Origin of the sequence: Streptomyces sp. NRRL S-337 (genome assembly GCF_000720175.1) — a bacterium.
Lineage (GTDB): Bacteria > Actinomycetota > Actinomycetes > Streptomycetales > Streptomycetaceae > Streptomyces > Streptomyces siderophoricus.
Genome location: NZ_JOIX01000016.1, coordinates 1 through 114424, shown reverse-complemented (window position 1 = coordinate 114424; position 114424 = coordinate 1). Strand labels below are relative to the sequence as shown.

General features: G+C 71.9%; 102 protein-coding genes and 1 tRNA gene. 64 read left to right on the top strand and 39 right to left on the bottom strand.

All coding sequences use genetic code 11. The features are described 5' to 3' along the window. The first annotated feature begins 167 nt into the window (after positions 1-167). From IG62_RS0114610 to IG62_RS0114590, 5 genes are all read left to right on the top strand, one after another. Positions 168-1160 carry a hypothetical protein gene (locus IG62_RS0114610; RefSeq protein ID WP_051798071.1) on the top strand — a complete coding sequence of 331 codons (993 nt, stop codon included), beginning with the start codon at positions 168-170 and terminating at the stop codon, positions 1158-1160. A 63-nt stretch (positions 1161-1223) separates the two neighbouring features. Continuing rightward, a complete protein-coding gene (locus IG62_RS0114605) occupies positions 1224-1976 on the top strand; it encodes a molybdopterin-dependent oxidoreductase (protein ID WP_030801940.1) in 753 nt (250 codons plus the stop codon). Further along, positions 1960-2619: a cytochrome b/b6 domain-containing protein gene (locus IG62_RS0114600; protein ID WP_030801939.1), complete on the top strand. Its 660-nt coding sequence runs from the start codon at positions 1960-1962 to the stop codon at positions 2617-2619. The genes IG62_RS0114605 and IG62_RS0114600 overlap by 17 nt, the downstream gene beginning before the upstream one ends. Positions 2620-2687: 68 nt before the next feature. Continuing rightward, positions 2688-3341, top strand: coding sequence for a winged helix-turn-helix domain-containing protein (locus IG62_RS0114595; RefSeq protein WP_030801937.1), 654 nt, complete (start codon positions 2688-2690; stop codon positions 3339-3341). Then, positions 3338-4645 carry an MFS transporter gene (locus IG62_RS0114590; protein ID WP_030801936.1) on the top strand — a complete coding sequence of 436 codons (1308 nt, stop codon included), beginning with the start codon at positions 3338-3340 and terminating at the stop codon, positions 4643-4645. Before IG62_RS0114595 ends, IG62_RS0114590 begins: the two co-directional genes overlap by 4 nt. Before the next feature lie 28 nt (positions 4646-4673). On the opposite strand, the gene IG62_RS0114585 is transcribed toward IG62_RS0114590, so the two are convergent. The 3 genes from IG62_RS0114585 to IG62_RS0114575 form a co-directional block, all read right to left on the bottom strand. Then, on the bottom strand, positions 4674-5798 hold the full coding sequence (locus IG62_RS0114585) for a sensor histidine kinase (RefSeq protein WP_030801935.1): 1125 nt from the start codon (positions 5796-5798) through the stop codon (positions 4674-4676). Next, positions 5795-6589, bottom strand: a complete 795-nt coding sequence (locus tag IG62_RS0114580; protein ID WP_051798069.1) for a response regulator transcription factor — start codon at positions 6587-6589, stop codon at positions 5795-5797. The genes IG62_RS0114585 and IG62_RS0114580 overlap by 4 nt, the downstream gene beginning before the upstream one ends. 138 nt (positions 6590-6727) lie before the next feature. Further along, positions 6728-7135: a hypothetical protein gene (locus tag IG62_RS0114575; protein ID WP_030801933.1), complete on the bottom strand. Its 408-nt coding sequence runs from the start codon at positions 7133-7135 to the stop codon at positions 6728-6730. Positions 7136-7257: 122 nt separating this feature from the next. Here IG62_RS0114575 and IG62_RS0114570 point away from each other — a divergent pair, with 122 nt between their 5' ends. The 3 genes from IG62_RS0114570 to IG62_RS0114560 all read left to right on the top strand — a co-directional run bounded on the left by IG62_RS0114570 (position 7258) and on the right by IG62_RS0114560 (position 12706). Continuing rightward, positions 7258-8700: a cytochrome P450 gene (locus IG62_RS0114570; RefSeq protein WP_051798067.1), complete on the top strand. Its 1443-nt coding sequence runs from the start codon at positions 7258-7260 to the stop codon at positions 8698-8700. A gap of 305 nt (positions 8701-9005) precedes the next feature. Continuing rightward, entirely contained in the window at positions 9006-10637 is a 1632-nt protein-coding gene (locus IG62_RS0114565) for an ABC-F family ATP-binding cassette domain-containing protein (protein WP_030801931.1), read from the top strand. A gap of 113 nt (positions 10638-10750) precedes the next feature. Further along, complete coding sequence (locus IG62_RS0114560; RefSeq protein WP_030801930.1) at positions 10751-12706, top strand: HEAT repeat domain-containing protein; 1956 nt, start codon at positions 10751-10753, stop codon at positions 12704-12706. On the opposite strand, the gene IG62_RS0114555 is transcribed toward IG62_RS0114560, so the two are convergent. The 7 genes from IG62_RS0114555 to IG62_RS44640 form a co-directional block, all read right to left on the bottom strand. Then, on the bottom strand, positions 12703-13158 hold the full coding sequence (locus IG62_RS0114555; protein WP_051798077.1) for an NUDIX domain-containing protein: 456 nt from the start codon (positions 13156-13158) through the stop codon (positions 12703-12705). The two genes, IG62_RS0114560 and IG62_RS0114555, sit on opposite strands and share 4 nt — an antisense overlap. Before the next feature lie 38 nt (positions 13159-13196). Beyond that, a complete protein-coding gene (locus IG62_RS0114550) occupies positions 13197-13871 on the bottom strand; it encodes an HAD family hydrolase (RefSeq protein ID WP_030801928.1) in 675 nt (224 codons plus the stop codon). Positions 13872-13957: 86 nt separating this feature from the next. Further along, complete coding sequence (locus IG62_RS0114545) at positions 13958-14926, bottom strand: pseudouridine synthase (RefSeq protein WP_030801927.1); 969 nt, start codon at positions 14924-14926, stop codon at positions 13958-13960. A gap of 413 nt (positions 14927-15339) precedes the next feature. Then, positions 15340-15948 (bottom strand): SUKH-3 domain-containing protein, encoded by a 609-nt coding sequence (locus IG62_RS0114540; RefSeq protein ID WP_078872006.1) that lies wholly within the window; start codon positions 15946-15948, stop codon positions 15340-15342. Continuing rightward, positions 15945-16358, bottom strand: coding sequence for a YwqJ-related putative deaminase (locus IG62_RS0114535; RefSeq protein WP_324604628.1), 414 nt, complete (start codon positions 16356-16358; stop codon positions 15945-15947). The genes IG62_RS0114540 and IG62_RS0114535 overlap by 4 nt, the downstream gene beginning before the upstream one ends. Continuing rightward, the gene (locus IG62_RS0114530; protein WP_030801923.1) at positions 16351-16797 is read right to left on the bottom strand and encodes an SUKH-3 domain-containing protein; all 447 of its coding nucleotides are present in this window, start codon (positions 16795-16797) and stop codon (positions 16351-16353) included. The genes IG62_RS0114535 and IG62_RS0114530 overlap by 8 nt, the downstream gene beginning before the upstream one ends. Positions 16798-16824: 27 nt before the next feature. Further along, a complete protein-coding gene (locus IG62_RS44640; protein WP_107052975.1) occupies positions 16825-18645 on the bottom strand; it encodes a YwqJ-related putative deaminase in 1821 nt (606 codons plus the stop codon). 357 nt (positions 18646-19002) lie between these two features. Between IG62_RS44640 and IG62_RS0114515 the strand changes: the two genes are divergently transcribed. Next, positions 19003-19239 carry a hypothetical protein gene (locus IG62_RS0114515; protein ID WP_030801916.1) on the top strand — a complete coding sequence of 79 codons (237 nt, stop codon included), beginning with the start codon at positions 19003-19005 and terminating at the stop codon, positions 19237-19239. A gap of 593 nt (positions 19240-19832) precedes the next feature. On the opposite strand, the gene IG62_RS0114510 is transcribed toward IG62_RS0114515, so the two are convergent. Continuing rightward, positions 19833-19917 (bottom strand) — tRNA-Leu (locus tag IG62_RS0114510). A gap of 231 nt (positions 19918-20148) precedes the next feature. Here IG62_RS0114510 and IG62_RS0114505 point away from each other — a divergent pair. The 3 genes from IG62_RS0114505 to IG62_RS49845 all read left to right on the top strand — a co-directional run bounded on the left by IG62_RS0114505 (position 20149) and on the right by IG62_RS49845 (position 22975). Continuing rightward, complete coding sequence (locus tag IG62_RS0114505) at positions 20149-21474, top strand: M20/M25/M40 family metallo-hydrolase (protein ID WP_030801914.1); 1326 nt, start codon at positions 20149-20151, stop codon at positions 21472-21474. A 173-nt stretch (positions 21475-21647) separates the two neighbouring features. Further along, positions 21648-21881 carry a chaplin ChpH gene (chpH, locus tag IG62_RS0114500; RefSeq protein ID WP_030801911.1) on the top strand — a complete coding sequence of 78 codons (234 nt, stop codon included), beginning with the start codon at positions 21648-21650 and terminating at the stop codon, positions 21879-21881. Positions 21882-22066: 185 nt separating this feature from the next. After that, positions 22067-22975 (top strand): chaplin, encoded by a 909-nt coding sequence (locus IG62_RS49845; RefSeq protein ID WP_030801909.1) that lies wholly within the window; start codon positions 22067-22069, stop codon positions 22973-22975. Positions 22976-23108: 133 nt separating this feature from the next. Here the strand turns inward: IG62_RS49845 and IG62_RS0114490 are convergent, their stop codons facing one another. Next, positions 23109-23297 (bottom strand): DUF5703 family protein, encoded by a 189-nt coding sequence (locus IG62_RS0114490; RefSeq protein WP_030416245.1) that lies wholly within the window; start codon positions 23295-23297, stop codon positions 23109-23111. A gap of 47 nt (positions 23298-23344) precedes the next feature. Here IG62_RS0114490 and IG62_RS0114485 point away from each other — a divergent pair, with 47 nt between their 5' ends. Further along, positions 23345-24019 (top strand): hypothetical protein, encoded by a 675-nt coding sequence (locus IG62_RS0114485; protein WP_030801907.1) that lies wholly within the window; start codon positions 23345-23347, stop codon positions 24017-24019. Positions 24020-24067: 48 nt separating this feature from the next. On the opposite strand, the gene IG62_RS0114480 is transcribed toward IG62_RS0114485, so the two are convergent. Together IG62_RS0114480 and IG62_RS0114475 are read right to left on the bottom strand one after the other, a co-directional pair. Beyond that, the gene (locus IG62_RS0114480; RefSeq protein WP_037838332.1) at positions 24068-26443 is read right to left on the bottom strand and encodes a helix-hairpin-helix domain-containing protein; all 2376 of its coding nucleotides are present in this window, start codon (positions 26441-26443) and stop codon (positions 24068-24070) included. After that, positions 26440-27423: an aldo/keto reductase gene (locus IG62_RS0114475; protein ID WP_030801903.1), complete on the bottom strand. Its 984-nt coding sequence runs from the start codon at positions 27421-27423 to the stop codon at positions 26440-26442. Before IG62_RS0114475 ends, IG62_RS0114480 begins: the two co-directional genes overlap by 4 nt. A gap of 127 nt (positions 27424-27550) precedes the next feature. Here IG62_RS0114475 and IG62_RS0114470 point away from each other — a divergent pair, with 127 nt between their 5' ends. After that, positions 27551-28606: an LLM class F420-dependent oxidoreductase gene (locus tag IG62_RS0114470; protein WP_030801900.1), complete on the top strand. Its 1056-nt coding sequence runs from the start codon at positions 27551-27553 to the stop codon at positions 28604-28606. 315 nt (positions 28607-28921) lie between these two features. Continuing rightward, positions 28922-29710, top strand: coding sequence for a hypothetical protein (locus tag IG62_RS0114465; RefSeq protein WP_030801898.1), 789 nt, complete (start codon positions 28922-28924; stop codon positions 29708-29710). Between the two features lie 37 nt (positions 29711-29747). On the opposite strand, the gene corA is transcribed toward IG62_RS0114465, so the two are convergent. Then, on the bottom strand, positions 29748-30743 hold the full coding sequence (gene corA, locus IG62_RS0114460; protein ID WP_030801896.1) for a magnesium/cobalt transporter CorA: 996 nt from the start codon (positions 30741-30743) through the stop codon (positions 29748-29750). 59 nt (positions 30744-30802) lie between these two features. Between corA and IG62_RS0114455 the strand changes: the two genes are divergently transcribed. The 5 genes from IG62_RS0114455 to IG62_RS0114435 all read left to right on the top strand — a co-directional run bounded on the left by IG62_RS0114455 (position 30803) and on the right by IG62_RS0114435 (position 37676). Further along, positions 30803-31501, top strand: coding sequence for a histidine phosphatase family protein (locus IG62_RS0114455; protein WP_030801894.1), 699 nt, complete (start codon positions 30803-30805; stop codon positions 31499-31501). Between the two features lie 105 nt (positions 31502-31606). Then, positions 31607-32197, top strand: coding sequence for a DUF3090 domain-containing protein (locus IG62_RS0114450; protein WP_078872005.1), 591 nt, complete (start codon positions 31607-31609; stop codon positions 32195-32197). A gap of 5 nt (positions 32198-32202) precedes the next feature. Further along, positions 32203-33087 carry an SCO1664 family protein gene (locus tag IG62_RS0114445; protein ID WP_030801890.1) on the top strand — a complete coding sequence of 295 codons (885 nt, stop codon included), beginning with the start codon at positions 32203-32205 and terminating at the stop codon, positions 33085-33087. Between the two features lie 131 nt (positions 33088-33218). Further along, a complete protein-coding gene (gene mshC / locus IG62_RS0114440) occupies positions 33219-34448 on the top strand; it encodes a cysteine--1-D-myo-inosityl 2-amino-2-deoxy-alpha-D-glucopyranoside ligase (protein ID WP_030801888.1) in 1230 nt (409 codons plus the stop codon). A 171-nt stretch (positions 34449-34619) separates the two neighbouring features. Continuing rightward, positions 34620-37676: an NPCBM/NEW2 domain-containing protein gene (locus tag IG62_RS0114435; RefSeq protein ID WP_030801885.1), complete on the top strand. Its 3057-nt coding sequence runs from the start codon at positions 34620-34622 to the stop codon at positions 37674-37676. A gap of 98 nt (positions 37677-37774) precedes the next feature. Here IG62_RS0114435 and IG62_RS0114430 read toward each other — a convergent pair whose 3' ends face one another. Then, the gene (locus IG62_RS0114430; protein ID WP_051798063.1) at positions 37775-38833 is read right to left on the bottom strand and encodes a PAC2 family protein; all 1059 of its coding nucleotides are present in this window, start codon (positions 38831-38833) and stop codon (positions 37775-37777) included. Positions 38834-39139: 306 nt separating this feature from the next. On the opposite strand from IG62_RS0114430, the gene IG62_RS0114425 reads away from it, so the two are divergent. The 8 genes from IG62_RS0114425 (at position 39140) to IG62_RS0114390 (ending at position 47873) form a co-directional block, all read left to right on the top strand. Continuing rightward, on the top strand, positions 39140-40465 hold the full coding sequence (locus tag IG62_RS0114425; RefSeq protein ID WP_199812471.1) for an enolase C-terminal domain-like protein: 1326 nt from the start codon (positions 39140-39142) through the stop codon (positions 40463-40465). Beyond that, positions 40462-41229 carry an SDR family NAD(P)-dependent oxidoreductase gene (locus IG62_RS0114420; protein ID WP_030801881.1) on the top strand — a complete coding sequence of 256 codons (768 nt, stop codon included), beginning with the start codon at positions 40462-40464 and terminating at the stop codon, positions 41227-41229. The genes IG62_RS0114425 and IG62_RS0114420 overlap by 4 nt, the downstream gene beginning before the upstream one ends. 55 nt (positions 41230-41284) lie before the next feature. Further along, positions 41285-42346, top strand: a complete 1062-nt coding sequence (locus IG62_RS0114415; RefSeq protein ID WP_030801879.1) for a sugar ABC transporter substrate-binding protein — start codon at positions 41285-41287, stop codon at positions 42344-42346. Then, entirely contained in the window at positions 42343-43935 is a 1593-nt protein-coding gene (locus tag IG62_RS0114410; protein WP_030801877.1) for a sugar ABC transporter ATP-binding protein, read from the top strand. Before IG62_RS0114415 ends, IG62_RS0114410 begins: the two co-directional genes overlap by 4 nt. Then, positions 43932-44969, top strand: a complete 1038-nt coding sequence (locus IG62_RS0114405) for an ABC transporter permease (protein WP_030801875.1) — start codon at positions 43932-43934, stop codon at positions 44967-44969. Before IG62_RS0114410 ends, IG62_RS0114405 begins: the two co-directional genes overlap by 4 nt. A 12-nt stretch (positions 44970-44981) precedes the next feature. Further along, positions 44982-46010, top strand: coding sequence for an aldo/keto reductase (locus IG62_RS0114400; RefSeq protein WP_051798061.1), 1029 nt, complete (start codon positions 44982-44984; stop codon positions 46008-46010). Beyond that, a complete protein-coding gene (locus IG62_RS0114395) occupies positions 46010-46843 on the top strand; it encodes an amidohydrolase family protein (protein ID WP_030801871.1) in 834 nt (277 codons plus the stop codon). The genes IG62_RS0114400 and IG62_RS0114395 overlap by 1 nt, the downstream gene beginning before the upstream one ends. 244 nt (positions 46844-47087) lie before the next feature. Further along, entirely contained in the window at positions 47088-47873 is a 786-nt protein-coding gene (locus IG62_RS0114390; RefSeq protein WP_051798075.1) for an SDR family oxidoreductase, read from the top strand. A gap of 35 nt (positions 47874-47908) precedes the next feature. On the opposite strand, the gene IG62_RS0114385 is transcribed toward IG62_RS0114390, so the two are convergent. The 5 genes from IG62_RS0114385 to IG62_RS0114365 all read right to left on the bottom strand — a co-directional run bounded on the left by IG62_RS0114385 (position 47909) and on the right by IG62_RS0114365 (position 53707). Then, positions 47909-48580 (bottom strand): FadR/GntR family transcriptional regulator, encoded by a 672-nt coding sequence (locus IG62_RS0114385; RefSeq protein WP_030801866.1) that lies wholly within the window; start codon positions 48578-48580, stop codon positions 47909-47911. Between the two features lie 143 nt (positions 48581-48723). Then, positions 48724-50328 carry a glycerol-3-phosphate dehydrogenase/oxidase gene (locus IG62_RS0114380; RefSeq protein ID WP_030801863.1) on the bottom strand — a complete coding sequence of 535 codons (1605 nt, stop codon included), beginning with the start codon at positions 50326-50328 and terminating at the stop codon, positions 48724-48726. Between the two features lie 13 nt (positions 50329-50341). Next, the gene (gene glpK, locus IG62_RS0114375) at positions 50342-51883 is read right to left on the bottom strand and encodes a glycerol kinase GlpK (protein ID WP_030801860.1); all 1542 of its coding nucleotides are present in this window, start codon (positions 51881-51883) and stop codon (positions 50342-50344) included. Positions 51884-51929: 46 nt separating this feature from the next. Then, the gene (locus IG62_RS0114370; protein ID WP_030801859.1) at positions 51930-52718 is read right to left on the bottom strand and encodes an MIP/aquaporin family protein; all 789 of its coding nucleotides are present in this window, start codon (positions 52716-52718) and stop codon (positions 51930-51932) included. A 224-nt stretch (positions 52719-52942) separates the two neighbouring features. Continuing rightward, positions 52943-53707 (bottom strand): IclR family transcriptional regulator, encoded by a 765-nt coding sequence (locus IG62_RS0114365; protein ID WP_030414718.1) that lies wholly within the window; start codon positions 53705-53707, stop codon positions 52943-52945. A gap of 262 nt (positions 53708-53969) precedes the next feature. Between IG62_RS0114365 and metH the strand changes: the two genes are divergently transcribed. From metH to IG62_RS0114345, 4 genes are all read left to right on the top strand, one after another. Continuing rightward, positions 53970-57479, top strand: a complete 3510-nt coding sequence (metH, locus tag IG62_RS0114360) for a methionine synthase (protein WP_030801856.1) — start codon at positions 53970-53972, stop codon at positions 57477-57479. Positions 57480-57702: 223 nt separating this feature from the next. Continuing rightward, complete coding sequence (locus tag IG62_RS0114355; RefSeq protein WP_030801854.1) at positions 57703-58416, top strand: HAD family hydrolase; 714 nt, start codon at positions 57703-57705, stop codon at positions 58414-58416. A 374-nt stretch (positions 58417-58790) separates the two neighbouring features. After that, on the top strand, positions 58791-60398 hold the full coding sequence (locus tag IG62_RS0114350; RefSeq protein WP_030801852.1) for an ABC transporter substrate-binding protein: 1608 nt from the start codon (positions 58791-58793) through the stop codon (positions 60396-60398). Between the two features lie 89 nt (positions 60399-60487). Next, the gene (locus IG62_RS0114345) at positions 60488-62086 is read left to right on the top strand and encodes an ABC transporter substrate-binding protein (RefSeq protein WP_030801849.1); all 1599 of its coding nucleotides are present in this window, start codon (positions 60488-60490) and stop codon (positions 62084-62086) included. Between the two features lie 119 nt (positions 62087-62205). Here IG62_RS0114345 and IG62_RS0114340 read toward each other — a convergent pair whose 3' ends face one another. Further along, entirely contained in the window at positions 62206-62877 is a 672-nt protein-coding gene (locus tag IG62_RS0114340) for a response regulator (RefSeq protein ID WP_030801847.1), read from the bottom strand. A gap of 13 nt (positions 62878-62890) precedes the next feature. Beyond that, positions 62891-63982 (bottom strand): RecB family exonuclease, encoded by a 1092-nt coding sequence (locus tag IG62_RS0114335; protein WP_107052974.1) that lies wholly within the window; start codon positions 63980-63982, stop codon positions 62891-62893. A 175-nt stretch (positions 63983-64157) separates the two neighbouring features. Between IG62_RS0114335 and IG62_RS0114330 the strand changes: the two genes are divergently transcribed. The 3 genes from IG62_RS0114330 to IG62_RS0114320 all read left to right on the top strand — a co-directional run bounded on the left by IG62_RS0114330 (position 64158) and on the right by IG62_RS0114320 (position 67568). Further along, positions 64158-65441, top strand: a complete 1284-nt coding sequence (locus IG62_RS0114330) for a site-2 protease family protein (protein ID WP_030801842.1) — start codon at positions 64158-64160, stop codon at positions 65439-65441. A gap of 107 nt (positions 65442-65548) precedes the next feature. Next, positions 65549-66496, top strand: coding sequence for a tRNA (adenine-N1)-methyltransferase (locus tag IG62_RS0114325; RefSeq protein ID WP_030801840.1), 948 nt, complete (start codon positions 65549-65551; stop codon positions 66494-66496). A 499-nt stretch (positions 66497-66995) separates the two neighbouring features. Further along, positions 66996-67568 carry a hypothetical protein gene (locus tag IG62_RS0114320; protein ID WP_107052973.1) on the top strand — a complete coding sequence of 191 codons (573 nt, stop codon included), beginning with the start codon at positions 66996-66998 and terminating at the stop codon, positions 67566-67568. Between the two features lie 60 nt (positions 67569-67628). Here the strand turns inward: IG62_RS0114320 and IG62_RS0114315 are convergent, their stop codons facing one another. After that, positions 67629-67922: a ferredoxin gene (locus IG62_RS0114315; RefSeq protein ID WP_030801836.1), complete on the bottom strand. Its 294-nt coding sequence runs from the start codon at positions 67920-67922 to the stop codon at positions 67629-67631. Positions 67923-68171: 249 nt separating this feature from the next. On the opposite strand from IG62_RS0114315, the gene arc reads away from it, so the two are divergent. The 6 genes from arc to prcA all read left to right on the top strand — a co-directional run bounded on the left by arc (position 68172) and on the right by prcA (position 74194). Next, positions 68172-69938: a proteasome ATPase gene (gene arc / locus IG62_RS0114310; RefSeq protein WP_030801834.1), complete on the top strand. Its 1767-nt coding sequence runs from the start codon at positions 68172-68174 to the stop codon at positions 69936-69938. A 274-nt stretch (positions 69939-70212) separates the two neighbouring features. Further along, a complete protein-coding gene (dop, locus tag IG62_RS0114305; RefSeq protein ID WP_199812470.1) occupies positions 70213-71724 on the top strand; it encodes a depupylase/deamidase Dop in 1512 nt (503 codons plus the stop codon). A 189-nt stretch (positions 71725-71913) separates the two neighbouring features. Next, positions 71914-72132 carry a ubiquitin-like protein Pup gene (locus IG62_RS0114300; RefSeq protein WP_030414306.1) on the top strand — a complete coding sequence of 73 codons (219 nt, stop codon included), beginning with the start codon at positions 71914-71916 and terminating at the stop codon, positions 72130-72132. 140 nt (positions 72133-72272) lie between these two features. After that, a complete protein-coding gene (locus IG62_RS44630; protein WP_078872003.1) occupies positions 72273-72449 on the top strand; it encodes an endonuclease domain-containing protein in 177 nt (58 codons plus the stop codon). Beyond that, positions 72401-73246 (top strand): proteasome subunit beta, encoded by an 846-nt coding sequence (gene prcB / locus IG62_RS0114290; RefSeq protein ID WP_030801827.1) that lies wholly within the window; start codon positions 72401-72403, stop codon positions 73244-73246. The genes IG62_RS44630 and prcB overlap by 49 nt, the downstream gene beginning before the upstream one ends. A gap of 63 nt (positions 73247-73309) precedes the next feature. After that, positions 73310-74194: a proteasome subunit alpha gene (prcA, locus tag IG62_RS0114285; RefSeq protein WP_051798059.1), complete on the top strand. Its 885-nt coding sequence runs from the start codon at positions 73310-73312 to the stop codon at positions 74192-74194. Positions 74195-74237: 43 nt separating this feature from the next. On the opposite strand, the gene IG62_RS0114280 is transcribed toward prcA, so the two are convergent. Continuing rightward, positions 74238-75368 (bottom strand): LacI family DNA-binding transcriptional regulator, encoded by a 1131-nt coding sequence (locus IG62_RS0114280; protein ID WP_030801822.1) that lies wholly within the window; start codon positions 75366-75368, stop codon positions 74238-74240. Between the two features lie 126 nt (positions 75369-75494). Here IG62_RS0114280 and IG62_RS0114275 point away from each other — a divergent pair, with 126 nt between their 5' ends. The 11 genes from IG62_RS0114275 (at position 75495) to IG62_RS0114225 (ending at position 86953) form a co-directional block, all read left to right on the top strand. Further along, positions 75495-76754 carry an MFS transporter gene (locus IG62_RS0114275; protein WP_030801820.1) on the top strand — a complete coding sequence of 420 codons (1260 nt, stop codon included), beginning with the start codon at positions 75495-75497 and terminating at the stop codon, positions 76752-76754. Positions 76755-76763: 9 nt separating this feature from the next. Then, positions 76764-78125, top strand: coding sequence for a Pup--protein ligase (gene pafA / locus IG62_RS0114270; protein ID WP_030414300.1), 1362 nt, complete (start codon positions 76764-76766; stop codon positions 78123-78125). Positions 78126-78260: 135 nt separating this feature from the next. Then, positions 78261-79286, top strand: coding sequence for an FKBP-type peptidyl-prolyl cis-trans isomerase (locus IG62_RS0114265; protein ID WP_030801817.1), 1026 nt, complete (start codon positions 78261-78263; stop codon positions 79284-79286). Positions 79287-79355: 69 nt separating this feature from the next. Next, positions 79356-79730, top strand: coding sequence for an FKBP-type peptidyl-prolyl cis-trans isomerase (locus IG62_RS0114260; RefSeq protein ID WP_030801815.1), 375 nt, complete (start codon positions 79356-79358; stop codon positions 79728-79730). 154 nt (positions 79731-79884) lie between these two features. After that, positions 79885-80877, top strand: coding sequence for a helix-turn-helix transcriptional regulator (locus tag IG62_RS0114255; protein WP_030801813.1), 993 nt, complete (start codon positions 79885-79887; stop codon positions 80875-80877). A 20-nt stretch (positions 80878-80897) separates the two neighbouring features. Then, entirely contained in the window at positions 80898-81848 is a 951-nt protein-coding gene (locus tag IG62_RS0114250; RefSeq protein ID WP_030801811.1) for a helix-turn-helix transcriptional regulator, read from the top strand. A gap of 70 nt (positions 81849-81918) precedes the next feature. After that, positions 81919-82188 carry a hypothetical protein gene (locus IG62_RS0114245; protein ID WP_030801809.1) on the top strand — a complete coding sequence of 90 codons (270 nt, stop codon included), beginning with the start codon at positions 81919-81921 and terminating at the stop codon, positions 82186-82188. Between the two features lie 16 nt (positions 82189-82204). Then, on the top strand, positions 82205-82420 hold the full coding sequence (locus IG62_RS0114240; protein WP_030801807.1) for a hypothetical protein: 216 nt from the start codon (positions 82205-82207) through the stop codon (positions 82418-82420). A 244-nt stretch (positions 82421-82664) separates the two neighbouring features. Next, positions 82665-82964, top strand: a complete 300-nt coding sequence (gene tatA / locus IG62_RS0114235) for a Sec-independent protein translocase subunit TatA (protein WP_030801806.1) — start codon at positions 82665-82667, stop codon at positions 82962-82964. Between the two features lie 62 nt (positions 82965-83026). Continuing rightward, complete coding sequence (tatC, locus tag IG62_RS0114230; protein ID WP_030801805.1) at positions 83027-83986, top strand: twin-arginine translocase subunit TatC; 960 nt, start codon at positions 83027-83029, stop codon at positions 83984-83986. A 150-nt stretch (positions 83987-84136) separates the two neighbouring features. Next, positions 84137-86953 carry a DEAD/DEAH box helicase gene (locus IG62_RS0114225; protein WP_030801802.1) on the top strand — a complete coding sequence of 939 codons (2817 nt, stop codon included), beginning with the start codon at positions 84137-84139 and terminating at the stop codon, positions 86951-86953. 94 nt (positions 86954-87047) lie between these two features. Here the strand turns inward: IG62_RS0114225 and IG62_RS0114220 are convergent, their stop codons facing one another. The 5 genes from IG62_RS0114220 to IG62_RS0114205 all read right to left on the bottom strand — a co-directional run bounded on the left by IG62_RS0114220 (position 87048) and on the right by IG62_RS0114205 (position 90350). Continuing rightward, positions 87048-88166 (bottom strand): LLM class flavin-dependent oxidoreductase, encoded by a 1119-nt coding sequence (locus IG62_RS0114220; RefSeq protein WP_030801800.1) that lies wholly within the window; start codon positions 88164-88166, stop codon positions 87048-87050. 240 nt (positions 88167-88406) lie between these two features. Continuing rightward, positions 88407-88574, bottom strand: a complete 168-nt coding sequence (locus IG62_RS48630; RefSeq protein ID WP_234326497.1) for a hypothetical protein — start codon at positions 88572-88574, stop codon at positions 88407-88409. Continuing rightward, complete coding sequence (locus IG62_RS48625; protein WP_234326500.1) at positions 88556-88867, bottom strand: GNAT family N-acetyltransferase; 312 nt, start codon at positions 88865-88867, stop codon at positions 88556-88558. Before IG62_RS48625 ends, IG62_RS48630 begins: the two co-directional genes overlap by 19 nt. Positions 88868-88962: 95 nt before the next feature. Then, positions 88963-89424 carry an ABA4-like family protein gene (locus tag IG62_RS0114210; protein ID WP_037838326.1) on the bottom strand — a complete coding sequence of 154 codons (462 nt, stop codon included), beginning with the start codon at positions 89422-89424 and terminating at the stop codon, positions 88963-88965. Then, positions 89421-90350: a hypothetical protein gene (locus IG62_RS0114205; RefSeq protein ID WP_107052976.1), complete on the bottom strand. Its 930-nt coding sequence runs from the start codon at positions 90348-90350 to the stop codon at positions 89421-89423. Before IG62_RS0114205 ends, IG62_RS0114210 begins: the two co-directional genes overlap by 4 nt. Before the next feature lie 248 nt (positions 90351-90598). Here IG62_RS0114205 and IG62_RS0114200 point away from each other — a divergent pair, with 248 nt between their 5' ends. Further along, complete coding sequence (locus IG62_RS0114200; protein WP_030801792.1) at positions 90599-91234, top strand: MerR family transcriptional regulator; 636 nt, start codon at positions 90599-90601, stop codon at positions 91232-91234. Positions 91235-91329: 95 nt separating this feature from the next. Here the strand turns inward: IG62_RS0114200 and IG62_RS0114195 are convergent, their stop codons facing one another. Further along, positions 91330-92187 (bottom strand): siderophore-interacting protein, encoded by an 858-nt coding sequence (locus tag IG62_RS0114195; protein WP_030801790.1) that lies wholly within the window; start codon positions 92185-92187, stop codon positions 91330-91332. 80 nt (positions 92188-92267) lie between these two features. Beyond that, positions 92268-93182, bottom strand: coding sequence for a 5'-3' exonuclease (locus IG62_RS0114190; protein ID WP_030801788.1), 915 nt, complete (start codon positions 93180-93182; stop codon positions 92268-92270). A 227-nt stretch (positions 93183-93409) separates the two neighbouring features. Between IG62_RS0114190 and IG62_RS0114185 the strand changes: the two genes are divergently transcribed. From IG62_RS0114185 to IG62_RS0114170, 4 genes are all read left to right on the top strand, one after another. After that, the gene (locus tag IG62_RS0114185) at positions 93410-94648 is read left to right on the top strand and encodes a quaternary amine ABC transporter ATP-binding protein (RefSeq protein ID WP_030801785.1); all 1239 of its coding nucleotides are present in this window, start codon (positions 93410-93412) and stop codon (positions 94646-94648) included. Then, positions 94641-97238, top strand: coding sequence for an ABC transporter permease/substrate binding protein (locus IG62_RS0114180; RefSeq protein ID WP_030801783.1), 2598 nt, complete (start codon positions 94641-94643; stop codon positions 97236-97238). The genes IG62_RS0114185 and IG62_RS0114180 overlap by 8 nt, the downstream gene beginning before the upstream one ends. 136 nt (positions 97239-97374) lie before the next feature. Next, the gene (locus IG62_RS0114175; protein WP_030801780.1) at positions 97375-97803 is read left to right on the top strand and encodes a hypothetical protein; all 429 of its coding nucleotides are present in this window, start codon (positions 97375-97377) and stop codon (positions 97801-97803) included. A 46-nt stretch (positions 97804-97849) separates the two neighbouring features. After that, the gene (locus IG62_RS0114170; RefSeq protein ID WP_030801777.1) at positions 97850-98572 is read left to right on the top strand and encodes a helical backbone metal receptor; all 723 of its coding nucleotides are present in this window, start codon (positions 97850-97852) and stop codon (positions 98570-98572) included. A gap of 18 nt (positions 98573-98590) precedes the next feature. Here the strand turns inward: IG62_RS0114170 and IG62_RS0114165 are convergent, their stop codons facing one another. Continuing rightward, positions 98591-99733: a TDT family transporter gene (locus tag IG62_RS0114165; RefSeq protein WP_030801775.1), complete on the bottom strand. Its 1143-nt coding sequence runs from the start codon at positions 99731-99733 to the stop codon at positions 98591-98593. 92 nt (positions 99734-99825) lie between these two features. Here IG62_RS0114165 and IG62_RS0114160 point away from each other — a divergent pair, with 92 nt between their 5' ends. Beyond that, positions 99826-100785 (top strand): LysR family transcriptional regulator, encoded by a 960-nt coding sequence (locus tag IG62_RS0114160; RefSeq protein ID WP_051798055.1) that lies wholly within the window; start codon positions 99826-99828, stop codon positions 100783-100785. Here the strand turns inward: IG62_RS0114160 and IG62_RS0114155 are convergent. Together IG62_RS0114155 and IG62_RS0114150 are read right to left on the bottom strand one after the other, a co-directional pair. Beyond that, positions 100752-102062 carry a uracil-xanthine permease family protein gene (locus tag IG62_RS0114155; protein WP_037838325.1) on the bottom strand — a complete coding sequence of 437 codons (1311 nt, stop codon included), beginning with the start codon at positions 102060-102062 and terminating at the stop codon, positions 100752-100754. The genes IG62_RS0114160 and IG62_RS0114155 overlap by 34 nt on opposite strands. Before the next feature lie 3 nt (positions 102063-102065). Next, positions 102066-103187, bottom strand: coding sequence for an aryl-sulfate sulfotransferase (locus IG62_RS0114150; RefSeq protein WP_030801767.1), 1122 nt, complete (start codon positions 103185-103187; stop codon positions 102066-102068). Between the two features lie 102 nt (positions 103188-103289). Here IG62_RS0114150 and IG62_RS0114145 point away from each other — a divergent pair, with 102 nt between their 5' ends. Both IG62_RS0114145 and IG62_RS0114140 read left to right on the top strand, forming a co-directional pair. Then, complete coding sequence (locus IG62_RS0114145) at positions 103290-103943, top strand: helix-turn-helix domain-containing protein (protein WP_030801765.1); 654 nt, start codon at positions 103290-103292, stop codon at positions 103941-103943. A gap of 36 nt (positions 103944-103979) precedes the next feature. After that, a complete protein-coding gene (locus tag IG62_RS0114140) occupies positions 103980-104333 on the top strand; it encodes an SH3 domain-containing protein (protein ID WP_030801763.1) in 354 nt (117 codons plus the stop codon). 9 nt (positions 104334-104342) lie between these two features. Here the strand turns inward: IG62_RS0114140 and IG62_RS0114135 are convergent, their stop codons facing one another. The 3 genes from IG62_RS0114135 to IG62_RS0114125 all read right to left on the bottom strand — a co-directional run bounded on the left by IG62_RS0114135 (position 104343) and on the right by IG62_RS0114125 (position 107526). Next, positions 104343-105041: a gamma-glutamyl-gamma-aminobutyrate hydrolase family protein gene (locus tag IG62_RS0114135; protein WP_030801761.1), complete on the bottom strand. Its 699-nt coding sequence runs from the start codon at positions 105039-105041 to the stop codon at positions 104343-104345. A 43-nt stretch (positions 105042-105084) separates the two neighbouring features. Continuing rightward, entirely contained in the window at positions 105085-106524 is a 1440-nt protein-coding gene (locus tag IG62_RS0114130; protein ID WP_037838334.1) for an amino acid permease, read from the bottom strand. Positions 106525-106806: 282 nt separating this feature from the next. After that, positions 106807-107526, bottom strand: a complete 720-nt coding sequence (locus IG62_RS0114125) for a FadR/GntR family transcriptional regulator (protein WP_030414275.1) — start codon at positions 107524-107526, stop codon at positions 106807-106809. Between the two features lie 73 nt (positions 107527-107599). On the opposite strand from IG62_RS0114125, the gene IG62_RS0114120 reads away from it, so the two are divergent. The 4 genes from IG62_RS0114120 (at position 107600) to IG62_RS0114105 (ending at position 112545) form a co-directional block, all read left to right on the top strand. Further along, positions 107600-108967 carry a glutamine synthetase family protein gene (locus tag IG62_RS0114120; RefSeq protein ID WP_030801756.1) on the top strand — a complete coding sequence of 456 codons (1368 nt, stop codon included), beginning with the start codon at positions 107600-107602 and terminating at the stop codon, positions 108965-108967. 11 nt (positions 108968-108978) lie between these two features. Further along, positions 108979-110367: an aldehyde dehydrogenase family protein gene (locus IG62_RS0114115; RefSeq protein ID WP_030801753.1), complete on the top strand. Its 1389-nt coding sequence runs from the start codon at positions 108979-108981 to the stop codon at positions 110365-110367. Further along, positions 110364-111164 (top strand): 3-oxoacyl-ACP reductase, encoded by an 801-nt coding sequence (locus tag IG62_RS0114110; protein ID WP_030801751.1) that lies wholly within the window; start codon positions 110364-110366, stop codon positions 111162-111164. The genes IG62_RS0114115 and IG62_RS0114110 overlap by 4 nt, the downstream gene beginning before the upstream one ends. Positions 111165-111276: 112 nt before the next feature. Then, positions 111277-112545 (top strand): haloacid dehalogenase-like hydrolase, encoded by a 1269-nt coding sequence (locus tag IG62_RS0114105; RefSeq protein WP_030801749.1) that lies wholly within the window; start codon positions 111277-111279, stop codon positions 112543-112545. Positions 112546-112581: 36 nt separating this feature from the next. Here IG62_RS0114105 and IG62_RS0114100 read toward each other — a convergent pair whose 3' ends face one another. Next, positions 112582-113802 carry an amino acid deaminase/aldolase gene (locus IG62_RS0114100; RefSeq protein WP_030801747.1) on the bottom strand — a complete coding sequence of 407 codons (1221 nt, stop codon included), beginning with the start codon at positions 113800-113802 and terminating at the stop codon, positions 112582-112584. Between the last annotated feature and the right edge of the window lie 622 nt (positions 113803-114424).

Genomic DNA, 114424 nt, shown 5'->3' with positions numbered 1-114424 from the left:
TTCCGCCTTGACGGGGGGCTCTGCGGACCGCTTTGCTGTGCGTGATGACTGGTGCGGACCAGACCGTCACCCTCTGCACAGGCGCGCGCAGACCCGGCCCCGCCCACCAAGGACGACAGGTGCGGCGCACGACCGGCGCGGCGCGCCATGGAGCCCGCTGACCCGTGATGTCGATTTCCCCCTCGCCGCCCCTCGCACCCCCGGCCCCCGGACCCACCGGCCGGGCGGCCGGCCCGGCCACCGGCCCCGCGCTGGACGACGCCGAACTGGCCGTCGCCGCCGACGCCCTGGCGCTCGGCCAGTGGGCCCGGGTGCGCACCCTGCTCGCCGAGACCGGTACCGACTGGGACCGCCGGGGCCACCGATTAACGGTGCTGGCCGGCTGCCCGGGCAGTGCCGCCTGGGCCGGTGACTGGCAGCTCGCCGAACCGGACAGCGGGGACGCGGCCACCCTCCTCGCCGTCGCCACCGTCCGGCGGGCGCTGCGCGGCGAGACCAGCAGTGGTGCCGCCGCCGCGGCCTGTGCGGCCGCCGCCCGGCTGCTGCCCGACGACCCCACGCCTTGGCTCGGCGCGCTGATCCTGGCCCGCCGCACCGGCACCGAGGACGCCCGCGCCCACGCCTTCAGCCAGATACGGGCCCGGCACCCCGACCACCACCACGCCCACCACCTGATGGCCGCCTGCCTCGCCGAACAGCAGCCGCACGCCGCCGACGACCCGCGGCACCCGGCCCATGCCTTCGCCGCCCGCGCCGCCGCCCGCGCCCCCGCGGACTCCCCGCTCGCCCTGCTCCCCGTCGTCGCCCACGCCGAGCGCTACCGCGTACGGGCCGCGGCCGGCCTGGAGCCGCCCGACCCGGCGGACTCCGGTCACTGGAAGACCCGGCACGCGCACCGGCTCCGGCAGGCCGCCTTCGACTGGTGGCTGGAATGGGAGGGCGAGGACCACCCCCGCGGCGAGGTCGACCTCAACTTCCTGGCCCACGCCACCTTCCACGAGGGCCGGATGGCCGAGGCCGCCACCCTCTTCGCGCGCATCGGCCGCCACCGGACCCGCGCCCCCTGGTCGTACGCGGGCCGCGACCCCGACCGCGCCTTCCGGACCGCCCGGGCCACCGCCCTGCGCCGGGCCCGGGGGTTCGGACGCACCGGCCCATGACGAAAGTCTGACGCCGGGGCCCGGACACTGGCCCCGGCGCCCGCGCGGTGTTCGAATCGAGGGGTGACCAAGGACGAGAATCCGGCCCGCCCGGCCGGCCACGACGACGACCGGCGCGGCACGCCCGTCGGCCGCCGCGTGGTGCTCGGGATGCTCGCGGCCGGCGCGGCCGGCGTCGCCGCGGCCCCCTACCTCCAGCGCGCCTACGACGAGACCCTCGGCGCCGCCGCGCAGAACGACCCCACCGGCCTGTCCGGTCTGCTGCCCGCCGGCGGCGGCTTCCGCTACTACTCGGTGACCGGTTCCGTCCCGGACAAGGACGAGCACAGCTACCGCCTCACCGTCGACGGCCTGGTGCGCCACCGCGCCAGCTACCGCCTCGCCGATCTGCGCGCCCTGCCGCAGACCCGGCTGGTCCGCGACGTCCAGTGCGTGACCGGCTGGCGGGTGCCCCACACCGCGTTCGAGGGTGTGCGCCTGGCCACCCTCCTTGATGCCGCCGGTGTCCGCCCCGAGGCCAAGGCCGTCCGCTTCACCTGCTTCGACGGCGCCTACAGCGAATCCCTCACCCTCGAACAGGCCCGCCGCCACGACGTGCTGATCGCCCTGCGGATGCAGGACCGGCCGCTCGGCCACGACCACGGCGGCCCGGTGCGGCTCTACGTCGCGCCCATGTACTTCTACAAGTCGGCGAAGTGGCTCTCCGGGATCACCGTCACCGACCACGTCCAGCCCGGATACTGGGAGCAGCTCGGATATGACGTCGATGCCTGGGTCGGCCGGTCGAACGGACGGGACGATGTCCCCACGACCTGAGACCGCCGCCGGTCCGGCCCAAGGCCGTCCCCGCGTCAAGCGCTTCGCCCGCGCCGAACACCGGGTGCACCGGGCCACCGCCGCCCTCATGGCCGTCTGCGTGGCCACCGCGGCCTGCCTCTACCTCCCCTTCCTCGCCCAACTCGTCGGCCGCCGCGCCCTGATGGTCACCCTCCACGAGTGGTCCGGCATCCTGCTGCCGGTCCCGCTGCTGCTCGGTCTGGCCTCCCGTGCGCTGCGCGCCGACCTCACCCGCCTCAACCGCTTCGGCCCGCACGACCGGCGCTGGCTGCGGTCCGTGCTCCGCCGCCGGGGAGGCCGTCCGGCCGGGAAGTTCAACGCCGGCCAGAAGCTGTACGCGGCCTGGCTCGCCGGCGCGGTTCTGGTGATGACCGGCACCGGCCTGCTGATGTGGTTCACGCACCTGGCGCCGCTGGTCTGGCGTACCGGCGCCACGTTCGTCCACGACTGGCTCGCCCTCAGCCTCCTCATCGTGATCGGCGGCCACATCTGGATGGCGTACCGGGACCCCGAGTCGAGGGCGGGGCTGCGCACCGGGTCGGTCGACGCGGCATGGGCCCGGCGTGAACACCCGTTGTGGACGCCGGAGGACGGCAAGGGAGGCAGAGGGGAGGAGGAGTAATTTCTCTGCAGAGATTTCTCTGCAGAGAACCCTGTGCAGAGGACCCTCTGCAAAGCTATGCTCGTCTCATGCCTGACGACCCCTCAACGCCGCCTGCGCAGCCGGCCGGCGCCCTTCCCGAGCGCCGGATGGACGCCCGCAGCCTGCGCGGCCTGGCGCATCCGCTGCGGATGCGGATCCTGGACCTGCTGACCCTCGACGGCCCGGACACCGCGACGGGGGTGGCCCGACAGCTCGGTGAGAACACCGGCACCGTCAGCTGGCACCTGCGCCACCTCGCCGACCACGGTTTCATCGAGGAGGACACCGGCCGGGGCACCAAGCGCGAACGCTGGTGGCGGGCGGCCCGGGTCTCACACCGCCTCGACACCACCGACTTCCGCGACGATCCGGCCACCCGCGGCGCCTTGTCGGTCTACCTCCACGAGTTCGTCCAGCGGGACTTCCACCAGGTCACGACCTACCTCACCGAGGACTGGGAGCCCGAGTGGCACAACGCCGGCACCCTCTCCCGCTGGCAGGACCTACGGATGACCGCCGAGCAACTGCGGGCGCTCAACGCCGAGTTGGCCGAGGTCGTCGCAAGGCACCGGGCGGCGGCGCTGGACGCCAACCGGAACCCGTCCGCGGTGGACGGCGACCCGGTCCGGCCGGTCCTCGTCCAACTGCAGTCCTTCCCCCGGAAGGAGAGCGGGGACGCGGACGGGGGCGGCGACCGGTGAGCGGACTGCTCCGCCGGCACCGCGACTTCCGGCTGCTGTGGTGCGGCGAGACGGCCGGGAAGTTCGGGGCCGCGGTCACCAACGTGGCCATGCCGCTCGTCGCGGTGTCCACCCTGCACGCCTCCACCTTCGCGGTCGGACTGCTCGCCGCCGCCGGCTGGCTGCCCTGGCTGCTGATCGGCCTCCCGGTCGGCGTATGGGTGGACCGGGTGCGCCGCCGCCCCCTGATGCTCGCCTCCGCCGCGCTGTCCCTGGCGCTCTTCGCCGCCGTCCCCGTCCTCGCCCGGTACGGCAGGCTCGGCCTGGGAGCGCTGCTCGCGGTGGCCCTGCTGACCGGCGGCGCCGCGGTGGTCTTCCAGACCGCGTACAGCGCCTACCTCCCCACCCTCCTCGACCCCGCCGACCAGGCCGAGGGCAACGCCAAGCTGCACGGCAGCGCCTCCGCCGCGCAGATCGTCGGACAGGGCACCGCCGGCCTCCTCGCCCAACTGGCGGGCGCGGTCAACGGCCTGCTGGCCAACGCCGGCACGTTCCTCGTCTCACTGCTGTGCCTGCTCGGCATCCGGCACCGCGAACCCCGCCCGGCCAAACGGAACGACGGCCGCGCGGCGCGCTCCCTGCCCGCCGAGATCGCCGAGGGCGTGCGGCTGGTCGCCGGCGATGTGTGGTTCCGTACGCTGACGCTCTTCGGCGCCCTCTCCAACCTGGCGCTGATGGCCTATCAGTCCCTGGTCGCCGTCTTCCTGGTACGCGAGGTCGGCCTGCCGTCCGGAGCCGTCGGCGGACTGCTCGCGCTGGCCAGTACGGGCGGGATAGCGGGCGCGTTCCTGGTGCGCCGCACCGCCGCCCGGCTGGGCACCGCCCGCGCCATGCTGCTGTACGAACTCGGCCTGCCCAGCGCCGCGTTGCTCATCCCGCTGACCACCCAGGGGGCCGGCACGCTGCTCTACGTCGCGGGCAGCTTCGGGGTCAGCGCGGGCGTGGTGGGCGGCAACATCCTCAAGGTGGGCTTCCAGCAGCGGTACTGCCCGCCCTCCCTGCTCGGCCGGCTGGTGGCCAGCAGCGCCTTCCTGAACTACGGGACGCTGCCGCTGGGTGCCCTGCTCGGCGGTGCGCTCGGCTCCGCCCTCGGGGTCCGCACCGCCCTGTGGATCACGACCGCCGGTGTGCCGCTCGCGGCCCTGACCCTGCTCCTCTCGCCGGTCCGTACCGTCCGGGACTTCCCGGAGCGCCGGACGGACGACGCGCACCACGCCACCGGTCCCGGACCGGAGAAACGGGACGGGGCGGCGGCCCGCAACTGAGCCGGTGGGGCGGTGCCCGGCCGGACTCCTACGCGCCCGCCCCCGGCAGGGCCACCTCGAAGCGGCAGCCCGCGCCGGCGTTCCGTACCGTCGCCCGGCCGCCGTGGGCCTCCACGATGCCGCGGACGATCGCCAGGCCGAGCCCCGCCCCGGCCTGGCCGTCCGCGCGCGGGGTGCGGGCGCTGCCACCGCGCCAGCCGGTGTCGAAGACCCGGGCCAGGTCCTCCGGCGGGATGCCGCCGCAGCCGTCCTCGACGGCCAGGACCACCCGGTCCGCCTCCTGCCGGGCGCTGACCGCGACGGTCCCCTCGGCCGGGGTCGCCCGGATCGCGTTGACCAGCAGATTGCCCAGGACCCGGGTGATCTGCTGGGCGTCCACCCGCACCGGCAGCGGCGCCACCCCACCGTCCACCAGCCGCACCCCGCCCGCCCGCGCCAGCGGCCGGGCCCCGGTCAGCGCGTCGTCCACCAGGTCGTACACCGACACCCGCGACAGGGTCAGGGCCAGCGCCCCGGCCTGGATGCGGGACAGTTCGAAGAGGTCGTCGACCATGGCGGACAGCCGTTCCACCTCGATCCGGATCCGGGAGTGGTAGCGCGCGGGGTCCTCGGCGACCCCGTCCTCCAGCGCCTCGGCCATCGCCCGCAGCCCGGCGAGCGGGGTCCGCAGATCGTGCGAGATGCCCGCGATCAGCTCGCGGCGGGAGCCGTCCAGCGCCCGCTCGCGCTCCCGGGCCTTGGCCAGCCGGGCGCTGGTCTCCTCCAACGCCCGGGACAGTGCGGCGAGTTCGGCCGTCGGCGGCTCGTCCGGCGCGACGAATCCGCCCTCGCTGCCGACCGTACGCGCCGACCGTGCCAGCTCCCGGCTGCCCGCCGCGATCCGCCGGCCGAAGAGCAGCGCGGCCGCCAGCGACACCACTCCGGACACCGCCACCACGGCCATCACCACGCCCAGGTCGTGCCCCGACAGGAACATCGCCTGGGCGACCGCCACCGTGCCCGCAGCCATCGCGGCCACCGCCAGCGCCGCCACCGCGAACAACGACAGCGCCACCGAACGGCGCCGCAGCGCCCGTACCGCGGGTGCGGCGAGCAGCCCCACCAGCGCCGCGCCGAGCGCCGCCAGCGCCACGATGACCAGGAAGTCCGTCATGGCAGACACCCCTCGTCCACCTCTTCCGGCCCGGGGGAGCCCGGCGCGGGATCGAAGCGGTATCCCGCGCCCCACACCGTCGTCACCAGCCGGGGCGCCGCCGGATCCGACTCGACCTTCTCGCGCAGCCGCCGTACATGGACGGTCACCGTCGACAGATCGCCGAACTCCCAGCCCCACACCCGGTGCAGCAGCTCCTCCCGGGAGAAGACCCGGCCCGGGTGGCGCATCAGGAAGACCAGCAGGTCGAACTCGCGGGCAGTGAGGGCGAGTTCGCGTCCTGCGCGGTCGGCCCGGCGGCCCTCGGGGTCGGCGGTCAGGTCCCCGGCCCGCAGGACGGGCGCGGGCGCCGCGGCCGGCGGCGGGGACTCCGCGCGGCGCAGCACCGAGCCGATCCGCAGTACCAGCTCGCGCGGGCTGAACGGCTTGGTCACGTAGTCGTCCGCGCCCAGCTCCAGCCCGAGGATGCGGTCCGCCTCCTCGCCGCGCGCCGTCAGCATCACCACCGGGACCGCGGGCCCGTCGTCCGCGCGGCGCAGCCGGCGGCACACCTCCAGGCCGTCGAGGCCGGGCAGCATCAGGTCCAGGACGACCAGATGCGGCCGGAAGGCCGCGGCCCGGTCCAGTGCGGCGAACCCGTCGGCGGCGTGCTCGGTGGCGTATCCGGCGCGGGAGAGATAGCCGGTGACGACCTCGGCGACGGTCGGATCGTCCTCGACGACCAGGACGCGCCGGGGCGGCCCGGACGCGGGGGCGGGCGGGGGAGCGGCGGGCGGCGGTTCGCAGTGCACGGTCAGCGGGCCCTTCCCGGGAGAGACCTCATGGCCCCAGCCAACACCACCGGGCGGCGCGGCGCGCGGCCCGGCCCGCGGCCGTAAGAATCCGGTAACCGGCGGCAGGAGCCGGACGCCGGGCCGGAGCGCGTGCGCTCAGTCCGCCAGTCCCTCGCGTACCCGCCGCGACACCGTGATCGTGTACAGGTCCAGGATGCCCGGGGGTTCGGCCAGACCGGGGCCGCCGGCCCGGATCCAGGCGGCGATGTCCGCCAGCGCGTCGTCGTCGTTGACCAGCCCCAGCCACACCGGCCGGCCACCCGCCGCCCGGCCGGCCGGCGAGGGCTGCACCACCACGACGTTCGCCTGGTCGCAGACGTCCAGGCAGTCCGAGGCGCGCACCGGCGCCGCCCCGTCCAGGGCCGCCCGCAGCCGGGGTATCTGACCGGCGTGGTCCACGCCCGGGATCTTGGCCGCATCGCCGCAGCAGCAGCCGCGGCAGACGGTGACCCGGCAGGACGCCGCGGCCGCGGGGGCCGGGCGCCCGGCACGCTTGTTGATCATCCGGCCCATGCTACGCGGCCCCGCACGGCGCCGCCCCGGCCCCCTGCGCCTTCCCGCCACATTCCGGCCGGGCGGCCCCGGCCGGGGGTAGGAACACCCCTTGCCGGGATAGACATCCGACCATGCCCATAACCGACTCCCAGCCCGACTCCCCCTCCGGTTCCCGGCCCGCCCCGGCCCCCGTCGACGCCATCCCCGGCCCGGCCGGCCTCCCCCTCCTCGGCTCGATGCTCGACCTGCGGCGCGACTCCCTCAGCACGTTCGCACGGGCCCGGCGCGAACACGGCGACGTGGTCCGCCTGGAGGCCGGCCCGCCCGGCCTGCGCAGCGTGTTCCACGCCGTCTTCGCGCCTGAGGGCGTCCAGCAGATCCTCGCCTCCCAGGCCGCCAACTTCCGCAAGGACCACCCGCTGTACGAGGAGGTCCGGCAGGCGTTCGGCAACGGCCTGCTCACCAGCCAGGACGCCGACTACCTCCGGCAACGGCGGCTGGTGCAGCCGCTGTTCACCAAGCGCCGGGTGGACGGCTACGCCTCGGCCGTGACGGGCGAGGCCGCCACCGTCGTCGACCGCTGGCGGACCGCCGAGGGCGCCACCGTCGACCTGGTCCCCGAGATGAACCGGCTCGCGCTGCGCACCGTCGCCCGGATCCTCTTCGGCCTGGACGCCGAGGAGGCGGTGGCCGCGATCCACCGCTGCGCCCCGGTCATCAACGCGTACGTCGTGCAGCGCGCCTACGTGCCGGTGAAGATCCCGCGGCAGTGGCCGACCCCGGGCAACCTGCGGGCGCGGGCCGCCATGGACGAACTCGACGCGCTGTGCGACCGGATCATCGCCGGCCGCCGCGCGGCGACCGGGACGGCGGACGGCCCGGACGCAGCCGGGGGCGAGGACCTGCTCTCGCTGCTGGCCGCGGCCGGCAACGCCGAGGACGGTTCGCTGGACGCCACCGAGATCCGCGAGCAGGTGCTGATCTTCCTGCTGGCCGGTCACGAGACCACCGCGATCTCCCTGGCCTTCACCCTGCACCTCCTCGCCCGCCACCCCGAGGAACAGGCCCGGGTCCGGGCGGAGATCGACCGTGTGCTGGCGGACCGGGTGCCCACCGCCGCCGACCTGGAGCGGCTGCCGTACCTGACCCAGGCGCTCAAGGAATCGATGCGGCTGTACCCGGCGGCACCGGTCGTCAGCCGGCGGGCCGTGGCGGCCACCGAGATCTGCGGCTTCCGCGTCCCGGCCGGTGCGGACGTGGTGGTCGCGCCGTGGGTGACCCATCGCGACCCGGCGCTGTGGCCGGACCCGGAACGCTTCGACCCCGGCCGGTTCGCACCCGAACGGGACGAGGGAAGGCACCGGTACGCCTGGTTCCCGTTCGGCGGCGGTCCGCGCGCCTGTATCGGGCAGCACTTCTCCATGCTGGAGTCGGTGCTCGCGCTGGCGATGCTGCTGCGCGCGTACGAACTCGACGCCGTGGACGAGGAGGTGCCGGTCGCCGCCGGCATCACCCTGCAGCCGACCGGTCCCGCCCGGGTCCGGCTGCGCCCGCGCGAGGGGGCGGGGGAGTAGGGCGGGGTTCCGGGGACGCCGGCGCGCATCCACCGCTGTAAACGCAACGAAAAATGCGTTTGCTTTTTCGCGGCGTCCCCCGTACCGTCTTTCCCGGCCCCATTGCCGCCGATTGGAGAAGGCCGTTGCTCGTCTGAGGTCCTGAGACACCGCGCGCACGCGTACGCCCTGACGTACCGCGTGGCGCCGTCCGTGACCTCGGCGTGCCGACCGGCGTACCCCGGCGCACCCGGCCCTTCCGGCGTCCCCCCGCGGTGTCTCCCGCGCAGCTCCCCGCACACCTTCCGCGCACCCAGGAGACCCGTATGTCCCAGACCCCCGCATCCCGCGCCGCCTCCGCCGCGTCCCTCGCCTGCTCCGGCCTCGGCTTCAGCTGGCCCGACGGCAGCCGTGTCTTCGAGGACTTCCAGCTCACCGTCGGCCCCGGCCGCACCGGCCTGATCGGCCTCAACGGCTCAGGAAAATCAACCCTGTTGAAGCTCCTCGCGGGCGAGCTGACCCCGACCGCGGGCAGCGTCCGGACCGCCGGTGAGATCGGCTACCTCCCGCAGCACGCCCCGCTCGACACCGCGCTCCGCGTCGACCAGGCACTCGGCATCGCCGCGACCCGCGCCGCCCTGCACGCCATCGAGAACGGCGACCCGAGCGAGGAGCACTTCACCGTCATCGGCGACGACTGGGACGTCGAGGAGCGGGCCCGCGCCACCCTCGACCAGCTCGGGCTGACCGGTATCGACCTCGACCGCACCATCGGCGAGATCTCCGGTGGGGAATCCGTCCTGCTCCGGCTGGCCGCCCTGCTGCTCGGCCGGCCGGACGTCCTGCTGCTCGACGAGCCCACCAACAACCTCGACCGGGCGGCCCGCGAGCGCCTGTACACCGCGGTGGACGGCTGGTCCGGCGTGCTCGTCGTGGTCAGCCACGACCGGGAACTCCTCGGCCGGGTCGACCGGATCGCCGACCTCCGCGGCGGCGAGATCCACTGGTACGGCGGCAACTTCGCCGACTACGAACGCGCCCTGGCCGCCGAACAGGAGGCGGCCGAACGGATGGTGCGGGTCGCCGAGGCCGACGTCCAGCGCCAGAAACGCGAACTGTCCGACGCCCACGTCAAGTTGGCCCGCCGGGTCCGCTACGGCAACAAGATGAGCGCCAACAAGCGCGAACCCAAGATCGTCATGAATGGACGCAAGCAGGACGCCCAGGTCTCCGCCGGCAAACACCGCATCCTGCACACCGAACGCCTCAAGGAAGCCAGGGAACGCCTCGACGAGGCCGTCGAAGCGGTCCGGGACGACGACGAGATCCGCATCGACCTGCCGCACACCGCCGTCCCGCCGGGCCGCGGCGTGCTCACCCTGCGCGACCTGCACGCCCGCTACGGCGCCCGCGCCCACCTGGAGGTGCACGGCCCCGAACGCATCGCCCTCACCGGCCGCAACGGCTCCGGCAAGACCACCCTCCTGCGCACCCTCGCCGGCGAGATCCCACCGGAGTCCGGCACCGCGGAGGTCCACGTCCCGCACCGCTTCCTGCCCCAGCGACTGGAGGTCCTCGACAACGACCTGACCATCGTCGAGAACGTCGCCCGCTTCGCCCCGGACGCCACCAACAACCGCATCCGGGCCCGGCTCGCGCGCTTCCTCTTCAAGGGCGCCCGGGCCGACCAGCAGGCCGGCACGCTCTCCGGCGGCGAACGCTTCCGCGCCTCGCTCGCCGCGCTGATGCTGGCCGAGCCCGCCCCGCAGCTGCTGCTGCTAGACGAGCCGACCAACAACCTCGACATGGCCTCGGTCCGCCGGCTGGTCACCGCCCTGGAGTCCTACGAGGGCGCGCTCGTGGTCGTCAGCCACGACCTGACGTTCCTCCGGGAACTGGGCATCACCCGCTGGCTCGCCCTGGAGGACGGCGAACTCACCGATGCCGCACCGCTGTAGGGCCGCGGCGGAAGGCTCCGGAAGGCCCCTCCCGTAATTGCGTTGCCGCCGCCCCTCCCGTGGTCCATGATCCTCCTCATGACCTACAGGAAGGGCGGCCACCGCCCCACCCGATGACCACGCGGACGCCGGGCCAGGACCCGGCCTCCACCCCGTCGGCCGATGTCACCGCGTCGACGGCCGCCGGCCCCGACCGTCCGTCGGACCTCACCTCAGCGGTCCTCGACGGATCCGTCCTCACCCCGGGCACCCCGGCCAGAACCGCCGTCTTCGAAGCGGTCGGCACCGACCCCGACGGCCCGGCCACCCGCGAACTGCTCTCGCTCACCCGTCATATGAGCCCCGCCGTACGCCGTACCGCGCTCACCCTGCTCGGCGAGCTGACGTACGGCCGTACGCCCTGGCCGGCGCCGGCCCCGGCGGCCGCGGCCGGGCTCCACGACCCGGACCCGGAGGTCCGCAGGGCCGCCGCCACGCTCCTCGTCCGCACCGGTGCCGCCGACCGGGCCCGTACCGCCCTCGGCGAACTCACCGACCCCGTCACCCGGATCGCCCTGGCCGACGCGCTGCTCGGCACGCCGGGCGCCTCCTGCCCGCCCGGCCCGCTCCGCACCGACCCGCTCCCCGAGATCCGGTTGCTCGGCTGCCTGGAGGAGCTGGCGACCGCACCGCGCGAACGCTGGCCGGAACTGGACGCCCAGATCCTGACGGAGGTCACCGGGCTCACCGCCCACGACGCCGACCGCGGCTACTCCGTCGGCGCCCGCTGGGGCCGCGCCCTCCACCGCCAGGAACGTGAACAGGACTGCTACGCCACCGTCACCCGACTGCTGGCCGGCGGTGCGGGTGCCTACGGGCGACGGGTCGGTGTGCAGCTGGCCCACCGGGCGTTCCAGGAGTGGCGGGCCGCCCCCGGCACCCTCGCCCCGCACCTCGCCCGGTTGCTGCCGACCTCCCAGCCCGGCCTTGGCACCCTCGTCGTGCACGCCCTGTGCGCCTCCCGCACCGCCACCCGCCGGTCCGCCGACGCCCTGGCCGCCCTGCTGCCGGACCCCACCACGGTCCCGGCCGCGGACCCCACCGGCCCGGGTGTCGACCCCTCCGCCGCCCTCGCCTGGCACCTCACCTACGCCCTCGCGACGATCGACGATCCGCGCGCCGCCCCGCACGTCCACGCCCTGCTGACCGCCGGCGCCCGCCCACCCGGCATGCTCGCCGCCCTCCGCGGCCTGCTCCGCGCCGAAGCCGTGGACACCGGTCAACTTGCCGCGTACGCAGGCCGGTTGCTGCGATCCGAAGACCGCGACGCGCTGTCCCTCGCCCTCGGCATCCTCGACGCCCTCGATCCGGCGGCCGCCGCTTTGTGCGTCCCCGACCTCCTCATGGCGCTGCGCACGGCGTGCGAGGCGGCCGAGGCCCGCGGCGCCACCCTGGCGACCTGGCCGGAGCTCTCACTCGTCGGCACGCTCGGCCGGATCGGCCCGCCCGCGGCCGCCGCGGTGCCGCTGCTCACCACGCTCACCCGCGACTCCCGCCGGCGCCCCGGCCACGGCGCACTGGCCCTGGCCCGGATCACCGGCGACCGGGCGCCCCTGGCGACCTATCTGCGCACCCACCCCCTGGAGGGCCGTCGCCGCACCGCCGATCACTCCGCCCTCTTCCGGTGGCTGCTCGACCACGGCGGCCTCGACCGCGAGCAGTCCGCGCAGCTGCGCGCCGCCGTCCTCGGCCGCCCCGGCGCCATGCAGGTACGCGGCTCCCTGGTGTTGTGGCGGAACGAAGGCCCACCGGTGGCCGCCGAACTCCTCGCCGTACTTCCGGGCTACCTCGACGACGACCTCTTCGGTCCGGTCGCGATGACCACCCTGGCCGCCATGGGGCCGCACGCCCGCCCCGCGCTCCCGCACCTGCGCGCGCTGATCGACCGACGCACCCGGCTCCCGCTGTACGCCGGTTCAGCGGACGCCGATCTGCGCGCCGACGAACAGCTCCTGGAAGCCGCCGAGCGCACGGTGGCGGCGCTCACCGGAGGAGACGAGCTGCAGCCCGCCCCCGCGGACGGTCCCTAGCCACCCGCCTCCGCGGACGAGGCGGACCGCACGAACAACGCCAGGCTCTCCCCGCACTGCGAATGCAGCGGCGCGGGGAGGGCGTCCGGCGGGCACCACCTGAGCGCGTCGAACTTGTGCGGCTCGCCGATCGTCACCGCCTCCGGCGCCACCCGCACCGCGAAGACCACCGCGACCCAGTGCGAGTCCACCGGATCGCCGCGCAGCACATTGCGCACCCCGAGCTGCTCGATGCGAAGCGGCCGGGTGCCGTACTCCTCGTACACCTCCCGCGCCACCGCGGTCTCGAAGCTCTCGCCGAACTCCAGCGCCCCCGCACCGCAGTCCCAAGTCCCCGGCTCGTCCCGGGCCCCGGCGCTCCGCCGCGCCAGCAGCACCCGCCCCGCACCGTCGTGGCACACGAACACGCACGACACCCCCGGCCGCCGCACCGCACCGTCACCTTCTCCCACGTCGCCCCTCCGCACTTCCGTATCGGTGTCCGCCGCCCTCAGAAGTGCCGCAGCAGCTCCTGGAACGCCGACAGCCGCAGCACCTTCTTGTCGTCCGGGTCGAGCTCGTCGTGCTCCAGCACCCAGGTGTGCCGGTGCGGGATGAACACCGCGTTCAGCCCGGCCGAACGCGCCGGCAGGATGTCCGATTTGGGGGAGTTGCCGATCATCCAGGTCTCGTCCGGCACCAGGTCGTACGCGCGCTTGAGCCGCTCGTACGTGGCGACGTCCTTCTCCGCCACGATGTGCACCCCGCGGAAGTGCCCGGTCAGCCCCGAGGCCGCCACCTTCCGTTCCTGCTCCTCGGTGTCGCCCTTGGTCAGCAACAGCAACTCGTGCCGCCGCGCCAGCTCCGCCAGCGTCTCGGCCACCCCGGGCATCAGCTCCACCCGGTCCCCGGCGAAGGCGGCCGCCCACCCGGCGATCCGCGCCGTCTCCTCGGCCGTCGCGGCCCGCCCGCGCAGCCGCGCCACACACTCACCCAGGCTGTGCAGGAAGACCTTGCTGCCGTACCCCAGCGTCGGTGCGTTCGCGGCCTCGATCCCGTCGAGCACCGTCCGCACCGCCACCCGGTCGAGCCCCGGCCGCACCATCCACTCCAGGAACTCGTCGATGACCCGCTCGAAGATCACGTTGTTCTCCCACAACGTGTCGTCCGCGTCAAAGATCAGCATCCGGCCAGCCCTTCGTCCCAGTTCACCAACCCCCGCACCCTACGGACGCCGGGCCCCCGCCCGCACCGCAAATTCGCCGGCGGACGTCAGCCGGCCGCTGCCCCCGGCCACGCCGCCAGCCGCAGCCCGCTCTCGAACCGCCGCTCCCGCCCGTCCACCGGGTCCCGGAACGCCAGCACCTTCGCCAGCAGCTGCAACGGCGCCCCGAAGCCCTCGGCGCCCGCCCCACCGGCTTCCTGGGCCCCCTCCGCGTCACCCCCGCCCGGATACAGCGGATCATGGAGGATCGGCAGCCCCAGCCCGTGCATGTGCACCCGCAGCTGATGCGTCCGCCCGGTCGCCGGCAGCAGCCGGTAGCGCCCGAGCCCGCCCCGCCGCTCGACCAGCTCGATCCGGCTCTCCGCGTTCACCGCCCCGGGCACCTCCCGCGCCGTGTGCACCCCGCGCTCCTTGACGATCCGGCTGCGCACCGCCACCGGCAGCGCCACGTCCGCGTCGTACGGGGCCACCGCCTCGTACTCCTTGTGCACCCGGCGCCCACCGAACAGCCCCTGGTACGCCCCCCGGTCCTCGGGCCGTACGACGAACAGCACCAGCCCCGCCGTCAGCCGGTCGAGCCGGTGCGCGGGCTGCAGCGCCGGCAGCCCGAGCTCGCGCCGCAGCCGGGCCAGCGCGGTCTCGGTGATGTGCTGCCCGCGCGGCGTGGTGGCCAGGAAATGCGGTTTGTCGGCGATCACGATCCGTTCGTCCCGGTGCACGATCCGCACCTCGAACGGCACCCGCACCTCCGGCGCGAAGTCCCGGTGGAACCACACGTACCGCCCCGCGACGTACGGCTCCTCCCCGCTCAGCGCCCCCTCCAGGCCCACGAACCGGCCCGTGCGCAGCATCTCCGCCACCCGCCCGGCCCCGATCGCCCCGCCGAACCGCGCCACGAGGTGCTCCCCGACCGTGCCCCACACCCCGCCCGGATCGGCCGGCAGCCGCACCCGCACCGGATCGATCCCGTCACGCTGCGGCAACGGGGCGGGCGGCACGGGGGAGCGGCGTCTCACGGGATCTCCGGGCGGGCGAGAAAGGGCGAAGCGAAGAAGTCGGAAAACGGATGTCGGAAAACACCGACGCCGGCTCGGGCGATGCCGAGCGGGCGTGGAGAGTCATGACAGAGTCCGCGGGAGAGTTGCACCTTACACACATGCCGGTGATGCGGGGAGAGCCGCGGCTGCCATAGGCGTGGGTTCGAGGCGGGAGCGAAAGCCAGCAACCCCTCGATCGTCCCACAGGGGCGCCCTCCGTATTTTGCTTACGCTGACCATGGGGGAGCGCCGAGAGGCTCTTGACGTCCGCCCCGGTTGTTTTCCGTCCCCTGCACGTTCCGGCAGCTTCCCCGCACTCCTCTCCAGCGCCGGACAGGGCCAGTGCGCGCAGGCTCTTCACACATCGCCGGGGCGTCGGGCCTCCACCCCTGCTAACCGAATGCCCTCTCCATCTCCACCCCGGCGGGGGTTCCCCTCTCCGTATCGGAGTGGACCGGGAGCGCAGGCGGACCTGGCGGCGGTACGTGCGGCCGCTCCGACTCTTCCCACGTCCCGTCCGCCCGTACCCGCAGAGGTCGACGCCCTTCGATCAGCACGCCCAGTCCAGCGAGCACGGACTCACCGAGGAACCACCATCCCCCGTGATTAACGAGAAACAGCCTTCCGCGCTCATCAACGGCCAACACCGACTCGGCTCCGTGCACGCCGAACGGGAAGAGCCTGCTCCCTACCCGCTCCGCGAACGCCCGCATGGTCGAGAGCAAGTAGCGTCCCTCACGCGGGTCGATGGCCAGCCCGTGCACGGCCACGTCGACACCGGGCCCGTCGAGCAGCACTTCGAGCCCGTAGAACTCCCGCAATGCTTCCTCGGCGGCCGGAAACACTTCCCAGGTGCCCTCACCCCGTCCGCTGATGGTGCTGACCGTCTCCATGACGGCGAGCTGGTACGACGCACCGGCATCACGCCCCGGTCGCCAACCAGCTCGGGTCAACACGTCATGCGCGCTGCTACCTTCGCGCCCGGGTTCCGGCGCGGTCATGCGTCGTCACGTCCGATGAAGGTGATCCCGAGCCGGTCCAGAAGTGCCCGGCAGGCAGGGCAGGGGTCGGTGGGCTGACCGTGATCAGGATCTCCGTGTTCACGGATCATTTTCGACATCATCGCGGCTCCCCGGAAATGCGGCACCGCCTCTTGCAGCGTGACCGGCGGATGTCCCGGCCGTTCGGCATCGAGGGCCCAGAGCTGATCGGACACGAGGGCCGATTCGGCGCAGTACCCGAGAAACGGTTCGCGCAGCCTCTCCGGCAGCTCCTCGAAGTAACTGCGCACGGCCGGATGCAGATTGGGAGTTCCGTCACCACTCAGATTCGTGTGACTGACGATCTTCCCCTGCACGAGGAGAGAAGATGCCGTCCCAGGAATCAGTGTCCCTTCCCAACGCTCAGACACTCTGCAAGTCACCCCTCACCCAGTTGCTGAAGAAGTTGAATTCATCAGAGCCGAGACGATATGCCCCGGTATGATGGATGCAATAGAACTCTCCATCCTCGGCCACGACAAAGATCCCTCCGTCGGGAAGGTCGTACCCGATCCGGAACAGGCGCTTGCTCAACTCTTCTGACAGCTCGGCGATTTCCCTGAAGTCACCCTCATAGCCGCCGGTCGGGTTGGTGATCAACTTACTCTCGGGGTCGCTCGGGTGTGTCAACTTGAGCAGCCCATAGGTAGTAATGAATCTCACGGCTGCGTCGAAGGGGATAGCCGAGAAGCCCTCTTTTTCGGACTCGGCAACCACCTCGGAAATAAATTCGCGAGCCTTCTCCTCGATGCCTCTGTCCGGGCTCCAGCCATTCCTGGTGAGCCATTGCAGGATCTCATCCCGCGACATTGATGCAGGCACGGTAACCCCTATCGATCAACCATGGACGGATATGCCAAGCGCTGGCAGCATATGCTCGCAAGACCTGCATGGCGGTTTGAAGTCTCCATGTTTGAGTGTCGTGACCTTCTTCCCCGTTTCCGGATCTCTCTCCTTCAGGTCACCTATCTGACGAGTGTGCATGACGCCGCCCTCAAGGGCTCGTCTGGCATCATCCGGGGTCCTGATCGTAGTCCCTGTCGGATCCATCTGGTGCAGGCGGTCCGAGACCAGCGCTACTTCAGCACAGTTTCCGTGGCCGACTCCGGGCCTCTTCCCATCGGCCTCTTGCCTTGCTTTGATGTCGTCCAGGAGCTGTTGTAGTGCCGGATGTGCCTTGGGGTGCTCCTGTGGAGTCGGTGGTGCAGCGCCTGAATCAATTTCCTGTTGCGTCTGGGAAACCTTGCGCCTCACCGAACTTGTGTGTGCGGTAATGGTTCCGTCGTGCAGAAAACTTCCGGCACAACCATCCTTACGGTAGTCCTTCCCTGGCGTAGAGCTGTTCGGGTCGGCCGCCCGGGCATCATCCGCAAGCTTTCCGGACTCCTGCTCCAAGGAGTCCAGTTGAGTCTTGCGATCCATACTGGAAACATCCACAGGATCCCGCCGGTGATGACGCATCTCATCGGCACTGTGGCCATGCCACCAAGGGTTCCTGCCTGAGCCGGCCCCCAGGGGCGGCTTCCCTTTGCCGGAGTTCCCTCCGCCTTCTCCGCTCCCTCCGGAATGCGGCGACTTGGGGTCCTTCCCGCTTTTACCGAGACCAGAGAAGTGCGACGCGAGCTTCTGATCGTTGTCGTGATGGTTTTTGGCCATCTGTTTGACGCCGCGGGTCATGTTGTCATCAAGGTGCTTGGCAGTTTTTTTGACGCCCTCCTCGATGCCCTCGATTACCTTGTCGAGCATGACATTGGCAGCGTTGGCGATGGCATCCTTGCCCCGCGTGCGGCCATGGTGGCTCTTGGCCCTGCCGATCTTGCCGCCGGCCTTGTTGCGGAACGTCCCGCCCGCGCTCTGCAGGCCAGTCACGGCTCGGTCATGCTCGTCCGGATCGAAGCTGAATCCGCTACCACTACCGCTACCGCCACCGGTCCGGCCACCGCTACCGCCACTCGCGCTGAGCAGCTCCATGGGGTTGTCCGCAGCAGACTTGGCGGAGTCCTTGGCGTCTCGTACACCCTGGTGGAAGCCGTCTTTCCCGGCCTGTGCCGTGTGTTTGAGATCAACGCCGTCCTGGACACCGAGAGCGTTCGCGCCCAGCTGGACGACCAGATCGCCGACCATCGCGCCGAGTGCCTCCTCCACGGGCGTCAGCGCGATACTGATGACCTGTTCGGCGACCTGCTGGCATACCTCCTTGAACAGCCGCTTCACGATCATTCGGGTCGCCTGCGTAGCGGCCAGAGCACCCACCTCGGACAGCCCCAGGGTGAACGGCGCCGCCGCCTGCGCGGCGATCACCTCGGCCGCCAGGATGCCCAACTGAACGATTGCGCCCAGCTTGGCTCCCTCGATGAGAACAGCGACGCCGTCCATGGCCGTGGCCGCCAGCCGGCCACACTCGGCGAGGTTCCGTAGGTGGGTGCCGTTGACCTTGCCCCAGTGAGCGTTCAGCGCCTCGACGGCCAGCGAGCCGCCGGCCGAGGAAACCAAACTCTGGATCGCCTGGTGCGCTTCTCCTGAGCCCTCGTCGATGTCGTCGGCGAACTCCCGCATGGCGTCGGCCATCTCGCGGTAATCGTCCTCATTCACGTTCGGCCACGACACACCGATGATGTCGAGTATCTCGTCCGCCCACCCCGGCAGTACTACACCCACGCGAAGAAGCTCCCCCTGCTGATCTTGCTCGTACCGGCCTGTCAGACGTTCTCAACCCACGAACAGTTCCTCATGGCGCGGAGGAGTCACCAACGTTGGCTTGATCCCTCCGGCATCGGAGACCGTCTTCACGGCCTCTACGAAGGACTTTCCATGCTGTTGAGGGGAAGGTCAGGGAGCAGCCTCAAGGCGCCTCCAGGCCTCACGTACGGGGTGCGCCCGGAGCCATCTACGGCCACCTCCACACATTCGTCCCGACTTCCGCTGGGACGAGCTGTTCCGTCAAATCAGCCCCGGCGCCAACGCGGTTGGGTTGGCGAACAGTGCCGCGCAGCAAGAAGCCCGAGCCGGCGGGATGTGCTTGTCTTCTACGGCTGGTTCTCCATCGAGAACCGCCAGGACCCGTTCGCCGTAGAGGTGGATGATCCGTTGGGGGATGTGGTGGTGGCTGCACTGGTGATGGCGGCCGAGCAGCAGGCGGGTCGGTCGGCGACGTTGCTGGGCGAGCTGGCGGAGTCGGTGCCGGAGCTGGTGGCCATGGCAGCGCATCGACGCGGGGCGCGAGCGCGCGGGCCGGGGTGCGAGTCACGGTGATCGTCACGCTGGGGAGGGCGGTGGGCACGACGGTCCAGACGGATTCGATCCTTTTCCCCGAGGCCCGCACCGCCCATGCCTATCTGCTCCGCACCGTACCCCGGGGTACCACCCGTCCTCACGTCTCCCGTCGGACGTCTTCCCGCCTCCCTGCTGAAGGACTCCGTCCGAGACGCCGAGCGGGGGTAAGGCAGGTCACACAGTCCCTGAGGTGACAGCTGCTGCGGCCGCTCGACGCGGGATCACTGAATGCAACCGGTGCATCACCCAGCGCCGGGCCGCGCTCGACGCCGGAGCCGCCCCCAACTCTTCGCCAGGTGGATCAATCAGGGCCAAGCCGAGAGAGTCTCTGCGAGTCTCTGCTGAGCAAGATCTCCTCGCCGCGGCGACAGCCGGCCCGAGCCCTCACGCAGCGCGGATCACGTGCATGATCACCGAACTCGGTGCGATGACTGATCGGCTCCTCGCTGCCGCGCTGTCGAGTCCAGGGCCCCTGTGCCAGGGCTTCGGGCTTGCTGTGCCTTGGCGCACTCATGCTGAAGAGGGTTGTGACGACAGAGTCACAACCCTCTTCAGCATGTACCTATGCAGAGTGTCCGAGGGGGGACTTGAACCCCCACGCCCGATAAAGGGCACTAGCACCTCAAGCTAGCGCGTCTGCCATTCCGCCACCCGGACCAGGTGTCTGCCGGTGCGGCCTGGGCCGTTCCGACGTGGAAAACAATAGCAAACGTTCGGGGGTGGTCGATCACCCGTGCAGTCCGCCGGGTGCGGGCCTGTGACCAGCGGATGTCGGGAGTATTGCGGCCTTGGGCGGAGCGCGGCCGGGGTGGAGGATGGCGGTGGACCCCCGCCGCGGACCGGGCGCCTCGGGGCGCGCGACGCGGCCGTGAACCAAGAGGAGGCAGCGTGATCGAGTCACAGCCGGCCCGTACGGTGACCGGCGAGGACGAGGTCGTCGACCTGTGCCGGGATCTGATCAGGATCGACACCAGCAACTACGGCGACCACTCGGGCCCCGGTGAGCGGGCCGCCGCCGAGTACGTCGCGGAGAAGCTCGCCGAGGTCGGCCTGGAGCCGCGGATCTTCGAGTCGCACAAGGGGCGCGCGTCGACCGTCGCCCGCATCGAGGGCGAGGACCGCTCCCGGCCCGCGCTGCTCATCCACGGCCACACCGACGTCGTGCCGGCCAACGCCGCCGACTGGACCCACCACCCGTTCTCCGGGGAGATCGCGGACGGGTGCGTCTGGGGGCGCGGCGCGGTCGACATGAAGGACATGGACGCGATGACGCTGGCCGTCGTCCGGGACCGGCTGCGCACCGGCCGCAAGCCGCCGCGGGACATCGTGCTGGCGTTCCTCGCGGACGAGGAGGCGGGCGGCACCTACGGCGCGCGGTACCTCGTCGACCACCACCCGGAGCTCTTCGAGGGGGTGACCGAGGCGATCAGTGAGGTCGGCGGCTTCTCCTTCACGGTCAACGAGCAGCTGCGGCTGTACCTGATCGAGACGGCCCAGAAGGGCATGCACTGGATGAAGCTGACCGTGGACGGCTCGGCCGGCCACGGCTCGATGATCCACAAGGACAACGCGATCACCGAACTCTCCGAGGCGGTCGGACGGTTGGGGCGGTACGAGTTCCCGGTGCGGGTGACCAAGACGCTGCGGGTCTTCCTGGACGAGCTCGGCGACGCGCTGGGCACCGAGCTCGACCCGGAGGACATGGACGGCACGCTGGCGAAGCTCGGCGGCATCGCCAAGCTGATCGGCGCCTCGCTCCGGAACACCGCCAACCCCACGCAGCTGGGCGCCGGGTACAAGGTCAACGTGATCCCCGGGCAGGCCACCGCGCACGTCGACGGGCGCTTCCTGCCGGGCTACGAGGAGGAGTTCCTGGCCGACCTGGACCGGATCCTCGGCCCGCGGGTCAAGCGCGAGGACGTGCACGCGGACAAGGCGCTGGAGACCACGTTCGACGGGGCGCTGGTCGCGGCGATGCAGTCGGCGCTGCAGGCCGAGGACCCGATCGCGCGCGCGGTGCCGTACATGCTGTCCGCCGGTACGGACGCCAAGTCGTTCGACGACCTGGGAATCCGGGGATTCGGCTTTGCGCCGCTGAAGCTGCCGCCGGAGCTGGACTTCGCCGGAATGTTCCACGGCGTGGACGAGCGGGTTCCGGTGGACGGACTGAAGTTCGGGGTGCGGGTGCTCGACCGGTTCATCGAACAGAGCTGAAACCCGCGGGCGGAGGGGCCGCCGAAGCCGAAATCGGCGCGCATTTCCTGCCGTTCGCGCCGGTGTCGCCGGAAAGAGTGAACGCTTTGATGTGTTCGTAGCTTCAACGTCCTTTTCCTCGTTGCAGGGTGTGCGGTCCGCGGCTGGGACCGCATTGCCTACTAGGAGGACACATGCTGAAGAAGATCGTCGCTGCTGCGGCGGCCACCGGTGGTCTGGTGCTCGCCGGTGCGGGCCTGGCCGCCGCCGACGCGGGTGCCCAGGGCGCTGCCGTGAACTCTCCGGGCGTCGTGTCCGGCAACGTCGTCCAGGTGCCGGTGCACGTTCCAGTGAACGCCTGCGGCAACACGATCTCCGTGGTCGGTCTGCTGAACCCGACCTTCGGCAACTACTGCGTCAACAAGTGACTTTCTGACGCCGTTTGACGTTGTACCTGCACCCGTAAGGGTCAGATCCGGTTCGGCTCCGTGATGCGTGGCACGCATTCGGGGCCTCTGGGTATTTCGGTGGGCGGGCGGATGATCCTCCGGTCTCCCCGGGGGATCGCCGCGCGCACGCATTCCTGTAAGGCACTAGGCAGGGGAATAAATATATGAGACAGGTCGCACGGAAGGGCCTGATCACCATGGCGGCGGCCGGCGGTGTACTCGCCGCGGTCGCCGGCTACGCACACGCGGATGCGGGGGCCGTCGGCGGCGCGGCGAACTCGCCCGGCGTGGGATCCGGCAACAACGTCCAAGTACCGCTGCACATCCCGGTGAACGCCTGTGGCAACACCGTCAATGTCGTCGGGCTGCTGAACCCCGCGTTCGGCAACCACTGCGCCAACGACGGCGGCCACCACACCGGACACCCGGGCGGCCCGCACCAAGGGGGCCACCACCAGGGTGGCCACCACCAGGGCGGGGGCGGCCACCACGGTGGCGCCAGCGCCGCGGGCGGCACCGCGAACTCACCCGGTGTGGGTTCCGGCAACAACGTCCAGGCGCCGGTCGACGTCCCGGTCAACGCCTGCGGCAACAGCGTTTCGGTGGTCGGTCTGCTGAACCCGGTCTTCGGCAACGACTGCGCCAACGACGCGCCGGTACCGGGCCGTCCGCACCAGCCGGGCCAGCCCCACCAGCCCGGCAACCCGCAGCACCCGGGACATCCGCACCACCCCGGGAAGCCGCACCACCCGGGCCAGCCCCATCACCCCGGGAAGCCGCACCACCCCGGCACCGGCGACCACACGGGGCACCACCCGCACCACCCCGGGAAGCCGCACCACCCGGAGCAGCAGCACCCGGGCAAGCCGCACCACCCGGCCACCCCGCAGGGCGGCGGGCACACCCCGGCAGTGCAGCCGCAGACCGCGCCGCACAGCCAGGTCGTGCCGGCTCCCCGGCAGCAGCTCGCGGAGACCGGCGCCGGCGCGGCCGGTTTCGCGATTCCGGCCGCCGCCGGGATGCTGCTCGGGGGCGCGGTGCTGTACCGCAAGGCGCGTGCCGCCGGCCGGTGAACGGCGGCGCTCACGCGGCGATCATGCGACGGTCGGCGCTGTGTGACGAGCGGTAGCTGAGCGCGCATGAGCGCACCGAGGAGCGGGCCCTGCCGAGGCGGGGCCCGCTCTGCTGTTCACGCGCCGGTGATGATCACCACGTGGCGCGGAGCTGTCGGATGATCCGGCGGCGCAGCCGCACCTTGCGGCTGCCGTCCGGATTCAGCCGCAGACGGTCCAACTCCCAGTGTCCGTACTCGGCATGGTCGGTCAGCAAGCGTGTGGTGGCCTTCCGGGAAACGCCCCGTGGCACGTACACATCGCAGAATTCGTATTCCGGCATCGCATCTATTGTGCGGGACCGGCCCCGGTACGGATAGCGTCTGCACTATGTCTGATGCTGCGCAGCCTTCCGCTGACGAGGTACGTGCCGCCGCCGAGGCGGTCAAAGCCGCGCTGGACCGTCACCTCGACGCGGTCGAACGCCGCTCGGGGGAGGACGATCCGGCTGTCTACGCCGCGTTCGACGAGCTCGCCGCCGCGGCCGAGGTGTACGACGAGCTGCTCTACGACACCTACGACGAGGTCACCCCCTTCGAGATCCCCGGTAGCGAGGCGCTGCCCGCGTACGCGGGCCCGGAGGATCCCAGTGCGCTCAGCGTGCTGATCCGGCGCGACTACACCGTCGCCGAACCGCAGCGGCTGCTGCACCAGGCGCAGCGCATCGCGGACCTCGATCCGGATGCCGCCGATGAGGCGGCGGGCCCCTCCGCCGACGCCGCCGCGGTCGTCGGCAGCAGCGTCCATGCGGCGCTGGGGGTGCTCTTCGGGGAGTTCGAACCCGATGAGATCGCCTCCCGCCACAAGGAGTTCGGCCTGGAGGAGGGCGACTCCACGCTGTGGGTGGCGGCCGCCGACGAACCCGCCGAACCGGGCGAGTGGCTCTCCGCGCCGTTCGACCAGGCGGATCCGCAGCGGGTGGTGTGCCGCTTCGACGTCAGCGCCGTCTTCGACGAGGAGCTGGGCGACGACGACGAGCTGGAGCCGCTCGACCGCGAGAGGTGAGGGCGGAGGCGGCCGCTCCGCTCCGGGCGGCCGCCTCCGCACCCCGTCTCACGCCGGGGCGTCCTCCGCGGACGGCACGGTCTGCTGTCCGAGCAGCGTCCGCAGCCGGGTGGTCCGCTCCTTGACGGGCACCTCGGCGACCGCCCGGGCCAGCGCCTGATCGGCGCCCTGCACCACCGACAGATGCCGCTCACCGCGGCTGAAGGCCGTATAGGCCCAGGCGCGGGTCAGTCCGCCGGCGGCGTCCCCCGGCACCACGACCACCGCGGCCGGCCAGCGCATCCCGGCCGCCTGATGGGCGGTGAGCGCCCAGCCGTGCCGGACCGCGCCGCCGACCCGCTCGCGCGGCACCACGACCGCGGTCCCCGCGCAGTCCAGATGCAGCCCCGCGGCGTCGGCGCCGGTGACCGTGCCGGGCAGCGTACGGCCGGGGGCCGGGGCGTAGGCCACGCGGTCGCCGGGGTCGAAACCGCCGAACTGGCCGGGGCCGGGGTTGAGCCGCTCCTTGAGCGCGGCGTTCAGCGCCCGGGTGCCCGCCGCGCCGCCGTGTCCGACCGTGATGACCTGGGTGTCCTCGGGCGGGACGCCCAGCGCACGGGGCACGGAGTCGGCGACCAGCTGGACGGCGCGGTGCACGGCCTCGCCGGCGTCCCGCACCGGGACGATCACGACCTCCTTGCCGGGCGCCTCGACCTGGCTCAGCTCACCGATGCCGATGCCGGACACCAGCTCGCCGATCGGGCCGAAGTCCGGGGTGCGGGAGGCGACCTGGGGGCAGAAACGGGCCGCGAGGACGTCGGCGAAGAGACGGCCGGGTCCGGCGGACCACAGGACGCCGGGATCACCGCTGAGCACCAGCCGGGTCCCGTCGGTCAGCGACTCGACGAGCAGGGCCGCGGTCTCCAGATCCAGCTGCGGGGCGTCCAGCACCACCAGCAGATCGAGCGCGAGGGCGCCGTCCGCGTCCCGTCCGGGGCCCTCCTGCCCGGACAGCAGCCCGGCGACCGTCACCGCCGCCGCGCCCAGGTCCGCGGAACCGGCCTCCGGGCCCGCCCCGGGCGCGAGCGCGGCGAGGTCAGCGGCCAGCCGGCGGCGGCCGTTCTCGCTGTGGGCGGCGCCGAAGGCCCGCAGGCCCAGTGCACGGGCCGCCGCGATCAGCGCGGCCGGCTCGGCGCGGGCCGCCTCCGCGCCCGTATGCGCCACCAGGCCGCTGTGCGCGGCCGCACGGATCAGCTCCGCGGCCGACGGCGACGGCGCGGCGGCGGCCGCGGCCTCCCAGGCGGCGGGGGAGGGACGGACCGGCGCCGGGGCGTCATCGGCCTCCGAGGACGCACCGTCGGCGTCCGCCCGCCCGTCGGCGTCCGCGGAGTCGGAGTCGGGGCCGGCGTCCCCGTCCGCGTCGGCCGTAGCGGATTCGGCGTCCGGCGTCCCGGTGCCGGCGTCCGGAGCGCCGGCGTCCGGGACCGGCTCGAAGGTGTTGAGCAGTCGGGCCAGGCCGTCGGCGACGCTCTCCTCGGCCATGGCCCAGCGGTCCAGGCCCAGCAGGATCCGGACCGGCCGCTCGTCCTCGTCCTCGTCCGCCGCGGGCCGGGCCCGGCCCGGCTCCTCGATCGCGTCCTGGAAGACCAGGACGGCACCCTCGGCGATGGCGGTCTGCAGGGCCTCGTCGGGGTCGGGCACCTGGCGCTGCGCGAGCGCGCTGCGCAGCGCGCCGGCCTCCAGCGCGGAATGCCCCGCGACCGCAGCCTGCTCCAGGAGCCAGCCGACCAGCGCCTGGCCGCGGCGCTCGTCGCCCGGCCCGGCGGCGGCACCGAGCAGCGCCCGCGCGAAGCCGTCGGCCTGCTCGGGCCGCACGCCCGGCACCCCGAGCAACTGCCAGGGATCCTCGCGCAGGACCTCCGCGGCCCGCTCCCCGAGCACCTCGGCGGTCGGTTCCGCGAGGGTCTCCGGGGCACCGCCCGCCCGCAGCACCTGTCGTACGCCCTCGAGGCCGGGGGCGGGGGCCGGGAGAGGTGCGGTGGTGGCGGGGGCGGCGGCGGCCGGGGCTGCTACGGGTGGTGCGGAGGGGCCGGCCGGTGCGGCGGGATGCGCGGTCGCCGGCTCCGGGGGCGGGCCCGCGGGTCCGCCCCGGGGTGCGGGGCCGGCGGGCGCCGGGGCCGCCTTGGCGGGTGCGGCCGGCCTGGCGGGGCGCGGGGCCTCGGTGAAGAACGACGCGGCCGAGCGCTCGCCGCTCTCCACGGCCCGGACGGCCGCCGCCAGCGCCGCCGCGGTGGTCGTGCCGGCCGGGGGCGCCGCGGCCGGTGCCTCGCTCACCGTCGCGCCCGGGTCCGCCGCCTGCGCCCCCTTGGGCGTACGGGCCTCCGCGGTCCCGGGTGCGGCCTCCTGCCCGGGCGGGGTGTCGCCGGCGGGGCGGTCGGTGCTCACAGCGTGCTCCAGTCGTGATCGGGGTAGTGGTGCACCGGAGCCGACACATCGTCCAGCGCCCGGCGGATCTCGTCAGGAAGAGTAAGGGCCTCCACTGACAACGCCGCTCTGAGCTGCTGCGCCGTGCGGGCACCCAGGACCGGCGCGGTCACCCCCGGACGGTCCCGGACCCACGAGAGGGCCACCTGGAGCGGGGTGACGGCCAGTCCGTCGGCGGCGGTCGTGACGGCCTCGACGACCCGGCCCGCCGTCTCGTCGAGATACGGCGCGACGAACGCCGCCAGATGTTCCGAGGCGCCGCGTGAGTCGGCGGGCGTCGCATGGCGGTACTTCCCGGTCAGCACGCCCCGGCCCAGCGGCGAGGACGGCAGGACGCCCATGCCGAGGTCGAGCGCCGCGGGCAGCACCTCGCGCTCGATGCCGCGCTGGAGGAGGGAGTACTCCATCTGGGCGCTCGCCAGGCGGTTGCGCACCCCGGGCGCCGCGAGCTGCCAGGTGGCGGCCTTGGCCAGCTGCCAGCCGGAGAAGTTCGACAGGCCCACGTAGCGCGCCCGGCCGCTGGTGACCGCGAGGTCCAGGGCGTGGAGGGTCTCCTCCAGCGGCGTGTGCGCATCGAAGGCGTGGAGCTGCCACAGGTCGACGTACTCGGTGCCCAGCCGTCCCAGGGAGGCGTCGAGGGCGGCGAGGAGATGGCGCCGGGAGCAGTCCACCCGGCGGTCGGCTTCCAGCACGCTGCCGGCCTTCGTCGCGATCACCAGGTCCTCGCGCGGAACCAGCCCCTCCATCAGCCGGCCGAGGAGGTACTCGGCACCGCCGTCGGCATAGATGTCGGCGGTGTCGACGAGCGTGCCGCCGGCCTCCCAGAACGTCTTGAGCTGGTCGGCGGCTTCCTGCTCACCCGTGTCGCGGGCCCAGTTCAGGGTGCCGAGCCCGAGCCGGGACACGCGCAGGCCCGTTCGGCCGAGGTGCCTTTGCTCCATGGGCCCTGAGAGTACGCGCCGGGCGTCGGGAACAGGGGACCTGTGGACAACCCATCGGTGACGTCCGGCGGGGGTGCGCGCTACAGTCCCCGGAACAGCGACGTTACCGATGGGTAAGGGGAGCGGCATGAGGCTTGGCATCAACCTCGGCTACTGGGGCGCCGGGATGGACTCCGACAATCTCGCGGTGGCGCAGGAGGCCGACCGCCTCGGCTACGACGTCTGCTGGGCCGCCGAGGCGTACGGGTCCGACGCCGCCACCGTGCTCTCCTGGGTCGCCGCCCAGACCGAGCGCATCGACATCGGCTCCGCCATCTTCCAGATCCCGGCGCGGACGCCCGCCATGACCGCGATGACGGCCGCCACCCTGGACTCGCTCTCCGGCGGCCGGTTCCGGCTCGGTCTGGGCGTCTCCGGCCCGCAGGTCTCCGAGGGCTGGTACGGCGTCAAGTTCGACAAGCCGCTGGCCCGCACCCGCGAGTACGTCGAGATCGTCCGCAAGGCGATGACCCGCGAGCGGTTGTCCTACGAGGGCGAGCACTGGACGCTGCCGCTGCCCGGCGGCCCGGGCAAGCCGCTGAAGCTCACCGTCCACCCCCAGCGCCCGCACATCCCGCTCTACATCGCCGCGATCGGCCCCAAGAACCTCACGCAGACCGGTGAGATCGCCGACGGTGCGCTGCTGATCTTCCCCGCCGCCGAGAACCTGGAGGAGACCGCGGTCGCCCCCCTCCGGGCCGGCCGGGAGAAGGCCGGCAAGACCCTGGACGGCTTCGACATCTGCCCGACGCTGCCGTTGGCCGTCGGCGCCGACAAGGACGTCAGCGCGCTGGCCGACATGTTCCGCCCGTACACCGCGCTCTACGTCGGCGGCATGGGCAGCCGCAAGCAGAACTTCTACAACCAGGCGGCCCGGCGGATGGGCTACGAGAAGGAAGCCGTCGAGATCCAGGACAAGTACCTGGCCGGCGACAAGGAGGGCGCCGCCGCGGCGGTCCCCGAGGAGCTCATCGACCGGACCACGCTGCTCGGCTCCGTCGAGCGGATCGCCGACCGGATGCGGGCCTACGCGGAGGCCGGGGTGACCACGCTGACGCTGTCCCCGGCGGGCTTCGGACTGGAGGACCGGCTGGCCTCGCTGCGGGCCGGTACCGAGGCCCTGGAGCGCGCCGGGCTGGCATGAGCGCCGCCGGGCGAACGGACCGGCGGCGCTCAGCGAGAGGCGCCCGGTGAAACGCCCGGTAGCGACCGGCGATGGGCCCGGCGCCGGGGCGCCTGGACCTCGGGCCTTTCCGGGAGCCTGCGGCCGTGGTGGGGGCTCGGGGGATCTTCCCCGCCACGGCCGTCGCGCTGCACAACGCCGGCATGGGGGGCCGGGTTACGCCCCGCCACCCGGCCGCGCCTCGTCCGAACGGGCGAACGGGTGCCCCGCCCGGTTGCCGCGCCCCGAACGCCTGCTTTGACTGTTTGCGGGTGTGTCCGTTCGGAGGTGACGCAGATGCTCTCGGCCCGGAGCCTGTTCCAGGAGATCGTCGACAACGACGAGGCATACCGTCTGTTCTGCTCCATAGCGGCGAGCGGTGAGGCGCAGGGCGGCTGGGAGAACGGCCGGATCGCCGCACTGCTGCCCGCGTCGCTGCGCGATCTGGCGCCCAAGGTCGCCCGGCACGGCGCCGACGAGGACAAGCACGGCCGGATCTTCCAGGCCCTGTTGCGCAAGCGCGGGCTGACCCCCACCGACGTCCCCCGGGCGACCGACTACACCATGCTCCTGGAGCGGCGGGGCATCGGTCTGGCGCACGACAAACTGCGCCGGGACGAGCCGCTCGGCGAGCTCGACGTCATCATCTACCTCGCCCACAGCCGCGTCACCGAACAGCGCGCCGCCGACCAGATGGCCCTGCTCACCAAGCACTTCGGCGACCACCCTGAGGTCGGCAGGGCGATTCGGATGATCTCGAACGACGAGACCAATCACCTCGCCTACTGCCACGAGGAACTGCTCCGCCTCGCCCGGGCCGGCCACGGGCGGACCATCCAGCGCGCCCTCCACGAATGCGCGCACGCCGAGATCGCCGTCTACCGGGACGTCAGCCTGGCCGTGATGGAGCACATGGGCCGCCTCCTGAAGTGGCCCGGGACCAAGTCCGCGGCGCTCACCGCCGGTATCGCGGCGGTGTACGGCTACGAGCGGCTGGGCGGCTGGCGGCGGATGGTCAGCCTCCGGATGCCCGAGCGGCGGAACGCGCTGGGCGGCCCGGCCACCTCCGCCCCGGAGTTCGCGTAAGGGCGCCGCCACCGGGAGCGTTTCCGCTCCGGCCCGCTCAGAGCCAGCCGCGGCGCTTGAACAGCCGGTAGAGCGACACCTCGATGAGGACCATCACCACGAGGACCCCCGGGTAGCCCCACTGCCATCTCAGTTCCGGCATGTTCTCGAAGTTCATGCCGTAGACCCCGGCGATCAGGGTGGGGACGGCCGCCAGCGCCGCCCAGGCCGAGATCTTGCGCATGTCGTCGTTCTGCCGGACGCCCATCTGTGCCAGATGGGCGGACAGAATGTCCGAAAGTAGGCGGTCCAGGTTGTCCACCGACTCATTGGCGCGGGTGAGGTGGTCGTCGACGTCGCGGAAGAACGGCCGGGCGTGATCGTGCACGAACGGCACTCCCGGGTTCTGCAAGCGGGCCATCGGCTCCGCCAGCGGGCCGGTCGCCCGCCGGAACTCCATCACCTCGCGCTTGAACGCGTAGATCTGCGCGGCGGTGTTCCGGGTGTCCCGGCCGCGCACCGGAGCGAACACCTCCGCCTCCAACTCCTCCATGTCCAGGGCGAGTTCGGCGGCCACCTCGATGTAGTGGTCGACCACCGCGTCGCTGATCGCGTAGAGCACCGCGCCCGGCCCGTGCCGCAGGATCTCCGGATGTTCCTCCAGCCGGCGCCGCACCGCGGCCAGCGGGCTGGCCTCCCCGTGCCGGACGGTCACCACGAACGAGTCCCCCACGAAGACCATCAGCTCCGACGCCGTCACCGTCTCGGCCCGGTCGTCGTACGTGACCGGCTTCAGCACCATGAACAGCGAGTCGTCGTAGACCTCCAGCTTGGGTCGTTGGTGCGCCTTGAGCGCGTCCTCGACGGCCAGCGGGTGCAGCGCGAACTCGCTGGTGACGCGGTCGAACTCCTCCCGCGTCGGCTCGTGCATCCCCAGCCAGAGGAAAGAGTTCCCCTCCGCCCGCGCCGCCTTCAGGGCGCGGGAGAAGTCGGCCGCGCAGTCCGTGCGGCGGCCCTCCCGGTAGATGGCGCAGTCCACAATCACACCAGGCATTCTCGCGCGTCCCGGGGACCCCTGCCAGGAAGCGGCAGCCGGAACGTAGGGTGGCGGGCATGCCCACGCTGATCCTGGTGCGGCACGGCCGCTCCACCGCCAACACCGCCGGAGTGCTCGCCGGGCGGGCGCCCGGCGTCGCCCTCGACGAGTGCGGCGCGGCCCAGTCCGCCGCGCTCCCCGCGCGGCTGGCGCAGGTACCGCTCGCCGCCCTCGTCTCCAGCCCCCTGCAGCGCTGCCGGGAGACCATGGCGCCGCTGCTGGCGGCCCGGCCCGGGATCACCCTGCACATCGAGGACCGGATCAGCGAGTGCGACTACGGCGACTGGTCGGGCCGCAAACTGGCCGAGCTGACCGACGAGCCGCTGATGGAGGCCGTCCAGCAGCACCCGTCCTCGGCCGCCTTCCCCGGGGGCGAGTCGATGCGGGCCATGCAGGCCCGCGCGGTGGACGCGGTCCGCGACTGGAACGCCCGCGTCGAGCAGACGCACGGCGCCGAGGCCACCTACGCCATGTGCTCGCACGGCGACATCATCAAGTCGCTGGTCGCCGACGCGCTCGGCATGCACCTCGACCTCTTCCAGCGGATCTCGGTCGAGCCCTGCTCCCTCACCGTGATCCGCTACACCCGGCTGCGCCCCTACCTCGTACGCCTCGGGGACACCGGCGACTTCGCCTCGCTGGTGCCCCGGGAGGACGGCGGCAGCCCGGCGGCGGACCGGGACGCGACCCTCGGCGGTGGTGCGGGCGCAGGGTGATCAGTCGGCGCAGTAGGGTGGTGCGACGGCGCTGCCCGCCGCCCCTGCGGTCCGCAGGACCCGCAGCGACCGCAGACCCCGCAGTCGAGCAATCGGAGCAGGACGTTGTCCCGTCAGGTGTTCTTCTACGACGTACCGGACCGCTTCGTCGCCGGTACGGTCGGGCTGCCTGGCCGCCGTAGCTTCTACCTCCAGGCCACCGCGGCCGGCCGGACCACCAGCGTCGCCCTGGAGAAGACCCAGGTCGCGGCGCTCGCCGAGCGGATCGACGAGCTGCTGGACGAGGTCGTCCGGCGCAGCGGCGGCAACGCCCCGGTTCCTGCCGTCTCGCCCGCCGAGCTCACCGACACCGCCCCGCTGGAGATGCCCGTCGAGGAGGAGTTCCGGGTCGGCACGATGGCGCTGGCCTGGGACGGCGAGGACGAGCGGATGATCGTCGAGGCCCAGGCGCTGGTGGAGCTCGACGCGGACAGCGAGGAGGACCTCGCGGACGCCGAGGAACGGCTGCTCCAGGACGACGAGAACGGCCCGCCGATGCTGCGGGTGCGGCTGACCGGGACGATGGCCAGGGCGTTCGCCAAGCGGGCCCTGGAGGTCGTCAACGCCGGCCGCCCGCCGTGCCCGCTGTGCAGCCTGCCGCTCGACCCGGAGGGACACGTATGTCCGCGCCAGAACGGATACCGGCGGGGCGCCTGAGCGCCATGGAGCCCGCCGTCGAACCGGCCGGGCAGCTGCCCGGTCCCACCGGCCCGCAGGACCCGCCGCCGGCCGCGGCGGAGCCCGCAGGCGGGCCGACCGACGCCCTCCTCGCCGAGGGCGAGCTGACCGTGCGCGGCCGTATCCGGGAGGCCTCCAACGCCGTGCTCTACTGCACGGTCACCCACGACGGCCGCACCGCCTCGTGCGTCTACAAGCCCGTCGCCGGCGAGCGCCCGCTGTGGGACTTCCCCGACGGCACGCTCGCCCAGCGCGAGGTCGCCGCGTACGAGATCTCCCGCGCCTGCGGCTGGGACCTGATCCCGCCGACCGTGCTGCGCGACGGCCCCTACGGCACCGGCATGGTCCAGGAGTGGATCGATCCGCCGGAGAGCAGCGACGAGGTGCCCGAACTGCTGGCACTGGTGGAGGACGAGGAGCCCGGGCCCGGCTGGAAGGCCGTCGGCTTCGCGGAGCTCGGGGAGGGCCGCACCGCGCTGCTGGTGCACGCCGACCACCCGCGGCTGCGGCGGCTCGCGGTCCTCGACGCGGTGATCAACAACGGTGACCGCAAGGGCGGCCATCTGCTGCCCGGCGTGGACGGCGAGTTCTTCGCCATCGACCACGGTGTGTCCTTCCACACCGAGGACAAGCTGCGCACGCTGCTGTGGGGCTGGGCGGGCGAGCCGCTGACCGAGGAGGCGGTGGAGGTGCTGCGCGGGCTCGGGGCGGCCCTGGCGGACGCAGCGCCGCTCGCCGCCCGACTGGCCGAACTCCTCACGGCCGCCGAGATCGACGCGCTCCGGGCGCGGGTGGCTGGGCTGCTGGAGCGCGGCCGGCATCCCGAGCCGAGCGGGGAGTGGCCCGCCATCCCCTGGCCGCCGGTCTGAGCCCGTACGGGACCCCTTGCGGGCCGCCGGTACGCCCATACACGTCCGGCTGCAAACCGCAAGACCGCCTTTCCGGCCAAGACCCGTGGTCCGGTTCGTATGCGGAACATGCATCCGGTTACGCTCAAGGCATGCATGCATGGCCCGCTTCTGAGGTCCCCGCCCTGCCTGGTCAGGGCCGCGACCTGAGGATCCACGACACCGCGACCGGCGGACGGGTGACCCTCGACCCTGGTCCCGTCGCCCGTATCTACGTCTGCGGCATCACGCCGTACGACGCCACCCACATGGGGCACGCGGCGACCTACAACGCGTTCGACCTGGTTCAGCGCGTGTGGCTCGACACGAAGCGCCAGGTGCACTACGTGCAGAACGTCACCGACGTCGACGATCCGCTGCTGGCGCGGGCCGAGGCCACCGGCGACGACTGGACCGCGCTCGCCGAGCGCGAGACCGCCCTGTTCCGCGAGGACATGACGGCGCTGCGGATGCTGCCGCCGCGAGCCTACATAGGCGCCGTCGAGTCGATACCCGGCATCGTCCCGCTGGTGGAGCGGCTGCGCGACGCCGGCGCCGCCTACGAGCTGGACGGTGACATCTACTTCTCCGTCGCCTCCGACCCGCACTTCGGCGAGGTCTCCGGACTCGACGCCGAGGCGATGCGGCTGCTGTCCGCCGAGCGCGGCGGCGACCCCGAGCGGGAGGGCAAGAAGAACCCGCTCGACCCGATGCTGTGGATGGCCGCCCGCGACGGCGAGCCGAGCTGGGACGGCGGCTCGCTGGGCCGCGGCCGGCCCGGCTGGCACATCGAGTGTGTCGCGATCGCCCTGGACCACCTCGGGATGGGCTTCGACGTCCAGGGCGGCGGCTCCGACCTCGCCTTCCCGCACCACGAGATGGGCGCCTCGCACGCCCAGGCGCTCACCGGCGAGCACCCGTTCGCCAAGGCGTACGTGCACGCCGGGATGGTGGCCCTGAACGGCGAGAAGATGTCCAAGTCCAAGGGCAACCTCGTCTTCGTCTCGAAGGTGCGGCGCGACGGCACCGACCCGGCGGCGATCCGCCTGGCGCTGCTCGCGCACCACTACCGCGCCGACTGGGAGTGGACCGACGCGGTGCTCGACGAGGCCGTCGAGCGGCTGGCGCGCTGGCGCGCCGCGGTCTCCCGCCCCGACGGCCCGCCCGCCGAGGCCCTCCTGGAGGAGATCCGCACCGCACTCGCCGACGACCTGGACGCGCCGGCCGCGCTGGCCGCCGTGGACCGCTGGGCCGCCGCGCAGGCGGCCGACGGCGGCACCGACGAGGGCGCCCCCGGCCTCGTATCCCGCGCCGTCGACGCGCTCCTGGGCGTGGCCCTCTGACGGCCACCGCCTGACCCCCGTCCCGCCAGGGGCGCCCGTGCCGGCCGGTACGGGCGCCCCTTTTCCGTGCCCGGGGCCGCGCCCGCACCCGGGCCGGGCGACCGGAAATCCAGCAACCCGGCGCAAGAATCCATGGTGGGCCGCCCCGCCGGCGGGCTACAGCTGTCCGGCATGAGGAAACCAACAGGACTGCGGGCGGCGGTCGTTGCCGCGCTGCTCGGGCTCGTCGTGGCGGTCGCCGGCCCGGCCGGCAGCGCACCGGCCGCCGGCCCCGCGCCCGCCCACACCGTCGGGGACGTCACCGGCTTCGAGGCCGACGGGCCCGTCTACCACCTGCACGCGGGCCGGGCCGAGGCCCGCGTCAGCTTCGTGACGGACCGTACCTTCCGCCTCGAACTCGCCCCGGACGGCACCTTCTCCGACCCCACCGGCAAGGACATCGTGCTGCCCCAGGGAGCCCCGCCGGCCACCCACTGGCGGGACGCCGGCGACGCCTACGAACTCAGCACGGGCAAGGTGACGTTGACGGCGTACAAGGCGCCGCTGCGCTTCGAACTGCGCCGGGCCGACGGCTCCCTGGTCTGGTCCGAGGCCAAGGGCCTGAGCTGGGACGACAAGACCACCACCCAGACCCTCGCACGCGGCGCCACCGAGCAGTTCTACGGCGCCGGCATGCAGAACGGCCGCGGCAACACCTCCCACCGCGGCCACACCGTCGAGGTGGGCGTCGACTACAACTGGGACGACGGCGGGCACCCCAATTCCGTCCCCTTCTACCTCTCCACCGCCGGATACGGCGTCTTCCGCAACACCTACGCCCCCAACACCTACGCCTTCGACGACCCGGTGACGACCACGGCGAAGGAACGGCGCTTCGACGCCTATTACTTCGCCGGGCCGAGCACGAAGGACGTCATCGGCCAGTACACCGCACTGACCGGAAAGCCCTTCCTGCCGCCGGTGTACGGCCTGGAGATCGGCGATTCGGACTGCTATCTGCACAATGCCAACCGCGGGGAGCGGCACACCCTGGATTCCCTGAAGGTCGCCGACGGATATGTGCAGCACGACATGCCCAACGGCTGGATGCTGGTGAACGACGGCTACGGCTGCGGTTACGAAAACCTCGGCCAGACCTCCCAGGGGCTCGGCGGCCGGAAGATGAAACTCGGACTGTGGACCGAGGACGGCATCGCCAAACTCGCCGACCAGGTCAAGGCCGGACAGCGGATCGCCAAACTCGACGTCGCCTGGGTCGGCGACGGCTACAAATTCGCCCTGGACGGCTGCAAGGACGCCTACCGGGGGATCGAGGACAACAGCGACGCACGCGGCTTCACCTGGGCCCCGGAGAGCTGGTCCGGCGCGCAGCGGTGCGGCGTCCAGTGGTCCGGCGACCAGAGCGGCAGCTGGGAGTACATCCGCTGGCAGATACCGACCTACGCCGGCGCGACGATGTCCGGGCTCGCCTACACCACCGGTGACGTGGACGGCATTTTCGGCGGCAGCCCCAAGACGTACGTCCGCGATCTGCAGTGGAAATCCTTCCTCCCCGCGGTCATGACGATGGACGGCTGGGCCGCCAGCGACAAACAGCCCTTCCGCTACGGCGACCCGTACACGGCCATCAACCGGAAATACCTGAAGCTGAAGGAATCGCTGCTGCCGTACATGTATTCCTACGCGGCCGAGGCGACCCGGACCGGGGTCGGGCCGGTGCGTCCGCTGTCGCTGGAATACCCCGACGACCCGAAGGCCGCCTCGGACGCCGCGAAGTACGAATTCCTCTCCGGCCAGGACTTCCTGCTCGCCCCCGTCTACCAGGACACCGACACCCGCAACGGCATCTACCTGCCCAAGGGCACCTGGATCGACTACTGGTCCGGACGCACCTACCAGGGGCCGATGACCCTCGACGGCTACAGCGCGCCGCTGGACACCCTGCCGCTGTTCGTCAAGGCCGGTGCCGCCGTGCCGATGTGGCCGGGCATCACGTCCTACCAGGACCGGACCGCCGGGTCCCCGCTCGCCTGGGACGTGTACCCGCAGGGCCGCTCGTCGTTCACGCTCTACGAGGACGACGGGGTGACCCGCGCCCACCGTACGGGCGCCCGTGCCACCCAGCGGGTGGACGTCACGGCGCCCCGCTCCGGCGCCGGTGACGTACGCCTCGCCGTCGGGGCCTCGAAGGGCTCCTTCCACGGCAAGCAGACCAGCCGGCCCTACGAGTTCACCGTGCACACCGGGGACGCGCCGCGCGGGGTGGAGCTGGCCGGCCGTCCGCTGAAGCGGCTGCCGTCCGCGCGCGGCCTCCGAGCGGCCGACCAGGGCTGGTACTACGACCCGGCCGACCGCGGCGGAGTCGTCCACGTCAAGACCGCCGCCCGCCCCACCGACCGGGCCTTCGGGCTGACGCTCAAGGGTGCCAGCGCGGTCGGCGGCCGGACCCCGGGCGCGGGCGTCACGGTCACGACCCCGGGCGGCCAGGAGGTGACCAAGGGCGCGCCGACGACCGTACGGACCGCGGTGACGGCCGGCACCCGGGACGCCACGGACGTCTCGGTGTCGCTGTCCGCGCCCGAGGGCTGGCGGGTCTCCGCGCCGGTGCACCACGGCCGGCTCGCGGCCGGCGGCACCGCCCGCGACACGCTGACCGTGACCGCGCCCAAGGACGCGAGCAGCGCCGACCCGGTGACCGTCACCGCGACCGTCCGCTACCGGGCGGCGGGGGCGCCGCGCACCACCGTGCACCGCTTCGAGGTACGGCCCGTACCGTCCGCGCCGGCCTCCGACACCTGGGCGAGTGACATGGAATGGCTGACCGCGGCCAATGGCTACGGACCGGCCGAACGGGACCGCAGCAACGGCGAGTCGGGCCCGGCGGACGGCCATCCGCTCACCCTCGCGGGGAAGACCTACGCCAAGGGCATCGGTGCGCACGCCAATGCCGACCTGGAGTTCTTCACCGGGGGGCGCTGTACGTCGTTCACCGCGGACGCCGGGATCGACGACGAGATCGCCGACTACGGGGAGGTCGCCTTCTCCGTGGAGGCGGACGGCAAGGTGCTGTGGACCTCGCCGAAGCTGACCGGGAAGTCGGCGCCGGTGGCGGTGGACGTACCGCTCGGCGGCGCCCGGCACGTACGGCTGAAGGTGACCGACACCGACGGCAAGAAGTCCGGTGACCACGGCGACTGGGCGGGGGCGCGCTTCCACTGCTCCGGATGACGGCCCTGGGATCGGGATGACACACAGGGCGCCGGACCGGCTCGACGGCCGGTCCGGCGCCCTGTGCGTGTGGATCGCCCCGGGGCCGCGCCCGGGTTTTAGTCGCCGCTCTCCTCCGGGCCGTCCTCGTCGGGCCGCCGGGAGGAGTCGGACGGGCCGGTGTCCTTCGGTCCGGTGCCGGGCTCGCGCGGCTCCTTGGGTGCCGGGCGGGGCGGCCGGGTGCGGCCGCTGGTCGTGTCGCGGAGGTAGGAGCTGTCCCGGCCCTCCGCGAGCCCGCCCTCGGTGGCCACGCCGGGACCGGACTGCGGGTCGCGGCGGCGCAGATAGCGCTCGAACTCGCGGGCGATCGCCTCGCCGGACGCCTCCGGCAGGTCGGCGGTGTCCCGCGCCTCCTCCAGCGACTGCACGTACTCGGCGACCTCGCTGTCCTCCGCCGCCAGCTGGTCCACGCCCAGCTGCCAGGCGCGCGCGTCCTCGCTCAGCTCGCCCAGCGGGATGCTGATGTCGAGGAGGTCCTCCAGGCGGTTGAGCAGCGCGAGGCTGGCCTTCGGGTTGGGCGGCTGGGAGACGTAGTGCGGCACCGCCGCCCACAGGCTCACCGCCGGCACGCCCGCGTGGGTGCACGCCTCCTGGAGGATCCCGACGATGCCGGTCGGGCCCTCGTAGCGCGACTCCTCCAGATCCAGCCGTCGGGCCAGGTCCGCGTCCGAGGTGACCCCGCTGACCGGGACCGGGCGGGTGTGCGGGGTGTCCCCGAGCAGCGAGCCCAGCACCACCAGCATCTCCACGCCCAACTCATGGGCGAAACCGAGGATTTCGTTGCAGAACGAGCGCCAGCGCATGCTCGGCTCGATGCCGCGGACCAGCACCAGATCGCGCGCCCGTCCCTTGCCGTTCGCATCGCTGACGCGGACCACGGAGAGCCGGGTGGTCGGCCAGGTGATCTTGCGTACGCCGCCGTCGAGGAAGACGGTGGGACGGTTCACCTGGAAGTCGTAGTAGTCCTCGGCGTCCAGCGCGGCGAAGACCTCACCCTTCCACTCCCGGTCCAGATGGGCGACCGCGGCGGAGGCGGCGTCGCCGGCGTCGTTCCAGCCTTCGAACGCGGCCACCATGACCGGGTCGATCAGCTCGGGCACCCCCTCCAGCTCGATCACCCAGCGCCTCCTTCCGACCGGCCCGGCCGTCGGGGACGGCGGCCGGCAGCAGTTCCATTACGTGCGTCACCAAGCCTACGGCTTGTGTGGCCCCGGTCCGCAGCCCCTGTGCACGAACGCGTCCCGAGTCATCCGATCTGTGGCCGAGGTCATGCGGCTTTCCTTCCTCAACTCCCGCAGGACTTTCGGTACGGGGTCTGGACGCCGCCTCGCGCACAGGTCTATACATCGGATGACCCGGAAAGGTCCGATGTTAGCTCCGTCGGCAGGAACGATGTTCCTCCGCTACTCCCCAGGGGCGTGCGCATGGCCGTGACCGGCACCGTCACCGCGTTCGAGATCCACGACGTCCGCTTCCCCACCTCGGACCAGCTCGACGGCTCGGACGCCATGCACCCCGACCCCGACTACTCCGCCGCCTACCTCGTCCTGCACACCGGCGGCGGACCGCGCGGCCACGGCCTGTGCTTCACCCTCGGGCGCGGCAACGACGTCATGGCCACCGCGATCCGCTCCCTCGCGCCGTACCTCGTCGGCCGCCCGGTGCCCACCACCGCCGCCGACCTCGCCGCCCTGCACCGCGACCTCACCCACGACTCCCAGCTGCGCTGGCTCGGCCCCGAGAAGGGCGTGATGCAGATGGCGGCCGGCGCGGTGGTCAACGCCGCCTGGGACCTGGCCGCCCGCCGGGCCGGCCTGCCGGTGTGGGAGTTCCTCGCCGCGATGACCCCCGAGGACCTCGTCTCGCTCGTCGACTTCCGCTACCTCTCCGACGCCCTCACCCCCGGCGAGGCGCTGGCCCTGCTGCGCGCCGCCACGCCCGGCCGGGCCGCCCGCGCCGCCCTCCTGAAGGCCGAGGGCTACCCCGCGTACACCACCTCGCCCGGCTGGCTCGGCTACGACGACGCCAAGCTGGTCCGGCTCGCCAAACAGGCGGTGGCCGACGGCTTCGGGCAGATCAAGCTGAAGGTGGGCGCCGACCTCGACGACGACAGACGGCGGCTGCGGCTGGCCCGCGCCGCGGTCGGTCCCGGCGTACGGATCGCGGTCGACGCCAACCAGCGCTGGGACGTGGCCGAGGCGGTCCGCTGGATGACCGCGCTGGCGCCGTACACCCCGTACTGGATCGAGGAACCGACCAGCCCGGACGACGTGCTGGGGCACGCCGCGGTGCGCGCCGGGCAGCCCGTGAAGGTCGCCACCGGCGAACACGTCGCCAACCGCGTGGTGTTCAAACAGCTGCTGCAGGCCGGGGCGGTGGACTTCGTCCAGATCGACGCGGCCCGGGTGGCCGGGGTCAACGAGAACCTGGCCATCCTGCTGCTGGCCGCCAAATACGGCGTCCCGGTGTGCCCGCACGCGGGCGGCGTGGGCCTGTGCGAGCTGGTGCAGCACCTGGCGATGTTCGACTACGTGGCCGTCTCCGGCAGCCGGGACGACCGCGTCATCGAGTACGTCGACCACCTCCACGAGCACTTCGTCCACCCGGTCGTGGTCGAGCACGGCCGCTACCGGGCCCCGGCCGCCCCCGGCTTCTCCGCCGAGATGCACCCGGCGTCGCTCGCCGCCCACCGCTACCCCGACGGACCCGTCTGGCGGGCCCGGCAGGCCACCGAGGAGGCCCTCGCATGACCGACTTCGACGGCCTGGCCGCCCTCGTCACCGGCGGCGGTTCCGGTATCGGCGCGGCCACCGCCGCCCTGCTCCAGGAGCGCGGCGCCACGGTCGCCGTACTGGACCGCGACCCGTCCGGCGCCCCGCCCGGCACCCTCGCGGTCACGGCCGACGTCACCTCCGCCGCCGCCGTACGTGCCGCCGTCGACGAGGCGGCGGCCGAACTGGGCGCCCTGCACACCCTCGTCGGCAACGCCGGCATCGGTGCGACCGGCACCGTCGAGGACAACGACGACGAGGAGTGGCAGCACGTCCTGGACGTCAACCTGCTCGGCCTGGTCCGCACCGCCCGCGCCGCACTGCCGCACCTGCGCCGGGCGGCACCCGCCCGCCCCGGGGCCGTGTCGATCACCCACACCTGCTCCATCGCCGCCACCGCCGGGCTGCCGCAACGGGCCCTGTACGCCGCCAGCAAGGGCGCGGTGCTCTCGCTGACGCTCGCCATGGCCGCCGACCACGTCCGCGAGGGCATCCGGGTCAACTGCGTCAACCCGGGCACCGCCGACACCCCGTGGATCGGCCGGCTGCTGGACCGGGCCGACGACCCGGCGGCCGAACGCGCCGCCCTCCACGCCCGCCAGCCGATGGGCCGGATGGTCACCGCCGCCGAAGTCGCCGCCGCCATCGCCTCGTTGGCGTCCCCGGCCGCCGCCGGCATCACCGGCACCGCGCTCGCCGTCGACGGCGGCATGCAGGGCCTGCGCCTGCGCCCCGCGACGTGATCCCGGCCGCGAACGGAGAGCCGGACCAGCCCACCCGACCGACCAAGGGAATCCCATGAGACTGCGTACGACCGGCGCGGCGGCGGGTGCCGCGGTGTCCGTGCTCGCTGCCCTCGCCGCCCTCGCCGCGCTCACCGGCTGCAACCGCGGCAGCGACGCCGCCGGCCGGATCGGCATCGACCTGCCCCGCACGGACACCGACTTCTGGAACTCCTACCAGCAGTACCTCCAAAAGGACCTGGACCACGGCGGCCCGAAGGCCCTCCCACTGGCCAACTCCCAGAACGACATCGGCAAGGTCGTCGCCGACGTGCAGGCGCTGACCGGTCAGGGCGCCGAGGCGATCGTGATGGCCCCTCAGGACACCGGGGCCATCAGCGCCGAGCTGCAGCGGCTGGCGGCGAAGAAGATCCCCGTGATCAGCGTGGACACCCGGCCCGACGACGGCACGGTCTACATGGTCGTACGCGCCGACAACCGCGCCTACGGCGAGAAGTCCTGCGACTACCTCGGCCGCAAACTCGGCGGCCGGGGCCGGGTCGCCGAACTCCAGGGCGACCTCAGCTCGATCAACGGGCGGGACCGCTCCGAGGCGTTCGCGGCCTGCATGAAGAAGAAGTACCCGAAGATCACCGTGCATGAGCTGGCCACCGACTGGAAGGGCGAGGTCGCCTCCGCCAAGCTGCAGAGCCTGCTCGCCCAGCACCCCGACCTCGACGGCATCTACCTGCAGGCCGGCGGCGCCTTCCTGCAGCCGACGCTGGCACTGCTGGAGCAGAAGAAGCGGCTCGTACCGGCCGGCTCCGCCGGGCACCTCACCATCATCTCCAACGACGGCATACCGGACGAACTGGCCGCGATCCGTGCCGGCACGATCGACGCCACCCTCTCCCAGCCGGCCGACCTCTACGCCAAGTACGCGCTCCGCTACGCCCAGGCCGCACTGGACGGCAAGACCTTCAAGCCCGGCCCCACCGACCACGGCTCCACCATCGTGAAGATCAAGAACGGCCTGGAGGACCAGCTCCCGGCACCCCTGGTCACCAAGGCCACCGTCGACGACCCCACGCTCTGGGCCAACCAGCTCGACCGGCCCGGGAAGAAGCAGCAGCGATGACGGCCCACGAACCGGCGGCGGTGCACGCCGAGGGAATCGTCAAACGCTACGGCCCCACCGTCGCCCTCGACGGCGCCCGGCTGACCGTACGGCCCGCCGAGGCCCATGCCCTCGTCGGCCGCAACGGCGCCGGCAAGTCCACCCTGGTCTCCGTGCTGACCGGCCTGACCCGCCCGGACGCCGGCCGGGTCACCTTCGCCGGGCGGCCCGCACCCCGCTGGGGCGACCCGGCCGCCTGGCAGCGCACGGTCGCCTGCGTCCACCAGAAGTCGATGACGGTGCCCGGACTGACCGTCGCCGAGAACCTCTTCCTGGGCCGCCTCCCGGGCGGCCGCACGCTCCGCTGGGGCGCACTGCGCGCCCGCGCCGGCGAACTGCTCGCCGAGTACGGCGTCACGGTCGACCCGGGCGCCCGGATACGCGAACTCGGCGTGGAACAGCGGCAGTTCGTGGAGATCGCCCGCGCCCTGTCGCAGGGCGCCCGGCTGATCGTCCTCGACGAGCCCACCGCCCGCCTCGACGCCGCCGGCATCGACCGGCTCTTCGGCAAACTGCGGGCCCTACGCGACCAGGGCGTGGCCTTCCTGTTCATCTCGCACCACCTGACGGAGGTCTACGAGCTGTGCGACACCGTCACCGTCCTCCGCGACGCCCGCCCCGTACTGACCGCGCCCGTCCCGGACCTCCCCAGGAACGAGCTGGTCGCGGCGATGACGGGGGAGGAGCCGGGCGCCGCGCGGCGCCCCCGGCCGGCCGCGCGCACCACGGGCGCACCGGTGCTGCGGACCGAAGGGCTGGCGCTGCACGGCCGGTTCGGCCCGCTCGACCTGACCGTACGGGCCGGTGAGGTGGTGGGCCTCGCGGGCGCCACGGCCAGTGGGACCACCGCGATCGGCGAGACGCTGGCCGGGCTGCGGGCCCCGGACGCCGGCCGGATCTCGGTGCGCGGCCGCCCGGTCCGCACCGGCAGCGTGCCGCACGCCCTCGCCGCCGGCATCGGCTACGTCCCCGAGGACCGGCACCGCGAGGGCCTCGTCCCCGGCCGCAGCGTCGCCGAGAACGCCACCCTCACCGTCGCCGACCAGCTGGGGCCGCTGGGGACCGTACTGCCCTCCCGGACCCGCGCGTTCGCCCGGCGCATGATCAGCGAGCTGGACATCCGGACCACCGGTCCCGGCCAGCCGGTCTCCGGGCTCTCCGGCGGCAACCAGCAGAAGGTCGTGATCGCCCGCGCGCTGGCCCGCCGGCCCGCCGTCCTGGTCGCCGTCCGGCCCACCAACGGCGTCGACGTCCGGTCCAAGGAGGCCCTGCTCGGCGTCGTACGCCAGGTCGCGGACGGCGGCAGCGGCGCCCTGATCGTCTCCGACGAACTGGACGACCTCCGGGTCTGCGACCGGGTGCTGGCGGTCTTCCACGGCCGGGTGACCGCCCACTTCCCGCGCGGCTGGCGCGACCACGACCTGGTCGCCGCCATGGAGGGCCTGGCCGGCGACCGCACCGACGAGTGGCCGGCGGGCGACGGCACCGACGAGCGGCCGGCGGGCCACGGCGCCGACGACCCGCACGGAACGGAAGGGACCGCGCCATGACCGGAACCGCCTCGCCGCCGGCCACCGACCTCGGTGCCGCCACCCCGCGCGCACGCCGCCGGCCCCGGATCGACCCGGCCCGCTGGCGGGACCTCTCCCTGGTGCCGGTGATCCTCGTGCTGGGTGTCATCGGCTTCATCGTCTCGCCCGCCTTCCTGACCCAGGACAACCTCATCGGGGTCGTCCAGCAGTCCACCGAACTCGGCCTGCTGGTCCTCGGCGAGGCGCTCGTCCTGATCAGCGGCCGGATGGACCTGTCACTGGAATCGACCATCGGGCTGGCGCCGGTGGTGGCGCTGTGGCTGGTGATGCCCGCGCACGGCGGGCGGTTCGCAGGCCTCGCGCTCTTCCCCGCCTGGACCGCGATCCCGCTGTGCCTGGCCGTCGGTGCGGCCGTCGGCGCCACCAACGGCCTGCTGATCCTGGGGCTCAGGGTCAACGGCTTCATCGCCACCCTCGGCATGCTCACCATGCTGCGCGGCCTCCAGGTGGGCCTCTCCGAGGGCCAGTCGATAGGCAACGTCCCGGAGTCCTTCGCCTACCTGGGCAAGGCCGACTGGCTGGGCGTCCCGGCCGCCGTCTGGATCTGCCTGGCACTGTTCGCGCTCGGCGGCGCGGCCCTGGGCTACCTCCGGCACGGACGGGCGCTGTACGCGATCGGCGGCAATCCGGAGGCCGCCCGCGCCGCCGGCATCCGCGTGGACCGGCTCACCTGGGCCGTCCTCACCCTCGCCGGGGTGCTCGCCGCCTTCGCCGGGATCCTCTACACCGGCCACTACGGCGCGGTCTCGGCGAGCCAGGGCAACGGCTGGATCTTCCAGGTCTTCGCCGCCGCGGTGATCGGCGGCATCAGCCTCAAGGGCGGCCACGGCACCCTCTTCGGCGCGCTCACCGGCGTACTCACCCTCCAACTGGTCATCAACGTCATGACACTGGGCGGGGTGCCGCCGCTGTGGACCCAGTTCCTCAACGGCGCGATCATCATCGTCGCCCTGGTCATTTCCCGCTTCACCAGCGGCGAGAAGCAGGACTGAGGGCCCCCGGCCATGCACCAACACACCTATTTCTGCCGCGAGTTGGGACACAGCGGGGTAACCGTCCCGCCCCTCGGCCTGGGCTGCGCCCCGCTCGGCAACCTCTACCGCGCCGTCCCCGAAGAGCAGGCCCGGGCCGTCGTCCACACCGCCCTCGCGGCCGGCGCCGGCTACTTCGACACCGCACCGCACTACGGCCTCGGCCTCTCCGAAGAGCGGCTCGGCCGGGCGCTGCACGGCCGGGACCGGGACGGCTACATCCTGGCCACCAAGGTGGGCCGCCGGCTGCGACCGCTCGCACCGGGGGAGGAGGTGGCCGGTGAGGGCTTCGTGGACACCCCCGCCCGGGCCCGCGTCCGCGACCTGTCCCGCGACGGCATCCACGCCACCCTGGAGGCGTCCCTGGAGCGGCTCGGCGTCGACCGCGTCGACATCGTCCACCTGCACGACGTCGAGCACCATCTGCGCGAGGTGCACGAAACGGGCTTCCCGTCCCTCGCCGAACTGCGCGCCCAAGGAGTCGTGCGCGCCATCGGCTTCGGGATGAACCACAGCGACGTCCTGGCCCGGCTCGTCGCCGACCTCGATGTGGACGTGGTGCTCTGCGCCGGCCGCTGGACGCTGCTGGACCACTCCGCCCTGGCCGACCTGCTGCCGGTCTGCGCCCGCCGCGGCACCTCCGTCGTCGTCGGCGGGGTCTACAACTCCGGGCTGCTCGCCGACCCGTCACCCGGCGCCCGCTACGACTACGCCCCGGCGCCACCCGCCCTGCTGCACCGCGCCCGCCAACTGGCCTCCGTGTGCGAGGAGTTCGGAGTACCGCTGAAGGCCGCGGCGCTGCGCTTCCCGTTCGGTCACCCGGCCGTGGCCGCGGCTGTCGTGGGCGCCGCCACCCCCGGCGAAATGGCGGAGAACGCCCGGCTCTTCACCCAGGAGATCCCCGACGCCCTCTGGCACACGCTCGTCGCCCGCGGGCTGCTCGACCCCGACCTGCCGCTGCCCCGCACCGACGGCCCCGACACCCCCGGAGCACGCCCCTGATGCGCATCGACGCCCACCACCACCTGTGGGACCTCACCAGGCGGCACCAGCCGTGGATGGCCGGGCCCTGGGCCGACCCGATCCGCCGCAGCTACGCGCTCGCCGACCTCGTCCCGCACCTGACCGCACACGGCATCGACCGCACGGTCCTGGTCCAGTCGTCGTCCTCGTACGACGAGACCGCCGAACTGCTGGCGATCGCGGCGGGGGAGGGCCCGGTCGCGGGCGTCGTCGGCTGGGCCGACCTCACCGACCCGGCGCTTCCCGACCGCCTGGCGGACCGGCCGGCCGAACTGGTCGGCATCCGCCACCAGGTCCAGGACGAACCCGACCCCGACTGGCTCACCCGCCCCGCGGTCCTGCGCGCACTGGCCGCCCTGGCCGAAGCCGGTCTCGTCTACGACCTGCTGGTCACCCCGCGCGAACTGCCCGCCGCACACACCGCGGCCCGGGCCCTGCCCCAGCTGTCCTTCGTCCTGGACCACGCGGCCAAACCGGCGGTGGCGGCGGGGGAGTGGCAGCCCTGGGCCGACGCGGTCGGTGCGCTCGCCGGACTGCCGAACGTCAGCTGCAAACTGTCCGGCCTGGTCACCGAGGCCGACCGGGACGCCTGGCGGCCCTCGCAGATCCTCCCCTACGCCCGGCACGTGCTGGACGCCTTCGGCCCGGACCGGCTGATGTTCGGCTCCGACTGGCCGGTCTGCACCCTCGCCGCCGCCTACGCCGACGTCCTCACCCTCGCGGAAGCAGCCACCACCGACCTCACCACGCCCGAGCGCGCGGCAGTCTTCGGCGGAACAGCGGCGCGGGTCTACGGGCTCGCGGCGCTGTAGCCGAACGGCGGGCGGGGCGATGGTCGTTCGGGCCGGGGGCCGGGGGCCGATGTCCGGTGGCCGTACGGGCCGGGGCGGCCCCCGCCCGGGCCGCCGCGTCGGCGTCCGGTTTCCGCCAGCCCCGTAGCCGTCCACGCCCGAGGATCGAGGCGTACCGCGGACCGACGCGGTGCTCGTCCAGTACGGACGACCGACACGCACGAAGGCGACGGTGACGACGATGACCGCGACGGTGATGGCTCCCATGACCATGACCCCCATGACGGCGACCGCGGCGGGGGAGGGCGGCGGCCGGCCACTGGCGGGCAAGGTGGCCCTGGTGACCGGCGGCAGCCGTGGCATCGGGGCGGCGATCGCGCGCCGGCTGGCCGCCGGGGGCGCGGCGGTGGCACTGACCTACCAGAGCCGGCAGGACCTGGCCGACCAGGTGGTCAAGGAGATCGAGCAGGCCGGCGGACAGGCCTGGGCGGTCCGGGCCGACGTGGCCGACGCCGAGCAGGTGTGGGCCTCGGTGGCCGGGGCCGTGGAGCGCTTCGGGCGGCTGGACATCCTGGTGAACAACGCCGGGACCGGCGTCCTCGGGCCGTTCGAGGGGATCTCCCTGGAGGACGTGGACCGGGTGCTGCGCACCAACGTCCGCGGGCCGTTCCTCGCCGCGCAGGCCGCGGCCGCGCATCTGACCGAGGGCGGGCGGATCATCTCGATCGGCAGCTGCATGGCCGAACGGGTCGCCTTCCCCGGCGGCACCCTCTACGCCACCAGCAAGTCCGCACTGACCGGCCTCACCAAGACCCTGGCCAAGGAACTGGGACCGCGCGGGATCACCGCCAACCTCATCCACCCGGGCCCGATCGACACCGACATGAACCCGGCCGACGGCGAGAGCGCGGAGTTCCAGGCGGGGCTGACCGCCCTGGGCGCCTACGGCCGGGACCTGGACGTCGCGGAGACCGTGGCCCACCTGGCGGGCGAGGGCGGACGCTACATCACGGGCGCCTCGATCGCGGTGGACGGCGGCTTCGCGGTCTGATCCGGGACGGGGGCCCGACCCCCGGTGCCCGCGCGTCACAGTGAGGTGCGCAACCACTGCTCCACGCTGGCGATGTGGACCGTCGCCCAGGCCCGTGCCGCCTCCGCGTCCCGGTCGCGCAGTGCGCCGAGGATCGCCCGGTGTTCGGTGAGGGTGCGGGTCACCGCGTCCTTCTGGGTCAGCCCGCGCCAGATCCTGGCCCGGGTGGTCGGCCCGGACAGCCCGTCCAGCAGCGAACAGAGCACGGAGTTGCCGGACGCCGCGACGATCCCGCGGTGGAACTCCAGGTCCGAGGCGACCAGGTCCTCCACCGACGGGCTCGGGCCCAGCGCGTCCAACCGGGCCTCCAGGGCGTCGAGTTCGTCGCGGCCGATCCGGCCGGCCGCCATCGCCGTGGCGGCCGGCTCCAGGATCCGGCGGACGGCGAGGAACTCCAGCACCGTGTCGTCGCGGTGGAAGTCCACGACGAAGCTCATCGCCTCCAGCAGCACCTGCGGATCGAGGCTGGTGACGTAGGTGCCGTCGCCCTGGCGTACGTCGAGGATGCGGATGAGGGACAGCGCCCGCACCGCCTCGCGCAGCGAGTTGCGGGACAGCCCGAGCTCGGCCGCCAGCTCGCTCTCCTTCGGTAGCCGGTCGCCCGGCCGCAGCGCGCCGGAGACGATCATGCCCTTGATCTTCTCGATGGCCTCATCGGTGACCGCCATGCCGACCTCCCAGACATCCGATGTCTGGGTCATTATGGCCCCGCGGGCCGGTCGCGACCGCCTCCCGATTGCGGTACGACGAAGGGGCGGCCCCCCGGACCGCCCCTTCGTGCTTCAGCAGGTGCTGACGTGCTGACCCGGTGTCAGCCCTCCAGCATGTCCTTGACCTTGGCCCGGACGTCCTCGGTGTCCAGCCCGCGGATGGTCAGCGTGGTACGGCGGCGCAGCACGTCGTCGACGGTCTCGGCCCACTCGTTGTCCCGGGCGTAGGCGACCTGCGCCCAGATCTCCGGGGCGTCCGGGTGGATCCGCTCGGCCAGCGCCGGGTTCTCGTTGGCCAGCCGGGCGATGTCGAAGGACAGCGAACCGTAGTGGGTGGCGAGGTGCCGCGCGGTCTCCGGGGCCATCCGGGGACCGGGGGTGCCGCCGTCGACGAGCAGCCGGTGGGCGACCGCGTTCGGGTTGGCGATACCGGGCAGCGGGAGCTTCTTCGGCAGCTGCGCGATCGGCTCCATGTCGTCGGCCAGCGGCTGGCCGGGCAGCGCGGCGAGCTTGTTCATCACCGTCCGGCCGATGTGCCGGAAGGTCGTCCACTTGCCGCCGGCCACCGACAGCATGCCGCCGCTGCCCTCGGTGACGACCGTCTCGCGCTTGGCCTTGGAGGTGTCCCCGGGGCCGCCCGGCAGCACCCGCAGACCCGCGAAGGAGTACGTGATCAGGTCGCGGGACAGCTGCTGGTCGCGGATCGAGAAGGCGGCCTCGTCCAGGATCTGGGTGACGTCCTTGTCGTTGACCGCGACGTCCGCCGGGTCGCCCTCGAACTCCTCGTCCGTGGTGCCCAGCAGCAGCATGTCCTCCCAGGGGAGGGCGAAGGTGATGCGGTACTTGTCGATCGGGGTGGCCAGCGCCGCCTTCCAGGGGGAGGTGCGCTTGAGGACCAGGTGCGCGCCCTTCGACAGCCGGATGGACGGGGCCGCGTTCGGGTCCTCCATCTTGCGCAGGTGGTCCACCCACGGGCCGGTGGCGTTGAGCACCAGGCGCGCGTTCACCCCGAACTCCTGGCCGTCCGTACGGTCCTTGAGCTCGGCGCCGGTGACCCGGCCCTGGGTGAAGCGCAGACCGGTGACCTCGGCGTGGTTGAGGACCGTGGCGCCGGCCGCGACCGCCGCGCGGACGGTCATCAGCGCCATCCGGGAGTCGTTCATCTGGTCGTCGCCGTACACGGCCACGGCCTTGAGGTTCTCCGTGCGCAGCTCCGGCACGTCGCGCTGCGCCTTGGCCGCGGATATCACGTGGCCGACGCCGTCGCCGAACGCGGACAGCGCGGAGTAGGCGAAGACGCCCGCCCCGAGCTTGGCCGCGCCGTGCGGGCCGCCCTTGTACACCGGCAGGTAGAAGGTGAGGGGGTTGGAGAGGTGCGGTGCGACCTCGCGGGACACCGCACGCCGCTCGAAGTGGTTCTCCGCCACCAGCTTGACCGCACCGGTCTGCAGGTAGCGCAGACCGCCGTGCAGCAGCTTGGAGGAGGCGGAGGAGGTGGCGCCGGCGAAGTCGCCGGCGTCCACCAGGGCCACCCGCAGTCCGGCCTGCGCGGCGTGCCAGGCGGTGGAGATGCCCAGGATGCCGCCACCGATCACCAGGAGGTCGTAGGTCGCCTTGGAAAGCTGCTCCCGAGTCTCGGCGCGGCTCGGGTTCGAACCGTTGGCCGGGTGCGTCCCGAGGGCCGGGACGCTCTGCAGGGTGCTCATGTTGTGCTCCTCGTCAGCTCTCGTCGTCGAGCCAGCCCATGGTCCGCTCCACGGCCTTGAGCCAGTTCTTGTACTCGCGGTCACGGATGGCCGCGTCCATGCGGGGGGTCCATTCGGCGGCCCGGCGCCAGTTGGCGCGCAGCTCGTCGGTGCTGGACCAGAAGCCGACGGCCAGACCGGCCGCGTAGGCAGCGCCGAGACAGGTGGTCTCGGCGACCATCGGGCGCACCACGGGTGCGTCCAGGAAGTCCGAGATGGTCTGCATCAGCAGGTTGTTGGAGGTCATACCGCCGTCGACCTTGAGTGCGGTGAGCTCGACGCCGGAGTCCTTGGTCATGGCGTCGGTGATCTCGCGCGTCTGCCAGGCGGTGGCCTCGAGAACGGCGCGGGCGATGTGCGCCTTGGTGACGTAACGGGTCAGGCCCGCGATGACACCGCGCGCGTCCGAGCGCCAGTAGGGGGCGAACAGGCCGGAGAAGGCCGGCACGAAGTAGGCGCCGCCGTTGTCCTCGACCGTGCTGGCCAGGGTCTCGATCTCGGCCGCGCTGTTGATCAGGCCCATCTGGTCGCGCATCCACTGGACGAGCGAACCGGTGACGGCGATCGAGCCCTCCAGGGCGTAGACCGTCTGCTGGTCGCCGATCCGGTAGCCGACGGTGGTCAGCAGCCCGTTGTAGGAGTTGACCGGCTCGTGGCCGGTGTTCATCAGCATGAAGGTGCCGGTGCCGTACGTGGACTTGGCCTCGCCCTGCGCGAAGCAGGTCTGGCCGAAGAGCGCGGCCTGCTGGTCGCCGAGCGCCGAGGCGACCGGGACACCGGACAGCACGCCGCCGGCGGTGTGGCCGTAGACCTCGGAGGACGACTTGATCTCCGGCAGCACGGCCGCCGGGATGTCCATCGACGCGAGGATCTTCTCGTCCCACTCCAGGCTGTGCAGGTTCATCAGCATGGTGCGCGAGGCGTTGGTGACGTCGGTGACGTGGTGGCCGCCGTCGACGCCGCCGGTGAGGTTCCAGATGACCCAGGAGTCCATCGTGCCGAAGAGGATCTCGCCGCGCTCGGCGCGCTCGCGCAGGCCCTCGACGTTGTCGAGCAGCCAGCGGATCTTCGGGCCGGCGAAGTAGGAGGCCAGCGGCAGACCGGTCTCCCGGCGGAAGCGGTCCTGGCCGACGTTGCGGCCCAGCTCCTTGCAGAGCGCGTCGGTGCGGGTGTCCTGCCAGACGATGGCGTTGTGGACCGGCTCACCGGTGTTCTTGTCCCAGAGGACGGTGGTCTCGCGCTGGTTGGTGATGCCGATGGCGCGGACGTCGTCGGCGGTGATGCCGGCCTTCTGCACGGCACCGTCGACGACCTGCTGGACGTTGGTCCAGATCTCGGCGGCGTCGTGCTCGACCCAGCCCGGCTTCGGGAAGATCTGCTCGTGCTCCTTCTGGTCGACCGAGACGATCCGGCCGTCCTTGTCGAAGACGATGCAGCGGCTGGAGGTCGTCCCCTGGTCGATGGCTGCGATGAACGGGCCGTGGCCGTGGGAGGAGGTGCTGTGGGTGTCGCTCATGGTGTGCTCCAAGAAGTCTGTGCGGGCGGCGGGGCGGTCGGGCGGATCAGGCGAACGCGACCTGGTAGATGCCCCCGGCGAGGGCGCCGCCGATCAGCGGGCCGACGACCGGGATCCAGGCGTAACCCCAGTCTGAACCGCCCTTGTTCGGCAGCGGCAGCAGTGCGTGCACGATGCGCGGACCGAGGTCGCGGACCGGGTTGATGGCGTATCCGGTCGGGCCGCCCAGCGACAGACCGATGCCGACGACGACCAGTGCCACCAGCAGGGTGCCGATGACGCCGACGCCCTTGCCGTTGTCGCTCAGACCGAGCGTGAGGATCGACAGCACGAGCACGGTGGTGGCGATGATCTCGGTGGCGAGGTTCTGCACGGCATTGCGGATCTCCGGGCCGGTGGAGAAGATGCCCAGGACCGGGCCGGCCTTCGGAGCGGCGGCCTGGTCGACCATGCCCTCCTCGCTCGTGTGATCCGCCAGCACCTCGGGATCGGTCAGATGCGCACGGAACTGTCCGTAGTACACGACCCAGACCAGTACGGCGCCGATCATGGCGCCGAGCATCTCGCCGGCCAGGTACACCGGCACCTGGCTCCATGCGACGGCGCCCTTGATGGCGAGGCCGATCGTGACCGCGGGGTTGAGGTGCGCGCCGGACTTCGCGGCGATGTAGGCACCCGTGAGGACGGCGAAGCCCCACCCGAAGGTGATGGCCACCCATCCGGCGTTGTGCGCCTTGGAGCGCTTGAACGTGACGGCGGCGCAGACGCCGCCGCCCATCAGAAGCAGTACAGCGGTACCGATGGTCTCGCTGAGGAAGATGTCGGAGCTGGACACCGGCGACTCCTTTGTCCTTCGTCCAGGGGAAGGCGAACCCCGGGTCCCTCCGGTGGTTCGCGCCCTCCGAGAGGGCGGTGGTCGGCCCGGCACTGCCCACCATAGCGAATATTGCCGTGTGGTGTTCGACAATGCCGACCGATGAACGGCAGTTTTGTTCAGCGTCAGAACCCCGTCAAGAGGTACTTGGCCAAAAACTTAGGTGAACTTAAGGGGCGAAAGGGTCAGAACCGCCCTGCGCCAAGATCACGGGACACCGCGCGTGCACAATCGCGCACAGCAGCGACGATTTCCGGCCGCAGTTCGCCGTCCCGGCAGACCCGCTCCACCGCCCCCGTGATCCCCACCGCGCCCACCGGCATCCGCCGCCGGTCGTGGATCGGCGCGGCCACCGACGCCACGCCGTCCCAGGTCTCCTCCACGTCCGCGGCCCAGCCCCGGGCCCGGATCAGGTCCAGCAGCCCCTCGAAGTCCCCGAGACCGGTCACCGTGCGCGGCGTGAACGCCTCCCGGTCCGCCTCGACGACCTCGCTGTGCGCCACCGGGTCGTACGCGCAGAGCACCTTGCCCAGCGCCGTGCTGTGCAGCGGCTGCATCGCCCCCACCTCCAGCACCTGCCGGCTGTCGTCCGGCCGGAAGACGTGGTGGACCACCAGTACCCCCTGCTGGTGCAGGACGCCCAGGTAGACCGCCTCACCACTGGAGCGGGCCAGGTCGTCGGTCCACACCAGGGCGCGGGCGCGCAGCTCGTGCACGTCCAGGTAGCTGTTGCCCAGCCGCAGCAGCTCCGCACCCAGCTGGTAGCGGCCCGAGACCGCGTCCTGCTCGACGAAGCCCTCCTGCTGCAGGGTGCGCAGGATCCCGTGCGCGGTGCCCTTGGCCAGTCCGAGGGAGGAGGAGATGTCCGAGAGGCCCAGTCGCCGCTCACCTCCCGCGAGCAGCCGCAGCATCGCGGCGGCGCGCTCCAACGACTGGATGGTGCGTGCCATCGGGCAACCTCCGAAGTGAGCAGTTCGACAATGCTGAACGATATCGGCCCATGCCGACTGAAGGCAGGGCACGGGGACTACTGGGCGGGTGCACCGGAGTTTGCCAACGATCACGAACGGCCCACCCACGGGGGGTGGCGGGGTGCTGTCCACGCCCTGGAACGGGGAACACGTGTACCGCGCCCGACAGCTACGCTGGCCGGGTGCGCCCCCTGAAGGGGGGTGCAAAGCCGACAGCCGTCGCAACCACGGGAGCATCTCCATGGCCTCGAAGACGCCATCGTCCACCCCTACCGCCCGCATCGAATCCCTGCGTGAGGCCCTGGCCACGCGGGTGGTGGTCGCCGACGGGGCGATGGGCACCATGCTGCAGGCCCAGGACCCGACCATGGAGGACTTCCAGCAGCTGGAGGGCTGCAACGAGATCCTCAACCTCACCCGGCCCGACATCGTCCGTTCGGTGCACGAGGAGTACTTCGCGGTCGGCGTCGACTGCGTCGAAACCAACACATTCGGCGCAAACCACGCCGCCCTTTCCGAGTACGACATCCCCGAACGGGTCCACGAGCTGTCCGAGGCCGGCGCCCGGATCGCCCGCGAGGTCGCCGACGAGTTCACCGCCTCCACCGGCCAGCAGCGCTACGTCCTGGGCTCCATGGGCCCCGGCACCAAGCTGCCCACCCTCGGGCACGCCCCCTACGTCACCCTCCGCGACGCCTACCAGCAGAACGCCGAGGGCATGATCGCCGGCGGCGCGGACGCCCTGCTCGTCGAGACCACCCAGGACCTGCTGCAGACCAAGGCCGCCATCCTGGGCGCCCGCCGCGCCCTGAAGGCCACCGGCACCGACCTCCCGGTGATCTGCTCGGTCACCGTCGAGACCACCGGCACCATGCTGCTGGGCTCCGAGATCGGCGCCGCGCTGACCGCGCTGGAGCCGCTCGGCATCGACATGATCGGCCTGAACTGCGCCACCGGCCCGGCCGAGATGAGCGAGCACCTGCGCTACCTCGCCCGGCACTCCCGCATCCCGCTGTCCTGCATGCCCAACGCGGGCCTGCCGGTGCTCGGCAAGGACGGCGCCCACTACCCGCTGACGCCCCAGGAGCTGGCCGACGCCCAGGAGACCTTCGTCGCCGAGTACGGCCTGTCGCTGGTCGGCGGCTGCTGCGGTACGACGCCCGAGCACCTGCGGCAGGTCGTGGAGCGGGTCCGCGACCTCACCCCGCCCGAGCGCCGGCCGCGCCCCGAGCCGGGCGCCGCGTCCCTCTACCAGACCGTGCCGTTCCGCCAGGACACCTCCTACCTGGCGATCGGCGAGCGGACCAACGCCAACGGCTCGAAGAAGTTCCGCGAGGCGATGCTGGAGGGCCGCTGGGACGACTGCGTGGAGATGGCCCGCGACCAGATCCGCGAGGGCGCCCACATGCTCGACCTGTGCGTCGACTACGTGGGCCGGGACGGCGTCGCCGACATGGAGGAACTGGCCGGCCGCTTCGCCACCGCCTCCACCCTGCCCATCGTGCTGGACTCCACCGAGGTGCCCGTCATCCAGGCCGGCCTGGAGAAGCTCGGCGGCCGCGCGGTGATCAACTCCGTGAACTACGAGGACGGTGACGGACCGGAGTCCCGGTTCGCCAAGGTCACCGCCCTGGCCAAGGAGCACGGCGCCGCGCTGATCGCGCTGACGATCGACGAGGAGGGCCAGGCCCGTACGCCCGAGAAGAAGGTCGAGATCGCCGAGCGGATCATCGACGACCTCACCGGGAACTGGGGCATCCACGAGGCGGACATCCTCATCGACACGCTCACCTTCACCATCTGCACCGGCCAGGAGGAGTCCCGCAAGGACGGCCTCGCCACCATCGAGGCGATCCGGGAGCTGAAGCGGCGCCACCCGGACGTGCAGACCACCCTGGGCCTGTCCAACATCTCCTTCGGTCTGAACCCGGCCGCCCGTATCCTGCTGAACTCCGTCTTCCTGGACGAGTGCGTCAAGGCGGGCCTGGACTCGGCGATCGTGCACGCGTCCAAGATCCTGCCGATCGCGCGCTTCGACGAGGAGCAGGTCACCACCGCCCTGGATCTGATCTACGACCGGCGGTCCGAGGGCTACGACCCGCTGCAGAAGCTCATGCAGCTCTTCGAGGGCGCCACCGCCAAGTCGCTGAAGGCCGGCAAGGCCGAGGAACTGGCCGCGCTGCCGCTGGAGGAGCGCCTCAAGCGGCGCATCATCGACGGCGAGAAGAACGGTCTGGAGGCCGACCTCGACACGGCCCTGCAGGACCGCCCCGCCCTCGACATCGTCAACGACACCCTCCTGGACGGCATGAAGGTCGTCGGCGAGCTCTTCGGTTCCGGCCAGATGCAGCTGCCGTTCGTGCTGCAGTCCGCCGAGGTGATGAAGACCGCGGTGGCCTACCTGGAGCCGCACATGGAGAAGTCCGACGACGAGGGCAAGGGCACCATCGTCCTGGCCACCGTCCGCGGCGACGTCCACGACATCGGCAAGAACCTCGTCGACATCATCCTGTCAAACAACGGCTACAACGTCGTCAACCTCGGCATCAAGCAGCCGGTCTCGGCGATCCTGGAGGCCGCCGAGGAGCACCGGGCCGACGTCATCGGCATGTCCGGGCTCCTGGTCAAGTCCACGGTGATCATGAAGGAGAACCTGGAGGAGCTCAACCAGCGCAAGATGGCGGCCGACTACCCCGTCATCCTCGGCGGCGCCGCCCTCACCCGCGCCTACGTCGAGCAGGACCTGCACGAGATCTACGAGGGTGAGGTCCGCTACGCCCGCGACGCGTTCGAGGGCCTGCGGCTGATGGACGCCCTGATCGCCGTCAAGCGCGGGGTGCCCGGCGCGGCCCTCCCCGAGCTCAAGCAGCGCCGGGTCCCCAAGCGGGACACCGCGGAGCTGGAGGTGGAAGAGCCCGAGGGCGCGGTGCGCTCCGACGTCGCCACCGACAACCCGGTCCCCACCCCGCCGTTCTGGGGCACCCGGGTCGTCAAGGGCATCCAGCTCGCCGACTACGCCTCCTGGCTGGACGAGGGCGCCCTCTTCAAGGGCCAGTGGGGCCTCAAGCAGGCCCGCACCGGCGAGGGCCCGACGTACGAGGAGCTGGTGGAGACCGAGGGCCGCCCCCGGCTGCGCGGCTGGCTCGACAAGCTGCAGACCGAGAACCTCCTGGAGGCCGCGGTCGTCCACGGCTACTTCCCCTGCGTCTCCAAGGGCGAGGACCTGATCCTGCTGCACGAGGACGGCACCGAGCGCACCCGCTTCACCTTCCCGCGCCAGCGCCGCGGCCGCCGGCTGTGCCTGGCGGACTACTTCCGCCCGGAGGAGTCCGGGGAGACCGACGTCGTCGGCCTCCAGGTCGTCACCGTCGGCTCCAGGATCGGTGCCGCCACCGCCGAGCTCTTCGAGGCCAACTCCTACCGCGACTACCTCGAACTGCACGGCCTGTCCGTCCAGTTGGCCGAGGCGCTGGCCGAGTACTGGCACGCCCGGGTCCGCGCCGAGCTGGGCTTCGGCGGCGAGGACCCCGACGACGTCGAGGACATGTTCGCGCTCAAGTACCGCGGCGCCCGCTTCTCGCTGGGCTACGGCGCCTGCCCCGACCTGGAGGACCGCGCCAAGATCGCCGACCTGCTGCAGCCCGAGCGGATCGGGGTCCAGCTCTCCGAGGAGTTCCAGCTGCACCCGGAGCAGTCCACGGACGCCATCGTCATCCACCACCCGGAGGCGAAGTACTTCAACGCCAGGTGACGTCCGTACCGCCGGGCCCCGTCCGGCGTGACGCAGCGTGAGCGGCCGGGGCCGTCCGGAGTCGTACCGGGCGGCCCCGGCCGCTGCCGTCCGAGCCGCCGGCACGCATTCCGGCGCACACCGTCGTACACTTATCGATCCGGTAGTGGCCGGTCGTATCCCCCAGCCGGGGACGGCGACCGGCCTTTTCGTCCCTTGTGGGACGCGTAACGGAGGTGGATGGATGACCAGCAGCATCCCCGCAGTCGGCACCCGGACGGGCGGCGCCGCGACCCTCCAGGCCGTCTTCCTCGACCTCGACGGCACCCTCGTCGACACGGAGGGGTTCTGGTGGGAGGCGGAGGCGCAGGTGTTCGCCGAGCTCGGCCACGTCCTCGACGACGTCCACCGCGAGGTGGTCGTCGGCGGCCCGATGACCCGCAGCGCCGGGTATCTGATTCAGGCCACCGGCGCCGACATCGGCCTGACCGAGCTCAGCGTGCTGCTCAACGCCGCCTTCCTGGACCGGATCGCCCGCGGCGTCCCGCTGATGCCGGGCGCCCACCGGCTGCTGGCCGAGCTGGCCGCCCACGAGGTGCCCGCCGCGCTGGTCTCCGCCTCGCACCGCACCATCGTCGACCGGATGCTGCAGTCCCTCGGGCCGGAACACTTCCGGCTGACCCTGGCGGGCGACGACCTGCCCCGCACCAAGCCGCACCCGGACCCGTACGTCACGGCCGCCGCGCGGCTCGGGGTGGACCCGGCACGCTGCGTGGTCATCGAGGACACCCTGACCGGCGTGCGGGCGGGAGAGGCGGCCGGCTGCCCGGTCGTCGCGGTCCCCTCCGTGACCCCGATTCCGGCCGCCCCGGGCCGCAGCGTCGTCCGCTCGCTGGAAGAAGTCGATCTCGCATTTCTCCGGTCGCTCATCACGGAAAGCCGCGGCGCCGTGCACTGAGCGTGTCCCGCCAAATCCCCGGAAGAACTCAGGGGAGCGGTCCGCTCATTTTCCGTGACGAAAGGACCGGGGGCATCCTGACTGAATTGATACATCGCCGCAGAGCCGTGAATGCGTGACGTTTCTCACGCGCCATGGCATCGACAGCGGGCCCGGCAGGTGCTCCACGGGGCCCGTTCGGAGGTTTCTACGGGGGTAAGTGTCCGGATTGATGGAGCAACGCGCGGATCGTTCCACCGTCCGGATATCGATCATCCCGCCGACGTTATCCGGAAGCCTTATCCGTTCAACTCCTTTGTGTCCCGGCGCGGCTGGCCGTTCCTACTAATGTCGACGCGAGCAACACCTCTGCGCTGATAAGGAACCTGCCGACGATGAATCGCAAGACCCTGGTGCTGCCGGCGCTGGCCGGTCTCCTTGCCCCCGTGCTCGCGGCCTGTGGAAGCACGGACGGTGCGGGCGATGGCAGCGATCCCATCGTGGTGGGCGTCGCCGCCCAGATCGAGGCGACGAAGGCCGCGCCGGCCCCGCTCGACCCGGCGCAGGCCTACGACGTCGACGCGTGGAACGTGCTGCGCAGCACCCTGCAGACGCTGATGCGGCTGCCCCGGTCGGGCACCACGCCGGTGCCCGACGCGGCCGAGTCCTGCGGGTTCCGCGACACCCAGAACGAGCAGTACCGCTGCACCCTGCGCAGTGGCCTGAAGTTTTCGAACGGTCATGCCCTGACGGCCCAGGACGTCAAGTTCTCCATCGACCGCATGCGGACCATCAACAACAGCAACGGCCCGGTGGCGCTGCTCGACGACATCGACACCGTCGAGACGCCGGATGCCAAGACCGTGGTCTTCCACCTCTCCAAGCCGGACGCCACCTTCTCGGAGAAGCTCGCCACCCCGGCCGCGGCCATCGTCGACAGCCAGGTGTATCCCAAGAACCGCCTGTACAACGGCTTCGACGTGGTCGGCTCCGGTCCGTACACCCTCAAGATCGAGCGCAGCGGCAGCCACATCACCAAGGCCGTCTTCACCAAGAACCCCGATTACCAGGGCGGGATGAGCGTGAAGAACGACAAGGTGGAGATGCGGTTCTTCGCCGATTCGGCGGCCACGGAGAAGGCGCTGCGCAAGGGCGACGTCGACGTGATGAACCGCGGGCTGGCGTCCGACCAGATCCGCGGTCTGGAGAACGCCCGCGCCCAGCACATCGCCCTCCAGGAGATGCCGGGCCAGGAGATCCGCTACCTGGCCTTCAACACCAAGGCCCCGGTCGTCGCCAACAAGGCCGTGCGCCAGGCGATGGCACAGATCGTCAACCGCTCCGAGCTGGTGCGCGACGTCTACTCCTACACCAGCGACCCGCTCTACTCGATGGTGCCCACCGGCCTCACCGGCCACATCAACTCGTTCTTCACCAAGTACGGGAACCCCGGCGTCGCCGCCGCCCGGAAGACGCTGCAGCAGGCGAACATCAGCACCCCGGTGAAGTTCACCCTCGCCTACACCACGAACCACTACGGTCCCAGCTCCGGCAAGGAAGTCCGGGCGCTGCAGAAGCAGCTCAACGACACCAAGCTGTTCGACGTCAGCCTCAAGGGCGTCGACAGCTGGCAGCAGTACCGCACCAACGCCCTGGCCGGCAAGTACACCGTCTACCACATGGGTTGGTTCGCCGACATTCCGGACGCCGACAACTACATCGCGCCGTTCATCGGCAAGCGGAACTTCCTCGGCAGCCCCTACCGCAACTCCAAGATCGAGTCGCAGCTGATCCCGGCCAGCCGCCAGCAGACCGACCGCAACTCCGCGGGCGCCGACTTCAAGCAGGCCCAGGACATCATCGCCGACGACGTCCCGCTGCTCCCGCTGTGGCAGGGCAAGCAGTACGTCGCCGCCCGCGACGACATCACCGGCATCGGCTGGGCCCTCAACTCCGCCTCCGGCCTCCAGATCTGGGAGCTCGGCCGGGGCGTCGCCGACTGACCCCTGCCGCATCCGCCCGGATGCGGCACACCCGCCGCGGTGTTCCCGCCGCGGCCCGACAGGCACCACCCAGAACGTGAGGACCTTTAGTGAGGAAGCGTGACCCGCGGCTGGCCGCCCCGATCCGAGCGGGGCTGGCGACAGCCCTGCTCGCGCTCGCCGGGTGCGGCACCGACGACTCGGCGGCGGCCGGCCACGGCGAGCCGGTCGTCATGGGAATGACGGACAAGGTGGTGGCCACCGACCCGGCAGCCGGCTACGACCCGGGTTCCTGGCTGCTGTTCAACAACGTCTTCCAGTCCCTGCTGAGCTTCCCCAAGGGCGGCAACACCCCCGAGCCGGAGGCCGCTCAGCGCTGCGGCTTCACCGACGCGGACAGCAAGGTCTACCGCTGCACCCTGAAGGACGGCCTCCACTTCAGCAACGGTGACCCGCTGACCTCGAAGGACGTCAAGTTCTCCTTCGACCGCACCCAGCGGATCAAGGACAAGAACGGCCCGGCCGTGATGTTCGCGGCCCTCGACAAGGTCGAGACGCCGGACGCCAAGACCGTGGTCTTCCACCTCAAGACGCCCGACGCCACCTTCCCCATGAAGATCGCCTCGGGCGCCGGCTCCATCGTCGACCACACCGCCTACCCGGCCGACCGCCTGCGCACCGACGGCAAGGCCACCGGCTCCGGGGTCTACACCCTCAAGTCGTACGGCAAGGACCGGGCCGTCTTCGCCGTCAACGAGTCCTACAAGGGCCCCGCGAAGGTCAAGAACTCCGGGATGACTGTGAAGTTCTTCGACGAGCCGGGCAAGCTCAAGAAGGCCGTCGAGAGCGGCGACGTCGACCTCGCCTACCGCGGCCTGGCCATGAAGGACATCGCCCACCTGGACAACGCCTCCCTGAACCAGCAGCACGGCACCCAGGTCATAGAGGGCGGCAGCGCGGAGGCCATGTACATGGTCTTCAACATGAAGGACCCGGTCACCAAGCAGGCCGGCGTCCGCAAGGCGATCGCCTACCTCCTGGACCGCTCCACCCTCGTCCGGGACGTCTACCAGCGCACCGCCGAGCCGCTCTACTCGGTCGTCCCGGCCGGCATTACCGGCCACAGCACCTCGTTCTTCAACACCTACGGCGACCGCCCGCAGCCCGACAAGGCCAAGGCCGCACTGCGCGCCTCCGGCCTGTCCGGCAAGGTCCCGCTGACGCTGTGGGCCACCCCCGACCGGTTCGGCCCCGGCACCGTGCCGGCCTTCCAGGAGATCGCCCAACAGCTCAACGCCAGCGGCCTGTTCGACGCCAAGGTGCGCTCGGTACCCACCGACGAGTACGAAAAGGGCGTCGCCGACGGCCGGTTCGGCGTCTACGTCAAGGGCTGGATCCCCGACTACCCGGACCCCGACAACTTCACCCAGCCGTTCTTCGGCAAGGACAGCGTGCTGTCCAACCACTACAACTCGCCCGCCATCACCGGCCGGCTGCTGCCCAAGACGGCCGACGAGCAGAACCGGGCCGCCACCAAGACGGCGTTCCGCGAGCTGCAGGACATCGTCGCCCGTGACGTGCCGATCATCCCGATATGGCAGGGCAAGCAGTACGCGGTGGCCCGGAACGGCGTCACCGGCCTGGAATGGACCCTGGACGCCTCGACCGTCTTCCGGTTCTGGGAGATCAGCAAGGCGGCCGACGCCTGACGGAGACGCTGACGGACGCACAGCACGACAGCGGGGCCGGCCCCGGAGGATTTCCCTCCCGGACCGGCCCCGCCGCCGTACACGCCCTCACGAGCGCCGTAACAGCCCTCCGGGCCCGGCTACTGCGCTCCCGGGCGCACCAGGCCGCTCTCGTACGCGTACACCGCCGCCTGCACCCGGTCGCGCAGCCCCAGCTTCGTCAGCACATGGCCCACATGCGTCTTGACCGTCGTCTCGCTGACGAAGAGGTCCGCCGCGATCTCCGCGTTCGACAATCCGCGGGCCACCAGCTTGAGGACCTCCACCTCCCGATCGGTGAGGGTGTGCAGGGTGTCCGGCACCGGCTCCTCACCCGACGGCAGATGCCCGGCGTACTTGTCCAGCAGCCGCCGGGTGATGCTCGGCGCCAGCATCGCCTCGCCCGCCGCCACCACCCGGATCGCCTGCACCAGTTCGTTCGCCGGCGCGTCCTTCAGCAGGAACCCGCTGGCCCCCGCCCGCAGCGCCTCGACGACGTACTCGTCCAGGTCGAAGGTCGTCAGCACCAGCACCTTCGCCGGCCCGTCCTTCGCCGGACCGGTGATCTGCCGGGTCGCCTCGACCCCGTCCATCCGGGGCATCCGGATGTCCATCAGCACCACATCGGGCTGCAGCGCGCGCACCTGCTCCAGCGCCTGCAGACCGTCACCGGCCTCACCGACGACGGCCAGGTCCTGCTCCGCCTCCAGAATCATCCGGAATCCCGTACGCAGCAGGGGCTGGTCGTCGACCAGCAGGACGCGGATGGCCACGAGCTCTCCTTCGTTAGATCGGCCCCATTCTGCCCTGCGGCCCCCCGCCGCCGTCCGCCGGGCGCACGGGCAGCGACTGCGCTTCCTGCGGGCCGACCCCCGGACCCCCGGCCGAAGACCCGTCAGCCACCCGCACCGGCAGCGACTGTGCTGCCCCGGGGGCAACCCCCGGACCCCCGGCCGAGGGTCCGTCAGCCACCCGCAGCGGCAGCGGGTACACCGGGGGAGTGCCGCCGAATTCCGGACAGTGCGCCCGGTGGTCGCACCAGCCGCACAGCTTCGTCGGCCGCGGCCGCCAGTCGCCGGTCTCCGTCGCCAGCCGGATCGCCTCCCACAGGGCCAGCAACTTCCGTTCCACGGCCCGCAGATCGGCCTCACTCGGGTCGTACGTCCGCACATCGCCGCTGCCCAGATAGACCAGCTGCAGCCGCCGCGGCACCACACCCCGCAGCCGCCACACCACCAGCGCGTAGAACTTCATTTGGAACAGCGCGCCCTCGGCGAACTCCGGCCGCGGTGCCTTCCCCGTCTTGTAGTCGACGATCCGCACCTCGCCCGTCGGCGCGACGTCCACCCGGTCGATGAAGCCCCGCAGCCGCAGCCCCGACGCAAGCTCCGTCTCGACGTACAGCTCACGGTCGGCCGGCTCCAGCCGCTGCGGATCCTCCAGCGAGAACCACCGCTCCACCAGCGCCTCGGCCTCCGCCAGCCACGCCGCCAGCCGCTCACCCCCCGGATCGTCCGCGAACAGCTCCGCCAGCTCCGGCCGCTTGGCCAGCAGCCGCTCCCACTCGCCCGGCACCATGGCGCGGGCCCCCGCCGCCGTACGCGCCGCCGCCGGGGCGTCGAAGAGCCGCTCCAGCACCGCGTGGACGACCGTGCCCCGGGTCGCCGCCGGGCTCGGCTTCTCCGGCAGCCGGTCGATCACCCGGAAGCGATAGAGCAACGGGCACTGCATGAAATCGCTCGCCCGCGACGGCGACAGCGCCACCGGCGGCCGCGCCGGCTCCGCACCCCGCTCCCCGGCGGTCCCCACGCCGGACCCCTCCTGGGCGTCCTGCACACCCTGCGTGCCCGCGCCGTCCTGCTCCGTGCTCCATCCCATGGCACAAAACCCTACGGCCCGCCACTGACAGGCGCGGACGGCCCTGCGCCGGAGGCGCCCCGCAGCCGACCGGCGCACGCCACTCCGCATACCATCGACGCCGGACCCCTGCGCCCTGCATGATCGGGATATCAGGCCGAGCAGGGGCGAAAGCCGTATTCGATGAGGGGACACTGTGGACGAGAGCGGGAAGCCGCAGGACCCCGAGGAGTCCGTGCGGCCCCAGCCGCCCGAGCCGCCCAAGGACACCAAGGACACGGACACCAAGGACACCGAGGGCCCCAAGGCGCCCCCACCGGGCAGGAAGGGCAGCGGCGGCGGCATCCTGATGGGCCGTCCCTTCGGCGTGCCCGTCTACGTGGCCCCCAGCTGGTTCCTGGTCGCCGCCCTGATCACCTGGGTCTTCGGCGGGCAACTGGAGCGCGTGCTGCCCGAGCTCGGCGCCGCCCGCTACCTCGTCTCGCTCTTCTTCGCCGTCGCCTTCTACGCCTCGGTCCTCGTCCACGAGCTGGCCCACACCGTCGCCGCGCTCCGCTTCAAGCTCCCCGTCCGCCGCATCCAGCTCCAGTTCTTCGGCGGCGTCTCGGAGATCGAGAAGGAGAGCGAGAGCCCCGGCCGGGAATTCGTCCTCGCCTTCGTCGGCCCGCTGCTCTCCCTCGTCCTCGCCGCCGTCTTCTACGCCGGGATGCAGCTGGTCGAACCGGGCACGGTCCCCGGTGTCCTGCTCGCCGGCCTGATGATCTCCAACCTCATCGTCGCGATCTTCAACCTGCTGCCCGGCCTCCCGCTGGACGGCGGCCGGATGCTCCGCGCCGTCGTCTGGAAGATCACCGGCAAACCGATGACCGGCACCATCGCCGCCGCCTGGATCGGCCGCGCCCTCGCCGTCACCGTCCTCATCGGCCTGCCACTGCTCACCCACACCGGCGCCCTCGGCAACGCCCGCCCCGAGATCGGCGACGCCGACTCGCTCACCGACGCCCTGCTCGCCGCGATCCTCGCCGCCATCATCTGGACCGGCGCCGGCAACAGCCTGCGGATGGCCCGGCTCCGCGAACGCCTCCCCGAGCTCACCGCCCGCACCCTCACCCGGCGCGCGGTGCCCGTCGAGACCGCCACCCCGCTCTCCGAGGCCCTGCGCCGCGCCAACGACGCGGGAGCCCGCGCCCTGGTCGTCGTCGACCCTCAGGGGCGGCCCACCGCCCTCGTCCGCGAGGCCGCCATCGTCGGCGTCCCCGACCACCGCCGCCCCTGGGTACCGGTCGGCACCCTGGCCCAGGAACTCAAGGACGGCATGCGGGTCTCCGCCGAGCTCGCCGGCGAGGACCTGCTGGAATACCTCCGCGCCACCCCCGCCACCGAATACCTCGTCGTCGAGCGGACCGGCGAGATCTACGGCGTCCTCTCCACCGCCGACGTCGAACGCGCCTTCGTCTCGGCGATGGCGCGCCCCCACTAGGGCTCCCTCCGCCTCCGCGCCGCGGCCCGCGCCGCAGACCCTGCTCACTCGCCCGTGCTGGTTCGCCCGTGGTCAGTGGCGGCCCCACGGCCCGGTAGGCTGGTCACATGTCCGAACCGACCGGTGCCGCCCGCCGTCGCGGGCCCTTCAAGGTCGGGGACCAGGTCCAGCTCACCGACCCCAAGGGACGCCACTACACCTTCACGCTCGAAGAGGGCAAGAGCTTCCACACCCACAAGGGAGCCTTCCCCCACGACGAGCTGATCGGTGCTCCCGAGGGCAGCGTTGTCCGTACCACCGGGAACGTCGCCTACCTCGCGCTGCGCCCGCTGCTCCCCGACTACGTCCTGTCCATGCCCCGCGGCGCCGCCGTGGTCTACCCCAAGGACGCGGGGCAGATCCTGGCGATGGCCGACATCTTCCCCGGCGCGCGCGTCGTCGAGGCGGGCGTGGGCTCCGGCTCGCTCAGCAGCTTCCTGCTTCGCGCCATCGGCGACGACGGCATGCTGCACTCCTACGAGCGCCGCGCCGACTTCGCCGAGATCGCCACGCAGAACGTCGAGCGCTACTTCGGCGGCCCGCACCCGGCATGGACGCTCACCGTCGGTGACCTCCAGGACAACCTCTCCGACACCGACGTCGACCGCGTCATCCTGGACATGCTCGCCCCCTGGGAGTGCCTGGAGGCCGTCTCCAAGGCCCTGGTGCCCGGCGGCATCCTCTGCGCCTACGTCGCGACCACCACCCAGCTGGCCCGCACCGTCGAGGCGATCCGCGAGCACGGCACCTTCAACGAGCCGTCGGCCTGGGAAACCATGGTCCGCACCTGGCACGTCGAGGGCCTCGCGGTCCGTCCCGACCACCGCATGATCGGGCACACCGGCTTCCTGCTCACCGCCCGCCGCCTCGCCGACGGCGTCGAGCCCCCGCTCCGCCGCCGCCGCCCGGCCAAGGGCGCGTACGGCGAGGACTACACCGGCCCGGGCGGCCGCGAGAAGGCAGCCGGCAAGGACAAGGGCACGGCCACCACGGGCGACCTCACCGACGGCGCCTGACCGGCCCCGCCGGCCACCTCACACCCTCCACACACCGTCACCGGCCGCCCGCAACCGGCCACCGAACCCCTGGGCGCCGCCGCCGAGTTCCCCCCGGAACCCGCCGGCGGCGCCTTCGGCACATTTCCCCCCAGAACCCGCGGCGACGGACCACCCGTCCCCCAGCCACGAGCCACCGGCCCCCCTCGGCCCCGGGCCACCCGTCCCCCTCCCAGGCACGGTCCCCGCCCCCGGACACAAGCCCTCGGTGCCGCCTGCGGCCACCACTCCCGGGAACCCCCACCGTCCCCCCTCCGTTCACCGGCCAGGGGCTCACGCGACCCCGAAGGGATCCCCTAAGGGACCCCCGAGGCACCCCCCGACGACAACCCTTACGGAACCCGCACGGGAAACCCCGAAAACTCCCGTCCAGCTGGTTCCTTGCCGCCCTGTCCTGTGGAACGATGCTGGGCACTCCCACCGGCACAGCACTTCACAGGAGTTACCCCGCGTGCAGCCCATGGCAGGCCAGGACCTCTTGCACACCCAGCCGCGCCCCATGCACTGGCTCGCCACCGCCACCGCCCTCTCGGCGGTCGTCGCGGCCGCGTCCTTCGTCCAGCCCCCCGACGCCACCGCCACCACCTCCCGCAACACCGCGGCCGGCCGGCACTCCTCCGCCCCCGATCCCGGCAAGGTCACGTTTCCGGTCACCTGCGGCCCGAACCACCCCGAGGTGGTCAAGAAGGCGTCCGGCGACCTCGACGGCGACGGCACGACCGAGACGGTCGCCGTGGTCCGCTGCCACAGCGACACCGGCACCCCGCCCAGCGGCGTCTACGTCCTCGCCCCTCCCACCGACCCGAAGGCCGCCCCGCGCATCGTGGCGACCCTCGTCGCCCCCGCCCAGCAGCTCAGCGTCCAGTCCCTGGCGGTGGAGAACGGGGTGATCTCGGCGGGGCTGCTGGGCTACTCCGACCTGAACGTGCCGCGCTGCTGCCCCGACGTGCACAAGAGCGTCAAATGGCAATGGCGGGACGGGAAGTTCATCCAGAGCGAACTGCCCGCCGCGGCGAGCACCAAAGGTGTCTGAGTCGCTACAGCCGGTACGCGGAGGGAGCTTTCCGCTTCCTCCGGTTCACTCAGCGTCTGTTCACTCGGCGTCCGGGCCGTAGACCTCGACGCGGTCGCTGACCCGGCGCACGTGGATGCAGTCCCCGGGGCACTCCTTCGCCGAGTCCCGGACGTCGGCGAGCAGCTTCAGCGGGACGGGCGTTGTGGCGCCCTCCTCCTGGAGCAGCTCGTCATCGGCGCTCTTCACGTAGGCCAGGCCGTCGATGTCCAGCTCGAAGACCTCCGGCGCGTACTGCGCACAGATGCCGTCCCCGGTGCAGAGATCCTGGTCGATCCAGACTTCCAGCTCTGGGGCTTCGTCCTGCGCGGTCATCTCGCCTGCCGTTCCTGCGTACGTGAACCGTTTTTGTCTAAGTGGCGCCAGCCCTGACGGGTGTTGACCGACTCGACGATACAACCGCTCGCTTTCCGATGTTGATGGGTGGGTATTCCCTTGGCGGGAGGACGTGCGCAAGGGTGAAGATCGGACACACCCCGACAGTCTTTTCGATCTAGGGGTTTCAACCTGCACCGGCCCAGGTAGGGTCAGGAAGCGTCCAGCTCCTTGGAGGAGGTGAGGACCGTGGCAGCCCACGACGACGACATCAACCGCGGCATCCGGCCGGGGCGGGGGTCTGAAGATCCCGCCGGCCAGGTTGCCTATCTCGAGCAGGAGATCGCCGTCCTGCGACGCAAGCTCGCCGACTCTCCGCGTCACACGAGGATTCTCGAAGAGCGGATCGTCGAGCTGCAGACCAACCTGGCCGGCGTCTCGGCGCAGAACGAGCGTCTCGCCAATACGCTCCGCGAGGCCCGCGACCAGATCGTCGCCCTCAAGGAAGAGGTCGACCGGCTCGCACAGCCGCCGGCCGGCTTCGGTGTCTTCCTGCAGGCGAACGAGGACGGCACGGTCGACATTTTCACCGGAGGCAGAAAACTCCGGGTCAATGTCAGCCCGAGCGTGGAGACCGAGGACCTCAGGCGCGGCCAGGAGGTCATGCTCAACGAAGCGCTCAATGTGGTCGAGGCCATGGAGTTCGAGAGCGCCGGCGACATCGTCACCCTCAAGGAAATCCTTGAGGACGGCGTGCGCGCCCTGGTCATCGGGCACACCGACGAGGAGCGGGTGGTGAGGCTCGCCGAGCCGCTGCTGGACACCACCATCCGCCCCGGCGACGCCCTGCTGCTCGAACCGCGCTCCGGCTACGTCTACGAAGTCATCCCGAAGAGCGAGGTCGAGGAACTCGTCCTCGAAGAGGTCCCGGACATCGACTACACCAAGATCGGCGGTCTGGGCGGCCAGATCGAGCAGATCCGGGACGCGGTCGAGCTTCCGTACCTCTACCCCGACCTCTTCAAAGAGCACGAACTCCGCCCGCCCAAGGGCGTTTTGCTCTACGGCCCGCCCGGCTGCGGCAAGACGCTCATCGCCAAGGCGGTCGCCAACTCCCTTGCCAAGAAGGTCGCCGAGGTGACCGGGCAGCCCGCGGGGAAGAGCTTCTTCCTCAACATCAAGGGCCCCGAGCTGCTCAACAAGTACGTCGGTGAGACGGAGCGGCACATCCGGCTGGTCTTCCAGCGCGCCCGGGAAAAGGCGAGCGAGGGCACGCCCGTCATCGTCTTCTTCGACGAGATGGACTCGCTCTTCCGCACCCGCGGCTCCGGCGTCAGCTCGGACGTGGAGAACACCATCGTCCCCCAGCTGCTCTCGGAGATCGACGGCGTCGAGGGCCTGGAGAACGTGATCGTGATCGGTGCCTCCAACCGGGAGGACATGATCGACCCGGCGATTCTGCGGCCCGGCCGTCTCGACGTGAAAATCAAGATCGAGCGCCCGGACGCGGAGGCCGCCAAGGACATCTTCTCGAAGTACCTCACGGAAAACCTCCCGCTGCACTCCGACGACCTCGCCGAGCACGGCGACTCGCGCCGGGCGGCGGTCAGCGGGATGATCCAGTCGGTCGTCGAGCAGATGTACGCGGAATCCGAGGAGAACCGCTTCCTGGAGGTCACCTACGCCAATGGTGACAAGGAAGTCCTCTACTTCAAGGACTTCAACTCCGGCGCGATGATCGAAAACATCGTAGGACGAGCGAAGAAGATGGCCATCAAGGCCTTCCTCGAACACAATCAGAAGGGTCTGCGGGTCTCCCACCTCCTCCAGGCTTGCGTGGACGAGTTCAAGGAGAATGAGGACCTGCCCAACACCACGAACCCGGACGACTGGGCCCGGATCTCCGGAAAGAAGGGCGAGCGGATCGTATACATCCGCACTCTGGTCACCGGAAAACAAGGCGCCGACACCGGTCGCTCCATCGACACGGTGGCGAATACCGGCCAATACCTGTAACACCGCTCTCCGGCTGCGGATGTCCTGCACGGGGCGTCCGCAGCCGGACGCATTTCCGGGGACGCCGCAGCCGCCCCATTTCAGAGCGATGGACCAGGGAAAACCGGACTGGAGCAATGACTGTAATGATCTCCCCAGCGCCGCAAAGGCGTTCTAGGCTCTTCGGTACCGCTACGTCACGCTGTGCGGGCGTGGGGCACGCACGCGGAACGGAAGCGCAGCGGTACTTGAGCGCCGACCCCATCCGGGGGCGCCGCCGGGCAAGGAGGGCCGCATGACCGTACGGCGAGTAATGGGAATCGAGACGGAGTACGGGATCTCCGTCCCCGGCCACCCGAACGCCAATGCCATGCTCACCTCATCCCAGGTCGTCAACGCCTACGCGGCCGCGATGCACCGGGCACGCCGTGCCCGCTGGGATTTCGAGGAGGAGAACCCGCTGCGGGACGCCCGCGGCTTCGACCTCGCACGCGAGAACGCCGACGCCAGCCAGCTCACGGACGAGGACATCGGCCTGGCCAATGTGATCCTCACGAACGGTGCCAGGCTCTACGTCGACCACGCACACCCCGAATACAGCGCCCCCGAGGTCACCAACCCCCGCGACGCCGTCCTGTGGGACAAGGCCGGCGAACGGATCATGGCCGAGGCCGCCGAGCGGGCCGCCCAGGTACCCGGCGCCCAGCCGATCCACCTCTACAAGAACAACACCGACAACAAGGGCGCCTCCTACGGCACGCACGAGAACTACCTGATGAAACGGGAGACCCCGTTCTCGGACATCGTGCGCCACCTGACCCCGTTCTTCGTCTCCCGCCAGGTCGTCACCGGCGCCGGACGGGTCGGTATCGGCCAGGACGGCCACGAGCACGGCTTCCAGCTCAGCCAGCGCGCCGACTACTTCGAGGTGGAGGTCGGCCTCGAGACGACCCTCAAGCGGCCCATCATCAACACCCGCGACGAGCCGCACGCCGACGCCGAGAAATACCGCCGGCTGCACGTGATCATCGGCGACGCGAACCTCTCCGAGATCTCGACGTACCTCAAGCTGGGCACCACCTCCCTGGTCCTGTCCATGATCGAGGACGGCTTCATCGCCGTCGACCTGGCCGTCGACCAGCCCGTCCGCACCCTCCACCAGGTCTCGCACGACCCCACACTGCAGCGCCTGATCACCCTCCGCAGCGGCCGTACGCTCACCGCCGTCCAGCTCCAGATGGAGTACTTCGAGCTGGCCCGCAAATACGTGGAGGACCGTTACGGAGCGGATGCGGACGAGCAGACCAAGGACGTCCTGACCAGGTGGGAGGACGTGCTGGGCCGGCTGGAGAACGACCCGATGAGCCTCTCGGGAGAGCTGGACTGGGTGGCCAAGCGGGAGCTCATGGAGGGCTACCGCCGCCGCGACGGCCTGGACTGGGACGCCGCCCGGCTGCACCTCATCGACCTGCAGTACGCCGACGTGCGGCCCGAGAAGGGCCTGTACAACCGTCTGGCGGCCCGCGGCAAGATGAAGCGACTCCTGGACGAGGCCGAGGTCCAGCGGGCCCAGCAGAAGCCCCCGGAGGACACCAGGGCCTATTTCCGGGGCCGCTGCCTGGACCAGTACGCCGACGACGTGGCGGCCGCCTCGTGGGATTCGGTCATCTTCGACCTTCCCGGCCGCGACTCCCTGCAGCGGGTCCCCACCCTGGAGCCGCTGCGCGGTACCCGCAAGCACGTCAAGGAGCTGCTCGACCGCTGCCGGACGGCGGAGGAGCTGGTGAGGACGCTGTCCGGCCGCTGAGGAACGGCAGGTCCACGACAGAATCCGCGGCGATCGCCCGCCGATTCGCGGCTGAAATCGTCGCGGTACGGGAATCATCGAGGTGACCCCCGGGCGTTGCAGCAACAGCAGGGCCGATGTCGGACCCTGCTTGTAGGGTCGGATCTTGAAGGTCACATCGAGCGGGGCAAACCGAGCGGGGTGAGGGATATGGCGACCAAGGACAGCGGCGGCGGACAGGCGAAGGCCACCCGTTCCACCGAGGAGGTCGAGGAGCAGGCGCAGGACGCGCAGGTTTCCGAGGACCTCAAGGAACGGCAGGAGAAGCTCAGCGACGACGTGGACTCCGTCCTGGACGAGATCGACGACGTCCTCGAAGAAAATGCTGAGGACTTCGTGCGGTCCTTCGTGCAAAAGGGCGGAGAGTAGACCACCTTAGCCTTCGCATCGAAGGTGGCGGGGTGGGCGAGCGACGAATGAACAGCGTGTGAAGCGCTGCGCGCGGTGCGGCCGGGCCGGACCGCGCGCACGCTTCGCCCCGGTCCCGGCCCGCGCAGGACGATCAGCATGTGGATCACGCCCACGGGCCGGGTAAGGTCCGGGGCGTACCGTGCATCAACTGCAACTCGGCACTCGGCAAGTTGAGGGATGACCCGGGCGCACTCCGCAGGGCCATCGCATATCCGGAAGGAAACGTGTGGAAGCCAATACTCGAAGCACCGGGCGTCTACCAGCTGCCTTCCTGACGCCTGGATCCTCGTCGTTCATGGACTTTCTCGGTGCGCACGCACCCGATCTGCTGCCGGGCAACCGCCCGTTGCCGCCGGTGCAGGGAGCCATCGAGGCGCCGCACGGCACGACGATCGTGGGCGCGACGTTCCCCGGGGGAGTGGTGCTGGCCGGCGACCGCCGGGCGACGATGGGCAATGTCATTGCGCAGCGTGATATCGAGAAGGTTTTCCCGGCCGACGAATACAGCGCGGTCGGAATCGCCGGCACCGCCGGTCTCGCCGTCGAAATGGTCAAGCTGTTCCAGCTGGAGCTGGAGCACTTCGAAAAGGTCGAAGGCGCCCAACTCTCCCTGGAGGGCAAGGCGAACCGCCTGTCGACGATGATCCGCAGCAATCTCGGAATGGCGATGCAGGGGCTGGCCGTGGTGCCGCTCTTCGCCGGTTACGACCTCGACCGCGAGAAGGGCCGGATCTTCTCGTACGACGTCACCGGCGGTCGCTCCGAGGAGCAGGGCTTCGCCGCGACCGGCTCCGGCTCGGTCTTCGCGCGCAGCGCGCTGAAGAAGCTCTACCAGGAGGACTTCACGGAGAGTCAGGCGGCCACCGCGGTCGTCCAGGCCCTGTACGACGCGGCGGACGACGATTCGGCGACCGGTGGGCCCGACATGGCGCGGCGGATCTACCCGATCGTCACGGTGATCACCGGCGAGGGCTTCCGGAGGCAGTCCGACGAGGAGGTCGCGGACATCGCCCGCGCCATTCACGAGCGCCGCCTCGAGCAGCCCGACGGCCCGCGGGCCGCGCTGCTCTGACGGGACGGACGTTCCGCAATGCCGCCACTGAGAGAGTTTTTGACAGGAAGGGACGGATAGCCGGTGTCGACGCCGTTCTATGTCTCACCCCAGCAGGCCATGGCCGACCGCGCCGAATACGCCCGCAAGGGCATTGCGCGCGGCCGCAGCGTCGTGGTGCTGCAATACACCGACGGCGTGGTTTTCGTCGCCGAGAATCCCTCCCGCGCCCTGCACAAGGTCAGCGAGATCTATGACCGGATCGCCTTTGCGGCGGTCGGGAAATACAACGAGTTCGAGAATCTGCGGATCGGCGGTGTGCGCTATGCCGATCTGCGGGGTTACACCTACGACCGCGAGGACGTGACCGCGCGCGGTCTGGCCAATGTCTACGCCCAGACGCTCGGCACGATTTTCTCCAGCGCCGCCGAGAAGCCGTACGAGGTGGAGCTGATCGTCGCCGAGGTGGGCAGTGCCCCCGAGGAGGACCAGATCTACCGGCTGCCGCACGACGGCTCGATCGTCGACGAGCACGGCTCGGTGGCGGTCGGCGGCAGCGCGGACCAGATCAGCAGCTATCTGGACCAGCGGCACCGCGACGGCATGACGCTGTCCGAGGCGCTGAAGCTGGCCGTGGAGTCCCTGTCGCGGGACAACAACGGCGGCGAGCGCCGGCTGACCGCGGAGCAGCTCGAAGTGGCGACGCTGGACCGTACGCGGCCGCAGCAGCGCAAGTTCAAGCGGATCCTGGGCCGCCAGTTGTCCCGTCTCCTGGAGGAGAGCGGCCCGGCGGGCGCCGAGGAGCCGGCGGCGGACGCGGACGCCGGCGCCGGGGAGTCCGGGGCCACCGCGGAGGGCGCCGGTGGCAAGGGCGCCAAGGGCGGCGGCGCCAAGGAGAAGGACGCCAAGGAGAAGGACGTCAAGGACGTCAAGGGCAAGGACGGTCCGGACGGCGAACCGCTGCTGTAAGGACGGTTTCCGGGCCGGTGCCCGGTGTGCGCGCCCCGGTGGGTCACTGCCCGCCGGGGCGCGCCCCGTTGTCGGGCCCGGCCGGCGGCGGGGCGGTGGAGCCGCGGGTGACCAGTTCGACCGGCAGGGTGGGTTCCTGGGTGGGGCGGCCGTCGAGCACGGCCAGCAGGGCGCGCATCCCGGCCTCGCCGAACTCCTCCGCGGGCAGCCGTACGGTGGTCAGCTCGGGTTCCACCGCGAGGGCGAGGGCGAGGTCGTCGAAGCCGGTCACCGAGACGTCCTCCGGGACGCGCAGGCCGAGGCGGCGTACGGCCTTGCAGGCACCGGCGGCGATGATGTCGTCGTCGCAGAGCAGGGCGGTGGGGCGGGGGCCGGGGCCGGTCAGCGCGGCGTGTGCGGCCTGCAGACCGGCGTCGACGCCGAGGGCGGCGGGCTGCCGGCGCAGCAGCGTACCGGGGACGGCGTCGAGGGCCTCGGTGACGGCCCGGGCGCGTACCTCGAAGGTCCAGGAGCGGACGTCGGCGGCGAGGTGGGTGATGCGGCGGTGCCCGAGCGCGGTCAGATGGCCGGTCAACTGCCGTGCGCCGGAGGCGATGTCGAGGTTGACGGTGGCGGTCGCGCGGGCGTCGTCGGGGTCGCTGTCGAGCATGACGAGGGGAAGGTCGGCGGCGCGCAGCGCGGTGAGGGCCTCGGCGGCCATCGAGGAGGCGATCACTCCGTCGAGGGTGGCGGCCGCGGAGTCGAAGGGGTCCGGAACCGAAGGGGCCCGAAGGGGCCTTCCGCCGGGGGTGGTGGCGGGTGACGGGTGGGACGGGCCGATGCCCTCGGGGGAGGGGTAGAGGACGACGCCGAAGCCGTGGTCGGCGGCGATCCGGGCGGCTCCGGTGTAGACCCGGGCGAAGAATTCCGTGGTGAGGGCGGGGACGACGAGGAGCACGGTGCGGGTGCGGCCCATGCGGAGGCTGCGGGCGGCGAGGTTGGGGCGGTAGCCGAGCTCGCGGGCGGCCGCGCGGACCGCCTCGGCCTTCCCGGGGGAGACCCGGCCGCGCCATTTGTCACCGAGGACGAGCGAGACGGCGGCCTGGGAGACACCGGCGGCCCGGGCCACATCGCGGCTGGTGGCGCGGGCGGTGGCCGGGGGGTGGCCGGGGGGCGTGGCCTTCTGGCTGGTCACGGGGTGTCTCGCTCCTCGCTCGGGCCGCTGCGGGGTGGACCGCGGGTCGCCGCCATGGTACGTATGACGGAGGACGTTATACGTAACACTGCCGTCCGGGGCGGACCGGACAGGAATGGGGCGGGGATGGCCGCGGGGTATGCGGAGCTGCTGAGAACCCGGCATGCGGCCCGGCTGCTGGCCGGGACGCTGGTCGGCCGGCTTCCGAACGCCACCGCCCCGCTGGCGGTGGTGCTGTTCGCGCGGGCCGAGGGCGGCAGCTACGCCCTGGCCGGCGCGCTCTCGGCGGTCTACGGCGTGTGCAACGCGATCGGCCAGCCGCTGCTCGGCCGGACCGTGGACCTCTACGGGCAGCCGCGCGTGATGCTGCCCGCGTCGGTGCTCTCCGCCCTTGGCATGGCCCTGCTGGCGGCCGTAGGCCTGGACGTGCTGTGGCTCGCCTACGCGGCCATGGTGGTCGCCGGTTTCTTCACGCCCCCTCTGGAGGGCGGGCTGCGGGCGCTGTGGCCGGGCGTGCTCAAGCGCCCGGACCGGGTGCACGCCGCCTACGCGCTGGACGCGGTGGCGCAGGAAGTCATGTTCGCGGTGGGTCCGTTGCTGGTGACGCTGTGCGTGGCGGCGTGGTCGGCGGGGGCCGCACTGCTGGTCATCAACGCGGTGGGGGTGCTCGGCGCGCTCTCGGTCGTCGTCTCGCCGCCGTCCCGGCGGTGGCGCAGCGCGCCCCGCGAGGCGCACTGGCTGGGCGCCCTGCGGTCGGCCGGGATGCTGGTGCTGATCGGGGCGTTCTTCTTCGTGGGCCTGGCGCTGGGATCGATCGCGGTCGCGGCGGTGGCGTACGCGGACGAGCACGGCGGCGGGGCGGTCTCCAGCTGGCTGCTCTCCGCACTGGGTGCCGGGGCGCTGGCCGGCGGGCTGGTCTACGGCGCCCGGGACTGGCCGGGGCACCCGGAGAACCGGCTGCGGCTGCTGATCGGGCTGCTGGCGCTGGGCTATCTGCCGCTGGTGCTGGTCCCCGGCGTGGCCGGGATGACCGCGCTGACCGGCGTCGCCGGGGTGTTCCTGGCGCCGGCGCTGGCGTGTGCGTTCGTGGTGGTGGACCGGCATGCGCCCAAGGGCACGGTCACGGAGGCATTTTCGTGGCTGGTGACGACCTTCGGGGTGGGGTCGGCGGTGGGCATGTCGGTGGCGGGACCGGCCGTGGAGGGCGGTGGAGCACGGGCCGGCTTCGCGGTGGCGGGGGCGGGCGGACTCGCCGCGCTGCTGGTCCTTTTGTCGACGAAGCGATTTCTCGGGGAGCCCGGGCGGCGTACGGCGGGTGCGGCCCCGGCGGAAAATGATCGAAACGGGGCCGTCGAACCCGGTTTCAGAGCAGGCCGTCAGGCGTAATGTTCAGTCATGGACCGCCGCATTTTCGGGCTGGAGAACGAGTACGGCGTCACGTGCACGTTCAGGGGACAGCGCCGACTGTCGCCTGACGAAGTGGCGCGGTACCTCTTCCGCCGTGTCGTGTCATGGGGCCGCAGCAGCAATGTCTTCCTGCGGAACGGCGCCCGCCTGTACTTGGACGTGGGCTCGCACCCGGAATACGCAACTCCCGAGTGCGACAACGTGACCGAGCTGGTCACGCACGACAAGGCCGGTGAGCGCATTCTCGAGGGCCTGCTCGTCGACGCCGAGCGCCGCCTGCATGAGGAGGGAATCGCGGGCGACGTCTATCTGTTCAAGAACAACACCGATTCGGCGGGAAACTCCTACGGCTGCCACGAGAATTACCTCGTCGCCCGCCACGGCGAGTTCTCCCGGCTCGCGGACATCCTCATTCCGTTCCTGGTCACCCGCCAGCTGCTCTGCGGCGCGGGCAAGGTCCTGCAGACGCCGCGGGGCGCCGTCTACTGCGTCAGCCAGCGCGCGGAGCACATCTGGGAGGGCGTCTCCTCGGCGACCACCCGCTCCCGCCCGATCATCAACACCCGTGACGAACCGCATGCGGACGCCGAGCGCTATCGCCGGCTGCACGTCATCGTCGGCGACTCGAACATGTCCGAGACGACGATGATGCTCAAGGTGGGCGCCACGGATCTCGTCCTGCGGATGATCGAGGCCGGCACGGTCATGCGCGATCTGACGCTGGAGAATCCGATCCGCGCGATCCGCGAGGTCAGCCACGACACCACCGGCCAGCGCAAGGTGCGGCTGGCCAGTGGGCGGGAGGCCTCGGCGCTCGAGGTCCAGCAGGAGTACTACGAAAAGGCGGTGGATTTCTGCGACCGCCGCGGAATCCGCACGGGTCTCGTGGAGCGCGTACTGGAACTGTGGGGCCGCACCCTGGAGGCGATCCGGGACCAGGAACTGGACCGCATCTCTACCGAGATCGACTGGGTGATGAAACATCAGCTGATCGAGCGGTACCGCACGAAGAACAACATCACGATGTCGCACCCACGAGTGGCGCAGATAGACCTCGCGTATCACGACATTCACCGCCGCCGGGGGCTTTACTACCTCCTGGAGCGGAAGGGTCAAGCGGCGCGCATCTGCAATGACTTGAAGATCTTCGAGGGTAAGTCGGTGCCCCCGCAGACGACTCGGGCCCGGCTGCGCGGTGACTTCATCCGCCGGGCGCAGGAACAGCGCCGGGATTTCACCGTCGACTGGGTGCACCTCAAGCTCAATGACCAGGCGCAGCGTACGGTCCTGTGCAAGGACCCGTTCCGTTCGGTGGACGACCGGGTGGAGAAGCTGATCGCCGGGATGTGACCCGCGGGGAATGCGGAGATGTGCCGGGAGCCGAGCGCTCCCGGCACATTGCTGTGTTGTGCCGGGAAAGGTCCACGGGCACAGGTCGTAGAGTGGCGGGCATTGCCCACCACCCCACGAGCCCGAGTTGGACTGATGCTGAATCTCTCCGGGGCACGGCCCCCGCACCACCGCTCGTTCCCGAAGCACGCCCGTCGCGCCGCCGTCGCCGCGCTGACCGTGCCCCTCCTGCTGATCACCGCCGCCTGCGGGTCCGACGACGGCAAGGGCTCGTCGGGCGAAGCCGTCGTGAAGGTCACGGGAAAGCCGGGGGCGCAGCCCAAGATCACGGTGCCGAAGGGCGCCAAGCCGTCCGACACGCTCGTCACCAAGACGCTCGTCCAGGGGAAGGGCGCGACCGTCAAGAAGGGTGACCTGGTCCGCCTGGACTTCGCGGCGCAGACCATGAAGGGCCAGAACCTCGGCAGCAGCTGGACGCCGCAGCCCGGCGCCGAGAAGGGCGCGCCGCGCACCCAGGTCGTCAGCGAGGTCACCGACCAGATGACGCAGCAGATGCTGCCGCCGAAGGTGATGTCGGCGGTCGCCGGGCAGAAGGTCGGCAGCCGGTTCGAGGTCGAGGGCACCGCCAAGGCGCTGATCGGCGCGGGTCTGAACCCGCAGTCCGGGATCAAGCCGGGGGACGGCCTGGTGTGGGTCGTCGATGTGGTCGGCGCGAAGAAGGTCGACAAGAAGGCGAAGGCCGAGGGCAAGCAGGCCGACGCCGAGAGCGGGATGCCGGAGGTGACCGCGGCGGACGAGAAGGCCGCGAAGATCACCATCCCCAAGGGGGAGAAGGCGCCCAAGGGCCTGGAGCAGCAGGTGCTGATCAAGGGCAAGGGGGCCGAGGTGAAGGCCGGCGACGGGCTGATCGCGCAGTACACCGGTGTGAAGTGGGAGGACGGCAAGAAGTTCGACTCCTCCTGGGACCACGGGGGTGCGACCGCGTTCCAGATCGGTACCGGGCAGGTCGTCCAGGGCTGGGACAAGGCGCTGGTCGGCAAGCACGTCGGTGACCGGGTGGAGATCGTCATTCCGCCGAAGCTGGGGTACGGCGCGAGCCCGCAGCACGAGCTGGCCAAGAACACCCTGGTCTTCTCGGTCGACATCGTCGGCACCGTCTGACCAGCGACGACGTCAAGATCTGGGAGACTGGCCCGGTAATCGTAAAGATTCGCAAGTAGGAGCACATCAGTGAGCATCGACAAGCCCGAGATCGACTTTCCTGAGGGCCCGGCTCCCACCGAGCTCGAAATCGTGGACCTGACGGAGGGCGACGGGCCGGTCGCCAAGGCCGGGGACATGGTCTCCGTCCACTACGTCGGCGTGTCCTTCAGCACCGGCGAGGAGTTCGACGCCAGCTGGAACCGCGGCAAGCCGCTGCAGTTCCAGCTCGGCGCCGGCCAGGTCATCGCCGGCTGGGACCAGGGCGTCCAGGGCATGAAGGTCGGCGGCCGCCGCCGGCTGACCATCCCGCCGCACCTGGCGTACGGCGCGCACGGCGCCGGGGGCGGCCGGATCGCCCCCAACGAGACCCTGATCTTCGTCTGCGACCTGGTCTCCGTCTGACGCTGCCGCCGCTCCCGACCGGGAGGGCCGCCGACGCACCCGAGGGCCCGTGCCACCCCGTGGCACGGGCCCTCGGCCGTGGGCCCTCGGCTTTTACCTTGAGCACGCCGAGCGGTACGGTCAACGATCGGGAGTACAACGAGAAAGGGCGTCGATGGCCATTGCCAAGGCCGAGCGGCTGATGAATCTGGCGCTGTGCCTGCTGGGGACGCGACGCCCGCTGACCAAGCGCGAGCTCCGCTCGTCCATCGAGGCCTACCGCGAAGCCTTCGGGGCCGGCAACGGCGCTCCGGGCGGCGACGAAGCCTTCAACCGCATGTTCGAGCGGGACAAGGACGACCTGCGCGAGCTGGGCCTGGTCATCGAGACCGTCGAGGGCATCGACGGCGAGGTCGGCTACCTCGCCCGCCGCGACAGCAACCGGCTGCCCCCGATCACCCTGGACGCCGAGGAAGCCGCCGCCCTCGGGCTGGCCGCCAAGGTCTGGCAGCAGGCCCGGCTGGCCGGCGCGGCCAGCGGCGCGCTGCAGAAACTGCGGGCGGCCGGAATGCCGCTGGCCCGGGACGGCGAGGACTACGACGCCGGGCAGCCGCACAGCGCGCTCGAACCCCGCATCCCCACCCACGAGGCCGCCTTCGAACCGCTGATGCTGGCCTGCCGCGACCGCCGCCCGGTCGTCTTCGACTACCGCAAGTCCAACGCCGCCCGCCCCGAGCAGCGCCAGGTCGAGCCGTGGATCCTGGAGTGCTGGCGCGGCCACTGGTACGTCGCCGGCTGGGACCGCGAGCGCCAGGCCGAACGGGTCTTCCGGCTCTCCCGGATCACCGGCAAGGTCCGTTCCCGGCAAGGGAAGTTCACCGCGCCGGTGCCCGACCACGTCACCGTCCGCGAGACCGTCGAGAGCTGGGCGGGGGAGACCGCCACCGGCACCGCGCGGATCAAGCTCCGCGCCGAGCACGGCTATCCGCTGCGCTCCCGCGCGCTGACCGTCCGGGAGCTGGGCGACGGCTGGGACGAGCTGGAGATCCCCAACGGCCACGGACTCGACGCCTGGCTGGTGGAGTTCGGGCCCGACGTGGTCGTACTGGAACCCGCGGAACTGCGCGCCGACGTCATCGACCGGCTGCGCGCCGTGGCCAAGGGCTGAGAGGGACGGGAGCTTCACTCATGGCCACGAACGCGATCGACCAGACCCGCCGGATGCTGTCGCTGGTGACGTATCTGCGCGAGCGCCCCGGCGCCCGCGTCGGCGACGTCGCGCGCGCCTTCGGCATCACCGAGGACGAGCTGATCGCCGACCTCGACGTACTGCCCATGTGCGGCACGAGCTTCCGCGGCGGCGACCTGCTGGACATCGACACCGACGGCGACCGCATCTGGTGGCACAACCCCGACGACGTCGCCGAGCCGCTGCGGCTGGCCGCCGACGAGGCCACCGCCCTGCTGGTCGCGGCCCGCGCGGTCGCCACGCTCCCGGGGCTGCGGGAGGGCGACCGGCAGGCGCTGCTGCGGGCCACCGCCAAGCTGGAGGCGGCGGCCGGCGAGGCGGCCGGCGCCAGCTCCCGGCTCTCGGTGACCTTCGAGTCCGAGGGCGGGGTGTTCGCCGACGTCGACCGGGCGATCGCCGAACGGCGCCGGCTGTGGCTGCGCTACTACTCCCCGGCCCGCGACGAGCTGACCGAGCGCGAGGTGGACCCGATCCGGCTGTTCGCCGTCGGCCACACCTACATGGAGGCCTGGTGCCGGCTCTCGGAGGCCCGCCGCACCTTCCGGCTCGACCGGGTCGCCGAGATCAAGCTGCTGGACGCGCCCGCCGACCCGCCGCCGGTCGAGCTGCGCGACCTGTCCGAGGGCCTGGTGCAGCCGGCCGCCGAGGACCCCGAGGTGTCCATCGAGGTCGGGCCGGGCGGCCGCTGGGTCGCCGAGTACTACCCGCACGACAGCGCCGAGGAGCTGCCCGACGGCGGGCTGCGGATCACCCTGCGCACCCCCGACCCGGCCTCGCTGCGGCGGCTGGCGCTGCGGCTGGGCCGGGACGGCCGGATCGTGGCGCCGCAGGCGCTGGCGGACAGTGCCCGGCGCGCCGCCGAGCAGGCGCTCGCGGCGTACGGCGAGTGAGCCGGGCGGCCCGGCCACCGCGTGGGGACGCCGCAGGGAGAGGGCCGTGTCCAGAAGGAGGCAGCGAGGGATGACGACCACCATGGCGACCGGGACGGCGACCGCCCCGGCGGACGCGACCGCTCCGGTGCTCTTCAAGGCGGCCTGCCCGGATTGCCGGGGCCGCTTCGAGCTGGCCTCGGACGCCTTCCGGCTGGCCATCGGCGGCAGCCGCCGCACCACCTTCTACTCCTTCACCTGCCCGGACTGCCGACGCGCGGTGCGCCGGCCGGCCGGTGAGCGGATCGTCGAGCTGCTGACCGGCGGCGGGGTACGCACGCTGCGGCTGCACTCGGGCTGACCGATAGGCTCGCCCCATGCTCTGGCCCATGATCGCCATCGCCCTCGGCTTCCTCGGGATCGCCGTACTGGGCGTGCTCGCCGTCCGTGTCTTCATCGAGGTGCGCCGGCTGGCCCGGCAGGTCGGCACGGCGTCGGAGCGGATCCAGCGGGCCGCCCAGGACCTGGAACGGGCGGCGGTGCCGCTGGCCTCCCGGATGCACGAGGCCGGCCGGGACCGGGCCGGGGACTGACGCCGGTGCCGGGCCCGGCGCCCGGACGTCGCCGGAGAGGTCGGCGCCCTCCTGTGCGGCAGGGCGGAGAGGTAGGCTTCCCCCGCGGTTCGAAGAGCGCGGCGGTCGTGGCAATCCGGAGGTTGCACGGGGATTGCCGGACGTTCACCACCGAACGTTACGATCGATCGAGCACCAGGACGCCAGCCCGACCCCATCGGCAGGCACCACAGCAGACGCCGCCCCGGCGAGAAGGTAGTCGCACATGTTGAGCAACCTGAGGGCCCCCGAGATCATCCTGATCCTCGTCGTTATCGTGCTGCTGTTCGGCGCGAAGAAGCTCCCGGACATGGCGCGTTCGCTCGGCAAGTCCGCCCGGATCCTCAAGAGCGAGGCCAAGGCGATGAAGAAGGACGGCGAGGCGGACGGCGCCTCGACCGGCACCTCGTCCGAGGCGTCCGCCGACGCCGGCCAGCAGGCTCCCCGCACGATCCAGGCGGCGCCCGGCGACGTGAGCAGCTCGCGTCCGGTCGCCGAGCCGAGCCAGACGACCAAGCAGGGCTGACCGAACCGATCCCGTCGCCCCGCCCGGTCCGGGACGGCTGATGCACGAGACGAGGAAGTGGGTTGCTCAAGTCTGCCCGCAAGCAGGAGAAGGACCCCGAGGGGCGGATGCCCCTCGCGGCGCACCTGCGTGAGCTGCGCAACAGACTGCTGAAGTCGGTGCTGGCGATCGGTGTCGTCACCATCGTCGCGATGTGGCAGTACGACGCCATCGCCCACTTCATCACGGGGCCGGTCATCGACGCGGTCGGCTGTGGCCGCGGCAGCGTGACCGCCCCGCGTACGCATCCGTGCGCCGAGGTCACCGCCAACGGTCTGCTGGCGCCGTTCACCATCCTGCTCAAGCTGTCCCTCACGGTGGGCGTCGTCGGTGCCAGCCCGATCTGGCTCTACCAGCTCTGGGCCTTCCTCGCACCGGGCCTGCACAAGCACGAGAAGAAGTACGCGCTGAGCTTCGTCGGGGCCGGCGTGCCGCTCTTCCTGGCCGGTGCCTACCTCGCCTACGCGGTGCTGCCGACCACGGCGGGTGCCCTGGTCGGTCTGACCCCGGACGACTGGGCCAACCTCTTCCCGGCCGACGAGTTCTTCGACATCGTCACGCGCATGATCGTGGTCTTCGGCCTCGCCTTCGAGCTGCCGCTGCTGCTGGTGCTGCTCAACTTCGGCGGGGTGGTCACCGGGCGCCGGATCATGAGCTGGTGGCGATTCATGGTCCTCGGCATCACGATCTTCGCGGCCCTCGCCACCCCGACCGGTGACCCGCTGACCATGAGCCTGCTGGCCGCCCCGATCGTGGTGCTGTACTTCGGCGCTGCCGGCATCTGCCTCTTCAACGACCGCCGCCGCCGGCTGGGCAACCCGGACGCGGGGCTGAGCGACGACGAGGCCTCGGCGCTCGATCTGACGCCGTCCGAGGTCGGCGCGATCGAGCCGGTCTCCTCGGGGCGGATGCTGCCGGAGCAGGCGAGCGGCGAAGCGGACGACGGCGCCGGGCCACGGGGGGGCTACGACGACGTGACGTGAGGTGACTACCCCTCACATGCGGTGACGGCCCCGGGCTCGCGCGAGCCCGGGGCCGTTTCGCGTGCCGGGACGTGCCCCGCCCCCGCTCGGTAAAGGCCGCACATAAAGATCGGGTCGTTGTCAGAGGTGGCCGGTAGGCTCGTAAGCACGATGACCGAGGACATGTCCCCTGCTGAGCGCTATGCCGCCGCCAAGCTCCGGGCGGCCGACCAGGCCACCGCACTCGCCGGTTTCCGGGAGCTGTACGACTTCGAGCTGGACCCGTTCCAGGTCGACGCCTGCCAGGCCCTGGAGGCCGGTCAGGGCGTGCTGGTCGCCGCCCCCACCGGATCCGGCAAGACGATCGTCGGCGAATTCGCCGTCCACCTGGCCCTGGAGCAGGGCCGCAAATGCTTCTACACCACGCCGATCAAGGCACTGTCCAACCAGAAGTACCAGGACCTGGTCAAGCGGTACGGCGCGGCGAAGGTCGGCCTGCTGACCGGCGACAACAGCGTCAACTCCGAGGCGCCGGTGATCGTGATGACCACCGAGGTCCTGCGGAACATGCTCTACGCCGGCTCCCAGTCGCTGATCGGCCTGGCGTACGTGGTCATGGACGAGGTGCACTACCTCTCCGACCGCTTCCGCGGCGCCGTCTGGGAAGAGGTGATCATCCACCTCCCCGAATCGGTGACGCTGGTCTCGCTGTCCGCGACGGTCTCCAACGCCGAGGAGTTCGGTGACTGGCTCGACACGGTGCGTGGCGACACCGCCGTGATCGTCTCCGAGCACCGCCCCGTCCCGCTGTGGCAGCACGTCCTCGCCGGCCGCCGGATATACGACCTCTTCGAGGAGCGGGATGGCGCCAAGGGCGGTCGCCGGGAGGTCAATCCCGACCTCGAACGACTCGCACGGATGGAGAACAGCCGGCCGACGTTCGGCCGGGACAAGCGCCGGGGCCGCACGATGCGGGAGGCGGACCGCGAGCGCGAGCGGCGGCAGCGGGCGCGGATCTGGACGCCGAGCCGGCCCGAGGTCATCGACCGCCTCGACAACGAGGGCCTGCTGCCCGCGATCACGTTCATCTTCAGCCGGGCCGGCTGCGAGGCCGCGGTCCAGCAGTGCCTGTATTCGGGGCTGCGCCTCAACGACACGGAGGGCCGCGAACAGGTCCGCCGCATAGTGGAGGCCCGGACGGCCGGGATCCCGGACGACGACCTCCATGTGCTGGGCTATTACGAGTGGCTGGAGGGCCTGGAGCGGGGCATCGCGGCGCACCACGCCGGCATGCTGCCGACCTTCAAGGAGGTCGTCGAGGAACTCTTCGTCAAGGGCCTGGTGAAGGCCGTCTTCGCCACCGAGACCCTGGCGCTGGGCATCAACATGCCGGCGCGTTCGGTGGTGTTGGAAAAGCTCGTGAAGTGGAACGGCGAGCAGCACGCCGACATCACCCCCGGCGAATACACCCAGTTGACCGGCCGGGCCGGGCGCCGCGGCATCGACATCGAGGGCCATGCGGTGGTGCTGTGGCAGCGCGGGATGAACCCGGCCGCGCTGGCCGGGCTCGCCGGCACCCGGACGTACCCGCTGCGGTCGTCGTTCAAGCCGTCGTACAACATGGCGGTCAACCTCGTCTCGCAGTTCGGCCGGCACCGTTCGCGCGAGCTGCTGGAGATGTCGTTCGCGCAGTTCCAGGCCGACAAGTCGGTGGTCGGCATCTCCCGGCAGGTGCAGCGCAACGAGGAGGGCCTGGACGGCTACCGCGGCTCGATGACCTGCCACCTCGGCGACTTCGAGGAGTACTCCCGGCTGCGGCGGGAGTTGAAGGACCGTGAGACGGAGCTGGCCAAGCAGGGCGCCGCGCAGCGCCGGGTGGCGGCCGCGGCGGCCCTGGAGAAGCTGAAGCCGGGCGATGTGATCCATGTGCCGACCGGCAAGTACGCCGGCCTGGCGCTGGTCCTCGACCCCGGTATGCCGTCGGGCCGGACCAACGGCCACCGCGGTTTCGAGTCGCAGGACGGCCCGCGGCCGCTGGTGCTGACCGCCGAGCGGCAGGTCAAGCGGCTCGGCTCGATCGACTTCCCGGTGCCGGTGACGGCGCTGGACCGGATGCGGATCCCCAAGTCGTTCAACGCCCGCAGCCCGCAGTCCCGCCGCGATCTGGCGTCCGCGCTGCGCACGAAGGCCGGGCACATCGTGCCGTCGCGCCACCGCAAGCCCCGGTCGGAGGCGGTCGACGACCGCGAGATCTCCCGGCTGCGCACCGCGATCCGCGCTCATCCCTGCCACGGCTGCGACGAGCGCGAGGACCACGCGCGCTGGGCGGAGCGCTACCACCGCCTGCTGCGGGACACCCGCCAGCTGGAGCGCCGCATCGAGGGCCGGACGAACACCATCGCCCGCACCTTCGACCGGATCTGTGCGCTGCTGACCGAGCTGGGCTATCTCGAAGGCGACGAGGTCACCGACGAGGGCCGCCGGCTCGCCCGGCTCTACGGCGAGCTGGACCTGCTGGCCAGCGAGTGCCTGCGGGACGGCGTCTGGGAGGACCTCGGCCCGGCCGAACTCGCCGCCTGCGCCTCCGCGTTGGTGTACGAGGCCCGGCAGGCGGACGACGCGGTGGCGCCCAAGCTGCCGGCCGGCAAGGCCCGGGACGCGCTGGGCGAGATGGTCCGCATCTGGGGCCGGCTGGACGCCCTGGAGGAGGACCACCGGATCAACCAGGCGGAAGGCGTCGGCCAGCGCGAACCGGACCTCGGCTTCGCCTGGGCCGCCTATCGCTGGGCGGCCGGCTTCGGCCTGGACGAGGTGCTCCGCGAGGCGGAGATGCCCGCCGGCGACTTCGTCCGCTGGTGCAAGCAACTGGTCGACATCCTCGGCCAGATCGCGGCCGCCGCCCCGGCCGGAAGTTCGGTGGCGAAGAACGCCCGCCGCGCCATGGACGGTGTGCTGCGTGGCGTGGTCGCGTACTCCTCGGTGGGCTGACCGGCCGTCCACGCGACGGCGAACCGCACGGCGACGGCGCCGCGTTCCCCTCGGCGGGGGCGCGGCGCCGTCGCCGTAGGCCGGTCCGGGGTGGTTACGACGCCTGCCGTGCGTCCGCCGCCGCCCGCTCGGCGTCGCGCTTGGCGACCTCCTCGCGGACGAGCGGGATGACGTACCGGCCGAAGTCGATGGCGTCGTCGAGCAGGTCGTAACCGCGCGCGGAGAGGATCTCCACGCCCAGGTCGTAGTAGTCGAGCAGCGCCTGGGCGACGGTCTCCGGCGTACCGACCAGGGCGGTGGAGTTCCCCGCGCCGCCGGTCTCCGCCGCGGTCGGCGTCCACAGCGCCCGGTCGTGCCGTTCGCCCTCGGCGGCCACCGCCAGCAGTCGCTGGGAGCCGGCGTTCTGCGGGTTGGTCGCCGGATGGCGGCGGCTGAGCGCACCGCCCGCCTTGCGCGCCTTGATCCGGTCCAGGGTGCGGTGCGCCTTCTCCCAGGCCAGTTCCTCGGTGGGCGCGATGATCGGCCGGAAGGCGACCTGGATCCTGGGGACGTCACTGCGGCCGGCCGCCTGCGCCGCCGCCTTCACCGAGGCGATCTGCTCGGCGGTCTGCGCCAGCGGCTCGCCCCACAGGCAGTAGATGTCCGCCTCGGCACCGCCCGCCGCGTATGCCGCGGGTGAGGAGCCCCCGAACGACACCTGCGGGTGGGGCTGCTGGAGGGGGAAGATGTCGGAGACGAAGTCGTGGAAGCGGTAGTGGGCGCCCTCGTGGTCGAAGGGCTCGTGGGTGGTCCAGATCTTCTTGACGATGCGGATGTATTCCCGGGTGCGGTCGTAGCGCTCGTCCTTGGTCAGGGTGTCGCCCTCGCGCCGCTGCTCGTGGTCGTTGCCGCCGGTGATGAAGTGCACCGCGAGCCGGCCGTCGCTGATCCGGTCGAGCGTGGCGAAGGTCTTCGCGGCGAAGGTCGGGTACGACACGTTGGGGCGGTGCGCCACCAGGATCTGCAGGGCGTCGGTACGGGCGGCGACGTAGGCGGCGGCCGGGGTGGGGTCGGGGGAGCCGGAGCCGTAGGCGAACAGCACCCGGTCCCAGCCGTACTGCTCATGGGCGCGGGCGAGCCTCAGGGTGTAGTCCTTGTCGAAGGACGCACCGGAGCGGGGGGTGACTTCGGAACCGTCGTGGGTCGCGGCAATGCCGAGGAACTCGACAGGCATGGGTAGGCCTCGTCTTCTCGTAGGTCGGGCGCGCCGGGCGCCGGGAATCGCGGAGGGAAGGTCCGCGCCACGGAGAAGTCAGCGGCAACAGGAAGCGGACCACACCCGACCGAAGTCGATGTGGTCACGGGTGACCAGCCGCGTGTGAGGACGCATGAGCTCAGTGGAACAGAAGATGCATGCACCGTCAACCAAATGCCGGGCGGTGCGGGGGCGTTGGGGCGCCTGGGCGGACGGTGCTCAGTTGGCCGGTCGGGCGATCCGGGCGGCGGAGGTGTAGATCCAGTCGAAGCCGTCGTACCCCTCGGTGTCGAGGTGCTGCGCCCGACGGAGTCCGGCGCGCACCGCCACGCGCTGGGAGGCGACATTGGCCGGGCGGACGCGGGCGATCAGCGGGATGTCGGGCACCGGAGGGACGCCCAGGCGGTGACCGCGCCGGCGGCTTCACCGGCGAAGCCCTGGCCCCAGGCCGAGGTGGCGAAACGGTAGAAGAGGTTCAGCACAGGCGACCCGTGGAGTTCCATGGGCTTGATCCCGCAGAATCCGAGCTGCCGGGCGGAGTCATGGCGGCGGACGACCCAGTACCCGTAGCCGTGCTGCTGCCACTGCTTGTCCCAGCGCCGGTAGAGGAGTTCGGCCTCCTCGAACCGGGCGAGCGCATCGGAGGGGTTGTGCGCGCACGTCTCGGGATCACGGTGGATGGCGAGGATCGCGCCGACAGGCGTGGGCGTCCGGGCCCGGGCTCGGCGTCTCCTCCGCGCCGGCCCGGGTCCCCGTCGCCGTGTACGGATCTCCGTCAGTGTGCCGTGCGGACCCGGCCCTCCGCCCCCCTTCCCTTCCCGCGCAGCACGGTGGCCCGTATCGCCAGGAAGATCAGCACGCCGATCGGGGAGAGGAGGACGGTCAGGAGGAGCAGGGGGCCCATCAGGAGGGGGTGGAGGTGCAGGGTGCGGGCCTCGCGGTACATCCACTGGCCGAGGAACAGGTCCCAGGCGATCACCTGCGCCCAGATCGCGCCGGCCCCGCCGCCGAGGCGCAGCAGGTCCTGGAAACCGGTCAGGTCGGGGTGGCTGACGGCCGCCCAGAGCTGCGGGAACACCGGGACGGCCAGGGCGAGGTAGACCGCCAGGACCGGGACCATCGGGAGGGGTGAGGCGGCGATCCGGTCGGTCCAGCGCCGGCCGGGAGCCAGGATCAGCAGCGCCCAGAACGGCGCGGCGAGGAGGAAGGCCAGATCGAACAGGGCGCTGGAGGTCATGCGGGGGACTCCGTGGTGAGGGCAGGGGTGGTAGTGGAGGGGGCGGGGAGGTCGTGGGCCGGGCGTGCGGGGTGGCGGCGGAGTGCCGCGTACGTGGCGAGGCCGGTGGCCGCTGCGAGGGTGGCGAGCGCGGTCAGCGTGGCCGTGTCCGGGTGGATGAGGGCCTGGCCGCGCAGTGCCTGCCAGGTGACCAGGGCCAGCAGCCCGGTGAGGAAACCCGCGGCGACCAGGACCAGCCGCAGCCGCACGCGTGCGTCGCGCAGCCGGGCGAACCGTCCGGCCAGCGCCTCGATCCCGTAGAGGAACAGCGGCAGCGCCTGGAGGGCGTGCATGCCGACGAAGTGCGGGATGCGCAGATCGCCGCCGGTGGTGTTCCAGCCGGTCAACGGCATGGCCGGACCGCCGTCGGGGACGCCGACGCTGTGCGCGCCGACGGCGGTGCGCAGCCCGTCGGCCTGCTGCTCCGGGGTGGGCATCAGCATCAGCCCGCCGAGCAGCAGTCCGGCCAGCGCGATCAGCGCGCCGAGGCGGATCGCCCAGGTGGTGGCCGGGTCGCCGAGCCGGGCCCGGAAGAGCAGGACCGCGATGACGAGGGTGGCGGTCCACAGGGCCACGATGGTGAGCCCCATGGCGACGAACAGGCCCTGGTCCAGGGGGGTTTCGATGTTGAAGTGGCTGCGCCGGCCGCGGATGGCCTGGCCGGTGATGATGGCCATTTCGATCAGCCCGGACACCACGACCACATGGGCCGCCCCCGCGCCCAGCCGGCCGGGCGAGGGGCGCCGGGAGAGCATCCAGGCCAGGGTCAGCCCGTAGGCGGCGAACGACACCGCGAACTTGAACGGCTTGAACCAGACCGGCGCCCCGAGCACGACCCGGTCGTCGACGATCAGGCCGGCCGCGGCGACGACCGCGAGCGCGGCCATCGCCCAGGAGAAGGCGAGCAGTGAACGGTATCTGGACATGGATCCCCCAGGGAGGGCACCGGTGCGCGGGTGCACGGGTGCCCAGGCGTGTGCGGGCGGCAGCGGCACAGAATGGATAGTGGAGCTTGCTGCTATCTGATAGCTGGACTATCTATGATGGGGGCGGAATTGGCAAGGCCGGGTGTGCGGGGGCCCGGGGGACAGGGCGGCGGGGCGGGACCCCGGCGCGGGAAAGGCGGCGGGTGCGGATGCGCATCGGGGAGCTGAGCCGGGAGACCGGGGTCGCGGTGCCGACCATCAAGTACTACGTCCGCGAGGGACTGCTGCCCGCGGGCCGGCTGACCAGCCCCAATCAGGCGCGTTACGACGACGGTCACGTCCGCCGGCTGCGGTTGATCCGGGGGCTGATGGACGTCGGCGGGCTCTCCGTCGCGAAGGTGCGGGAGGTGCTGGCCGCCGTCGACTCACCCGAGGAGCCGGTGCACAAGGTCCTCGGTACGGCGCAGGTGGCGATCGCCCCGCCGCAGGTCGCCGCGCCGGACGGCATGGAGGAGGCGCGGCGCGCGGTCGCCGGGCTGATTCGCCGGCGGGGCTGGCGGGTCGCCCCGGAGAATCCGTCCGTCGAGGCGCTGGCGGCCGCGCTGGCCACCCTTCGGGGCCTCGGGCACGGCGATTTCGGTGAGCTCCTCGACGACTATGCCGACGCCTGTGAGCGGGTGGCCGCCGCCGATCTGGCGTGGGTGGGCCGCAACGCGGAGGTCGACCGCCTGGTGGAGAGCGTGGTGGTGGGGACCGTGGTCGGGGACGCGGTCCTGAGTGCGATGCGCCGGCTGGCGCATGTGGACGCCTCGGCCCGCAGGTACGAGGGCGGGGAGGCGGTCTGAGGGGTGGTCGGCGGGCCCGGGTGGGGGTGTCCGGTGATGGGCGTCCGGTTGCGGGCCCGCCGGTGGAGCGGGGGGGCTGACGTCCTGACGTGACGTCAGGACGCGGCCGCGGGGGTGGCCTCCTGCTCCGCCTCGACCTGCTGGTTCCAGTCGCGCTTGGACGCCTGCCAGCCGTCCTCGTCGTGGCCGGCGCGCCAGTAGCCGGAGATGGACAGGTCCTCGCGCGGGACCTGGCGCTCGACGCGCAGCAGCCGGCGCAGCTCCTTCACGAAGCCCGCCTCGCCGTGCACGAACGCCTGGACCCGGCCGGGCGGGAACGCCAAGTTCCGTACTGCTGCGACCAGTTGGCGGCCGACCGGGGCGTCGCCGCGGTGGATCCAGGTGATCCGCGCGCCGGCCGGAGCGGTCAGCTCCTGGCGTTCCTCCGGCCCGGCGACCTCGATGAACGCATGCACCGCGGCGCCCGCCGGGATCCGCGCCAGGGACGCCGCGATAGCCGGCAGGGCGCTCTCGTCGCCGGCCAGGAGGTGCCAGTCGGCGGCCGGGTCCGGGGCGTAGGCGCCGCCGGGCCCGAGCAGGAAGATCTCGTCGTCCGGCTGCGCGGCCGCCGCCCAGGGCCCGGCCAGGCCCTCGTCGCCGTGCACCACGAAGTCCACGGTCAGCTCGCGGCTCTCCGGGTCCCAGGCGCGGACGGTGTACGTACGGGTCCGGGGCCAGCGGTCGCGCGGGAACTCGGCGCGGATCTGCGCGATGTCGAAGGGCTCCGGGTAGCGCACGCCGGGGACCGGGAAGACCAGCTTGACGTAGTGGTCGGAGTACTCGCCCGCGGCGAACTCCGCCAGTCCCTCGCCGCCGAGCACCACCCGGACCATGTGGGGGGTGAGCCGCTCGGTGCGCCGCACCCGGGCGCGGTGCAGTGCGGGCTTCTTGCGGGACGGACGTGTCGCTGCCACGGCAATCTCCCCTGACGCGGTGGGTGGCGGGCCCGGGAAAGCGGACCCGCCTTGTTAGGTATACCTAACCTAACAGTAGTTCACCGGCGGAGGGTGACGAGCAGCCGGTGCAGGGCGCCGCCCAGGCCCCACTGCGTGGCCAGCGCCTCCAGGCGCTCGGGGTCGGCCGGTTCCGCCGGCAGCGCGAGGTCCGCATCCGGGACGGGCACGTCGGTGGCCACCTTGATCACCTTCGGGGCGACCGCGACGTACGGCCGGGCCTCCAGCAGACGGGCGCGCTGCGCCGGGGTCACCTTCGAGGCGGGGTCCTCCGCGGCGGCCATGATCCCGGCGAGGTCGCCGTAGGTGGCCAGCAGCTTCGCCGCGGTCTTCTCGCCGATCCCCGGGACGCCGGGCAGACCGTCGCTGGGATCGCCGCGCAGCAGCGCCAGATCGGCGTACCCCGGGCCGTCGACGCCGTACTTCTCGCGCAGCCACGCCTCGTCGGTGACCTGGAGGGTGCCGACGCCCTTGAGGGGGTACAGGACGCGGATGCCGCGCCGGTCGTCGACGAGCTGGTAGAGGTCCCGGTCGCCGGTGACGATGTCCACCGGGCCTGGCGCCCGCGCCGCGAGCGTGCCGATGATGTCGTCGGCCTCGTAACCCGCCGCGCCGATCCGGGCGATGCCGAGCGCGTCCAGCACCTCCTCGATGACCGGGACCTGGGGCGAGAGGGTGTCGGGGACCTGCTCCTCGTCGGGCTCGCCCGAACCGGCCGGGGCCTCCTCGGCGACCCGGTGCGCCTTGTAGGAGGGGATCAGATCGACCCGCCACTGGGGACGCCAGTCGAAGTCCATGCAGGCGGCCAGGTCGTCGGGGTGGTGGTCCTGGACGAGCCGGGCGATGAAGTCCAGCAGACCGCGCACCGCGTTCACCGGCGTGCCGTCCGGGGCCCTGACCGATTCCGGTACCCCGAAATAGGCGCGGAAGTACAGCGAGGCGGTGTCGAGGAGCATCAGGCGTCGAGTCACACCCCGCATGATGCCGTATGCCCCAATCGTCGCCGCGATGTGATCTGGCACACCGATGTGTTTGCGCCGGATAAAGACGGGCAGACGCGCAGCCGGAGCGGACCCGGTGGAGATTCAACATTTCCAGCGGTAAAGGCGGGCGGACCCCGTCCCGCACCACGACCTGCCGGCGGGGGTGGCAGGTCGTTTCTCGTGCGACAAGAGAGGCATATGTGTCCAGGCTGCAAGCCGAGCACCTGTACAAGGTGTTCGGCAGACGACCCGAGGACGCGGTACGCAGACTCGAAGCCGGCGCGAGCCGGGAGGAGTTGCGGGCCGAAGGCACCACCGCCGCCGTGATCGACGCGTCGATCGAGGTGGACGAGGGCCAGATCTTCGTCGTCATGGGTCTGTCCGGGTCCGGCAAGTCCACGCTGCTGCGCATGCTCAACGGCCTGCTGGAGCCGACCGCCGGAACCGTGCGGATCGACGGCCAGGACCTCACCTCCCTCAGCGACAAGGAACTGCGCGCGGTCCGCTCCCGGAAGATCTCCATGGTCTTCCAGCACTTCGCGCTCTTCCCGCACCGCAGCGTCCTGGAGAACGCGGCCTACGGCCTGGAGGTCCAGGGCGTGCCGCGCGCCGAGCGCGAGCGGCGGGCCACCGAGGCACTGGAACTCACCGGCCTCAAGGGCTGGGAGAAGTCCTGGCCCGACGAGCTGTCCGGCGGTATGCAGCAGCGGGTGGGCCTGGCCCGGGCCCTGGCCACCGACGCCGATCTGCTGCTGATGGACGAGTCGTTCAGCGCGCTGGACCCGCTGATCCGGCGCGACATGCAGGACCAGCTGCTGGAACTGCAGAAGACCCTCAAGAAGACCATCGTCTTCATCACCCACGACCTCAACGAGGCGATGCGCCTCGGCGACCGGATCGCGGTGATGCGGGACGGCCGGATCGTGCAGACCGGCAGCGCCGAGGACATCCTCGTGCGCCCCGCCAACGACTACGTCGCCTCCTTCATCCAGGACGTGGACCGCAGCCGGGTACTGACCGCCGGCGCGGTCATGGCCGAGGTCGGCACGGTGCTCGGCGGCCGCACGCCGGAGGGCGGCACGCTCGGCACGGCCGCGGAGTTCCGTGCCGCGGCGCCGGCCACCGTGGACGTCGACACCCCGCTGGTGGAGCTGTTCACGCCGTGCTCGGCCAGCAGTGTGCCCGTCGCGGTGACCGACGACACGGGCGCCGTGATCGGTGCCGTACCGGCCGAGCGGCTGCTCGCGGTGCTCGGCGAGCCCGCCGAACAGGGTGCGGAGCAGGCGCCGGCGACGGCTCCCGGCGTCCCCGCCCAGCCCGGGGTGAAGACCCTCGCGAAGACGGCGAAGACGGACGGGGGAACGACGGAGGCGGCCGCGGGGACGGACGACGAACCCGGCGACGACGACCCCGAGGGCAAGGTGATCGCCGGTGCCTAGGATCCCGATAGGCAGCTGGGCCAACGACGCCGTCAACTGGCTGCGCGACAACCTCGACTGGCTCTTCACCCTCATCACGAAGGTGCTGAACGGCCTCTACGACGCGATCCACACGGTCCTCGCCGGGCCCGAACCGCTGCTGCTGACCGGCATCTTCGCGGTGCTCGCCTGGTGGCTGCGCGGACTGCCGGCCGCCGTGCTCACCTTCCTCGGGTTCGCCCTGATCGACTCGGTCGAACAGTGGGGCCCGACCGTCGAATCGCTCTCGCTGGTGCTGGTCGCCTGCCTGATCACCGTCGTGGTCGCGGTGCCGCTCGGCATCTGGGCGGCCCGCAGCCGGGTCGTCGGCGGAGCGCTGCGTCCGGTCCTGGACCTGATGCAGACCATGCCGGCGATGGTCTACCTGATCCCCGGCATCCTCTTCTTCGGCCTCGGTGTCGTCCCCGGCATCGTCGCCACCATCGTCTTCTCCATGCCGCCCGCGGTCCGCATGACGGAGCTGGGGATCCGGCAGGTCGACGAGGAACTGGTCGAGGCCGCCGAGGCGTTCGGCACCCACCCGCGGCGCACCCTCTTCCGCGTCCAGCTGCCGCTCGCGCTGCCCACGATCATGGCCGGCATCAACCAGGTCATCATGCTGGCGCTGTCCATGGTCGTCATCGCCGGCATGGTCGGCGGCGGCGGTCTCGGCTCGTCCGTCTACAACGCGATCAGCTCGGTCAACGTGGCGCTGGGCGCCGAGGCCGGCCTCGCGGTGGTCATCCTCGCCATGTATCTGGACCGGATGACCGGCGCCCTCAACCAGCGGGTCTCCCCGCTCGGCCGGCGCGCGCTGGCCAAGGCCCAGGCGTCGCTGGGCGGCCTGAAGTTCCTGCGGTGGCGGCCCGCCACGTCCGTGGCCGTGGTCGGCGTGGTCGTGCTCGCGCTGATCGCCGGCGGCATGGGCATGTTCGGCAAGAGCGCCGGCCAGGGCGGCGGGAACGGCCGCCCGATCAGCATCGGTTACGTCAACTGGGACGAGGGCAAGGCCACCACGTACCTCTGGAAGGAGATCCTGGAGGAGCGCGGCTACAAGCCCAGGGTCCAGGCCCTGGAGGCGGGTCCGCTGTTCGCCGGGCAGGCCCGCGGGGACATCGACGTGCAGACCAACGCCTGGCTGCCGACCACCCACGCCTCGTACTGGAAGAAGTACCAGGACCAGCTGGAGGACCTCGGCGCCTGGTACGACAAGACGTCGCTGGAGATCGCGGTGCCGTCGTACGTCAAGGGCGTCAAGACCCTGGACGACCTCAAGGGCAAGGCCGGCGAGTTCGGCGGCAGGATCACCGGCATCGAGCCCGGTGCCGGCGAGATGAAGATCCTCAAGGACAAGGTCCTCAAGGACTACGGCCTCGGCGGTACGTACAAGGTGCAGGAGTCCAGCACCGCGTCGATGCTCAGCGAGCTGGACCGCTCGGTCCATCAGAAGAAGCCGATCGCGGTCACGCTCTGGTCGCCGCACTGGGCGTACGACAAGTACCCGCTCACCAAGCTGAAGGACCCCAAGGGATCGTTCGGCTCGGGTGACAGCCTGCACCTGCTGGGCCGCAAGGGCTTCGCCAAGGACGAGCCCGAGGTCGCCAAGTGGATGAAGAACTTCCACCTGGACGAGAAGCAGCTCACCAGCCTGGAGAACGACGTCAAGAACGCCGGCGAGGGCCATGAGCAGGACGGTGTGCGCACCTGGCTGAAGAAGAACCCGGGCCTGGTCGAGAAGATCGCGCCGTCCGCCCACGCCACCTACGCCAAGGGCAAGGACGCGGGCAAGGCGCCCGACATCGGCTACCCGGCGTGGGACGAGGGCATCGCCACCACGTACCTCTGGAAGAACGTCCTGGAGAAGCGCGGCTACCGGCCGAACATCCGCAATCTCGACATCGGGCCGATGTGGACCGGCCTGTCCACCGGGCAGATCGACGTGGAGACGGACGGCTGGCTGCCGGTGGCGCAGAAACAGTACTGGGACAAGTACCGACACGATCTCGTCGACGTCGGGCCGTGGTACGACAAGACGTCCCTGGAAATCGCCGTGCCGTCGTACGTCAAGGGCGTCAAGACGCTCGACGACCTGCGGGCGCACAAGGACGAATTCAAGGGCAAAATTATCGGGATCGAGCCCGGCACGGGTGAGATGAAGCGGCTCAAGGACACCGTGGCACCGGCGTACGGGCTCCAGGACTTCGACGTCACCTCGGCCGGTACCAGCGCCATGCTCGCCGAGCTGGACCGCGCCTACCACAAGCACGAGCCGATCGCGGTCGTGCTGTGGTCGCCGCACTGGGCGTACAGCAAGTACCACCTGACCAAGCTCGCCGACCCCAAGGGCACCTGGGGCGCCAACAACCAGATCAAGACGCTCGGCAACAAGAACCTCCCGAAGAAATTCCCGGAGTTCTACGGCTGGCTGAAGAACTGGAAGATGAGCCCCGAGGAACTCGGCAGCCTGGAGAAGGACATCCAGGACGCCGGCAAGGGAAATGAGAACAAGGGCGTCGAGAAGTGGATCGGCGACCACCCGGGAATTGTGGACAAGATGGCGCCGGTGAAGTAGGCGGGCCTTTTCCCCAAGGCCGCAGCGGGCCCCGTTTCCCGGCAGTCGCCGGGCGGCGGGGCCCGCGACGTGTCCGGTTCACCTGACCGGCGGCGGATGCGCCGCGGAGCCCGGTGCGGGATGGTTCGCTGGGCACGTGAACCCTGCGCACATCGCCGCCGCCGCACTGCTCGGCGCCGCCGGTCTGGGCGTCGTCGCGCCGGCCGCCGGGGCCGAGGTCGACCCGGACCCGATGGTGGCCGGGCAGCGGGTGCGGATCAGCGACGAGCAGGAGTGCGGCGCGGTGCACGGCGCCCGGGCCGCCTCGAAGCTGTTCGGTCCGGTGGCGCTGCGGCCGGGCGCGGACGGCCTGACCGGCCAGGCCAGGGTCGCCGACGGTGCGGCCCCGGGCCGCTACCGGGTGATCATCGAATGCACGCCGGGCGGCGAGCGCCTCACCGAGCTGGTGACCGTACGGGCCGGGCGGGTCGAGGGGCTGACGGCGACCCAGGCGGCGGGCGGGCTGGCCCTGCTGCTGCTCGCCGGGGGCGCGGCGTATCTGCTGCGGCGCAGCGTCCGCCGTTAGCCGGGGAAGGCGGGTGCGCACCCTCGTCGACCCCTAGCCTGGGCCCATGACCCGTCGCGTGGTGTCCCTGGTGCCGTCCCTCACCGAAGCCGTGGCCGTCAGCGCGCCCGGGCTGCTGGTCGGGGCGACCGACTGGTGCGGTCGTCCGGCGGACCTCGACGTGGTGCGGATCGGCGGCACCAAGAACCCCGACACCGCCCGGATCGCCGCGCTGGCGCCCGACCTGGTGCTCGCCAACGAGGAGGAGAACCGCCCGGCCGATCTGGCCGCCCTGCGCGCCGCCGGGCTGGAGGTGCTGGTCACCGAGGTACGGACGCTGGAGCAGGGGTTCCGGGAGCTGCACCGGGTGCTGGTCGCCGGCTGCCGGCTGGCCCGGCCCGGGTGGCTGGACGCCGCCGAGGCCGCCTGGCGTGACCTGGCCCGGCCGGCGGGGGAGCGGACCGCGGTGGTGCCCGTCTGGCGGAGGCCGTGGATGGTGCTGGGCCGGGACACCTTCGCCGGCGACCTCCTGGCCCGCCTCGGCGTACGGAACGTCTACGCCGGCCACCCGGACCGCTATCCGCGGATCGCCCTGGACGCCCTCAACGCCGCCGGCGCCGACCTCGTCGTGCTGCCCGACGAGCCCTACCGCTTCACCGCCGACGACGGGCCCGAGGCGTTCCCCGGGCTGCCCGCCGCGCTGGTCAGCGGGCGCGATCTCACCTGGTACGGCCCGTCGTTGGCGACCGCCCCGGCAGCCCTCGCCAAGGCGCTGGCCGGGGCCGGCTGAGCCGTACGGCAGGGCCGGCTAACGGGCCGGCGGCACAGGCGTGAGCAGCCGGCCGTGGACCAGGCCGCTCGCGGTGCGGGCGGCGGCCACCGCGACCGCGGCCACCAGCAGGGCGTACAGCGCCACGGCCAGCCAGGTGAAGGCGGTCAGCCCGGTGTGCCGCGCCAGGCCCGCCGCCCCGGTGACGCAGGTGCCGAGCGGGAAGGTGAAGCCCCACCAGGTCATCGCGAACGGCATGCCGTTGCGGACGGCGCGGACCACCAGCGCCGTCGCGAGCGCCAGCCACAGCAGGGCGAACCCCGTCACCGGGATCCCGTACAGGACCGCGAAGGCGCCCATCGCGTGGGCGGTCGGGGCGTCGACGACGCCCGGCGCCACGTCGGCCAGGTTTCCGGTCGCGGTGGTGGACTGGCCGAGCGGGCCGAGGACGAGGAACAGCGTGGGGGTGAGCGCGAGCGGCAGCGGGCCGTGGTGGATCAGCCGGGACATCACCAGGGGCAGCACCAGCAGCGTCGCCAGCAGCGACATCCCGAACAGCGCGTAGCAGCCCAGCAGCATCGCCTGCCGGGCCTGGCCGGCCGGCAGATGGGGGAGCAGGCCCGGGCCGAGGGCCGCCGAGACCATCGGCGCCACCAGCGGCAGCAGCCAGACCGGGGTCGCACTGCCCGGCTCGATGCGGTGGCGGGTCACCATCAGGTACGGGATCGCGGCGGCCCCGGCCACTCCGACGAGGGTGCCCAGGCTCCACAGCACCGCGTCGGTGGCGAGCGCGGCCGGCCCGCCGATGACGTCCCGGCCCACCGTCAGCGTGCCGCCGCCCACCGCCAGCAGGGCCATCGACAGACACCCGTAGAACGGCGCCACGGCCGGGTCGAGGAGATGCCGGCGGGCCTGGTCGGTGTGGCGGAGCCAGTGGACGGTACGGGCGGCCAGCAGGGTGACCAGCAGCAGCCCCGACAGCGCCCAGACGAGCTGGTAGGCGGTGCGCAGCCCCGGGGCGGCGAGCGGCAGGGCCGCGCCGGCGTTGGCGACGATCGCGGTGCCCATCACGGTGGCGTACCAGTTCGGGCCGAGATGGCGGACCGGGCCCGAGGGGCCGGCCGGGTCCGAGGGGCGGGGCGGGGCGGCGGGGCGGGAAGGTGCGTGCGCGAGGGTTGCCATGGAGGAAGCGTCGGTGGTCGCCGCCGCCACCACCAGGGACGTCGTGTCTATGGGGGCATAAGCTGAGGTGATGAGCAGGGGGCCGGGGACCGATGAGTGAAGCGAATGCGGCGGGTGCCGGGAACGGGTCGGGTGAGGTCCCGGCCGTCCCGCTGGCGCACCGGGTGCCGGATCTGGGCGCGCTGGAGCTGCTGCTCGCGGTCGCCCGGCTGGGGAGTCTGGGGCGGGCCGCCCGGGCCCGCGGCATCAGCCAGCCCGCGGCCAGCAGCCGGATCCGGTCCATGGAGCGGCAGTTGGGCGTGGCGCTGGTCGAGCGGTCGCCGCGCGGCTCCCGGCTGACCGAGGCCGGGGTCCTGGTGACGGACTGGGCGCGCCGGGTCGTCGAGGCGGCCGAGGCGTTCGATGCGGGAGCCCAGGCGCTGCGCGGCCGGCGCGACTCCCGGCTGCGGGTCGCGGCGAGCATGACGATCGCCGAGTACCTGCTGCCCGGCTGGCTGATCGCGCTGCGCGCCGAGCTGCCCGGTACCGCGGTGTCCCTGCTGACCGGCAACTCCAAGGTGGTGGCCGAGCGGCTGCTGGCGGGCGAGGCGGACCTGGGCTTCGTCGAGGGACTGGACGTCCCGGCCGGGCTGGACGGCGCGGTCATCGGGCACGACCGGCTGGTGGTCGTCGCCGCCCCGTCCCATCCGTGGGCCCGGCGGCGTACCGGACCGACCGCCGCCGAGCTGGCCGCGACCCCGCTGATCCTCCGGGAGCGCGGCTCGGGCACCCGGCAGGTGGTGGACGCGGCGCTCGCCGGGTACGGCGGGCCGGCCGAGCCGCTGCTCGAACTCGCCTCGACCACCGCCCTGAAGGCCGCCGTGCTCAGCGGGGCGGCACCGTCGGTGCTCAGCGAACTGGCGGTCGGCGAGGAGCTCACCGCCCGCCGGCTGGTGGCGGTCCCGGTGCGCGACCTGCGGCTCGGCCGTGATCTGCGGGCGGTGTGGCCCACCGGGCAACGGCCCGCGGGCCCGGCCCGTCAGCTGCTGGGGCTGACCCGCGGGGCGTCCTGAACCGGACGCCGCCGGCCCGGCCCGCAGCGGGCGAACAGCGCGGACAGCACGACCGCGGTCAGGGCGGCGGCCGGCACCCCGCTGCCGAAGAGCGTCCGGGCCCAGTCCGGCAGCGGCCGGTACCACTCCGGGGCCAGCACGGGCAGCAGCCCCGCCAGCAGGGTCAGGGCCACGACGGTGACCGCGCCCCGGTCGGCGAGGTCGGTGCGGCGCAGCAGACCGAGGCCCATGGCCGCGATGACGGCGTAGATCACCAGGGACGCGCCGCCGACCACGGGGGTGGGCAGCGCCGCCAGCAGCCGGGTCACCGGCGCGCACAGACCGCCGAGGATCAGCAGCCCGCCCGCCCCGGCCGTCACGAACCGGCTGCGGACGCCGGTGAGTTGGACGATCCCGATGTTCTCGGCGCTGGTCACCATCACGGTCCCGCCGAGCAGCCCGGCGCCCAGGGAGGTCACCGCGTCCGCGCGGGCGGTGCGCGGGACGTCCCGCGCCGGGTCGGGCGTACGGCCCACCGCCTCGCTGTTGAGGACGGTCTGCCCGGTCGCCTCGGCCAGCGAGGCGAGCGCGAAGACCATCAGCGGCAGGGCGGCGAGCAGGTCGAAGTGCGGGGCGCCGTACGGGAAGAGGCGGGGCAGGGCCAGCACACCGCCGCCCGGGACGTGGTGGAAGGGCGCCCCGGTCAGGACGGCGGTCAGGGTCCCCACGGCCATCCCGAGCAGCACCGAGAGCTGCCGCCACACCCCGCGCAGCAGCAGGAAACCTAGGGCGGTGGCAGCGATCGTGACCACCGCGAGCCCGGTGCCGCCGACCGCCATCGGCGCCGCCACGTCGATCATGTTGACGCCGATGACCAGCACCGTCGCGCCCATCACCAGCGGCGGGAAGAACCGTACGATCCGCCGGTACAGCGGAGTGACGGCCAGCAGCAGCGCGGCCGCCAGGAGGACCGAGCCGGACGCGGTGGCCGCGCCGTGCTCCTGGGCGGTCCGGAGGAAGAGGGCGGCCGCCGCGCCGCCCGGCAGCATCACGAACGGCAGCCGGGCCCCGGTCCGCAGCACGCCGAAGGACTGCAGCAGCGCACCGGCCCCGCACAGCAGCAGGGTGGCGCTGAGGAGGGCGGCGGTGCGGTCGGCGGGCAGCCGCAGGCCGGTCGCGATCAGGAAGACCGTGGAGACCGGGGCGGCGATCATCGCCAGGACGTGCTGGGCGGCCAGCGGCAGCAGCCGGACCAGCGGCAGCCGTGCGTCGACGGCATCCGGTGCCGAGGCGGCCATCGCTCACACCTGCCGCTTCAGCCAGGGCAGTTGGCCGGCGTCGTAGCGGTAGGCGCGGAAGACCGCGTTGTTCTGCGCCGGGAAGAGCGCACCGACCTCCGGTTCGCGGTAGCTGCCGAACTCCGGCACGACGTACTCCCAAGCCAGCAGGCCCTCGGCGGTCACCTCGAAGAGCCGGCCGGCGGGCGAGTCGGTGATCAGGGTGTTGCCGTTCGGCAGCCGCTGGGCGCTGCCCATGAACGGCGCGAAGAACGCCTCCCGGGACGGGTCGTGGTACTCCCACACGATCTTCCCGGTCGCCCGGTCCACCTCGATGACCCGGGAGAACGGGACGTCCCGCCCGGGGCGGAAGACGCCGTTGTCGAAGATCAGGAAGTTGCCGTTCGGCAGCTCGGTGGGGTGGTGCTGCTGGGAGACCAGGCCGGGCTCGGTGCGCCAGAGGATCTCGCCGGTCGCGCGGCTGATCACCACGACCGCGGAGACACTGCGCAGGCTGGCGAGGACGTTCCCGTCGGCGAGCGGGTACACCGAGTTGATCAACGGCCAGTGTTCGCGCGCGTAGTCCGGGTGGAGGGCGTACGCGTCCCGGTCGAGGTGGTCGGCGACCCGCCAGGACCACAGCAGCCGGCCCTCCGCGTCGACCTCCCGGATGGTGTCGGCCCAGACCGTGCCGCCCGGTTCGGACCCGGGGACGCCGCCGCGGACCGCCGCGGCCCGGTCCCCGGTGAGCGGTTCGAGCGCGGTGTACAGGATCCGCCCGTCGCCGTGGTGGTGGGCGTCGTGGTGCTGCAGCGGGTCGGTGAACTCCCGCAGCACGGTGCCGTCCGGGGTGATCTCCTGCATCAGCCCGCCGCGGTACTTGTGCCACATCGGGAACAGCGCGTCCTGGTCCGGGAGGGTGGCGTTGTAGGCGAGGTTGCCGTTCGGCAGGATGCGGGCGTGCCGTCCCGGGCGGTGCGGAAGGTGCCACCGGTGCACGACGGTGCCGTGCAGATCGATGAGCAGCACCTCGCCGCCGCCGGTCAGCGGGGCGTAGAGGGTGTAGCCGTCGTGGGCGGCGCGGGTGTCGAGCGCGATCAGGCCGGTGCCTCGGCGGCGGCGTGTGTTTTGATCGACCGTGGTCATGAAGAACTTCCCCTTGTCAAACTTTGTTTGATGGGATCAAACAGCGTAGACGCTAGGGGCGGTCTGTTGCAGAGCTGTGAACGCGGCAATAAGGAGTGGCGGATGGGCGGGCCGACGGGCGGCGGACAGGGTGGCACGGAGGCGCCGCGGGTCGGGGCGGGCGTACGGCGGCGCCGCCGGGCCCGCGAGCTGACACTGGCCGAACTCGCCCGCCGGACGGGGCTGTCGGCGCCCTTCCTCAGTCAGGTCGAGAACGACCGGGCCCGTCCCAGCATGCGCTCGCTGCAGCTGATCGCCGACGCGCTGGACACCACCGCGGTCCGGCTGCTGGCCGCCGCCGACGGCCCGCGCACCGTCGACGTGGTCCGGGCCGACTCCGCGGCGATGCCCGAGGGCGGCGACGAAGCGGGCGGCGACGAGGGAAGGGGCGGTGAAGCGGGCGGCGAGGGGAGCGGTGGCGAGCGGGGCGCCGGCGGTCAGGGCCGGGTGCGCCCGCTGGTCCGCGGCCGGCAGCAGCTGCACGCCCTGGAGTTCAGCGGCAGGCACGACTGGCAGCGCGCATTCCGGCACCCGCACGACGAGTTGATGTACGTCGTCGAGGGCGCGGTGGAGGCCGAGGCGGCCGGCGACGCCTATGAACTCGGCCCCGGTGACACCCTCTACTGCTCGGGCGGGGTCACCCACCGCTGGCGCGCGCTGACTTCGGGCACCCGGGTCCTGCTGGTCGGGGTGGCGGACGACTTTCCGCATCGATAATCTGTGCGAACGCTTCATCGATCTTGAGGGGGACACATGAGGCTGAAGCTGACGGCTCCCGCCGTCATCGCCGTGGCCGCGCTCGGCACCGCACTGACCAGCGGGATCGCCACCGCCGCCACACCCGGGAAGGCGCCCGCCGCCACGGCCACCGCGCGGGCCGCGTGCGTCAACGCGGAGGCCCAGGAGAACGTGCGGATCCGCAAGGAGCGGAAGCTGAACAGCACCGCGGTGGGGCTCTTCACCAAGGGCGCAACCACCTGCATCACCGGCAGGGGCACGGGGCAGAGCTACCACCTCTGCGGCCGCTCGGGCAACGACTGGCTCAAGATCACGTTCCGGGGCAACACCGGCTGGATCCCCGCCGCTTGCGGGACCAGGAGGGTCTGACCCGGCCGGTCACTCCCGGGGGGACGCCCCGCCTGCCGCCGCCACCAGGGCGTCCATGACACGCGTGTCGTCCCCCGCCTCGGGGTGCCACTGCACCGCCAGCGCGAAGCCCGGCCCGTCCGGCAGTTCCAGCGCCTCCACGGTGCCGTCCGCGGCGTGCGCCGAGACCAGCAGCCCGCGGCCGAGCCGTTCCACGGCCTGGTGGTGGTAGGTCGGCACGGAGACCGGCTCGGGCAGCGCCCGGGCCAGCAGCGTCCCCGGAACCGGCGTGATCTCGTGCCGCTCGAAGACCCCGGGCGGCCCGGCGTGCCCGTCGAGGTGCTGCACGAGCGTGCCGCCCAGCGCCACGTTCAGCAGCTGCAGCCCGCGGCAGATCCCCAGCAGCGGCACGTCGGCCGCCAACGCCGCCTCGATCAGGGCGAGTTCCCAGGCGTCCCGGTCGAGTGACGGCGGCCCGGTGCGCGGGTCGGGCTCCGCGCCGTACCGCGCCGGCTGCACGTCCGCGCCGCCGGCGATCACCAGCCCGTCCAGCCGGGCCACCGCCGCGGCCGCGGTCGCCGGATCGCCCGGCGGCAGCAGCGCGGCCAGCCCGCCCGAGCGCTGCACCAGCCGCGGGTACCCGGCGGGCACCAGCGCGGCCGGCAGCGTCCACACCCCCCAGCTGGCCTCCTGCTGGTAGGTGCTGATGCCGATGAGCGGCTGGGACACGGATCCTCCGAGGGGGTGCTGGTGCGTCAACGGCCGGGCCTGTTCAGAATTCCAGTTCGTGCTCGATGGCGGCCAGCTCCTCCGCCGAGCCCTGGACCTTCGGGCCGGTGAACCACTTGCGGGCCGACACCAGCCACCAGGTGCCGGCGAAGCCGAGGACCAGGAGGACGGCGAGCGGGGTGTAGTTGAAGTTCTCCGCCGTGACCGGGCTGGTGGTCGGGAGCATGAAGAGGACGGAGATGACCAGCGTCCAGCCGACGGCGATGATGCCGACGGGCTTGCTCCAGCGGCCGAGGTGCCAGGGCCCGCGCTGGAAGCGGTCGCCCTGCAGCAGGCGGAGGATGACCGGCAGGACGTAGGCGATGTAGAGGCCGATCACGGCGATCGAGGTGACGGCCGCGTACGCCGTGGCGTTCCACAGGTACGGCAGCCCCAGCAGGAAGGCGCCGCCGGCGGCCAGCCACACCGCGTTGGTCGGGGTCTTCGTCCGCTTGTTGATGCGGTGCCACAGCTGCGAGCCGGGCAGCGCGCCGTCCCGCGAGAAGGCGTAGATCATGCGCGAGTTGGCGGTGACCGACGACATGCCGCAGAAGAACTGGGCACCGATGGCGACCAGGAGGAGCAGCTTGCCGCCGGTGGCGCCCAGCGCGTCGATGAAGATCTGCGCCGGGGGCACACCGGTCTTGCTGGCCAGCGCGCCGTCGTAGTTCTGGATGGCGAAGGTGATGCCGACCAGCAGCACCCAGCCGGCGACCAGGGAGACCAGGATCGACATCACGATGCCGCGGGGGCCGGCCTTGGCCGCGTCGTGCGTCTCCTCGGTCATGTGCGCCGAGGCGTCATAGCCGGTGAAGGTGTACTGCGCGAGCAGCAGCCCCAGCAGCCCGACGTAGAGGCTGGAGTGCCAGCCCGTGTTGTTGGTGAAGTGGGTGAAGACGAAGGAGGCGGACTGGTGCTTCGAGGGCACCACGACCAGGGCGCCCACGATGACCAGCACGCCGAGGATGTGCCACCACACGCTGACGTTGCTGAGGAAGGAGGCCAGCTTCACGCCGAAGGTGTTCAGCAGGCCGTGGACCAGCAGCACGACGCCGAACAGCATGATCGTGTGCGTCGGGGTGGCGGCGAAGCCGAACTGCAGGTCCAGCAGCGCGTTCGAGAAGGACGCGGCGCCGAAGTCGACCCCCGCGGTCACCGCGACCTGGCCGAGGAAGTTGAACCAGCCGGTGAACCAGGACCACGCCGGGCCGTGCGAGGGTGCCAGCTTCGCCGCCCAGTAGTACAGGCCGCCCGCCGTCGGGTAGCTGGAGCAGACCTCGGCCATCGCCAGGCCCACGAACAGCGTCATGAGGCCGACCAGCGGCCAGCCCCAGGTGATCAGGGCGGGTCCGCCCGTGTTCATGCCGAAGCCGTACAGCGTCAGACAGCCGGAGAGGACCGAGATGATCGTGAACGAGACGGCGAAGTTCGAGAACGCCGACATCGAGCGGGCCAGCTCCTGGGCGTAGCCGAGCTCGTGGAGGCGCTGTTCGTCGCTGGAGCGCTGAGGGGGTTGTTGGTCCTGCTCTGGGTTCGTCGCGTGCTCGTTGATGGACACCACGCCTCCGAGGGCCTCGATGATCCGCGGCGGGTACGGCCGTACCGCTACCAGCCCCGCAATAAAGGTATGGGCCGATACCTTTGTCTTCGGGTCGGCTGAGCGCAAGACCCCGGCGGGAAAATCTTGTAACGGGCGGGTTTCGGGGCCCGGCGAGTGGCGCAAGCGTCACGAAAGGAAGCCCCGGAGCAGCGCCGCGGTGCCGCAGCAGTGCTCCCGCATCACCTCGCGCGCCCCGTCCGCATCGCCCTCCAGCACGGCCTCCACCAGCGCCGCGTGCTGGGTCTGCGAATGCTCCAGGTTGCGGACCAGCAGCGGGATGCAGTCCAGCAGGTCGTTGACGTTCGCCCGGACCGCGGCGTACTGCGCGGCCAGCGACACCGAGCCGGACAGCTCGGCGAGGGTGAGGTGGAACAGGGTGTCGCGCCGGCGGTAGTCGGCGAGCGGCGCGTCCTGCGTCGCGGCCAGCGCCTCGCGCAGCCGCCCGGCCTGCTCGTCGGTCAGCCCGTGCGCCGCGCACAGCCCGGCCGCGCCCACCTCCAGCACCTCCCGGAACCGCAGGGTGTCCTCGACGTCGATCTTCTCGATCCGGCGGCGCAGCTCGGCCTCGCCGTGGTTCTCGGCGCGCACCCGGACGAATGTGCCGCCGTACCGCCCGCGCCGGCTCTCCACCAGCCCCTCGTCCTGGAGCACCTTGAGCACCTCGCGCAGGGTGACCCGGCTGATCTGCAGCCGCTCGGCCAACTCCCGTTCCGCGGGCAGCCGTTCGCCCTGCTGGACCAGGCCGAGCCGGACGATCTGGAGTATCTGCTCCAGCGCCTCCTCGAAGCCGTTGCCCGCGCGCACCGGCCGCAGCACCGGCGCCAGCCGGTCGTCCGTCCCGTCCATCGACACCCCTTCCCAATCAATGGTTCGTGTGCCTACCTTATGACCTCCGGATGCAGTGACAGGAGGCAACACCGTGGCAGACCGCACGCCCCCACTCTCCGTCGAGGAGCTCAGAGTCCTCGTCGACGCCGGGGAGATCGACACTGTCGTCCTCGCCTTCACCGATATGCAAGGCAGGCTCCAGGGCAAGCGGTTCGCGGCCCGATACTTCCTCGAGACCGTCCTCGACCACGGCACGGAGGGCTGCAACTACCTCCTCGCCGTCGACGTCGACCTCAACACCGTCGACGGCTACGCGATGTCCTCCTGGGAACGCGGCTACGGCGACTTCGCCATGCACGGCGACACCGGTACCCTGCGCCGCACCCCCTGGAACCCCGGCACCGCCCTGATCACCGCCGACCTCGCCTGGCACGACGGCTCCCCGGTCGCCGCCTCACCCCGGCAGATCCTGCGCCGCCAGCTGGACCGGTTGGCCCAACGCGGCTGGCGCGCCTTCGCCGGGACCGAGCTGGAGTTCATGCTCTTCAAGGACTCCTACGAGGACGCCTGGTCACGCGGCTACCGCGACATGAACCCGGCCAACCAGTGGAACGGCGACTACTCCGTCCTCGGCACCGGCCGGGTCGAGCCCGTGCTGCGCCGCATCCGCAACGAGATGGGCGCCGCCGGGATGACCGTCGAGTCCGCCAAGGGCGAGTGCAACCTCGGCCAGCACGAGATCGTGTTCGTCTACGACGAGGCGCTCACCACCTGCGACCAGCACTCGATCTACAAGACCGGCGCCAAGGAGATCGCCGCCCAGGAGGGCATGGCGCTCACCTTCATGGCCAAGTACGACGAGCGCGAGGGCAACTCCTGCCACATCCACCTCTCGCTCCAGGACGAGCAGGGCCACCCCGTCCTCGCCGACGACTCCGGCCCGTACGGCATGTCGCAGATCATGCGGCACTTCCTCGCCGGCCAGCTCGCCGCGATGCGCGACTTCACGCTCTTCTACGCCCCCAACATCAACTCCTACAAGCGCTTCCGCCCCGGCTCCTTCGCGCCCACCGCCGTCGCCTGGGGCCCCGACAACCGCACCTGCGCCCTGCGCGTCGTCGGCCACGGCCGCGCCCACCGCCTGGAGAACCGCCTCCCCGGCGGCGACGTCAACCCCTACCTCGCGGTCGCCGGCATGGTCGCGGCCGGCCTGTACGGCATCGAGCACGAGCTGGAACTCCCCGACGCCACCACCGGCAACGCCTACGCCGGCGACGCCGCGCACGTCCCCACCACCCTGCGCGAGGCCGCCGAGCTGTGGGAGCGCAGCCCGATCGCCCGCGAGGCCTTCGGCGACGAGGTCGTCGACCACTACCGCCACATGGCCCGCGTCGAACAGGACGCCTACGACGCCGCCGTCACGGACTGGGAGCGCTTCCGCTCCTTCGAGCGCATGTAAGGAACCACGCTGTGTCCAATGGTCCGCACGAGCTGAAGATCCTCAACCCGGCCACCGAGGAAGTGGTGGCCCTCGTTCCCACCACCTCTCCCGAAGAGGTCGACGCCGCGGTCCGCCGGGCCGCGGCCGCCCAGGAGGCCTGGGCCGCGGTGGCCCCCGGCGACCGCGCCCGCCTCCTGCGCCGCTTCGCCGACGTCGTCGACGCCCACATCCCCGAGCTCGCCGAGCTGGAACGGACCGAGGCCGGCCACCCCCTGGGCAACGCGCAGTGGGAGGCGGGCAACGTCCGCGATCTGCTGCACTACGCCGCCGGGGGAGTGGAGCGGCTGACCGGCACCCAGATCCCGGTCGCCGGCGGCCTCAACATCACCGTCCAGGAACCGCTCGGCGTGGTCGCCGTGATCGCCCCCTGGAACTTCCCGATGCCGATCGCCGCCTGGGGCACCGCCCCCGCCCTCGCGGCCGGCAACGCGGTCCTGCTGAAGCCCGCCGAGACCACCCCGCTCACCGCCCTCAAGCTCGCCGCACTCGCCCTGGAGGCCGGCCTCCCCGAGCACCTCTTCCAGGTCCTGCCCGGCGAGGGCCCGGTCACCGGCACCGCACTCGTCGACCACCCCGGCGTCGCCAAGGTCGTCTTCACCGGCTCCACCGCCACCGGCCGGCAGATCGCCGCACGCTGCGCCGCGCAGACCAAGCGGCTCACCCTCGAACTCGGCGGCAAGAGCCCGAACATCGTCTTCGCCGACGCCGACATCGAGGCCGCCGCGGCCGCCGCCCCCGGCTCCTTCCTCGACAACACCGGCCAGGACTGCTGCGCCCGCAGCCGCATCCTCGTCCAGCGCAGCGTCTACGACCGCTTCCTGGAACTCCTGGAGCCCGCGGTCAAGGCGTTCACCGTCGGCGACCCGGCCGATCCCGCCACCCGGATGGGCCCGCTGATCTCCGCCGCCCAGCGCGAGCGGGTACGGTCCTACGTCCCCGAGGACGCCCCGGCCGCCATCCGCGGCGAGGCCCCCACGGGCAAGGGCTTCTGGTACCCCGCCACCGTCCTGGAAGGCCGCCCCGACGACCGTACGGCCGTCGAGGAGATCTTCGGCCCGGTCGCGGTCGCCATCCCCTTCGAGGACGAGGCCGACGCGGTCCGGATCGCCAACGCCACCGACTACGGCCTCTCCGGCTCCCTCTGGACCCGCGACGTCGGCCGCGCGCTGCGCGTCTCCCGAGCCGTCGCGGCCGGCAACCTCTCCGTCAACTCCCACAGCAGCGTGCGCTATTGGACCCCCTTCGGCGGGTTCAAGCAGTCCGGCCTCGGGCGCGAGCTCGGCCCGGACGCGCTCACCGCCTTCACCGAGACCAAGAACATCTTCATCAGCACCGAGCCCAGCGAGGAGTCCCCGTGACCGACCAGACCGCAGTGTGCCGCCGCCTCGTCGGCCGTACCGCCGTGATCACCGGAGCCGGCAGCGGCATCGGCCTGGCCACCGCCCGCCGACTGGCTTCCGAAGGCGCCCACGTCGTCTGCGCCGACATCGACGAGACGGCCGGCAAGGCCGCCGCCGAAGAGGTCGGCGGCATCTTCGTCCAGGTCGACGTGACCGACTCCGAGCAGGTCGAGGCGCTCTACAAGACCGCCTTCGACACCTACGGCTCGGTCGACATCGCCTTCAACAACGCCGGCATCTCGCCGCCCGACGACGACTCCATCCTCACCACCGGCCTGGACGCCTGGAAGCGCGTCCAGGAGGTCAACCTCACCTCGGTCTACCTCTGCTGCAAGCACGCCCTGCCCTACATGCAGCGCCAGTTCGAGCAGACCGGACGCGGCGGTTCCATCATCAACACCGCCTCCTTCGTGGCCGTCATGGGCGCGGCCACCTCCCAGATCAGCTACACCGCCTCCAAGGGCGGCGTGCTGGCGATGTCCCGCGAACTGGGCGTGCAGTTCGCCCGGGAGGGCATCCGGGTCAACGCCCTGTGCCCCGGGCCGGTCAACACCCCGCTGCTCAAGGAGCTGTTCGCCAAGGACCCCGAGCGCGCCGCGCGCCGTCTGGTGCACGTCCCGGTCGGCCGGTTCGCCGAGCCCGAGGAGATCGCATCCGCGGTCGCCTTCCTCGCCAGTGACGACTCGTCATTCGTCAACGCGGCCGAATTCCTGGTCGACGGAGGCATCGCGGGAGCGTACGTCACGCCGGTGTGATCGCTCGTTGTTCACTTCCGCGTAAGCGCCCCGGCGGCCGGATGTCGTGCGACGTCCGGCCGCCGTACGCTACCGTCCGCCTTCGATCCTTCGTTCGACAGGAGTTACATCCATGCTCACCAAGCGTCGCTGGCTGGCAGCGGGTGCTGCCCTCGCGGTCGTCGGAGGCGGCGTCGCGGTCGCGCAGACGGCCACCGCGCAGCCGGCCCCGCACCGCTGTCCCACCCTCAAGGTCTCCAAGGGCTGGTACGGCGACAACCACGCCAAGCTGCAGAAGATGATCGACGAGCGCGGCAGCTGCTCGGGATCCGGGGGAGCGCGGCCGGTCGCGACCTTCGACTGGGACAACACCGTCGTCAAGAACGACATCTCCGACGCCACGCTGGCCTGGATGCTCCGGCACGACAAGGTGCTGCGCCCGGCGAGCTGGAAGGCCACCAACAAGTGGCTGACCGACGCCGCCGCCGACGCGCTCACCAAGGCCTGCGGCACCTCCGTGCCCGCCGGCCATCCGCTGCCGACGTCGACCGACACCGACTGCACCGACGAGATCCTCGACGTCTACAACGACGAGAAGACCTCCGGCGGCGAGCCCGCGTTCGCGGGGGAGTGGAACCACCGGCGCACGGTGCCCTCCTACGTCTGGATCACCCAGCTGTTCGCCGGGCACAGCCCGGCCACCCTGACCTCGTACGCCGCCAAGGCCCGCACCCAGAACCTCGCCGCGCCGATCGGTACCGAGCAGACCGTCGGCACACACAAGTGGGCCGGATACATCCGCTACTACGAGCAGCAGCGCGACCTCATCGGCACCCTCAAGAAGGCCGGCTTCGACGTCTACATCGTCTCCGCCTCCGCCGAGCCGCTGGTCCGTGCCTGGGCACCTGGTGTGGGCATCGACCGCGACCACATCATCGGCATCCGCAACGTGGTCCGCGACGGCAAGCTCACCACCGGCGTCGAGGGCTGCGGTGACGTCAAGGACACCAACGGCGAGGTCCTGACGTACATGGACGGCAAGCGCTGCTGGATCAACCAGGAGATCTTCCACGTCAAGGGCGCCAAGGCCTGGCAGCAGCAGGACCGGGCGCACCGCCCCGCCTTCGCGGCCGGCGACGCCGAGACCGACGTGACCTTCGTCGGCGACGCCACCGCCGGCCACCTGGCCATCAACCGCAACAAGACCGAGCTGATGTGCCGGGCGTACGACAACGCCGACCACCGGTGGATCGTCAACCCGATGTTCATCGAGCCCAAGCAGCGCAAGGCCGACCCGTACCCCTGCGCGAGCACCGGCTACACCCGGCCGGACGGCACCCTCGGACCCGTCCACCGCGCCGACGGCTCGGTGGTCCCGGACCAGCAGGACACCGTCTACTGACCCGGTGAACGTCACCGCACGGGAGGGCCGCACCGCTCAGAGGAAGGTGCGGCCCTCCCCGCGGTACGTCGGCACGGTGTCCACCACCCGGTCCCCGTCGATCAGCCGCAGCGCGTCGAACCGCTCGCACAGCTCCCCGGCCTTGGCGTGCCGGAACCACACCTTGTCGCCGATCGCCAGCCCGTCCGCGGCCGCCCCCAGCAACGGCGTCTGCACCTCGCCCGGGCCCTCCTGGGGGTCGTAGCGCAACCCGGCCGGCAGATACGGCACCGGCAGCCGGTCCGTGCCCGCCACCCCCGACGCCGGATAGCCACCGCCCAGCACCGTCACCACCCCGGGCCCCGGCCGGCGCACCACCGGGTGGGCGAACAGCGCCGCCGGACGGCCGCTGAACGAACGGAAGTTGTCGAACAGCCGCGGCACGTACAGCCCCGAACCCGCCGCGACCTCGGTGACCGCCGCCTCCGCTGCCGTGTGCTGCACGCTGCCGGTCCCGCCGCCGTTGACGAACTCCAGCCGCGGCGCCACCGCCCGCACCGCCCGCACGGCCTCCCAGCGCCGCTGCGCCAGCTCCTTGCGCGCCGCCGCCTGCATCATCCGGACCGTGCGGGAGAACACCGGCTTGCCGTCGACCTCGTCACCCACCCCCGCCACATGCCCCTCGTACGCCATCAGACCCACCAGCCGGAAACCGGGGCGGCGCGCCACCGTCCGGGCCAGCGCGGCCAGTTGGGACGGCTCCCGCAGCGGTGAGCGCCGGGCACCGAAGCGCACCTTCCCGCCCAGCAGCCGGTACGAGGTGTCCAGCTCCAGGCACACCCGGACCTCCTCGCCGCCGCGCCCCGCGGGCCGGGCCGCGTCGATCAGCGCCAGCTGCGCCGGATCGTCGACCATCACCGTCACCGCGGCCGCGAGCTTCGGATCGGCGGTCAGCTCGGCGAACCCCGCCCGGTCCGCCGACGGGTACGCGAGCAGGACGTCCGCGAAACCCGAGCGCGCCAGCCACAGCGACTCGGCCAGCGTGAAACTCATGATCCCGGCGAAGCCCTCCCGCGCCAGCACCCGCTCCAGCAGGGCCCGGCAGCGCACCGACTTGCTCGCCACCCGGATCGGCTTCCCCTTCGCCCGGCGCACCAGATCGGCCGCGTTGACGTCGAACGCCCGCAGGTCGACGACGGCCAGCGGCGCGTCGAGGTGGGCGGTCGCCCGGTCATAAGCGGCTTTGTCGCCGTACGCATCGACTCTCAGCTGGGACATGGCCGCAGCCTGCCAGACCCTCTTACCACTGGGTAGGGGTGAGATCCCGACAGACCGGACACGGCAGCGACCGGGGGTATCCCCTGCTCCTTCAGACAGAGCTTGGTTGGGGTTGCCCCCTGCTCCTTAAGAGCTTGGTTGGGGGTACCCCCTGCTCCTTAAGAGCTTGGTTGGGGGTACCCCCTGCTCCTTAAGAGCTTGGGGGAGGGTTGGAGCACCGGCGGCACCAGCCCGTAGAGTGTCCCGACACCGCCACCAGCAGGTCAGCGGCGTGTTGTCCGGATACCAACCCCCCTGCCCCGATTGCGGATCGGGGGCCGGGGGCCACGGCGCAAGGGGGAGCGCGGGTGAGCACCGACGCAGACTTCGTCGATCCGCGGCATGTCCCGCCCATACCCCCGCGGCCGCTCCGGCAGCCCGCGGCGGCCGCGACACCGGAGCCGGACGACGACCCGCGCACGACCGTCCTGCGCCGCCAGTCCCCGGCCGAGCCGTCCGTCCCCCCGCAGGCACCCCCGGCGGCGCCCGGCGTACCGCCGGGGGGGCCTGCGGGGGGGCGGACGGCTCGGCCGGGGGCTTGCGGGGCAGGCCGGCCGCGCCCGGGGCGGCGGCCCGCTCCCGG

Bases quoted from the DNA above. Each gene is read 5' to 3' on its own strand.
- IG62_RS0114610 (WP_051798071.1), top strand. From the start codon at position 168: ATGTCGATTTCCCCCTCGCCGCCCCTCGCACCCCCGGCCCCCGGACCC.
- IG62_RS0114600 (WP_030801939.1), top strand. From the start codon at position 1,960: ATGTCCCCACGACCTGAGACCGCCGCCGGTCCGGCCCAAGGCCGTCCC.
- IG62_RS0114595 (WP_030801937.1), top strand. From the start codon at position 2,688: ATGCCTGACGACCCCTCAACGCCGCCTGCGCAGCCGGCCGGCGCCCTT.
- IG62_RS0114585 (WP_030801935.1), bottom strand. From the start codon at position 5,798: ATGACGGACTTCCTGGTCATCGTGGCGCTGGCGGCGCTCGGCGCGGCG.
- IG62_RS0114575 (WP_030801933.1), bottom strand. From the start codon at position 7,135: ATGATCAACAAGCGTGCCGGGCGCCCGGCCCCCGCGGCCGCGGCGTCC.
- IG62_RS0114570 (WP_051798067.1), top strand. From the start codon at position 7,258: ATGCCCATAACCGACTCCCAGCCCGACTCCCCCTCCGGTTCCCGGCCC.
- IG62_RS0114565 (WP_030801931.1), top strand. From the start codon at position 9,006: ATGTCCCAGACCCCCGCATCCCGCGCCGCCTCCGCCGCGTCCCTCGCC.
- IG62_RS0114560 (WP_030801930.1), top strand. From the start codon at position 10,751: ATGACCACGCGGACGCCGGGCCAGGACCCGGCCTCCACCCCGTCGGCC.
- IG62_RS0114550 (WP_030801928.1), bottom strand. From the start codon at position 13,871: ATGCTGATCTTTGACGCGGACGACACGTTGTGGGAGAACAACGTGATC.
- IG62_RS0114540 (WP_078872006.1), bottom strand. From the start codon at position 15,948: ATGACCGCGCCGGAACCCGGGCGCGAAGGTAGCAGCGCGCATGACGTG.
- IG62_RS0114530 (WP_030801923.1), bottom strand. From the start codon at position 16,797: ATGTCGCGGGATGAGATCCTGCAATGGCTCACCAGGAATGGCTGGAGC.
- chpH (WP_030801911.1), top strand. From the start codon at position 21,648: ATGCTGAAGAAGATCGTCGCTGCTGCGGCGGCCACCGGTGGTCTGGTG.
- IG62_RS49845 (WP_030801909.1), top strand. From the start codon at position 22,067: ATGAGACAGGTCGCACGGAAGGGCCTGATCACCATGGCGGCGGCCGGC.
- IG62_RS0114490 (WP_030416245.1), bottom strand. From the start codon at position 23,297: ATGCCGGAATACGAATTCTGCGATGTGTACGTGCCACGGGGCGTTTCC.
- IG62_RS0114485 (WP_030801907.1), top strand. From the start codon at position 23,345: ATGTCTGATGCTGCGCAGCCTTCCGCTGACGAGGTACGTGCCGCCGCC.
- IG62_RS0114475 (WP_030801903.1), bottom strand. From the start codon at position 27,423: ATGGAGCAAAGGCACCTCGGCCGAACGGGCCTGCGCGTGTCCCGGCTC.
- IG62_RS0114470 (WP_030801900.1), top strand. From the start codon at position 27,551: ATGAGGCTTGGCATCAACCTCGGCTACTGGGGCGCCGGGATGGACTCC.
- IG62_RS0114465 (WP_030801898.1), top strand. From the start codon at position 28,922: ATGCTCTCGGCCCGGAGCCTGTTCCAGGAGATCGTCGACAACGACGAG.
- corA (WP_030801896.1), bottom strand. From the start codon at position 30,743: ATGCCTGGTGTGATTGTGGACTGCGCCATCTACCGGGAGGGCCGCCGC.
- IG62_RS0114455 (WP_030801894.1), top strand. From the start codon at position 30,803: ATGCCCACGCTGATCCTGGTGCGGCACGGCCGCTCCACCGCCAACACC.
- IG62_RS0114445 (WP_030801890.1), top strand. From the start codon at position 32,203: ATGGAGCCCGCCGTCGAACCGGCCGGGCAGCTGCCCGGTCCCACCGGC.
- mshC (WP_030801888.1), top strand. From the start codon at position 33,219: ATGCATGCATGGCCCGCTTCTGAGGTCCCCGCCCTGCCTGGTCAGGGC.
- IG62_RS0114435 (WP_030801885.1), top strand. From the start codon at position 34,620: ATGAGGAAACCAACAGGACTGCGGGCGGCGGTCGTTGCCGCGCTGCTC.
- IG62_RS0114425 (WP_199812471.1), top strand. From the start codon at position 39,140: ATGGCCGTGACCGGCACCGTCACCGCGTTCGAGATCCACGACGTCCGC.
- IG62_RS0114420 (WP_030801881.1), top strand. From the start codon at position 40,462: ATGACCGACTTCGACGGCCTGGCCGCCCTCGTCACCGGCGGCGGTTCC.
- IG62_RS0114415 (WP_030801879.1), top strand. From the start codon at position 41,285: ATGAGACTGCGTACGACCGGCGCGGCGGCGGGTGCCGCGGTGTCCGTG.
- IG62_RS0114410 (WP_030801877.1), top strand. From the start codon at position 42,343: ATGACGGCCCACGAACCGGCGGCGGTGCACGCCGAGGGAATCGTCAAA.
- IG62_RS0114405 (WP_030801875.1), top strand. From the start codon at position 43,932: ATGACCGGAACCGCCTCGCCGCCGGCCACCGACCTCGGTGCCGCCACC.
- IG62_RS0114400 (WP_051798061.1), top strand. From the start codon at position 44,982: ATGCACCAACACACCTATTTCTGCCGCGAGTTGGGACACAGCGGGGTA.
- IG62_RS0114395 (WP_030801871.1), top strand. From the start codon at position 46,010: ATGCGCATCGACGCCCACCACCACCTGTGGGACCTCACCAGGCGGCAC.
- IG62_RS0114390 (WP_051798075.1), top strand. From the start codon at position 47,088: ATGACCATGACCCCCATGACGGCGACCGCGGCGGGGGAGGGCGGCGGC.
- IG62_RS0114385 (WP_030801866.1), bottom strand. From the start codon at position 48,580: ATGGCGGTCACCGATGAGGCCATCGAGAAGATCAAGGGCATGATCGTC.
- IG62_RS0114380 (WP_030801863.1), bottom strand. From the start codon at position 50,328: ATGAGCACCCTGCAGAGCGTCCCGGCCCTCGGGACGCACCCGGCCAAC.
- glpK (WP_030801860.1), bottom strand. From the start codon at position 51,883: ATGAGCGACACCCACAGCACCTCCTCCCACGGCCACGGCCCGTTCATC.
- IG62_RS0114365 (WP_030414718.1), bottom strand. From the start codon at position 53,707: ATGGCACGCACCATCCAGTCGTTGGAGCGCGCCGCCGCGATGCTGCGG.
- metH (WP_030801856.1), top strand. From the start codon at position 53,970: ATGGCCTCGAAGACGCCATCGTCCACCCCTACCGCCCGCATCGAATCC.
- IG62_RS0114355 (WP_030801854.1), top strand. From the start codon at position 57,703: ATGACCAGCAGCATCCCCGCAGTCGGCACCCGGACGGGCGGCGCCGCG.
- IG62_RS0114350 (WP_030801852.1), top strand. From the start codon at position 58,791: ATGAATCGCAAGACCCTGGTGCTGCCGGCGCTGGCCGGTCTCCTTGCC.
- IG62_RS0114335 (WP_107052974.1), bottom strand. From the start codon at position 63,982: ATGGGATGGAGCACGGAGCAGGACGGCGCGGGCACGCAGGGTGTGCAG.
- IG62_RS0114325 (WP_030801840.1), top strand. From the start codon at position 65,549: ATGTCCGAACCGACCGGTGCCGCCCGCCGTCGCGGGCCCTTCAAGGTC.
- IG62_RS0114320 (WP_107052973.1), top strand. From the start codon at position 66,996: ATGGCAGGCCAGGACCTCTTGCACACCCAGCCGCGCCCCATGCACTGG.
- IG62_RS0114315 (WP_030801836.1), bottom strand. From the start codon at position 67,922: ATGACCGCGCAGGACGAAGCCCCAGAGCTGGAAGTCTGGATCGACCAG.
- dop (WP_199812470.1), top strand. From the start codon at position 70,213: ATGACCGTACGGCGAGTAATGGGAATCGAGACGGAGTACGGGATCTCC.
- IG62_RS0114300 (WP_030414306.1), top strand. From the start codon at position 71,914: ATGGCGACCAAGGACAGCGGCGGCGGACAGGCGAAGGCCACCCGTTCC.
- IG62_RS0114275 (WP_030801820.1), top strand. From the start codon at position 75,495: ATGGCCGCGGGGTATGCGGAGCTGCTGAGAACCCGGCATGCGGCCCGG.
- pafA (WP_030414300.1), top strand. From the start codon at position 76,764: ATGGACCGCCGCATTTTCGGGCTGGAGAACGAGTACGGCGTCACGTGC.
- IG62_RS0114265 (WP_030801817.1), top strand. From the start codon at position 78,261: ATGCTGAATCTCTCCGGGGCACGGCCCCCGCACCACCGCTCGTTCCCG.
- IG62_RS0114255 (WP_030801813.1), top strand. From the start codon at position 79,885: ATGGCCATTGCCAAGGCCGAGCGGCTGATGAATCTGGCGCTGTGCCTG.
- IG62_RS0114250 (WP_030801811.1), top strand. From the start codon at position 80,898: ATGGCCACGAACGCGATCGACCAGACCCGCCGGATGCTGTCGCTGGTG.
- IG62_RS0114245 (WP_030801809.1), top strand. From the start codon at position 81,919: ATGACGACCACCATGGCGACCGGGACGGCGACCGCCCCGGCGGACGCG.
- IG62_RS0114240 (WP_030801807.1), top strand. From the start codon at position 82,205: ATGCTCTGGCCCATGATCGCCATCGCCCTCGGCTTCCTCGGGATCGCC.
- tatA (WP_030801806.1), top strand. From the start codon at position 82,665: ATGTTGAGCAACCTGAGGGCCCCCGAGATCATCCTGATCCTCGTCGTT.
- IG62_RS0114225 (WP_030801802.1), top strand. From the start codon at position 84,137: ATGACCGAGGACATGTCCCCTGCTGAGCGCTATGCCGCCGCCAAGCTC.
- IG62_RS0114220 (WP_030801800.1), bottom strand. From the start codon at position 88,166: ATGCCTGTCGAGTTCCTCGGCATTGCCGCGACCCACGACGGTTCCGAA.
- IG62_RS0114210 (WP_037838326.1), bottom strand. From the start codon at position 89,424: ATGACCTCCAGCGCCCTGTTCGATCTGGCCTTCCTCCTCGCCGCGCCG.
- IG62_RS0114205 (WP_107052976.1), bottom strand. From the start codon at position 90,350: ATGGCCGCGCTCGCGGTCGTCGCCGCGGCCGGCCTGATCGTCGACGAC.
- IG62_RS0114200 (WP_030801792.1), top strand. From the start codon at position 90,599: ATGCGCATCGGGGAGCTGAGCCGGGAGACCGGGGTCGCGGTGCCGACC.
- IG62_RS0114190 (WP_030801788.1), bottom strand. From the start codon at position 93,182: ATGCTCCTCGACACCGCCTCGCTGTACTTCCGCGCCTATTTCGGGGTA.
- IG62_RS0114170 (WP_030801777.1), top strand. From the start codon at position 97,850: ATGACCCGTCGCGTGGTGTCCCTGGTGCCGTCCCTCACCGAAGCCGTG.
- IG62_RS0114165 (WP_030801775.1), bottom strand. From the start codon at position 99,733: ATGGCAACCCTCGCGCACGCACCTTCCCGCCCCGCCGCCCCGCCCCGC.
- IG62_RS0114160 (WP_051798055.1), top strand. From the start codon at position 99,826: ATGAGTGAAGCGAATGCGGCGGGTGCCGGGAACGGGTCGGGTGAGGTC.
- IG62_RS0114155 (WP_037838325.1), bottom strand. From the start codon at position 102,062: ATGGCCGCCTCGGCACCGGATGCCGTCGACGCACGGCTGCCGCTGGTC.
- IG62_RS0114150 (WP_030801767.1), bottom strand. From the start codon at position 103,187: ATGACCACGGTCGATCAAAACACACGCCGCCGCCGAGGCACCGGCCTG.
- IG62_RS0114145 (WP_030801765.1), top strand. From the start codon at position 103,290: ATGGGCGGGCCGACGGGCGGCGGACAGGGTGGCACGGAGGCGCCGCGG.
- IG62_RS0114140 (WP_030801763.1), top strand. From the start codon at position 103,980: ATGAGGCTGAAGCTGACGGCTCCCGCCGTCATCGCCGTGGCCGCGCTC.
- IG62_RS0114130 (WP_037838334.1), bottom strand. From the start codon at position 106,524: ATGTCGGCGTTCTCGAACTTCGCCGTCTCGTTCACGATCATCTCGGTC.
- IG62_RS0114125 (WP_030414275.1), bottom strand. From the start codon at position 107,526: ATGGACGGGACGGACGACCGGCTGGCGCCGGTGCTGCGGCCGGTGCGC.
- IG62_RS0114105 (WP_030801749.1), top strand. From the start codon at position 111,277: ATGCTCACCAAGCGTCGCTGGCTGGCAGCGGGTGCTGCCCTCGCGGTC.
- IG62_RS0114100 (WP_030801747.1), bottom strand. From the start codon at position 113,802: ATGTCCCAGCTGAGAGTCGATGCGTACGGCGACAAAGCCGCTTATGAC.